The sequence below is a fragment of the Bifidobacterium sp. LH_413 genome (assembly GCF_056357015.1).
Map to the genome: position 1 here is coordinate 33,454 of NZ_JBKEVK010000006.1, position 97,186 is coordinate 130,639.

Consider the following 97,186-nt stretch of genomic DNA (forward strand, 5'->3'; position numbering starts at 1 on the left):
GCCCCCCCCCCGCATCATGTGAACACGGACGGCGTGTCACACTGTGAAATCTCACACAGAATCCGCCCTCTTTCCCGGGAGTGTCAGCGCTTACACGTGACACACGCGACGTTCGCCCCCACGCCGGAAACCACGGAAGCCCGCCACGGTGGGAACCACCGGGCGGGCTTCTCCTCCCCACTCACGCACACCGCGCAAACGTCGGCGTGACGGGCGTCAACGCTTCAACGCGGCCTTCAGATCGCGATTCTGGAAACGGTCATGCAGCAGGCAGTACCCGCCGAACACGACCAACCACACGACGCCCGCGACCGCCGAACCGATCGTGTCCGCGGCGAGGAACAACGTCACGTAAATGAACACGAAGAATACAATCGCAAACGTGTTCGTGAACTTGTACGCGGGCATCACGAAACCATCCGCGATGAAGTCCGCGGAACGGCGATACCGTTGATGCGCGACCATCGTCAGAATATAGATGAAAATGATCACCGCACTCGACGCCGACGAGAACAGGACGAACGCGCTATGCACCTGCGGGAACGCGTTGATGACCGGGGACATCAGCACGCAGCCCGCCGAAATCAGGATCGCACGCGCCGGCACATGACGCTTCGACACCCTGCCGATCTTCGAAAACACCGGAGAATCCGACTCACTCGCCAACTGGTACAGGTGCCTGCCCGCCGAATACAGCAGCGAATTCAACGACGACGACGCAGCCGTGATCACCACGAAGAACACCAGCGCGGACGCCCAATTCAGACCCGCATACTGGAACACCATGATGAACGGGGACGCGAACGAGCCGTCCTTGTTCGGCGTGAACGACGTCCACGGGACGATGCACATGATCGCCACCAGCGCGCCCACATAGAAGATCAGGATACGCATGATGATCTCATTGATCGCCTTCGGGAGCACCTTGCGCGGATTCTGCGTCTCCGAGACGGTGACGCCCACGAACTCGATCGCCTCATAGGCGAAGAACACCATCTGGAAGCTCATCAGGAACGCGAGCCAGCCATTCGGGGCGATCTGGAAGTTGGCGATGAGGTTGGTGAGGCTCGCGCTGCCCGCGGGCGAGACGCCGTCATGGCCCGGAATGCGGACCGCGTCATAGTGATAGCCGATGACCACCATGACCACGGCCGTGGCGATCATCGCGCAGATCAGCGTGATCTTGATCATCGAAAACCAGAACTCCGCCTCACCGAACGCCTTCACGGCGATCAGGTTGATGGTGGACAGGATGACGAGGAAGACAAGTTCGATCAGCCATTTCCATGGCGTCAGATCGATGTCGAACGTGTTGAAGAACGTGATGAAATACGTGGAGACCGCCGTGATCTCCGTCATGCCGATCAACACCAGCACGATCCAATACGACCACCCGGCGAACTTGCCCCAGCCATTACCCAGATAACGGGTGATGAAATTGATGAACGTATGCTGGCTCGGATCGCGGTACATCATCTCGCCGATCGCCCGCATCAGCATGAACATGACAAGACCGACGCCGATGTACACGAAGACGATGGAGGGGCCGGTCAGGGCGATGGACTTTCCGGAGCCGAGGAACAGACCCGTGCCGATCGTGCCGCCGATCGCAATGAACTGGACGTGCCGGTTGTTCAGGCCACGGTCCATCTCGTTGCCCGCGTCGAGGGATTCGACGGACTCGAGGGTGGAGGGGGTTGTGCCGGTGGGGGTGGCCGCGGGGGTGGCCGTTGCTGTGGTGCCGGCCGCTGAGGCGGTGTTACTGCTACCCGGCGCGCCGGCCGTGCCGGCCGCGCCCATACTGCTGCTTGCGCTCTTCTCGTCAGACATAGCCCGCGAGTTTACCGCCAGTTTGTTTCAAAGAAAAGGGTCAACCTCGCGCCGATTATTACCGTGCGGTTTCGGGGGCGGGAGTGGAGGCAGGTGAACCCCCTCAGTCGGCCTACGGCCGCCAGCTCCCCCTAAAGGGGGCGCAGAAACAACGGAATGCGCCCACGGCGCATACAGTCTCATTTGCCCCCCTGGATCTTTGCGCCCCCTGAAGGCTGAGCCGTAAAGCGAACGCCGGCGGCGTTCGTAGGCGAAGGCGAGCGACAGCGAGCAGACATAATGTCGGCCGAAGGCCGTCAATAATTGCGAAGGAGCTGTCCGGCAAAGCCGGACTGAGGGGGTAGGCCCCCTCAGTCGAGGGGGCTGTCCGCGAAGCGGACTGGGGGAGAGTAGAAGAGCGGCCTTTGGCCGCGGGAAAATCGCATCGGCCGAAGGCCGATTCCGTGTTTATGCGGCCTACGGCCGCGGTCTCTCCCCCACCCGGCTTCGCCGGGAGCCCCCTCGTCAGAGGGGGCCAAATACAACCCTTCCTCGCCCCTCGACGGAACAACAGCCCCTGCTCACATCGAGGGGCAAGAAAACTCGCCCCTCGACGCGAAATCAGCCCGTATCCTCACCGAGGGGCAGCAATCCCCCACCACCCCAATCATCACAAATCATCAAAACCCTTATTTTCCAACGATTCCGGAAACAACCACCACACTCCCCGACCGCGAAACTCGCCCCTCGACGCACTCCACACCCACAATCCCGTCGAGGGACAACAAAACTCGTCCCTCGACGCGAAATCACGTCACATCTTCATCGAGGGCCAACACGCAACCAGCAACCAGCCCACGCAACCAGCAACCAACTCACCCGCGCAACCAGTCCATCGCATTGAGAATGCGGATTCCCTTTTCGGTGACGCCTTCGCTGAACCGGTCGAGGGTAAGCACGATCCGCGGAAATGCGTCGTCGAGCTTGCGCAACGGTGCCAGCTCGCGTTCACGCGTCTGCTCCTCCGTCATGTTCAACGTGACCTGGATGTACTGCCGATCCGCGCCATGCCGCGCCACGAAGTCGATCTCGCCGCCCGGCAGCACCCCGACGGACACGTTCCAGCCACGTCTGCGCAACTCCATGTAGACGATGCCTTCGAGCTGCGCGCCGCGATCCGCCCCATTGAAACCGTTGGCGAGGTTGCGGAACCCGTTGTCGACGGGATAGTACTTGCGTTGTGGTCGCAGCAGCTGCCGTCCACGGATGCGCGACTGCTCGCACCCGTACACGATGAACGCCTTCTCCAACGCGTCGATCTGGTTGTCGATGGTGGCATATGTCACCTTGAGTCCGGCGCTGTTGAGCGTGTTCACCACATTGTTGGTGGAGAACAGGTTGCCGGATGTCGCGAACAGGTACCGGCTCAGCTTCTCCAACGTCGCGAGATCACGGATGCCGTAACGTCGTGCCACGTCCTTGACCACCACGGACTCGTAGACGGCGTCGAGCACCTCGCCCGCCCGTGCCCGGTCCGGTTCGACGGCGCCGGTCGCGTAGAGGCCCGGCATGCCGCCGAACATCATGTAGTCGGCGAACAGCCGGTCCTCGCTCGCGCCGGGCCGCCGTTTCGCCATATGCGTCGCGTATTCGTCGTAGGACAGCGGATACACGGGGATTTCGACGTATCGTCCGGTCAGGTATGTGGCAAGTTCGCCAGACAGCAGTCTCGCGTTCGATCCCGTGATATAGACGTCCGTGTCGGCGCGCGTGTGCAGCCGCCGCACAACCTGCTCCCAACCAGGCACGTCCTGGATCTCGTCAAGCAGCACGACGAACGGGCCTGGCCCGGCGGCATCGAACGCACGGCGGAGATCGTCGTACAGGTCCGTGGCGGAGTACCCGATGGGCGTATCGAAGGAGTCGAAGCGACGATGGTAGATGTTGCGCTCCCGCAGCCCCTGATCCAGCAATGATTGCGCATACCGATTCAGCAGCGTGCTCTTGCCACAGCGACGAACCCCGGTGAGCACCTTGACTTCAGGCGTATTCCGGTGACTCTCCAGCGCAGACATCAGCTTCTCACGTATAATATAATCCACGACCGCACCACCTCCTTATTTTTAGTATACTAAAAATAGCGAAGCAAGGAAAAGCAAAGTTCACTCACGATGCATGCCGTTGCAGTTGCTTCCCCTTCTGCACACACGAATGTCAAGTTAGGGCCCATTATGCAAAAAATATGCAGAATTACGCCTTACTGAGATAATCCAGTGCGAGAAAGATTTGAGAGACTCACCTTTGGCAACTTTGCCAGCCGGTCTCGATGGCGATCTTATCTTATCGAATCGTATCTTATCGAGCACAGATAAGATAAGATTCGAGCCCGCATACAACACGGAATCGGCCTTCGGCCGATGCGATACCTCCGCGGCCTGCGGCCACTCCCCCACTCTCCCCCAGTCCGCTTCGCGGCCAGCCCGATCGCAATCACGGACAGCCTTCGGCTGACCTCATCTCAGCTCGCCTGTCGGCGAGCACATCGCCTACAAACGCCTCCGGCGTTTGCTTCACGGCGATGTCCCAACAGAGGGGGGCCAAATACAACCCTTCCTTGTCCCCCAACGCAACACAAGCCCGAAATCCCGCCGAGGGACGAGAAAACTTGCCCCTCGATGCGGAATCAGTCCGTATCCTCACCGAGGGGCAGCAATCCCCCATCACCCCAATCATCACAAATCATCAAAACCCTTATTTTCCAACGCTTCCCAAAACAACCACCACACTCCCCGACCGCGAATCCTGCCCCTCGACGCAAAACCACCCAGTTCCCCTATCGAGGGACAAACAATCTCGCCCCTCGACGCGATGGAGGCGCCAAACTGCACCAGGGGGCAACAAGGGAGACAAGAAACCTCCATCCGTAATGCGCGTGTCCGTACATGCGCCGTACACTGGTGGTATGACTACAACAACGCAAGGCAAGGACAGCCGCTTCGAGATGCGACTGAGTCAGGAGCAGCGCGCCCGGTTGGACGAGGCCGCCGCATCCAAGGGATTGAGCACATCGCAATGGGCGTTGTCCAATCTTCTATTCGCCGCGGACCGGGATATCCGCGAGGCACACGTCATGCGCCTGAATCACGAATCATGGGAGGAATTCGCGTCCGCGCTCGACGCACCCATGTCGCCCGCACTCGTCAGCCTGCTGGAAAGCGAGCCGATCTGGAAGTGACCACGTTCAGCGCACCCCGCAAACTCACCCCGGACGACGCAATCGACGATTTCCATTGCGGACTACCCGTGGTCGACGACTGGCTGGAACGACACCTCGGCACCGCCCGCAAGCAGGGAACGGCCGTCGCCTACGGAACGTTCGCAACCGACGCACCCGCAACCGGCACCTTGGCCGGCTTCTACACGCTGAGCGCGTTCAGCATGGAACATGCGGACGCGCCGGGATGGCTGCGACGCAACACGCCCGACCCGATTCCCGTCATCCTGCTGGGCATGCTCGGCGTGGACATACGCTTCCAGACCATGCACGTCGGCAGCCAACTGCTCAGGGACGCCGTACTCCGCGCGCTGGGCGCCGCGGACATCATCGGCGCACGGGCGCTCGTGGTGGAACCGGCCACCGACCACGCCGCCGCATTCTACAAACGCTACGGATTCCGCCACATCACGGACTCCGCTTTGATGTTCACCCCACTCATCATCCCCCACGCGACCAGTCCACGCAACCAACCCACGCGCTGAAAACAATGGCCCCCTCTGATGGCACATTGCCGGCAGAGGGGGCCAGTCGCCAGTCGCGACGGGACTACTTGGCGAGGTCGGCGAGGAGGGGGGCGACCTGCTCGTCGTAGGCGGTGAGGGCGGTGTCGATCACGTTGTGCATGTCGTAGTACTTGTACGTGCCGAGACGGCCGCCGAACACGGTCTTCGGCTCGGCCTTCGCCTTCGCCTCGTACTCGGCGTACAGCTTCTTGTCGGCGTCCGTGTTGATCGGGTAGTACGGCTCGTCGCCACGCTCGGCGAAGCGGGAGTACTCCTCCCAGACCACGGTCTTGTCCGGGTTCTGCTGCTCGCGACGCTCCGGGTTGAAGTTCTTGAACTCGATGGCGCGGGTGTACGGCACGTCCGCGTCGGAGAAGTTCATGACCGGGCAGCCGAAGTGGTCGCCCTCGTCGTAGCGGACCTCCTTGAAGTCCACGGTGCGCCACTTGAGATCGCCCAGCTCGTAGTCGAAGTAACGGTCGATCGGGCCCGTGTACACGACCGGCACGCCCGCCGCCTGCAGCGCCTTCTTGTTGTACGGCTGCGACTCGTCGAAGAAGTCGACGCCCAGCTCCACGGTGATGCGCGGATCGTCGATCATGCGCTCCATCCACTTCGTGTAGCCGTCCTTCGGCAGGCCCTCCCAAGTGTCCTTGAAGTAGCGGTTGTCGTAGTTGAAGCGCACCGGCAGGCGCTTGATGATTGACGCGGGCAGCTCGCTCGGGTCGGTCTGCCACTGCTTGCCCGTGTAGTTCTTGATGAACGCCTCGTACAGCGGGCGGCCGATCAGCTGGATGCCCTTGTCGTTGAGGTTCTGCGGATCGGTGCCGGCCAGCTCGCCGGCCTGCTCCTCGATGACCGCGCGGGCCTCGGCCGGCGTGTACGCCTTGCCGAAGAACTGGTTGATCGTACCCAGGTTGATCGGCAGCGGGTAGACGACGCCGTCATGCGTCGCGTACACGCGGTGCACGTAGTCGGTGAACTCGGTGAAACGGTTCACGTAATCCCACACGCGCTTGTTGGAGGTGTGGAACAGGTGGGCGCCGTACTTGTGGATCTCCGCGCCCGTCTCCTCGTCGAAGTACGAGTACGCGTTGCCGCCGATGTGGTCACGCACGTCGATGATGTGCACGCGCGCGCCCGTGTGCTCCACCGCCTGCTGCGCGACCGTCAGGCCGAACAGGCCCGCGCCCACGATCACCAGATCCGGGTACTTGTTCTCCAGCGTATTATCCACCATGGCTTCAAACCTTTCACCGTCCATGTGCGTTTTGTCGCATCCCATCCTACCGGCCACCCCGCCGAAATCTCACACGCCCTGTGCCACCCGGCAAATAGAGAAAATCCAAGAAACTTATCAAATGAAAAGATCAATCTCTTCATATGATAAGATTCTTGAAGAGATCGACTGATCATGACGTTTGCACCGGCAAGGAGGCGCAATGCATCTGCCCAGCAAAGAATCCCTTCACGTCGAATTCAAGAGCGAGCGCTCGGGGCCAATCGACGATTCGACAATCATTAACAATGTGGTCGCATTCGCGAATACGCGAGGAGGAACACTCTATCTCGGCATCGAGGATGACGGCCGAGTGACCGGCGTGAGCCCACAGCACCGCAACATCAGTCAGTTGGCCGCATTCGTATTCAACAACACAGTTCCACCAACCCCGGTGCGTCCCTCGGTCCTGAATGTGGACGAGCATAGCGTCGTCGCCATCACCGTGGACGAATCGTCACAGTTGACATGCACGAAAAGCGGACGAGTCATTCACCGGGTGTTGAAAGCGGACGGCGAGCCGGAAATCATCACCATGTACCCGTACGAATTCATATCACGCCTCTCGAGCATCAAGCAATACGATTACAGTGCGCAGCCAGCACCCGGCGCCTCGCTAGACGACCTCGACCCCCGAGCACGCGACCTGTTGAGGGAGGGCATCGCGCGAACCCACGCAGACGACCAATTGCTCTCCCTCACCGACGCCGACTTCGACGGGGCCATCGGGCTGACAGTGCGCGATATCCGTACCGGAGCAACAACGCCAACCATCGCGGGCATAGTGACCATCGGCACACAGCATGCATTGCGGCAACGAGTCCCCTCGGCGACAGCGACATTCCAAGTCATGCGTGACGGCAAACCGGTAACCGACGAGACTCTGCGATTGCCGCTGGTGACGATGCTCCCACGCATAGAGGAGTTGCTGACCCCCTGGAACAAGCAGACCGAAGTCATGCTTGGCTTACACCACGCCAATTACGATGACATTGACCGCGATGCGTTCCGAGAAGCCATGATCAACGCGTTCTGCCATCGCGACTACACAATCCTGGGCCCCGTGCGATTCCAGCTAGATGAGACCGGACTGACAATCGCAAACCCCGGAGGATTCATGAGGGGAGTCAGCCTCGGCAATCTGCTTACCACGTCGCCTACGCCCAGAAACCAGCAACTCGCCGACGTACTCAAACGCTGCGGGTACGTTGAACGCACCGGCCGCGGCATCGACCGCATCTTCGCAAGGACGGTGGCGGCGGGACGCCCATTGCCGGATTACTCCCAATCCACACCAGAAGAAGTCGTACTGCTGCTACGCACCACCGCAGTCGACGAACATTTCATCCGTACCGTTAACGCCCTGACCGACAAGCGGCAATCGCCTTTGCCGATAGAGAGTCTCATTGTTCTGGCCGCGCTCAGACAATATGGAGCGTTGCAGCCGGAAGACATCAGAGCGAGAACCAGCCTCGGCCAAGAACGCGTAAGCATGGCCATAAACGATTTGGAAACGTTGCACGCCATCGAAAAACAAGAGAAAACCTATTCGATAATCGGTTCCGAGACAAGCATCATACCCGGCGATGATTCCGTTGCGGAAAGACTCCCGCAACGGAATCATCGCCGGTCCGCGCGGCAGGTCGTTCAGAATATCATGGATTATATGCGCGAAGAATCCTCAAAGGACGGCACCCGTTCGAACGGCGTTTCCGTGGCCCAAATCGCGAATCATCTCGGCGTAAGCTATGCAACCGCATCACGCCTGCTCAAACGCATGCTCGCCGACGGACTCATCTCGCATCAAGGAGCCGCCCGCAAATCGCGCTACTACCTGAGATAAACGACTCAAAGCCGATTACCATGCACACTTTACGATGGAAACCATGACAAACCCACACAACGATTTCTGCCCCCGCCACATCCTCGTGACGGGCGGAGCCGGGTTCATCGGCGCGAACTTCGTGCACTGGGTGGCGCGCGAACAGCCGGACGTGCGCATCACCGTGCTCGACAAACTCACCTACGCGGGCAAACGCGAAAGCCTCGACGGCGTGCCCGCGGACCGGCTTACGTTCATGCACGGCGACATCTGCGACGCCGGACTGGTCGAATCCCTGCTGACGGGGGCGGCGATCGACGCGATCGTCCACTTCGCCGCCGAATCGCACAACGACAACTCGATTCTCGACGCGACGCCGTTCCTGCGCACCAACATCGACGGAACGTACGTGCTGCTCGAAGCGGCGCGACGGCACGGACTGCGCATCCACCACATCAGCACCGACGAGGTGTACGGCGACCTCGCGCTCGACGAACCGCGGCGATTCACCGAAACGAGCCCGTACAAGCCGTCCAGCCCGTATTCGGCGTCGAAGGCGGCGAGCGACCATCTCGTGCGCGCATGGCACCGCACGTACGGGGTGCGGGCGACCATCAGCAACTGCAGCAACAACTACGGGCCATACCAGCATGTGGAGAAATTCATCCCGCGGCAGGTGACGAACATCCTCGCCGGCATCCGGCCGAAACTGTACGGGACGGGCGCGGCGGTGCGCGACTGGATCAGCGTGGAGGACCATTGCAGCGCGATCTGGGCGATTCTCACGCGCGGACGCATCGGCGAGACGTATCTGGTGGGCGCGGACGGCGAGATGAGCAACATCGACGTGCTGCGCATGATCCTTTCGCGCATGGGATTGCCCTCCGACGCGTTCGACCATGTGAACGACCGGCCGGGCGGCGACAAACGCTATGCGATCGACGCCTCGAAGATCACGCGCGAACTCGGATGGCGGCCGCGTCACACCGATTTCGCCGCAGGTCTCGACGAGACGATCGCGTGGTACCGCGACCACGAAAGCTGGTGGCTGCCGGACAAACAGGCCACCGAGGAGAAATACCGGTTGCAGGGGCACTGAGCGGGGCACGTCGGGCGTATGCGCCGACGGATGCGACGGATGTTATGCCTCAATGGGCACGCTCGACGCTGCTCGATGCCGGTCGACGCTGCTCGACGCCGCTCGACGCCACGGATGTGTATGGTTCGGCGGGCAATGTGTATGGTTCGGGGGCGAACCTGCATGGCTCTAGGGCCAACGTGCAGGAATTACGGGCGAACGTGTAGAGATTACGAACGAACGTGTATGGGTAGGGGCTGAAGAGACGCCGAATCATGCCGGGGCGCGGTAGGCATTTTGTTGGAATTCCAGGCTTTTCTCAGGAGTCGAAACGCTCGGAAGCGGAGGTCTTCAGCACCACACCATGCATGTTGTCGCTCCAGAACTACACGTCCGGCCCGAAACCATACAGGTTCGCCCGCGAACCATGCACGTTGCCACCTGAACCATACACTGCACGAGCCATGTACGTCGTCTCCGTTGGAGGGAGGGGCGCTTTCGACTAAGCTGGTGCCCAGCGAAACACGGAAGCCTCGTAGAAAGCGCGCGGATATGAAGATTGCGGTTGCCGGTACCGGGTATGTGGGCCTGTCGGTGGCGTTGCTGCTGTCGCAGCACAACGAGGTGCACGCGTTGGACATCGTGCCGGAGAAGGTGGAACTGCTCAACGCCGGCAAGAGCCCGATCGTGGACAAGGAGATCACCGCGTTCCTCGACGCCGACAAGTCCGGCGAACGGCCGCTGGACTTCCAGGCGACGCTCGACCCGGAGCAGGCGTACACGGGCGCGGATTACGCGATCGTCGCCACGCCCACGAACTACGACCCGCAGAAGAACTATTTCGACACGTCCAGCGTGGAGGCGGCGATCACGGCGATCCGCACCTACGACAAGACCGCGTGGATCGTCATCAAGTCCACGATCCCGGTGGGCTACACGCAGCAGATCCGCGAGCGCTTCGCGGACAACCGCATCCTGTTCTCCCCCGAGTTCCTGCGCGAAGGCCACGCCCTGTACGACAACCTGCATCCGAGCCGCATCGTGGCCGGTGCCCCGCAGGACGACCCGGAGGCGGTCGAGGCAGCGCACACGTTCGTGGCGCTGCTCGCCGCCGGCGCCGACCCGGCCGAGCGGGACCGCACGAACCCGGACGGCACGACCGGCATCCCGGAGCTCGTGGTCGGCACCACGGAGGCGGAGGCGATCAAACTGTTCGCGAACACGTATCTCGCGCTGCGCGTCGCCTACTTCAACGAGCTGGACACGTATGCGGAGAGCCGCGGCCTGGACACGCGCGAAATCATCAAGGGCGTCTGCTACGACCCGCGCATCCGCGACGACTATAACAACCCGAGCTTCGGATACGGCGGCTACTGCCTGCCGAAGGACACGAAGCAGCTGCTCGCCAACTACGACAAGGTGCCGCAGAACCTGATCGAGGCAATCGTCGAGTCGAACACCACGCGCAAGGATTTCGTGGCCGACGAGATCCTGCAGCTCGTCGACAAGGCCCGTGCCGCCGGCAAGGAGCGCCCGGTGGTGGGTGTGTACCGCCTCACGATGAAGTCCGGTTCGGACAACTTCCGCCAGTCCGCCGTCCAGGGTGTGATGAAGCGCATCAAGGCGAAGGGCGTGGACGTGGTCGTCTACGAGCCGACGCTCGACAAACCCGATTTCTTCGGCAGCCCGGTCACGCATGATCTGGCCGCGTTCAAGCGCGATGCGGATGTGATCATCTCCAACCGTTGGAATGCGGATCTCGCCGACGTGAGCGAGAAGGTGTACACGCGCGATCTGTTCCGGAGGGACTGACGGGGAGCGGGGCGGGCGGCCCGCGCCGCTCCGCCTTGCCCCCTTCCGTCTCGCCTTGCCTCCTCCCATTCCGCCTTGCTCCCTCCCGTCTCGTCCTATGGCGGATTGCGGTGAACGAGGGGTGAATTCGTCCTGAACCTGCGGCTACAATGTGCCGGTACGTTATCGCAGTGGACAGGTGGGGACAAGTGGGCAAGCCGCAGGATGAATCAACGGAGCATGCGTCCACGGGATACGCGTCCGCGGACGCGTCCGCACATGATTCCGGCATGCTCGACGCGGCGAAGCTCGTCGATATCGACGGTATCGACGACATCATGCCGATGGGACTTTCCCTCGACGAGCCGTCGTCTTCGGCCGGGGCGGATGATGCTTCGGGTGCCGGAACGGACGCCGGTTCGGGCGCTGCATCGGCTACCACGTCGGATGCCGAAGATGCAGCGGATTCCAAAGCCGCCACCGACGCGGAATCACCCATCGACCGTTTCGAAGCCCACGTCGCTTCGGTCGAGGCCGGTATCGCTTCGGTCGAGGCCCGTGTCGCCTCGACCGAAGCCAGCGTCGAAGCCCATGTCGCCGCCGCCAAGACCAACGTCGCATCCACCGAGGCCCGCGTCGCCGCCGACATCGCCTCGGCCGCCAACCACGTACCCGAATACGCGCGGCAACTGGCCGACCAGTCGAAGCCGCTGATCGGCTCCGCGCGCCGCACCATGGCCGCCGCCGCGCGCAAGGCCAAGGCCTTCGTCCTGCACTGCGTCTCGATGCTCGTCGCGGCGATCGCCACGCTCCGCACATCGATGCGCGACTCGGCATTCATCACAACGTTCCCCAAGGCGTTCCCCAAGCGAATCGCCGAAACGTTCACGAACATTGTCGCCAAAGTACGGCCCATCGCCCGAACCGCGGCCCGCGCCGCCGCCCAAGCCGCCCGAATCGCGACCCGCGCGACCCACTCCGCACTCACCGCCATCCGCGCCAAAGCACTCCCCATCCTGCGCACCCTGACCGCGAAACTACGCACCCTGTGGCGCAGCCCCCGGTGCCGCGCCGCGCGCGCCACAATCCGCGAAATCTGGCTCAAACGCCCGAAGTGCCCGTACACGCTGTACCTGCTGGTCACGGCGCTGATGACCGCCGCGGCCACGATCTTCATCCAGTGGGGCATGTACACGGAACCCTCATACGACGACCCGAACGCGGTCGACGAGACCACGAAGGCCCTCAACAGCGTGAACGGCCAGCTCACCCGGTTCGTCGCGCAAATGTGGCTGTCGGGAAACGGCGCAGACGACACCAGCAAGCTCAACTGGCTGCTCAACTTCTGCGCGCTCGGCATGATCTACCTGGTGATCGTGTTCGTGCTGAACCGCTTCTGGGTGGCGACGGCCGTGTTCGGCATCACGATGAGTGTGTACGCGGTGGCGAACAGCATCAAGATGGACCTGCGCAACGAGCCGATCATCCCTTCCGGCCTGAGCTTCCTGTCCAGCGGCAACGGCGGTGAAATCGCCTCGTTCATCCCGGATGGCAGCCAGTCGCTGGTCAACGGCACGATTACGATGCTCGTCTGGTTGACCGTGATCTGCCTGATTCTCCAGTTCGTCGACGGCCGCCGCTGCGTGATCCCGTTCCATTGGCGCCGCCCGTTCCGCAACGCGAAGACCATCGCGGGAAACGTCACGCGTCTCGTCGCCGCCGGCACGAGCATCGCGCTGCTGTGCTCGTTCACGTGGACGCTGAGCATCCCCGGCACATGGGGCTACGAGTGGGCAAAGAGCTGGGGCGATTCCCCACGCCTGTGGGACGCGGCCGGCGACGCCCAGGCGAACGGCCCGACCATCAATTTCCTGCGCCTCACCCACCCGAAGATCATGGACAAGCCGGAAGGCTACAGCCAGAAGACGATGGAGGAGCTGGCGCAGAAGTACGCCAAGCAGGCGCAGGTCACGAACAAGTCGCGCAAGAACCGGCTCACCGACAGCACGGTGGTGATGATCCTCTCGGAGACGTTCTCCGACCCGACGCGCGTGCCCGGCGTCAGCGTACTCGAGGACCCGATGCCGAACATCCGCGCCGTCAAGGATTCGACCACGTCCGGCCTCATGCTTTCCCCCGGCTACGGCGGCGGCACGGCGAACATCGAATACCAGACGCTGACCGGTCTTGATTACGCATTGTTCGACGATTCGATGCAAGTCATGTACCAGGAGCTCGTCCCGCACCAGACGAACCCGTACTCGTTCAACCAGATCTGGAATGCGCGCTACGGCGAGACCGGTTCCACAGGGTTCCACCCGTACTACAAGAACATGTACCTGCGCGACACGAACTACAAGAAGTTCAAGTTCAACCACTTCTACACCTTGGACAGCAAGCCGGCCATTAAGCATCAGGACAAGATCGACAACAACCCGTATGTGAGCGACGCGGCCGCCTACCAGAACGTAATCGACCAGCTGAACAAGGAGCAGCATCCGCAGTTCCTGCAGCTGGTCACGATGCAGAACCATTTCCCGCACAACGGCTGGTACAACGACAATCAGTTCGACTGGGCGAACGTCTCCGAGAACATGGGCGACGACGAACGCTACGCGGTGAACACGTACATGAAGGGCGTGAGCATCACCGACCAGACGACCGCCGACTTCCTGAACCGACTCGACGCAATGGACAAGCCGGTCACCGTGATCTTCTACGGCGACCACCTGCCCAGCGACTATACGACGGCCGCCGCGGACCGGCACAATGCCCTCGCCCTGCACGAGACCGACTATTTCATCTGGTCGAACCAAGCGTCCGGCGATGCCGGCTCCGGCGTGAAGCTCGACCCTGACAAGGCTTCGACGAGTTACACGTCACCGAACTACTTCATGGAAATAGCCAGCGAGCACATGAACGCGAAGGTCTCCCCGTACCTTCAGTTCCTGTCTGCCGCGCGCTCCGCTCTTCCGTCCGTCGAACGTTTTGTTATCGATATGAGCGGCTCTTCCGATGAAACGTCCACCACCTACCTCGACAAAAACGGCGACACGATCAAGCGCAAGAACCTCTCCAAGCAGCAGCGTGAGCTCCTCAAGGAGTACCGTCTCGTCCAATATGACATGACCGCCGGCAAGAACTACCTGGCCAGCACCCCCTTCTTCGACGTGAAGTAACGGGCCATGCTCCCGCCGAAGTGTAGGCCGACAATCGTGTAACAGGCGACCTGCATGAATTCCGCCCGAACCTGCATGGTTCGAAACCGAATGTGTATGGTTCAGCCCCGAACCTGTAGGTTCCGGAGGCCAACCTGTAGGATTCAGACACGAACCTGCACGGGCAGGTCTTGAAGAACCGTCGATCAGCCCGAACCTGCGCCAACGGTTTTGGCGGAATTCCAAGCTTCTGCAAAAGCGGCTCCGACCCGGAAACCGCCTTCTTCAGCACCCCACCATGCACGTTGCGGCCCATGACCTACACGTTCGCCCCGGAATACTACAGGTTCGGGGCTGAACCATGCAGGTTCGCCACCGAACCATGCAGGTTCACCCCGAAACCATGCACATTCGCCTTCCGGTCTTCCGCCCCGCCTACCCCACGCTTACCACGAACGGGCTCGCGGGCAGTTTGGCCGAATCGTAGAGCATGCTGGCGCTGTTGGGCGCGAGGCCCCACAGGTAGCGCACCTGCGTGACGGTGTCCACGTCGTCGGAGTGGACGATCACCTGATTGCCCTGCACGGTGGCGTCGGCGGCGTGGAACGCGCCGTCCGAACCGGCCACTTCGAAGCCCTGCAGCGGCGTCGCGGTCACCGTGGCGGGGTCCGTCGCGGTCGCTTTCAGCGTGTAGTCCGGTTTCATCGCGTGCAGCCCGATCGCCGTGTTCGCGGCGAACGACACGGCGACGGTGGAGGCGTCGCCGCTCACGGCCTTCGCGCTCTGCGCAATCGGCCCGGACGACGCGACGCCATTCCCGGCGCCATTCCCGGCGCCGTTCCCGTCGCCCGCCATCGCGAACCACTGCGTCGCCATGCGTTCGGCCAGGATGTCCTTGCCGAGCGGGTGGATCACCTTCGACGTGCCTTTGTCCGTATCCAGCGAAACGGTCATCGCAAGATTGTCGGTCGTGCCGAGCGCCGCGCTGTCGAGCACGTCGAGCTGCGCCTGCCGCACGATGGGCGTGTACTGGTTGCCGCCGCTGTAGCGCGCGAGCTGCGCGTACAGGAACGGCAGGTCCTCTTCGCCGAACACGCTGCGGAACTGGTTGATGAGCGCGGCGAAGTTGCTTTCGTAGCGCAGCGCCGTGGCCTGCGTGGCGGCGTCGTTCTCGCCCTGGTACCACAGCACGCCGGCGACGCGGTATCCGGTGAGCGGTTTGACGTGGTTCGCGTAGATGTCGCCGCCTTTCATGTGGCGTGCGATAGCCGTGCCGCCCCACGCGATCTGGATGATGCCGACCGGCACGTTCGGGTGCGCCTTGCGCAGTCGCGCCGCGAACAGCTGTGGCAGGTAGCCGAGATAGTCGCTGTTGCTTCCGGTCGCGGCCGCCCACTTGTGCGCGGTGACCGAGCGCAGCGGCAGCGACGAGCCGCCGAGTTTGCGTTCGACGGCGAGGAAGTGGATGCCTTCGTCGTTCACGGTCTTCGGCAGGTCGCTTTCGTCGAAGACGCCGGCGATGTTCCCCGCGACGAGGTCCTTCGACCCGTAGTAGTCGACGTGGTTGAGCTCCATGTTCGACTGTCCTGCGGCCACGAACACGTCACCCACGTACACGTCGCGCACGGTGCGCGCCACCTGCCCGCCGATCAGGAACGCGAGCGTGTACGCGTCCTTGCGCGTGGGCACGTTCTTCACGGTGATGTCGAAGGTCGTGCCGACGGCCACCTGTTGCGATGATTCGATCTTCTGGTCGCCGTGCATGAACCGCACGGTGAGTTCGACGCGTTCGGCGTTCTCCCCCGATTTCGCGCTCGGCCCAGAACCATTCGCCCCCGTGCCGCTCTTCTCCAGCGTTCCACGGATGTGGATCGGCTTCCCGCGTTGCAGCACCATGCCCGGCATGTAGTAGTTCGGCAGCGCGACGCTCACTCCGGAGACCGCCGTCGAAGAGCCGGCACCTGCGGAATCACCCGTACCGGAGGAACCGCCGATCCCGCATCCGCCCGTCACCATCATGGCCAGTCCGACCGTCGCCGCGAGCGTCGCGCGCACAGCGGCGCGCACGCGGGCGCGCACCGTGGCGCGCGTTCCCCGGATAGTCTCACTCAACAAGCTGATCCTCCGTCCGTCTACCGATTCCATATGCCGATTCCGTCTGTCGTCCGTCCGCCGATTCGGTCCATGCGCCGATTCGGCCCATGCGCCCGCACGCCAATCCCGTCCGCGCGACGGATTCCCGTTTGTATACTGACTGGTATGGTACAGGCACAGGCTGCAGCCGGAGACACGGCTTTTGAGAATACGCCCAGCGGCGCACCAGACACGACACCGACGTCGTCAAGCACGTCACCGCACACGGAGCCCACCCCGGCTTCACCCGCAGGCTGGGAGACGGTGAACCGCGTCGTCTACCCGATGCGCGACGCCGACCAGACGATGCCTCTCTATGCGGTGAACTGGCATCCCGCGCATTTCGACCCGAGCGTGTTCGACGAGCGCGACAATCTGGTCAGCGCGAATCCGAACGGCATGACACGTTCCGAACTGTCCCGGCTCATCGCGGCCAGCCGCCGCGCGGCGGTCGAGGAGCCGCACGGGTTCGCCGTCGATTCGCGCAACACGGTCACGCTGGCGGCGGGCACGCACCTGTCGCTGTGCACGTATTTCAACGCGTTCCCGGCCGGCTATTGGCGGTATTGGACGCGCGTGAGGAGCGTGCGGTTCGTCGCGTGGGCGGCCGGCAAGGGCACGGTCACGCTGTTCCGCTCCACGGCGCGCGGTCTCGCCGCGCCGGTGGAGACGTTCACGATCGACACGAAGCATGGTGACGGCGGCCCGGAGCGTCTCGTCGCGGAACTGTCGCTCAAGGGCATGCTGGACGGCGGCTTCTACTGGTTCGACGCGCGCGCGGACGCCGACGCGTCGCTGACGGTCGGCGACGCGGTCTGGCAGGTCCCGGCTCGCGTGCGTCGCACGCGCGAGCCGGGTACGGTGTCCGTCGCGATCACGACGTTCAATCGTCCCTCCTACTGTCTGGACCAGTTGCGTGCGATCGCCGGCGAACGCGAGTTGCGTGAGCGTCTGGACACCGTGTATTGCACCGATCAGGGCACGGATCTGGTGCTCGACCAGCCTGGTTTCGCCGAGACGGCGGACGACTTGGGTGGTCATCTCACGTATATCCGTCAGGGCAATCTGGGTGGTTCCGGCGGATTCTCGCGCGGCATGTACGAGACGGTGAAGGCGGGCGTGAGCGACTACACGCTGCTGCTCGACGATGATGCGATCAGTGAGCCGGAGTCGATTCTGCGTGCGGTGCAGTTCGCGGATTACACGGTGCGTCCGGTGCTGGTGGGCGGCGGCATGTTCCATATCGACCATCGCACGGTGCTGCACGTGCAGGGCGAGCGGTATGACGCGCGTGCGCAGTGGATGGAGCCGTCGCGCGGCGCCGAGTTCAATCATGATTTCCGTTCGGAGCCGTTGGCGGACAGTCCGTCGATGCACGCCGTGCGCTTCTCCGATTTCAACGGATGGTGGTTCTGTCTGATTCCGGTCGAGACGATGCGTGCGGTCGGATTGGGATTGCCCGTATTCATCAAGTTCGACGACATCGAGTATGGCCTGCGCGCGAAGCGGCATGGATTCCCGACGGTGAGCCTGCCGGGTGTGGCCGTATGGCATATGGGTTGGCATGACAAGGATCCGGCGCGCGGATGGGAGGAGTATTTCCAGGTGCGCAACCGGTGGGTCTGCGCGCTGCTGCACTACCCGAACGCGGGCCGTGCGGCCGCGTTCCGCATGCTCTACGAGGAGGCGAATCTGGGATTGCGCATGCTCTATTCGGGCATGGAGCTGAGCCAGCTGGCCCTCGCCGACCTGTTGAAGGGCCCGGAGTATCTGGTGGAGTCGCTGCCGACGAAAATCGCCGAGGTGCGTGAGGCGCGTAAGGGCTTCTCGGACAGCGTCACGTATTCGAGTCCGCTGGATCTGCCGGAACCGGACGATCATGCCGATCGCGCGTGGGCGCCGGCCGGCGCGCGTGAGGTGACGAAGCGTGGTATGAAGGCGGTGCTCACCGCCCTACGTTCCCGTTCCCGCGCGGACGGCGTGAAGGATGAGGCGCCGCAGATGGCGATTCCGGCCCGGTTCTCAATCTGGCCGTCGTTCATCGGCGTGCGTTCCGCGATGGTCACGTCCGCCGACGGCGATTCGGTAGCCTGGTTCCGCCGCGACAGCCGCCTCTACCGCCGCAACATGCGCAAATGCTTCCACCTGGCTCGCCACCTGTCCCGCCACTGGAAGCGCCTCTCCAAGGAATACCGCGACTACGGCCTCCCCTCAATGCAAACCTGGGAGCAGATCTTCCGCACCGCAAACAAATAAAAACGGTCATGCGCCACGCGCATGCCAATCTCCTCGGCTCCCCTTGTCAGGGGAGCTGTCGCGCTCCGCGCGACTGAGGGGTAGTCTGCTCCCCCTCTCAGGGGGAGCTGTCTCGCGAAGCGAGACTGAGGGGGTACCCCAAGAGGTAGCCCGGCACCTCCCCCTCAGTCGGCCTGCGGCCGCCAGCTCCCCCTACAGGGGGCGCAAAGCAATCGTCACGCGCATAGCGCATGTCCATGTCCTCTGCTCCCCCTTCCAGGGGGAGCTGTCCGGCGAAGCCGGACTGAGGGGGTGCCACCAGCCCCCAAGAACCCCTACTCCCCGAAGTACCGCTGCCACCACTCCGGCGAGACCATCGTGGTAAACGCCTTGCGGTACTCCTTCTGGTAAGTCCTCCAGTTCGCGATGATCCGCACATACAGCGCACAGGCCTTCACGAATCCGCCGATTGCAAGCAACGGCTTGCGCGTCAACAAAATGCCCTTGCCGCGTTCCGGGTCGACGAACACGGCGGAGTCCATGAGTCCCGCCGCACGCCAGTGATCCGAAGCGTCGTCCGCGACCAACGTCAACGTGTTCAGCTGGTCGGCAGGCACGTCGCTCGTGTGGTGGTCGTCGGCGATGAGGCAATGCACCTTGGTCGGCTCCATGTAGCCGTCGATCACGCGGCTCCGGTCCGCGCGCGGCGGCGTAATCTGGTGCAGGCCGATCTTCAAGGTGACGGCGGCACGGGAGGCGTCGTGCAGGTGCTCGAACTCCTCGCTCTGCCCGCGCAGCGTGTCCGGCAGCTCCTCGATGGGCACCATCGCGGAATCGTCGAATTTGCCGCGGATCTCGCGGATTTCGGGCAGTCGGGTCTCGAGGATGGACCCCACGTGCTCAGGCCCGGCCATGATGTCCTTCATGGCGGCCTGGTGCAGCGCGACCGCGGAGTAGCGCATCTTGGCGGTGGCGGACATCGTGAACCGCACCATCTCCTTCAGCACGCCGGTGCGGTACGCCTGGTTCGTGTACAGCAGGCCCATGATGGTGCGGTTGCGGATGTGGAAGTACGCCTGCCAGTCAAGCTGGTCGTCCTTGTCGACGAAGGACTGGTGCCACAGGCACACGCCGGGGACGGTGACCGTGCGGTAGCCGGCGCGCTGGGCGCGCACGCCGTATTCGACGTCGTCGTTCTTGATGAAGAACGGGTATGAGAGGCCGATCTTGCGGATGGTCTCGACGGGGATGAGGCACATCCACCACGCGTTGTAGTCGGCGTCCACGCGCTTGTGCAGGTACGTCTTCTTGAGGAACGGCTCGGACGCGAGATCGTCGTAGCGGGATTCCTGCACGGCGGTGCCCCAGCTGATGCTTTTCGCGTCGAACACTTCGGCCAGCGCGCAGATGCGGGTCGGTTCGCTCAGGAACAGCATGTTGCCGCCGACAAGCGTGGGTTCGATGCAGTGGTTCGCGAAGGCGATGGCGCGGGAGACGGATTCGGGTTCGAGCACCGTGTCGTCGTCAAGCAGCATCGCGTAGCCGCTTTCGCCATGGTGTTCGACCTCGTACATGCCGCGCGCGAAGCCGCCGGAGCCGCCGATGTTGCCTTGGCGGATGACGCGCAGCTTGTCGCCCAGCTTCGCTTTCGCCTCGTCGAAGCCGGGGGCGTCAGCGACGAGTTTCGTGCCTTGGTCGACGACGTAGACCGCGTCGATGAGGCTCATGTCGGCCATGTCGGCGAGCAGGTTGAACTGACGGATGCACCATTCCGGCTTGTTCATCGTGGTGATGGACAAGGAGGCGGTGAGCGTGCGTTTCGCGGGCACGGAGGACAGCCATTGCGCGTCGGCGATGGTGATCGGGGCGTCGGGCGCGGCCTGCACGTCGAACCACAGCCAGCCGCCCTCGCCCATGCCGGCGATGGGGATGATGGTTTCGACGATGTCGCCGTTTTCGACGGTGCCGTCACCGGACGCGGCGTTCACGTCGACGCTGTGGACGATGCGGTCGTTCGCCTTCTCGTCGGAGGCGTGGACGGTCACGGTGCCGTGGCCGGCCGCGCGCAGGCGCAACGTCACGGACTGCACGTTCGTCCATTGCGCCCAGTACGCCGCCGGGAACGCATTGTAGTAGCAGCCGGTCGAGTAGCCGTTTCCCGCGGGGATTTCGATGGAGGTACGGCCCTTCACCCACGAGTGCAGCGCCTCGTTGCCTACGGGCGCGCCGGCGGTGTCCCGCCCGCTGCCGTAGATCGGTGCCGCGGCCACACGGAAGTCCTCGTCCAGTCCGACGTTCCCCGAAGGAAACACCACCCGCCAAATCGTCTCAAGCTCTGCATTAGGCATAGTGCCCGTACCCTCTTTCTCGACCGGATCAGGCGACGCCGGTGTGGTTGCCCCACTGCTTCGGGTCCATGACCTCGACTCCGGTCTCTTCGGGGACCGGGGTGATGCTCATCGAATCCATGTTGATCAGCGCGTAGTCCGTGTAGGTCTCGGAATCGCGGATCACGAAGGTGCACGCGTTGTTGCCCGTACCCACGGCGACCATGTCGGTGAAGCCGGAGTTGGTCGCGCTCGGCGTGCGCAGGGACGTCACCAGCTGGAATTCGCCGTTGTTGAACAGGTTGAGCGGCATTTCGAACTGGACCGTGTGGTGGCCGTGCTCCTTCATGCGCAGCACCTTGGGGCCGGTGTCGAACGGGATGCCGCCGCGGCGGATGTCGTTCAGCGCGATCGCCAGGTAGAAGTCGCCCGGCTCGTCGTACTGGTATTCGACGGCGAACTTGAAGATGTCCGTGTTCTTCACCATAGACGAGGAGACCGCGTAGGTGCGCAGAATCGGGCAGCGGGCGTTCAGGCCGTCCGGGTAGTGGCCCTTCTGCTGCTCGCGTTCGATCCGCTTCTGCTCCTTCTGCTTCTCCGCCTCGAGGTTCGCGAGCGTGTACGCGTTGGCGACGGTCTGCTTATCGCCGATGACCTCGACGACGCCGTCCTTGATCATCATGGCGCGGGTGCAGTATTTCTTCACCGAGGCCATGTCGTGGGTCACGAGGATGACGGTCTTCTTGGGGTCCTTCTTGATTTCGGAGAAGAAGTCGTCGCACTTGCGCTGGAACGCCTCGTCGCCGACGGCAAGCACCTCGTCGAGCACGAGGATGTCGCCCTGCGCCTTGATCGCGACGGAGAAGGCGAGACGCACCTGCATGCCAGAGGAGTAGTTCTTGAGCTTCTGGTCCATGAACTCCTCGAGTTCGGCGAACTCGACGATGTCATCGTACATCGCGTCGACTTCCTCACGGGTGAAGCCGAGCAGCGAGCCGTTCAGGTAGACGTTCTCACGGCCGGTGAGTTCCGGGTTGAAGCCGACGCCGAGTTCGATGAACGGCACCAGCTTGCCGGTCACGTTGATGGAACCGGTCTCCGGGTAGTAGATCTGCGAGATCAGCTTGAGCAACGTGGACTTGCCGCCGCCGTTGCGGCCGACGATGCCGAAGAACTCGCCCTGGTGGACTTCGAAGTTGATGTCCTTCAGCACATGCTGGATTTTGTAGCCCTTGATGCCCTTGAACCAGTTGATGCACGCCTGCTTGAGGCCGGTGGCCTGCTCGGTGGGCAGCTTGAAGGATTTGGAGACATGGTCGACCGAGAGGACGACGGGGTTCTTCGTCAGATCGATGGTGCCATCGTTGTTTTCGTTCATCACATCGCTCATCACATGACCTCCGCGAATTTACGGCTGTTACGTCGGAACAGGTACACGCCGAGCCACAGAAGCACGACGGTGAGCAGTACCGGAATGGCCTTGAGCACCGGGTTGTCGAACTGGTTCCACGCGGTCGGCTGGGTCTCCGGCGCGATGAAGTTGTGCCGGATGTCCTGGATCGCCTGGGCGATGGGGTTGAGGAGCTCCAGACGCGCGAGATCCGCGTACAGGCCGCCGCGGTTGGTGACGTAGCTCAGCGGGTAGATGATAGGCATGCCGTAGAAGACGAGCTGCTGGAGCACTTCCCAGATGTGGGCGATGTCGCGGAAGTACACGTACATCGTGGCCATGATCAGGGTGATGCCCAGCGTGACGGCATACAGTTCGATGACGTTGATCGGCAGCAGCACGACACGCCAGGTGAACTGCACACGGGCGAATATCGCGAAGACGAGCACGACGCCCAGGTTGATGGCGTAGCTGATCATCGCGCCCACCGTGGCCGATACTACGACGATGTAGTTCGGGAAGTGGATCTTGCGCAGCAGGTCGCCGCGGTCGACGACCGAACGCAGGCCGACGTTCGTGGATTCGGTGACGAACTGCCACGAGCTGATGCCCAGCAGCAGTACCACCGGGTAGGTGGGGGTGCCGTCCGACATGCGGAGGAACTTGCCGAACACCACGTACATGACGCAGAACATCATCAACGGCTTCAGCACGGACCATGCGATGCCGAGGAACGAACCCTGGTATCGCAGCCGGAAATCGGTCTTCACCAAGCCCTTGAGCACGACCCACGCGTACTTGTACCGAGCTTGCAGCTTGCTTACTAGTTCTTGCACGGTCATGTAGTTTACCAATGGGGGTACTTACCACGCCCCCGGAACCCGCGACCTACAAAGCATCCCTACAGCTGTGTGCCCGAACATGCACGGAATACAGTCCTGCCGGAAACACGCTATGCGTAATTGGGGATGACCATCATTTCTGGCTGGATATAGCAGCTGATGAGAGTTCCTGTAATCTGGTCCATATCATCGTCTTTAAGGCGGCCGATTTTGACGGGATTTCGTTCCTCAAGATCAAGAGCACGAATCTGCTCGACTTGCGCGTAGCCATCAATCCAACCATCACCATCTTCGCGCCGAGTGACAGTGATGGGCAGATGCAGTTCGAAGTCGCCGCGCCCGTGCGAAATCGCGATGACGACGGTGAGACTGCAATTACGGTTGAAATCGTCGTTGCTCACTACGACGACGGGACGGCGCTTCCTCTGCTCATGTCCTTTTGCTGGGTCGAGATCAACGAGGAGAACATCTCCGTATCTCCAAGCGGTCACAGCTCCTCCTCGCCGACGGCGGGACCGTCGAGCTCCTCGGCAGCCTTATACTCCTCGGTGCGGTCGCGGAACACATCGGCGAGTCGTGGAACCCGGATGATTCTAACGTTGGTACGAATCGGACGCAGCACAATGGAACCGTCCTTGACAGTCGCTTCGACGCGAGACCCGTCGGCCATGCCTACTTGCTCGCGCATGTCCTTGGGCAGACGCACGCCTTGGGCATTGCCCCATTTGCTGAGTGTCAACGTAGTCATGTTCACCACCTCCCGAATGAGCGCTATGTATATCCCAGTATATACATATAAGTGAATCAGGCGACGCAGGACCAGTCATAACGGTATGATTGGCTTATTTGCCCTTTGAAGAAGCGGAGTTGGTTTGCAAGCGGTATCTCATTCCCCCGTCGTTTCGGTCATCATCCCTGCCTACAACGCGCAGGCCTTCATCGAGGAGTGCTTGGGCAGCGTCACCGCGCAGACGTTGAAGGACATCGAGGTCATCGTCGTCGACGACGGTTCGACTGATGATACCTGCGTTCTCGTGGAGAACATCGCCTCGCAGGACGAGCGCGTCACGCTGCTGAAACAGGCGAACCAGTATGCCGGCGTCGCGCGCAACAACGGTCTGAGCCACGCCACGGGCAAGTACCTGTACTTCCTCGACGCCGACGACTTCATCGAGCATGACGCGATGGAGCGCATGGTCGACGCCGCGGAGACGAACGACGTCGATATCGTGGTCGCCCGTTCTAACAGCCATGACGCCGATACGCACGACGAGGCGCTGATCGACTACACGATCATGGGCGTACCGACCGGCCGCGTGCTGGGCAACGAGGAGTACGCCGGCACGGTGTTCCAGAGTTTCGTCGGATGGGCGTGGGACAAGCTGTTCCGCAGCGATTTCATCTACGCGAAGAAGCTGACGTTCCAGCCGTTGCGCACGACGAACGACGCGTTCTTCACATACATGGCGCTGGCCTCCGCCAGCTCCATCTACTGCATGGACGACGTGCTGTTCCACCACCGCACGCACAACACCGGGTCCCTCGAGGCCACGCGCAGGAAGAGCTGGGAGTGCGCGCTCACGGCGATCAAGTCGATTGGCGCGGCGTTGCAGGAGCTGGATAACCACGCCCTCACCAAGCGCAGCTACGACAACTGGATCTCCCATTTCATCCTGTGGAACGTGCAGTCCCTCGAATTCCCCACGGCGGTCAGGATGCTGGATGCGGCGTATCCGTCGCTTGAGTCTCTGCCGAGTGAGAAACCCTATTACTTCGAGGAGCGCGACCACCATTTCGTCGACATGGTTCAGCAGAGCAAATCGCAGCTGATTCTCACGACGTTCGAGGACGTGTACCGCATCGGTGACCTGCAGCGGCAGCTGGACGAGACGCGGGGGCGGGTGGAATCGCTGGAAGGCCGCATCCGCGAGCAGGGCCGGGAGATTCGCGAACGCGACCGGGTGATCCGCGAACAGCAGGATCGCATCGACGACATCTATCGTTCGGTCTCGTACCGGATCGGCCACGTGCTGATCAGCCCGTTGTCAATCGCGAAGCGGGTGATCGGCAAGCGTCGGCATCGCTGATCTCGAAACGGCGTGCACGGGACCGGATTCCCGCACGATATGACGATGGGGTGGGCACATACGATATGTGCCCACCCCATCGTCATATCAACGGAACCGGAACCGTCCGTTCAGACCAATCAGTCCATGTCCAGGTAGCGCTTCCAGTAGCCGACCGAGGTCAGCTCGGCACGGGCAGCGGAGTACTCCTGGCGCAGACGCTCGATGTTCTTCTTGTAGTACTTGAGGTCGCGGTGGTAGCGCTTGGTGATTTCGCTATAGCGCTTGGCGTCCTTGACGCGGATGGCGCCCTTCTTGTTGTACCAGTCGATGACGATGAGGTACTTCTTGTTGTGGATGGCACCGGCCGGGTAGGACCAGCCGAGCACGGGCAGGACCGCATAACCCTTGCCTTCGCTCTTCAGCACGCGCTGGCCGTTGTCGGTGGCGTAGTCCTCGAGGCGCTCGAACAGGGAGCGCGGGCGGTCGCTATCGACCAGCTGACGGTCGATTGCGGTAATGTCGAAGTCGGTGAGGCCAAGCTCGTTGGCCTGACGCTGCACCTCGTCGAACGAGAACATCTTCTCCTTGTTCTTGTTCGCCTTCATGAATGTCTTCTCGGCGACGCCCGGCTGGGAGATGAACTTCGGGCCCTTGAGGAAGTCCTCGAAGGCGTCGAGGCAGAGTTCGGCGTTCGCGTAGCCGAACTTCTTGAGCTCCAGACGGATGTTGTTATGCAGCTCGTACATGAAGTCGGAGTGCGGAGCGAAGCCGGTGGTGCACTGGGCGATCATCGTGTTGCGGGTGGTCTGGTAGCGTTCGACGGCCGCGTTGTAGCGCACGTGGAACGACATGTGCCAGATGCACAGGCCGTTCATCGTGATGAGCTCCTTGCCGCAGCGCACGCCGTATTCGGCGTCGTCGCAGCGGACGAACACCGGCAGCGGCAGGCCGTTGTCCTTGATGACGCTGATCGGGATGCAGCAGTACCACCACGCGGCGTAGCGCTGGTTGTTCTGCTGGACTTCGGCGGGAACGCGGAAGGTCTCGTTGTAGATGATGTCCTCGTACTTGGTCATGCGCAGCGGGGGCTTGGCCGGGGCGAAGGTGCCCTGCGGGGTCATGTAGCCCGTGTCCTCCCACTGGTCCTCGCCGATCTCGTAGTTGAGCATGGCGCCGCTGATCATCGCGTCACGGTATTCGGGCTTGAGCAGGCGCAGCAGGTTGTAGGTGCGCTTGATGCTTTCCGGGGAGACGGCCACGTCATCGTCCATGAGCAGGATGTTGGTGGCCTGCGGCTGCTGCTCCATCGCTTCAATCATGCCGCGGGTGAAGCCGCCGGCACCGCCCACGTTCTGGTTGGGGCGGACGTGCACGTGCTCGTCGCTGAGCTTTTCGGCGTCGAGCGTGCGGCCGTTGTCGATCACGTACATGGTGAAGTGGTCGGCGATCTCCTCGCCGGAGCCGAGAATCTGCTTCTTGACGAGACCGATGTTGTTCTCGATGAAGCTTTCCTTCTTGAACGTGGTGGTGGAGAGCACGAACTCAACCGGGTTCAGCTCGCCCGTGTATTCGAGCGAATAGTAGCTGTTGCGGATGGCGACGCGGCCTTCAGTGGTGATGGAGAAGCCGACGAGGACGGTTTCGGCGTCTTCCTGCAGCTCCAGGTCGACGGTCTGCCACTCCTCGGAAGCGGGCACGTCCGCAGTGACGGCGTCCACCGGTTCCGGATGGGCGGAGAACACGCCGCCCTTGGTCTGCAGCACATGGGCGGCGGCGCCCTTGAGTTCGAGGTGGAGGAAGAACTTCGTGGCCTTCGTGTACTTCTTCAGTTTCTGCACGGACAGCGAGTTGAAGTACGTGGAGAAGTCGTACTCGCCCTTGTCGTACAGGAGCCAGGAACCGTCCGCCTCGTTCTCGAGGACAGCGCCTTCGGCCTTGCAGTACAGGGACGGATAGCTCAACGAGCGCGGATTGTGCTCGAGCAGGATGTTCGCGAACTTGATTGTGGACATACTCACCTCATCTACTCACATAACCAAACACCACAAGCATAGTCGAAGGCCCATATTCCGGGACTGGACGGTTTTCGACGGACCGCTTTCGTCAGGGGCGAGCAGAGCGGAACCGAACAGAAATCACTGTTCGCTTTCCTGCCGCGCGTCACCGGCACGCTCAGCATGAAGCAGCGCGATGTACACCGGAATCGTGTATATCGCCCACATGATGTACCGGGAGGCTGTGGGCTTCAAAGGAATGGAGATCGCATTGGGGAGCAACGCGAGCAACGACCAAATCAACGGGGCTCCGACCAGCAGCGTGTAGGCGACACCATACCGCATTCGCGTGTCTCCGCGCCTCCTCAGTGTGCAGAACAGCAGGAACAACGGGAGAATGAAGGACCAGACCGCCGTGTACGTCGTCCATTTGACGACCGGCATATTCGACATTTTGCCCCATATGCGTGCCGCCACATCCTGACCGGCCGTGTTCGAACGGTATTCCGGCATCTCGGCGAACGACGGGCTAATATCGTTCGCCGTCCTCAGCACTATCTGATTGGCGACGGCGTCGTGCGCGATATCCGCGTAACGTTCCACTCCCATAGGGCCCATTTCGTTGCTGGGAGTCCGTTTCAACGCGAACCAACCGGATTCCAAGGCCGCGAATCCGTTGATGTAGCTGTCGGGATGACGCGCGCCCTGTGCAAGCCACACCTTGCAGTATCGGCCGATATAGGAGGAATCCCTCAATGACAGGTGGATCACGTTGTCGGCAAGGTACGGGTTGTACACCTGCAGCATCTGCGCCGTGGGGACCTTGTTCAGCGAGTCGATGACCTCACGTTCTTCGTCGGAGACATCATCGGGATAGTCTGACACGTATCTGGCCGTCATCTGCATGGGGACGACCAGAATCTGATTGGCGTCTTCCTTCTTGATGTTGAGGAATGTCCCCGCCAGCATAGGGAACGCCACCTGTACCGCAAGCAGGACGGTCACGCCGAGTGCGGCGGCGATCGCGCGCAACAACGCCATGGGACCGTCGTAGTCCTCCCGTTTCCGGGCGAAGACCAATCCCAGCAATGACAGCGCGGTGATATACGTTCCGGTCATCGTGGTCAGGGCGGACCCCAAGGACAGCACGATGAATCCGCACAGGAATCGAAGCGAACGCAATGATTCCAATCGTGTACGGCAGGTCTCGACGTACATCAACAGCCAGGGAACGGCGAAGACCGCATGCAGGCTGTCTTTGACCAACGACATGAAGAAAACCGGCAGTGCCGGGAACAACGCGAAGAACAGGTACAGCAGAACGGACGCCAGTCGGGACGCCCCGACCTTGCGCACATACAGCACGCAGGCGGATAGTGCTACGCACAGCAGTACCACCTGCGCGGTGACGAGAATCGACAGGCCAAGCTGGTAATCGCCGAACCATGCGGCGGTCGTTTTGACGAAACCGCCGAACACCAACGTATCGAATACAGGATGATGGGCCGAAATCACTCCAGCGGGTTGCTCCACCGCGGGAATGCCGAAGATCTGCGCAATCTCATCACCGGTGTCGTACCACATCAGACCGGGGTATAGCAGCACCACATACGGAGTCCAGCAGAGCAGCATCGTTATGGACAGTATCGTGCCGCGGGCAATGACACCGCAGCGGGCCCAAGCCGCTGATGCAACCCGGCCGATTCGCGTTTGCCTCCTGCTGGCATGCCGGCCAAATGACTCCCGACCGGACAGCAACATCTCGCCCAGCCAGAACACGACGAGCAAACCCAATGCCATCATGATGAATCTGCGCCAGAACGCCGCATCGAACGGCTTCACCATTGCATACACGGCGGCATTGTCCGCGACCGCAATCACTCCCGCCCCGATGACGCATACCAGTACTTGCAAAGGCTGAGGCAGCGCCATTCCGGTTTCGGGATTATCTAGTGTCTGTCGAATCCAATGGCTTCCGTCCCGGTGCCGCCCGTCAAACTTCATCCTGCTATTTCTCCTACCTGCTTCTTCGCTTTCGCTAGATAGGGGAAGAATAACCCATTGATTCGTGGGATGCAGAACAATATCCAAGCGAAGAACACGTCCACCGCCAGCGCACCAAAGATAGACAACACGAAGTGAGGACCCTCACCGTATTGATTCATGGCCATGCTGAGCCCATCGAATCCGACGATTGCCGCAACCCAGATAATCACAGCAACCGCGACAATCCACCAATAGACTCGAATATAGTCGACGAATCCGTGTTGTTTTGCCAATACACCCAATAGACGAAAGCAGAAGCCGCCATTCCTGATTGGATACCGAGCGGCAGCCAGCACACCCGTGCCGAAGCATAGCCGACAATGAACAAGCCAGATATGACAATTGACGGATACTTACTTCTGTATGCGAGATGGACGAACAAATGTGCCCAGAGCAGGCCAAGCAGGAACCACAGTGCTCCGATACGGAACGGAACAGGCCACAGATAGTTCCCGAAGTCGCCTGCACTGTAGTATGCAGCCGCCGCTCAACCCTTGAAAGCACGCTCGGCCCCGGTGCGAAGAATAAATGCACCGGTCGTGTTGATCACGACAATGGCCAAAGCAGTAATGGCATACGTGACAATGAGCTCATGACTCTCCTTCCTCCATCGGAACCCACGCTTGGGATGCATGAAGTAACCCGATATGATGAAAAAAGACATATGAAACGTGAAACGGGTATGATACAACGCAATCGCGATATCATTGTGCGGAACAAAAGTATCAGCTATAAGCACACTGTGACCTAAAACAACAGCAAGAATAGCAATATCTTTAGCCACATCATAAAAACGAACCTTAGCATTCATGCCAACCGCACATCATTAACATCTTGAACTTGGAATCCAACCGTCAAGAAGAACGGTTTCTTGATTTTAGGAGTTTGAATTTAGCAACGACAAAATCGGAAATCACACATAAACCACCGGCGGAGTAAATTAACAATATTTGCGCAGCTGGCATAATGTACTGAGATTTCGCCTCCCAAAATATATATATAAAAGCGACTCCCAAGCAAGTAATCAATGGAACCAGTGATTCAATCTCAATATCCTTTCTCCTTATCAGCAAGAACGCTACAGCACCAGCGAAAGTCAGAAACTGAACTGCATCCATTTCAACCCAAATGATTTTGTTGAGATTCCCATAGTATATGGAATGGAGAACAGGCGACATAGGCCGCTTCGCCATCACTCCAGGCTTCTGCGGCCCTTCCGAGTTCCAGTTGCTGTTCAACAGAGATTCATAGCTCGGTTCCGCCCATTCCAAGGTAATCTTCTTGCCCATAAAATCGGACGCATACTTTGGGTCAGAAGAAAAAACCTTCCACGTATTAAGCAAGGATTGCTTTGAATCACGCACCGCCGTTCCTGGATTATACTGGTCTCCGGACCACTGCCACACAAACCCGTCATAATACCCCGGAGCCCCCGGCAAGTTCGGATACCGGTCAACCCTCAAACCCATTGCAATCCAAGCGATCTTGGACAGACCATTATCGGTAACCACATGATAACGAGCCGAGACGGCGGCATTAATACCAGTGGAGCATAGCACATATATAACAAAAGTAGCCACACAAGCGAAAAGATCGGCAACCCTTCGCCTTTTTACTGAAACAACAATCCACGCAATGCACATCGCAAATAAGACGACAATCATCGTTGATTTCAGTAGGATACTAACTGTCAACAAAACAGCACTACAGACAATTTTTATTTTCCTAGGATTTTTAAAATAGTAAAGCTGAATCAGCAAAGCGCCGATGGCAAACGGGAAACCAACCGGATTACCATATGCAAAAGTAGAATAGAACACAGCAGGCAAAAATGCCGCGCAAAGAAGCACCGTGGCATTGGACGCCTTATTACCAAAAGCGACCAGAGAGTACTTAGCCAACAGGTAGCCCGATGCCGCAATGCAAATCGAATTAATCAACTCAACGGCGACATAAGCATTGTCCCCAAATATGTACACACATACTTTCAAGAATAAAACATAGGAAATTTGATACGGATAGCGTTCCATATACGAACCATGAGCCCAAAAGGAATTGTAATCATGACCAAGCGTAGTCGCCGCACCAAACAGATCAAGGGAATCCCAATCAGGCCATGTATTCGCTAGCACAAACCAGAAAGCGGAAATGAAAAATAGATAAACCGCCAGATAACGCAGCATCTTCTTTGCATCGCATTGTTCCAACACGTTATAGAAATTCAACAATGCCATGACGACCAGCCCAATGAGCGACCCCAGAATGGTGGTTACCACCGCCGATGTTGAAACCGTATACTCGGTACCCGGCCTTCCGTATTCCGGGTAGCTGACCGTCACCAACAATGACAGAATGCCAATACAGGAGAACACTGCAATGGCAATCCATATAAAGAAATAATTGGCGAATTTACCAAATACGGTATCAGCATACCTCGCGGCGACATCATGCAAACCTTCGTCTCTCAAATCTCCCATTGCTCACTCTCCAGTACGTGGTCGCACGTTATCCTTCGAAAATCCATCGCAAACAAATCCACAACAGATGGCTATGAACATATAGCGTAATAGACACCCTCCCCATACGCTGTAGAACGCATGGCGACACCCACCAGCCTAATCAAACATCCAAATCCGATTCGGCCAGGCCCAATGATAGACTAGATTAGTTTTTATGTTAGTACTTTCAATGCAATAAGGATATTAATGAAAACGAGAATACGATATTATGACATTGCCAAGGGTATTGCCATACTCGCAGTTATCATTGGTCACAGTATTCTCATTTCCGACGCATTCGCCCCACAAGGGAATTTTGCGGAAACGATTTATCATATCTGCTTCACATTCCACATGCCCCTCTTCTTTATTATTTCCGGCTACTTTATGCATCCCGAAAGACCATTCAGGTGGGGCAAGGAAAGTCGTGAATTGCTAGCCACCTACGCCCTGACAGCTATCGCGATTATTGTAATCAATACTGCACTGGCGCACTCACGCCATATAAGCTTCAAACAAACATTCGCCGGATGGAGCGCGGCAGCCTATTACGGGGCCGGCGATTTTGCCAACAACTATCTATGGGATGTTCCTTACCGAATCGGGGCGCTGTGGTTCTTACTTGGGCTCTTTTGGGCTCATCTGCAAGTACACATGGCTTACAAAACGAGGTTCCCTTGGCTAATCGTGCTCCTATGCTTCATCGCCGGATATTGTTCCGCCAAGGTCTTCTGGTTCCCGCTAAGCATTCAATCGGGACTCGCGGCATCTGCATTTGTATACTGCGGCGTGGCATTAAGGCGATATGACGCTTTCAACACGTTACGGCGACCTACACCCCTTTGGCTTGTTTTCGCCGTCGTTTGGATTGTATCAATAGTCACATTCCAAGGGTTCAGTATGGCAATGAACCAATACGGCAGAGGATGGCACTTCGTTGTATCCATACTTGGTGCAGTCAGCGGCACATTCTGCATTCTTGGCATTTCCATGCTTCTGGATCGCGGAGTCGATTCGATAGCAGACATATTCGCACGATTGGGACAGAACAGTCTTGGTATCCTATGCGCGCATATCCTTGAAGACGATACCGTACCTTGGGAGCGGCTGATTCCATACTTGGACATGCACCTTGGAAACCCCCATGTCATATGGATGCTGGTGCTTATGTGCCGAATCTGCTTCGATCTGGCATTCGCTTTCCTGCTGTTCCATATTCCTCAAGTCAACACACTGTTCTTCCCATATCTACAGTCAAAAAAGAAACTCGCCCAATAAACAAGACACGGAAAGGAGAATAACATGGGGAAAACAATGGACTCCATTGTTGAATATCTGCTACTGGCCGCTCGAATCTGCATTGCCATCGCAGCAATAGCAGTAACCGTAATCTCACTGATATGGACAGTGTCCACGGACTACGGTGAATCGATATTCACTTTCTCGACCAGCTCATGTTGGATCGTGGCACTTTCCGCTATCATCTTCATTCTGTTACTGACCTTCACTCCGTTTATTGATACCCTCGCTACATTGGGAGTGAAGCGTCTAGCCATAACCGCCGGCCTAATCTCGGGTCTTATGTCTATAATTTGGGTATTCGCCGCAAATGTAGGCGTGGTTTGGGATTCTCTTGATTTGTGGATTGCGGCAAACGAACCAAACGCCGTGCAATGGGAGCATGCGGGTTATCTGGAACGATCCCCCTATCAGGCATCGATGATTGTCGCACTGAAAATCTGCCAATGGCTCGCTGGCTCAAACGCCCTACTGCTGTTTCAGCTGGGCAACGCCGTATGTGTCGGAGTAGCGTCTTGGACGGTAGTGCATCTCGTCCATGAGTGGACTCAAAGTGACCGCGATGCCTCAATCGCTGCAGTACTGCAGGTCATGTTCCTTCCGCCGGTTCTTTATACGACTTTCGTATACGGAAATCAATTTGCACTTACGTTCGTTCTTATTGCATTCCTGCTTCAGACGATAGGATTCAACAAGAACAAACTTTCCTGGCACTGCCTGTCGGCGCTTGCAATACTTATTGCCATCATCGCCAAAAGGACCTTTACCATCGCGGTGGCGGCACTCGTTCTGTCCTGGCTCGTATATGCGCTCAAACGAAGGAACGCAAAAATCGTCATTCCAGTAATCATTACCTTGGCGCTGACACTCACCATCCCCTCCGCCATAGATTCCGCGATCCTTCGCAGGCACGGAGCCGACTCCAACAATGGTCTTCCCAAAACCACATGGCTGGTCATCGGACTGGGAGCCAACAATAATGGCACGCTCGGCAAGTATCAGCAACTGGGCATGTTCGATGGATTCACCGCGAAGATACCCACGAACTCATATTCACCGGAGCGCCAGGCGGAGCTGAACAAAAAACTGATTTCGCGGCGACTCTCCCATTTCAAGGACGATCCGCTGGATGCAGCTCATTTCATAGCGAAGAAACTGGTCTATGAATGGGGTGATCCGACTTATGGATCAATCATAGCTTCCAATTGGACTCGTGGCACTACGCCTCCCATCAGCGATCGTCCCAAAACCGCCATTGCCAATTCCGTATATGACGGAAAGCTCCACACCATCATTGTGTATTTAATGGATGTATTCGCTACAATTATTTCCCTTGGCTATCTAGTAGCATTCCTGTCTAAGAAAAACAGATACGAGTTTTGGGGAATTGCATTTTGCGTCACCGGGGGATTCCTACTGTATATAGCGTGGGAAGCGAAAGGCCAGTACACGCTGCCCTTCGTTCAACTCATGATTCCATATGCAGCAATTGGTATTCGACTTCTAGCCGAATCTCTCACAGGGGTCAAAAACAAAATTATTCAGCGGAAGATAGCATAAACCATTTTATGCCAAACCAATGGCTGGGATGCCGCGCCCCTATCGCGTAGCACCCCAGCCTTTCATATACCCACGGCATTCAATTAAACAACGAAATAATTGAAAACTCAACCTTTACCTACGCAGATCGGCAAGCAAACGGCAACATAAGTACGAGTCGAACAAAACGTTTTCCCACAAAAAGGAGCATTAAAGCACAAATTGTGATGACAGAAATTGTTTCTGATATACGCCAAGACAATGGTTCAACATAGGAAATATGCACCCATCCGGCATAATCATCAGGCAAATCCAATTGCATCAACCTGTTTGATGTTTCACGCAATGTAAGCGTACGACCGAAATCAGTATCAGCCCGATAATTGGGATACATAAGCAATGGCAACGTTACGCTACCACTCTTCGACGCCGAAATATACAAATCGATTGTCCCATCCTTTTTCACATACTTTTCTATACGAGCATTGCTGCTCTCAGGGTCGCCAAGGTGTGAATCAAGGTACGAGACATCGAACTTCTCAGGGAGATATTCACCATTTATTACGCCATATCCACTCATCTGAGCAGACGCTACAGATGGGAACTTACCGCTGGGCTCGGATCCATGAATCCAGCTACTTGTAGCGAACCCGGCCTCCATTAGAGCAATACATACAATCAGCGCACCTCCCATACGGGCTATGCGCATATAGGCTGCATTGGAGTATAGGCAAAATAACCCAGCACAACAAACCACTATCAGTAAGACGGATACGCCACCAAGGAAACGCCACGGGAATTGAATAGAAGCAGCAAGACTAATCATCTCATTCCATATAGCGAATCTACTCAAGTGCCAAGGGAATAGAGTCGACATTAGAAATAGTAACGCCATGCTGATTGCAAAAGCAATCAGACCGATGCGGAACATACGACATGACTTCTTCCGGCAAATAACATCGCCAAGAACAATTACCAGAATAAATACTGCCATGCCGAGCAACAGCGCCCATCCGAGCGCCAGCGGCATATCTTGCGCCACCTGATTAGGATCACGTCCACTAGCACCTGTCATAGGAGGAAGAAACATGAACAGCTGTGCCGGCTGCACCAGACTACTTGCCGCTACGGATATTTTCTCGGCATTATCCAACGACAGGACACGCATGTCGACGTTGTGGTAATAATCCAGGAAGGGCACTACATACCACATGCAGAGACCTATCGAGCATGCGGCGGATAGCGCCAGCTGTTTCCATACATATCTTGTGTGATTCACATAGAGTCCCACAATCAAGAAACAAAGCATCGTCACGGCTATGAGCAGGACACTAATTACGTGCGATAATACGATACCTGAAATCCCCAGTGAAGTCCACAGCCAAGGATGCTTACTGGAGCCGGAATATATAATCGCATACCACCCATATAAAAGCACCGGGAAGAAGAATAAAGCCGTGTATTCACCAACGGCTGCGCGCAAATACACGTCCACCAAACGATAAGGAGACAATGTCCATAGAGCACTGGCAACGCACGCAATTAACGTGGAGTCAAACACCCGTCTAACAATTACAAATGTGACGATGACTGTTGCCAAATTAAGTGCTAATACAAATAGTTTGTATGCGGACCCAATGGACAAACCCAGTATATGCAATATTGCCGATGGATACAGGAATATGTCCCCATACATAATGGATAGCGGATACCCATATCCATCAATCTGTGAATATTGCATGCGAACAGGGAACTGCCCACTCTGCAGTGCGTTCGCAATCCCTTGAATTCGATAGAGATGAAACAGCAGATCCTGCCCTTGTGTCATAGGCAGATATGTCATAAACATAGGGATATCGGCGACAAACCACACTATCGCCAAGAATAGTACGACAATACGCTTCCACTGCCTCATCCCGCAGGCAGGTAAAACCATTTCACAGGATGCTGCCTGCTGCTCATTTGACAATATGCTGCTCCTGCACGAGATAATTCGGCCGATGCTTGGTCTGCATGAACACTCGTCCGAGATATTCGCCTATGATACCGAGACTCAGTAGCTGGATTCCACCAAGGACCAGTACCACCACCATGGTCGACGCATACCCCGGCACATCAACGCCCCATGCCAACGTTCTAATCAAAATCACAATCGCATATACAATTGCAGCAAAGGATACGATGCCGCCCGCCCATGTAGCGATCTTCAACGGCATGGTAGTAAAACTTGTGATGCCATCCATTGCCAAGTGGAACAGTTTCATGTAATTCCACTTGGTCTTTCCTGCTACACGCTTATCGCGATCATAAAGAAACTCTATTTTCCGGAAGCCAATCCAGCTGAAAAGCGCCTTCGAGTTACGCTCGGATTCGTCCAGTCGCTTCAACGCATCGATGCACTTGCGATCCAATAGGCGAAAATCACCGGTATCCTTCTGAATCGCGACACCAGACACCTTCTGCAACAAGTCATAGTACCAACGGCTCGTCGCCTTCTTCAACCAGCTCTCCCCTTCACGGGAACGGCGCCGGGCATACACGTCATCGTATCCCTGCCTCCACAGCTCGGCCATCTGCGGAATCAGCTCCGGAGGGTCCTGTAAATCCGCGTCGATAATCACCAAACCATCCGTATGCACATTCTCGATCCCGGCATACATGGCTTTTTCCTTGCCAAAGTTACGCGACAGGAAGATGTACTCCACATACGAATGAGTCTTTGCGTATTCGCGTATCAACGCCCGGGTATCGTCCTTGGAACCATCATCCACGAACAGCAACGTATACTCAAGATTCTTCGCGTCGGCAATCAACGAATCCATACGCTTGAACAATAGGGGCAACGATTCCTGTTCATTGAAGCAAGGAACCATCACCGTCAGCGAACGCCTATCCGTGGAGTTCTGAATATCCATATCCCGCACTACCTCACTCTGTCAGCTGAAAACTCGCTCCCGTCAAGCGGCATGCGCACATTTCATGAACGGTACACCATAGTAGCCCATCTCCGACGGTTATCCACAACGAAGCGCAAAGACCGCGCTCGGTTGGAGTAGTACATATCACCGTGCCGTCACTTCCAGAGCATCGGTGTCGTCGATGCCAACCGCTTCGCCTATATGAAGCGCCACTAACCCTCAACAGTAAGGAGCATGCTTGGATTGTATCCTCATAGGGATACAATCCAAGCATGAAGAACAAGCCAGCATTCCAAAGACTCGCCCCTCTGATGGCGACGCAATGGGGACTGGTGACCTCAGCTCAAGCCCGACGTTTCAACGTTTCCCGCTCGGACCTTTACAAGCTTGAGAGGGCAGGCAAACTAGAGAGACTGCTCAAAGGGGTGTACCGCAACAACTCCGCCCCGTCGGAACAATTCGAGGCGATACATGCCGCCTGGCTGTCTCTATACCCGCAACAAACGGCCGAGGAGCGGCTGCAGGATTCGATTCCGGATGCAGTAGTGAGCTCCCATACCGCCGCGTGGCTGCTTGGAATAGGCGACTTCGTTCCGGAACCCTACTGCTTCAGCACCCCCATGCGTAAGCAAACCCAACGCACCGGTATCATGCTACGCACCAAAAGATACCCACCTGAATCACTGACGAACCGGGAAGGGCTGCCCGTAACCACCATCGAACAGACCACCGCGGACCTCGTCGCAGAGGATACGGACCTCTCGCTTGTCTCGGATATCTTCCTGAACGCCAGCAAGGAGATGCTCGAAAACCTCAACCGCTCCTATCTTGCGGAACTCCTCGCCCCTTACGCCAAACGTAACGGCTTCCCAGAGGGGGATGGCGAAAAGCTACTGCAAATATTCCCGACCACGATGCACAAACCATTGTGCGATGGAATCATCACAATCTGAAATGGAGTCACGACTGAAACTCCGATGTGGTGGTGCGATGACTCGTCACCGCACCACCATCCTCGTCGACTATTTCAGAAGCCACTGCTGGGCGGCACTGCCATTCGACGTATACAACTGGACATTCGTGCCGTTGGAGGTCAAGCCGGCGGCCACATCAATCACCATGCCCTCCGCAGCGGCGGAACGCAACGTGACGCTGCCGTCCGCGTTCCTCACCGCGATCCACTTCTGCGCCCACGTACCGTTGCCCGCGAACTGCTGGATGTTGGTCCCATTGGTGGTGAATCCGCCGGCGATGTCCAGCACCTTGCCGGAACCGATGTTCGTCAGCGTCACATATCCCTGCGCATCGTGTGAGACCCGCCATTTCTGCGCGTTCGTACCGTTACCGGCGAACAGCTGCACGTTCGCGCCATTCGACGCGGATCCGCCGGCGACGTCCATTACCTTGCCGGCGTTCAACTTCGATGCGAACACGACCACCCTGCCGTCAGCAAGCACGTTCCGGTTCTTCGAGGCGGCGTCATTCAACCGACCGCGCATGGTCTTGGCTTCGATGAACCGCCACTTCTGCGCGGTGGTACCGTTGCCGGCGAACAATTGCACGTTCGCACCATTCGACGTGGACGCGTTGAACACATCAACCACCATGCCCTCCGCGGCGGCGGAACGCAACGTAATACTGCCGTCCGCGTTCCTCACCGCGATCCACTTCTGCGCCCACGTACCGTTGCCGGCGAACTGCTGGATATTCGTGCCGTTCGCCGTGACGCCGTTGAACACATCCAGCACCTTGCCGGAACCGGCATTCGTCAGGGTCACATAGCCCTGCGCATCATGGGAGACGATCCAACGCTGGGCGTCGGTGCCGTTATCCGAATACAGCTGCACGTTCGCGCCATTCGCAACGGAACCGGCGGAGACATCCAAAACCATCGACGTCTTCACAGCGGCCGACACCTTGTATGTACCGTCCGCGAGCACGCTCCTATTGGCCGCGGCCTGCTCGTCCAGACGTTCGCGCATCGTCTTCACCTTATCCAGCGTCCACTGCTGTGCGACGGAATCGTTGTATGTGGACGTCTGCAGCTTCACCTGCGCGGACACGTTGCCGGCAGGCACGTCGACCGCCTTCGCGGTCCCCGCGTTGAGGAACGTGAGCCCATTCCCATCCGCGAGCACGGACCAATGCTGCGCCGTCGTACCATTCGAGTCGAACTGTTGGATGGCCACACCGTTACCGGCCAACGCACCGGCGACCTCCACAGCTTTGCCGGACCTGACGTTCATGATGCGGTACACACCGTTACCAACCTCATTGAGACGGTACATCTGCGCTTCGGAGCCATTCCACGCATACAGTTGGGCTCTCGTGCCATTCGCCGTGGAACCAGCGGTCATGTCCATCACGAAGTCCGCGTTCTTCGCGGATTGGATACGCACCTTCGTATTCGTCGGTACATTCGCGCCGACCGTGGCGACGGAGAACTTTTGGGCGGACGAATCATTCGGCCCGTACAAGGCGACGGTCGTGCCGTCGGACGTGTCGCCACCGGCGATATCAAACACCCAGTTGCCGAGCGCGGACTGCAGGTACCAACCCGAACCGGAATCACGGATGAACCATCGTTGGGCGACGGTACCGTTCGCGTCGAACTGCTGGACGACGGCACTGGGCTTGGCCTCACCATTGGCGACGTCAAGGACTTTGCCGGAGTTGACGTTCCTGATCACGTAACTGCCGTCGGACTGCCTCGTGAACGTGAACTGTTGGGCCTTCGACTTGTTCGCGGCATACAACTGGGTCTTCGCGCCATTCGCGGTGCCGCCACCGGCGATCTCCACGCCGGAGGAATCACGCTTCACAGAGTTGATGTAGTACGTACCGTTCGGAACGGAAATCGCCGGCATCGTACGCACATCGTAGCCGGTCTGATACTCCTTGTTGCCGAAGGCGTTGAGGTCGACGTTGCCGGTGATGCCGGTGATCTTGCCGCTGCTGGTGTACTGCCAGCCGCGGTCGTTCGCGGGGAACGCGGTGTACTGCATCGTCGAACCGTACTGGGCGACCCAACGCGTCTTCGCATGGATGCTCGCGCTGTCCAACGCCGTGTTCAGATAGCTCGTGTACGAGTAGACGCTCAGATTCGTGTACCCCGCCGCCCGGAGCTTCGCATACCAGGCATCCACGATCCCCTCATACACGCCCGGGGACGACGGACTCCGATGCCCCGTATACGTCCACGTCTCCAAGTCATAGAACACCGGATAGCTCAAGTCCCCCGGATTCACACCCGCCTTCCGCAGCAGGCTCACCACGTCCGCGCCCTCCGACGCGCCATCACCCGCATTCTCCGCATACGAGAACACGTACACGCCGAACGGAATCCCCAGACGCCGGCACTCGCTGATGTTCCGCAACGCCTGCGCGTCGAACCCGTTGTCCCAGCCATAGCTCAGACGGATGATCGCGCCACCGACGCCCGCATCCTTCACCTTCTGCCAGTCGATCGTCCCCTGCCACGTCGACACGTCGATTACGCCCTTCGCCTGCTGGACGAACAGATTGTCCTTCGCGTCGAAGAACGCCGGAGTCCCGTTATACGAACCCCAATGCGCGCCATACTCGTTGCCCGGCAGAGACGCCAGCCGCACGGAACCGACGGAACGGGAAGCGACGCCAGACGCATCCGCCGCATCCGCTTCCACGTCGCCGCCGTTCGCCGCGACCTTCGCCTTCACCTCGGCCGCGCTCACCGGGATGAACGACTCGCCTCCCGACTTCGCCAACGGATCCGGCTGCCGGCTCTCCGTCCCCACGATCCGCGGATCGGTGACCGTCTCGCCCGTCTCGATGTCCTTCAACCCGCCATCCGGAGTCACCGCATATTGCTCCGACACCACCGTCGCATCATCCGGGATATCGGAAGACACCCTGTCCGGCAGATCGGCATCCGGATTACCCGGCATCGCATCGGAGGCCGTATCGCCGGCGACCGGACGCGCCGCGAACGCGGTCGCGCCGGACGCGGCACTCGCGACGGGCGCAACAGACGCAGTACCCGCAGCACCCGCACCCACGTCGGCGAGCGCACTGGCCGGAACCACGCACACCGCACCCAACAACGCAACAGACACCACCGACGCCACAGGCGCCGCGGCCACACGCAACACACGCGGCATACGCGACGCGCACGACTCCACAGAACCATGCCCCGATGCACCAAACCGATTCTTCCCCACCATGTCCAGACTCCTTGACGCGCTCTCGCCGCATCGACCATCATGCCGGCCGCCACACGCGGGAACCGGCGCAATCGCAACGTTTTCGACCGTGGTTCAGTCTAACCGGCGAGTCGGATAAGACGAAGCCCGATACGGGAGGCGTGACTCCCGACAGCGCACGGAGCAAATAACGGGCGCACATCGGCATCCAGCTGAGGCGAATTGTTTGTTTTGCCGGAATAGGTAGTACAACTTCCTCTGTAACAGAGTTCTATCACATAAACTGATAGAAATTCACGGAATGACATATACTTGCCACATCACTGATAGAAGCGGTGGATTCTGGCGGCATGCCACGACTGCAGAAGTCTTGCAAACGGGCTGCAAGCGAGTTGGGACCGCACAGGAATGAGGAGGACGCGTAATGATCGATCGCCCCACGTACACGGATTGGTTGGAACGATGGCGCGGCAAGGACGTCATCAAAGTGGTCACGGGTCTGCGCCGCTGCGGCAAATCCACCGTACTCAAACTATTCCGCGACTATCTCATCGCCGAGGGCGTGGCACCGGAACGCATCATCGCCATCAACTTCGAAAGCCTGGAAGAGGACTACCCCACCGACGCCAAACCCCTCTACGACTACATCGTCTCTCGTCTGACACCAGGCGTCACGAACTACGTGTTCCTGGATGAAATCCAGCATGTCCGGGAGTTCGAACGCGCCGCCGACGGACTCTATGTGCGCGACGACGTCGACCTCTACCTCACCGGATCGAACGCCGACCTGCTCTCCAGCGAACTGGCCACACGACTCACCGGACGATACGTGGAACTCCGCATGCTGCCCCTATCGTTCAAGGAATACCGCAGCGTACGACCCGTCACCGAGACGCCGGAACAGTCCTTCGGCCGCTACCTGCTGTACGGCGGCCTGCCGTACGCGGCCACCCTCGACTCCGATCAGGACATCGCGGACTACCTCGGAGGTGTCTTCAACACCATCCTCGTCAAAGACATCGCGCAACGCCATCCGCGCATCAACACCGCCGCCTTCAACGAAGTCGCCTCGTTCCTGGCGGACAATGCCGGCAACATCACATCCGTGAAAGGCATAGCCGATGCCATGAAACAGACCCATCGCGGCATCTCCCCCACCACGGTGAACGAGTACATCACCGCCCTGCGCGAGAACTATCTGCTGTTCCGAGCCGACAGATACGACATCAAAGGCAAAGCTTATCTGAAGACCCTTGAAAAATACTATCTGGGAGATCCCGGCTTCCGATTCTGGTTCCTCGGCAAAACCGGCGGCGACCTCGGGCACCGCATTGAGAACATCATCTACCTCGAGCTGCTCCGACGCCACCGTACCGTCCACATCGGCAAAGTAGGCGCCACCGAAGTGGACTTCTATACGCCGGGTTCTCAAGGCGACCACTATTACCAGGTTTCACTAAGCGTGATGGACGAATCCACGCTCGCCCGAGAACTCCGCCCGCTCCGAATCATCGACGACAACCATCCCAAGACCCTGCTGACCATGGACCGCATCGGGAACGGGAATCACGCCGGCATCAAACAGACCAACATCATCGACTGGCTGCTGGAGTAGCGACGGTGCCGGCCACGCACCGTGACGTACGTGAATGCGCGACGGTGCGACGCAGATCGCGCGTCGCACACGCACGCACTCACGCACGCACACGCACGCGCACTCACGCGCCCGGGAGGGCGGCGTGGAGGGCGGTCATCACGACCAGGGAGATGACGGCGGTGACGGTCAGGGAGAAACCGGCGAGCTTCGCGTTACCGGTCAGGGAATCGGTGAACTTCGTCGAGAAGATCGTGATCGGGGCGAACGAGCCGAGGACGACGATCTCGCGGATACGCATATCGAACGGAAGCAGGAACCAGGCGGCGAGCGCGATCAGCACGCCGAACAGCGCGCGCCAGGCAATCACCTTCGCGAGCTCGATCTTATCCTTGCGATTGTCCGGAACCTCCATCATCAGGCCGATCATCGCCATCGCGCAGAACGCGTTCGCATTGGCGAACGGCGTGATCAACGTGACGATCGGCTGCGGGATGGTGATGTGCAGGAACATGAACACGAGCATCAGCATGTAGATGTCGAAACTGATCGAACCGAGGAAATCACGCGCGATGTTGCGCAGACGCAGCACCAGCGGCAGGCTCTTGAAATTGTCGTCCATGTGCAGCAGCGTGCGCGTGATCGTGAGCGAACCGGCCGTCGCGACCGTCGCGTTGCCGATGTCCAGCATGATGACCGGCAGGCCCGCGGACGCGCCCATGAACGTCTGCACCACAGGCAGGCAGAACGCGCCCAGATTCAGGCCGGACGCGTTGAGCATCTGGAACGCGCGGTAGTTGCGCTCGTCGCCGCGCGAACCCGCGTAGACGACGAACAGCGGGACGGCGCACGCGAAGAAGCCGAACAGCACGATCCACAGCATGCGCATGTCATGCTTGTTCGTGGCGAACGAGAGGATGATCGCGCACGGCAGGGTCAGGTTGAATACGAGACCCTGCGTCACCTTGTAGTCGCGGTCGCCGAACACGTGCAGATGCTTGAGCGCGTACGGGCCGATGATGGCGAGCAGCAGCGCGCCGGATTGGAACAGCATGGAATGGCCTTTTTGATGTGGGGTTGGTGTGGGTTGGTGTGATTGCGTAGGTTGTGGTTATGCGTGGGTTGTGGTTATCGGATACGCAAGACACCATAGGCGCGTGAAGGGCGGGCGGCGGCGGGACGGTCACATGGCGTTCATCGTTGGTGGCGGCGGTGGTATTGGCGCTGGCTCAGGACCAACGCGGTCAGCCGGATCAGGAACTCGCGCCACTGTTCGGCGTCCTTCAAGGTGTTGTTGTGCGCGGTCAGCACCTCCCAACCGACCGCGGTGAGCGCGGACTGGCGGGACACGTCGTCGCTCCACTGGTCGGCGTGATGACGTCCCGCGTATTCGATGCCGATGCGCAGATCGGGCAACGCCATATCCAGATATACGAAGGCACCGTTTTCGTTAATCGCCACCTTGTGGTTGACCTGTAATGAGCGAAGCTCCGGCAGCGGCTCGGCCTCCAATCTGAGACGAAGCCGGGTCTCCATCGAGGAATCGGTGTTCTCGCGCATGCGGCGCATGGCGTTTAGGCATTTCACGCGGCCTTTGAACCGCGGCGGCAGGACTTCGAACAGCGCATTGAAATCATCCGGGGTGAAATGCGGGTCGGATTGGTTGCGGCGCATCATCGAGTCGGCAAGCACCGTCAGCTCGTCCTCGTCGAGAATCCGCGCCATCTGAGCCCAGACCAGCAGCGGATGCGTCGCTTGCACGCCCTCGATGATCTGGCCGGGCGAATACTCGCGACGGTGTTCTTGGGGAATGGTCAGCCACGCGGGCTTGGTCAACAGATGGCATTGCACTCCATTCCAGATGCGCCGCTTCGCGGGGTCGTCCACGACGATGTGCAGCTTCTCCAGGTCAAGCGCGCCGCGCGGGAGCAGCGGCAGCTCGATGCCATGCAGCCGGAGGGCTGAAATCAGACCGCACTCGAATGCGACACCATGCCTGTTCGCGAGGTCCATGGCCTTGCGCAGTTCGTCAAGCCGGTTCAGCGCCAATTGCCTCATCGCAATGCCCGGGGTCGTCGGTGTGGTTGCAACGTTCATGGCATGAAGCGTAGGCGGTCATGGATCGGAGCTGAAATCCAGCCGGCCCGCGGTGGAGGAGCACGTATGAGACGGTGGATAACCGGAGATGACTTTCGGGAGGAACCGTACATGGGAGCCGCCGAGTGAGGATTTGCCCCATGCTTGGCAGTTCTGCACGCCATCGGGCCGGCCCGGGCCGGCCGGGGCCGGCCAAGTGTGTACAGGCGCATGGGGACAGGACCATACAGGGCGTATCCGTATCCGAACTTGTATGCTTCAGACGCATTCCTGCATGGTTCGGGTAGGTACCTGCATAGTCCAGGCGGAAACCTGTAGAAGAACCGGACGAACCTGTAGCCGATTGGCTTGAACCTGTAGGGCACGACCTTGAAGAACGTCTTCCCGCCGGCTGCCTGCAAGACCACGATCCTTGGAATTCCGCGGAAGTCGGCGACATAAATAATCGTAGATGCGGATGCCTTCAGGACCATACACTGCAGGTTGGCGTTATTCTCCTACATGTTGCATGCTCGTTTATGCACGTTGCCCTTCCAACCATGCACGTTACGTGCCCAACCACGCACAAAGCGGGGCAAACCATACATGTTCGAGAGCCCCAAGTCTCCGCGTTCCGGAGTTTCCACGCAGGTTCATGCCCTGTGGGCAAATCAGCCTGCAGCGTGCGCGGCATGCACAGCGTGCGCAGCATGCACAACGCAAGGCGGAGAGAACGAGGCCGCAGAAGGAGTGACGAGGCAAACGGGCATACGCGCCCGCGCGCTGCCCCCCATACGCCTATGTGATTTACGGGGGTGCCGTAACCAATAGGGGGTCAGGAAGGGGGCATGCAGCCTATCCGCTGAAGCTGAACAGGGGTATGGAGCCATACATACCCCCTAACCAGCAATCGGTGCACGCGTACGGGCGGCACAGACAATAACGGCGCTAGCACGAAAGCGGCGAGTTTCCGGGATTACCCGAGTCGCGCACATTACAGGCCTGACATGGCACCCCGTTCTGCGGTCCTCCATTCTGTCGATAGGGGGTATAAACGGGGGTAATGCGATTCGAAGACGCCCGGGCAGTAAGGGGGGAATAGCCCCCTAAAATGCCCCCATATTTTTTAGTAGTCAAACAGGCAACGCGGCACGGCGCCTTCCGTCCGAGCCCCAGGGGACGTGGTCGAGCCACCGAACGTTCGTTGTGTGTCACGGAGCACCATTCACGCCGCTAGCTCCTGCACCACCTGAGCCGAATGAGGCAGCTGAGATCAATCGGACATGTCTTGAGGGCAGGGTTAGTAGCCCAACTCCAATACTCCGTTCTTCTTTACACCATACCCCCGTAAAGATTCTTCGCAGCTGTCCCCCTATGCAATCCCCCTATAGGCAGAAATACCCCCTATTGTCAGCCACCACGGGGGGCTCCAGATCTCGCCACTTCTACCTGCATAGATCTGACAAGCTCTGGAACATCACGCCTCCGGGCGTCAGCACCGACATGACTCCGTCCGCTTCTTGCGCGTGGGTGTTATACCCCCTTCAATGCCCCCCTAACACCCCAAGAGCGCAAGCCATTAAAAATGGGGTTTATAGGGGGCATACCCCCTATAAACCCCTGTTGGCAGACCGTACTCAAGCGCCATCACCAATCGCGCGGCAGACACAACGGCAGACGCATCCGCAGCGCACCGGTCGGCGGAACCGGCCCCGAATCAGTCGTCGAGCACGTCGGGCAGCGGGCACGGCATCGGACGCCACGCGTTGTCGTGCAGGAGCTTGCGGGAATCCCACCAGCCCTTCGCGATCTGGACGACGCCGGTCTTCAAGTGCTCGCGGTCGACCATGACGAGGCGGATGAGCTCCTTCGCGGCGGTGGCGATTGTGCCGAGGCCGAAGAGGAACGGACGGTAGTCGCCGTACACCATGAAGTAGCGGGCCATGTAGCCGCGGTTGCGCATGATGTGGTAGCGGTTCATGTCGGACGTGGAGTTGAGCTGACGCAGGCCGGCGATGTCCCAGTTGCCGATTTCGCGCGTACGGCGCAGCACGACGTCGGGGATGACGATCGGCGCGGTGACCTTGCTCGCGCGGTAGCCGTAGATCGTGTCATCCCAATAGATGAAGAAGCGCGGATCGGGCAGGCCGATCTCCTTGACGACGCGACGGTTGAACAGGCCGCCCTCGAAGCACAGCGTGTTCATCGTGCGGAAGCCGGCGCGGCCGAACGCGGCCGGCGCGATCGGGTTCGGGATGCCGAGACCGATGCGGAAATCGTACTGCCAGTAGAACGGGCCGCCGTCATAGTCGAAGCGGCTGCCCTGGATGACCTCGTGGCGACGGGTCCACGGGGCGAGCTTGGCGATGCCGTCGGGCAGGACGGCGACGTCGTCGTCCATCACCCAGAACCATTCCGCGCCGAGCTGGTACGCCTTCTTCACGCCGGCGGAGAAGCCGCCCGCGCCGCCCAGATTCTCGGTCTGCGGCGCGTAGACGACGCGCGACTGGTTGCCGGAACGGTCGGCGACGGTCTTGCCCCACTGCGCGGTGACGTCGGCGGCGAAATCCTCGACCATGGACTTGGTCTCGTCGGAATGCTCGTTGTCGACGACGATGACGCGCCACGGCGCCTGTTCGAGCGCGAGAATCGACTCGAACAGGGTGGCGAGCAGGTTCTGGCGCTTGTAGGTGGTGATGACCATGGCGAGCTTGTCGATGGTCCTGGGGTCCTTCTTCGCGGTCTTCGCGGTCTTCGTGGTCTTCGCGACGGTTTTGTCGGTCTTCGCGGCGTTCGCGGTCGTCTTCACTTCGGTCATGGACGTATTCTCTCACCACCCGACGAACGGCGGCCACGACGTTTCCGGCATCGTCAGCACCCGGTCGACGACCACCACATTCCGTTAACCTTCACACCCTATGATTGTCAGTGGGGAGAAGGCTCACGACGCCCCGGAACGAGGCGAACGAGACCACCGTCGTCAACGTCGACGACGGCTCGCGACACGCCGATGGCACACAAGATTGGACACATCCGCAAATCCCATGCTATTCTCTCTCAATTGTGTGCTGAGCTTGCTTGTTCAGGAGTTCAGGGAAACACATGGAGGATTCGCCTAGTGGTCTATGGCGCACGCTTGGAAAGCGTGTTGGTGTAACAGCCTCACGAGTTCGAATCTCGTATCCTCCGCCAACAGGGTTTTCGGAGTTTTCCGGAAACCCTTTTTCATTGCCGACGACCCCGAGAAGTGGGGTCCAAGCGCTGCGGCGTCCAGCCCAAGGCGGACACGTCGAGACGGTGCGCTCGTTCAACAACCGGTTCGGACAGACGCGCAGCCAGAGCCCCGCATCCCACAGGCATCCCCCATCGGCCCGCACCCGTACCCGAACCTAGGAACCTTACCCACACCCCACTTCCTAGGTTCCTAGGTAACTTCCCAGGTTCGGGTTCGGAGTACGCAACGCAGCCCCGGCTTCTACTCGGAAGCCACCAGCCGGTACCGGCGCTTGGGACTGTACTTGGACCCGATGCCCTCGACGAGGTTCTCGTCCATCAAACCGGACAGGTAGTCGCGGATGGTTTTCGCCGATACTCCCGCCGCGTCGGCCAGTTCGGATGTGCTGGCGCTGTTCCGCTCCGCCAGATACGAGAGAATCGCCTGACGCATGTTGTCCCGCGAGTATGAGGTTCCTTCCTGCTCGGTCATTCTGCGATGTCCGAAGATGATGCGGAATTCGCTCAACGTACTCACCGGCACCGGCGGATCCATGAGCGCATCGGCTCGGACAGACGCGGCGCATGGCGCATCCTCACCCCATCACAGTCATCCCATGAGTGATGCGACGGCTCGTGCCAACATGGCGTGGACACAGTGACGGAGACGGAATCGTGGACTCCTGATGGAACCCAACCTCCACCCGAACCTAGGAACCTTACCCACACCCACTTCCTAGGTTCAGACCCCTAGGCCCGCTCCCGGGCAAGACACACGATTCCCATCACCCTTTAGCGAGCGACCCGCTCCATGCCATCGGCGAATCTGTCCAGGCGTAGCCTACGCAGATGTGCCAGCTCCTCGGCCATGGTACGCGGCGGATTATCCTTACTGGACACGACGGCGTTCATCGCATTCACGATGCCATCGTGGTCGCGCGTGAGCATCGTGCTCAGGAACTCGTCCGGATGAACGGCTTCCACAGCGTACCGTTCAAGACTCAGCGGCGGGAAATCCTTGAGGTTGTACGTAACGATGTAATCGGCATCGGCGGACAGGGCAGCGGCGAGCACGTGCCGGTCATCCGGGTCCGGCAGCTCAAGCGTCGCTTCGAGATGTTCCCAACCGTAGACGCAATGGGTAGGGTTCATCGGCGTGATGAACGAGAGCAGACGATCCGCCTGTTCCGGCGTACGATTGCGTCTTTCAATGAGCGCGCGGCGAGCCTCCTCTAGAATCCGCTCGGACCACACGGCGTCGATCACCTGTTCCTCGTCCAGCGTGAGCATGATGTCGAGCAGCCAGACCGCGGGAAAGACATTGGCGTCAAGCAATACGACGGGTTTCGTCACGATTCGTCCCCGGCTCGTCAGTCGAAATCGGCGACGTAGGCCGCATCATCGTCGCCGTACAGCCCCATCTCCACAGCCGCGTGGCGCATCGAAGCCAGGGACCGTTCCATGCGCTCACGCTCACGCTTCTGATAGTCCATCACATCGACCACATCCACCATGCGGCGACCGGCGGCACCATTGCGGGTGAACGGCAGCCTGCCGGAATCGAGGATGCGGGCCACCGTGCGCGCCGAGCAGTTCAGCAACTTCGCTGCCTCTCCCGTCGTAATCATGCGGCGACGTCCCATCGCACCGAACGCCGCGTTCAACGCCGCCTCATACGCCTCGGCGCTCAACTCCACCACGTCACCGTCCGAACCGACGAGCGCGCGATTGCCGCGCGGAATCGTCGTCCCACCGGCACGCGGCATTTCAAGTACAGCCGTCATGATTCCTCCTTATGTTGCCGCCATTCTATCAGTTTCTGACAAAATCGACAATAGTCAAAATTGTCCTGTTAATTCGCGTCGAATGGGCGCGAAGATGAGTCCGTGGAACCGTCGAAACGCGAAACCCCAGTCGGCAGTAAGGCGGAGCCAGCGTGAAGGTTGGGGTCTCGCATCCTCCGCCATCGCCCCGGAACCACGCGGTTCTGGGGTTTTTCGTTTTCCAGCAACCCCACGTAACCGGGCAACAGAGGCAACCCGGCAACCCCTTCAGGGCAATGCATCGATGTTGTTTCGCAGGTGCTCGATGAATCGCATGGCCGCCAAGGGGAGCCTGTCGCGGTCGGCATAGGCGATGGCGATGGTGCGGTCCACGGGCGGGTCGGTGGGACGCAGGACGATCCGGTAGTTGGCACTGGTGCGGTGGAGGATGAGTTCGGCGAGGATGCTGAAGCCCAATCCGGCCTCGACCATGGTCATGATCGAGTAGTCGTCGTGGATGCGCAACCGCACATTCGGCTTGAGCCCGATAGACGCGAACGCCTCCAACGGCTCGGAATAATGCCCCTCCTCCAGCAGGATCATGGGTTCCTTGGCGAGCGCGGCCAATGGCACCCGGTCAAGTGCTGCGAGCGGATGACCTTGCGGCAGGACGGCGAGCATGGCGCCCCGTTTGATGGTGATGGTCTGCACGTCGCGCGCGGCGGCGGGGTTGATGAATCCGAAGTCGATGGTGCCGTTGTGGATCCATTCCTGGATGGTGGTGTAGTCGCCTTGGTGCAGGACGAACCGCACGTTCGGGTGACGCTGTTGGAAGCCGCTGATGAGCCCCGGCAGCCAGTGGGCGGAGATGCTGGCGATGGTGCCCATGCGGATCACGCCGGTGTCGAGGCCGAGGATCTCGTCGGTCCGTTCGCGGATGCGCAGACCGTCCTCCACGTAGCGTTCGATGAGCGGGTAGAGCTGGCGTCCCTCCTCGGTGAGCGTGCATCCGCCGCGCTGCCGGTTGAGCAGGGTGACGTCGAGTTCCTTCTCCAGCGATGCGATCATCTGGCTGACGGCCGACTGGCTGCATCGCAGCTCGTCGGCGGCCGCGGAGAAGCTGCCGTATTCGACGATGTGCCGCAGGGCGAGATACCGGTTGTCCATAATCGTTCATCATAGACGTTGCATAAGCATCGCTTACATGTCCATTAGCGGATTTGATTGTACTTATCGTATATGCACGTCATACGATGGCCGCCATCGGACACGTCCAGCGCAGTTGGATCGTTCGACACATGCACGGGAACATCAATGAAGGAAAGGATCCCCCGATATGGCGTTGTTGCGTACGGCGTTCCGGGCCGCGTTGCCGCCCACGCTGCCGATCGCCGCCGGCTTCCTGTTCTTCGGCGGATCCTACGGACTACTCATGCATGCCAAGGGATTCCCAATCGTGTACCCGCTGGCCATGGGCTACGTCATCTTTGCCGGGTCGATGGAGTTCGTCACCGTGAATCTGCTGTTGTCCGCGTTCGATCCGTGGTCCGCGTTCCTGTTGGCGATCATGGTCAACGCGCGTCATCTGTTCTACGGTCTGTCGATGCTGGACACATTTCGTGGATTGGGCTGGAGAAAACCGTATCTGATCTTCACGATGATTGACGAGACATTCGCCATCGGTTCCAGCGTTCATATTCCGGCATCGGTCGACCGGGGATGGTTCATGGTGTTCGTCTCCGTCCTCTGCCGCTCCTACTGGTTCGGTGGAATAGCGTTGGGTTGGCTGGCCGGCGGCGTGCTTCCGTTCGACACCAAGGGCATCGAGTTCGTGCTCGCCGCCCTGTTCCTGTCGATTCTCCTCGAACAGTGGGATGACGACCGGAACCGGAAGGAGAGCGACGACAGCGACCCGCGTCCACACCCGGCGGTCGCGAATCTCGTGGATTCGGCTCGGCCTCATGCGCCTGCGCTGGTCGGGCTGTCGGCCTCCGCGATCTGTCTGGCGCTGTTCGGCCCGGACCGGTTCATGATTCCGGCCATGGCGCTGATGCTGGTGACGTTCCTGATATTGCGTACGAGATTGGAAGACGCGGACGACGAGCACGGCACCCGGAACAGGGAGGAACGATGATGACCATGACCACATGGCAAGCCGTCGTGACCATAGCGGCGGTCTCGTTGGGCACCATACTCACCCGCTTCCTGCCGTTCACGCTGTTTCCCGATTCACGCCGACCACCCAGAACCGTGACCTACCTCGGCAGGGTTCTGCCGCATGCGATGACCGGTCTGCTGGTGGTGTACGCGCTCAAGGACGTGTCGCCGCTCTCCGGATCCCATGGAGCGCCCGAGGCGATCACGGTCCTCGTCATCGTGCTGCTGCATCGGTGGCGCCACAGCATGCTGGTGTCCGTCGCCGGAGGAACCATCGCGTATATGATGCTCGTCCAGCTGGTGTTCGTGTGACGGGTTTGCGGATTCCTGCCCCGTTGGGGGATTCATGGCGACGGACATCCGACGGTAGACGACGACGGTAGACGACGAAAGCAATGGGAGACAAGTATGGCTATGCGGCAGTATGTGGTGGATGCGTTCACGGACAGGGTGTTCAAGGGCAATCCGGCGGCGGTGTGCCTGCCGGAATCATGGCCCTCTGACGAACTGATGGCGGATATCGCGATGGAGAACCTGTTCTCCGAGACCGCGTTCGTCGTACGCGAACCGGAAGGATGGCACCTGCGCTGGTTCACGCCGGGCGGCGAGATCGACCTGTGCGGTCACGCGACGCTCGCCTCCGCGTATGTGGTGCTGCGGTTCGTGGAACCGGACGCCGACGTGGTGCGGTTCCGCACGATGAGCGGCGTGCTGACCGTGACCCGACGGCGGGGCGGCGGGCGTGATGGCGACGACCACGCCGGCGACGTGTTCACGATGGACTTCCCCGCCTTCGACCTGAAACCCACACCGGTCACCGACGCGATGGAGCAGGCGTTGGGTGCCCGTCCGGCTGAGGCGTGGCTCGGCCGCGACCTGCTGTGCGTGATGCCCGACGAGCGGACCGTGCGCGGACTCGATCCCGACCAAGGGCTGCTTGAGGACCTGCCCGGCCTGCTGGCCAACGTCACGGCGGCCGGCGATGCGAGGTCGGGCTTCGACTGCGTGTCCCGCTCATTCGCACCGAAGCTCAACGTCCCCGAGGACCCGGTCTGTGGCTCCGGCCATTGCCACATCCTGCCATACTGGAGCAAACGCCTCGACAAGACCACGCTCACCGCGTATCAGGCCTCGGCGCGCGGCGGCGTCATCCACGCCACGGTCGGCGACGGCCGCGTCAGCCTCGGCGGCGGCGCGGCGCTGTTCTCCATCGGCACCATCCTGCCCGACTTCGGTTTTCGAATGTCCCGCATCGATTGACTTGTCCGCCCTGCAGTTCGATGATGGCGGGCGTGGGCATCATGGTGAAACGTATCTATGACGAGCCGGAACCCGATGACGGCTGCAGGATTCTGGTGGATCGGCTGTGGCCGCGCGGCATGAGCCGGGAACGCGCCGCCCTTGACCTGTGGCTAAAGGACATCGCGCCCTCACCCGGACTGCGCAAATGGTTCGGACATGATCCGGCGCGCTTTGCGAAGTTCTCCGAACGGTACCGGGCGGAACTGGACGCCAACGTAGAGACGGTCGCGTCCCTGCGCGACGTCGTCATGACCCATGAAACCGTCACGCTCCTGTATGCGGCCAAGAATCCGCTGGTCAATCACGCGGTCGTCCTGTGCGACTACATGGCCGGCGGTACGGGAATCATCAAGTCACACTGAAACGCAGGGGCACGGAAAGGAATCGGCCATGAGGAAGCTGGGACTGATCGGCGGGACCGGGCCGGAATCCACGATCATCTACTACAAGGAGATCACCGACGGGGCGCGCAGACGCTTGGGACAAGACCGGTTCCCGCATCTGAGCATCGAAAGTCTGGACGTGTTCGAGGTGCTGGGCTTCTGCAGACGCGCAGACTATGACGGGCTCACCGACTACCTGACCCATGGAATCGCCAATCTCGCCGTCGCGGGGGCCGAGTTCGCCGCGTTCACGGGCATTACGCCGCATGTGGTGTTCGACGAGGTGACGCGACGCTCGCCCATCCCGATCGTCAGCATGCTGGACACGTCCTGCCAGTACGCGGTTGACCGGCATTACGATCGAGTCGTCTTGATGGGTACCGGTCCGACCATGGACGGCGATTTCTTCCAGCACCCATTCCAAGTGCATGGCATCGACGTCGTCACACCGGACGATGAGGACAAGCGGTACATAGCCAAGGCAATCGAAACGGAATTGGAATACGGCATCGTCAGACCGGCGACCCGGAAGGCGCTGCGAGACATCGCCGTTCGGCTGGCCGAACGGGAGCATGCCGAGGCGATCGTGCTGGGCTGCACGGAACTGCCATTGGCGTTCGATGGCACGAGCCTACCGGTGAACGTCATGGACGTCATGCGCATCCACATCAACGCCCTCATCGACCGCATCATCGGCGAATGACCAGCACAATAGATCCTCTACTGAAACGACCACCAGCACATGTGGAAGTCACCCGCGCCTCACGGAACGCCCTATGGGTCGGGATGAAACGTTTCAGCGACTCCTCCTTGCCCAGCAGCAGCAATCCGGTCAATGTCGGCATGATCTTGCCGTCGATGGTCACCGTCAGCTGCAGGGATCGCTCCAGTTCCCCGTCAGTGAGCTCCAGTAGATTACGGTCGCCGGACTGGTACGTACCGATGATTCGGCGCAGCGAACTCACGCGCATTCCACGCCCCACACACACCGCGAAGGCCCGTCACCGAGCCGGCCTGTCTGCGCCGTCGGGGCTCTCGGCATGCTGCTGTAACCTGTAGCTGGTATCCGCAAGGAGGGCAGCATGGCCGTATTCGAGGACGATTTCATGGACATCCAGGCGGGTCTGGTCGCGCTTGCCTTGGAGGCCGTCGGCGACGTCAACGTGGAGGATGTGTACATATACGGATCCATCGAGGGCTGTATGACGGCCTTCAACGTGTTCTTCCGCGTGGACGGAACGATTCAATACCTGCGGGATGTGGTCGACGACCAGTCAATCAGATTGCAGGTGCTGGAATTGGGCACCGGCGACTTGGGAAAGCTCCGCGACCTGTGCTTCGCGAACGGCCACGACTGCCCAACCCAGATCCGGGGTCGCTACAACGCGGCCTCCGGCGGCTACCGTGCCCATTATGCCTATGATCCCATCGTCTGCGACGAGCAGCATGGCATCGCGCCTTCCGAGGCGTTCGTCATGTGGGTGGACGACGTGCGGGCCGGCCGTGACGATCTGGCCTCGGACGATGCCGAGGAATAGGTGAAGCTCAGCGCTCGATGCCGTATTCGTCGTACACGTAGGCATCGTACTGGCTGTCGTCGAGATGCGACGTGTTGTAGTGATACGCGTCGTAATGGTTGTCGTTCTGCATGATCGCTCCTTCGTTCGTTCGTCCCTTGAGTCGGACCTCATCGTTGTCGGTATCCGGTGTACTCCGCGCGCGTTTCCGCAGGATGTGTGTTCGACCACGCGCAGGTGAACTCGTGCCGTCATCATCGTGAATGCGATGATGACGGGTGCCGCGACCGCGACCGCGACCGCGACCGCGACGGTACGGCGCGACCCGCGCGACCTGCGCGACCCGCGCGACGTGCCGACTTGCGCGATGTGCGATGACGTGCCATTATGTTCAGGTTGCCTTTATGGGGTCGGGCTGAAAGGCCTGGCCGCGGAGGGAACGGATCGGCGGATTTCCCAAGCGGTCAAAGGGAGCTGACTGTAAATCAGCCGCTTCGTGCTTCAGTGGTTCGAATCCACTATCCGCCACGCCCCGATAGCTCAGTGGTAGAGCACTTCCTTGGTAAGGAAGAGGTCGTGAGTCCAATTCTCACTCGGGGCTCTCCGAAAGGAACCAACTACGCCCCTGTAGCTCAGTTGGTTAGAGCAGCTGACTCTTAATCAGCGTGTCCAGGGTTCGAATCCCTGCGGGGGCACAGACAAGACCGGAATCGAAAGATTCCGGTCCTTTTGCATTTCCGGCCGCCCTCAGTCAGGCGGCCTATAGGAATTTTGGCTCGGCCTGTCAGCTCCCGCCGGCGGGAGTGGGAGGCCGGGCGCCGACGACCATCCAGTTCAGGGTTTCTCGCTTGAGAGGGGTACATCTCTGCTGTCTCGAATGCGTATCTGCGTTGCGAGGGGTACCAGACCCGAGTCATTCCGAGGCCACACACCGATATGACGCCATCTGCACCGGCATTCCCCCTGTCCAAGTACCCCTCATACGCCAGTTACGCTTGGAGAGCGACGGGGAAGTACCCCTTTCAACCGAGAAAGCACAGGAATCGGCAGCTCCCGCACATCGCCAGCGGAGGCCGCAAGCGAATGCTCCCATCGGCATCGCCGCGATCGGACGCGCCGAGGCCCACAACGCATCGCGATCGCCGCACAGGCGACCGGAAGACCTGATGCCTGATAATGGATGGTGACGAAACATCCATACGCCCAACGGGGCCGACGAACGGGAGCGCATCATGGCAGATGAGACCACCCAGACCACCAACGAGACCGGGCAGCCCGCACAGCCGCAGCCAGCACAGCCCACGCAAACCGGGCGACCCGCACAGCCCACGCAAACCGGGCAACCCGCACGGCACCACCAGTGCAGGTGCGGCAACGGACACGGGCACGGCGCATGCCGCCGCGACGCCGAAGGGCACGCCATCACCGCCGAATCGCATCTGGGTTATGTCGCCGATCTGGCCTCGCTGATCGACATCCAGGAGGAGGCGACCGTGTCGCGCACGGTGCTGCGCGAGGACGGGCTGCGCGCCGTGCTGTTCGCTTTCGACAAGGACCAGGCGCTGAGCGAACACACCGCGGCCATGCCCGTGACGATCCAGGTGCTCGAAGGCCGGCTGCGCATCGGCGGCGGTGAGCGCGAGGTCGAGCTCACGGCGGGCGGCATCGTGTATCTGAGCGCGCGCCTGCCGCACACGGTCTACGCGCTCGAGCCGAGCAAGATGCTGCTGCAGATGTTCGACAACCGCGGCTGAACGCAACCGCTCCGGACGGGCGAAGGCGCGGAGACACGAGAGCCGGAGGAACGGCAACCCGAGGGCCCGCCGATGCGTGACAAACGCGTCGACGGGCCCTCGCCGGATCGGCACCAGACCGGCCTCACCGGATCACCGGGAGGCCGGCCCCGCGCCGATTCCAATCACTTGGTCGGGACCTTGCCTTCCTGCGCGTGGTCGAAGTTCGGCACGTTCTTGGCGTCGAACTTGTACACGCCGATGTTGGCGGAGCTCGGATCGTTGCTGGAGTTGAACGGTCCGATGCCGGTCACACCCTTGTAGTGGATGTCCTTGCCGGACTTCAACGCGGCAAGGCATTCCTTGTAGGACGTGCATTCGGTGCCGCCGTTCGCGCCGGAGACGGCCGCCATGTTCTTCTGGATGGTTTCGCCGTCGGCGCTGCCGCCCTTCTGCGCGGCGAGCGCGGCGAGGATGATGCCGTCATACGTTTCGGCGCCGTAGGTAAAGTTGTCGATGTCCTTGCCGTACGCGTCGACGAGCTGCTTCTGGAAGTCGTCGGAGGCCTGGACGCCCGGGATGGTGCCCTTCGAGCCTTCAAGCAGCCCCGCGTCGAACACCTTCGAATAGTCGGACGTGTTGCCGTCGACGAAGTACAGCTTGTGGGTGTCCACGCCGGCGCTCTTCAACGCCTTGACGAGCGGCTTGGTCTGGTCGAAGGCGATCACGGCGACGGCGTCCGGGTTGCTCGCCTTGATCGCGGTGGCGATCGACGAGAAGTTCGTCTCGGTCGGGTCGAACGCGTCCTTCTCGCCGTAGACGACGTTCACGCCCGCGTCCTTGACGGTCTTGACGACCGTGTCGCGCAGACCGGTGCCGTACTCGTCGTTGAACACCGCGACGGCGAGGTTCTTCACGCCGTCCTGCGCGATGACCTGTCCGAGCACGGTGCCCTGCACGGTGTCCGGCGGGACGGTGCGGAAGAAGTACGGGCTCAGGCCGGAGAAGTCGGAGCTGGTGGCGCCCATGGAGAGCATCGGGATCTTCTGTTCGGTGATGGTCTTGTACACGTTCTTGACGACGGCGCTGGAGGCCGGGCCGATCACGAACGACGGGTTCTTCGACAGCACGGACTGCACGGCGGACGTGTTCTGGTCGGCGTGGTCCGCATCGGAGGTGTCGGCGTCGGTGGTGGTCACGTCCTTGCCGAGTACGCCGCCGGCCGCGTTGATGTCGCTGACGGCGAGCTTCTCGGCGGCGAGTTCCGGCGGTGCGAGGTACGCGAGCGAGCCGGTTTCCGGCCAGAGTCCGCCGAGCACGAACGCGTCCTTCTTGCCGGATGAGCCGGATGCGCCGGCACTGGACGACGAGCCGGCCGAGCCGCAGCCGGCGAGCGCCATGACGGCGGCTGCGACGACAGCCGTCGCGGTGATTAGGATCCTCTTTTTGCTGTTCATGATTGCTTCCTCTCTATTCAAGCGAATATGAACGTGTGACGGGGCGATGTGATTGTCGCCTTGTGATGGTGCACCCCCTCAGTCCCGCTTCGCGGGACAGCTCCCCCTTCAGGGGGAGCAAGGAAATCGCATGCGCCGAGCGCATTCCGCCCCTGCGTTCCTGCGCCCCCTTTAGGGGGAGCTGGCGGCCGGAGGCCGACTGAGGGGGCGCTTGCGGCCGGGATTCGGTGTCTCTCCCTCCGTCCGCCTTCAGCGGCCACCTCCCACGTCAGAGGGAGGCAGAGCCGGGGTACAGGTCACTGGCCTTCTGCGAGAAGGTCGGTGATGTGTGTGGCTTCAAGGCGCACCGAGGGAAGGCGTGCGAAGGCACGTCGACCGAGGAGCAACGCCGAAGACACACCATCACTGGCCTTCTTCTTCGACTTCTTGTTCGAGGTTGCCTAGGTAGAGGGAGATGACTTTGGGGTCTTCCAGGAGGTCTCGGCCGCGGCCGGAGTAGGCGTTGCGGCCTTGGTCGAGGACGTAGCCGCGGTCGCAGATCTGCAGGCAGCGGCGCGCGTTCTGTTCGACGATGATGACGGAGACGCCGGCCTTGTTGACCTGGCGCACGCGGATGAAGGTCTCGTCCTGGAGCATCGGCGACAGGCCGGCGGAGGGCTCGTCGAGGAGCAGCACGGACGGGTTCATCATCAGGGCGCGGGCCATGGCGACCATCTGGCGTTCGCCGCCGGACAGGGAGCCGGCGAGCTGGTCCTTGCGCTCCCCCAGCTTGGGGAAGATCGAGCACACGTAGTCGAAGCGTTCGTTGAACTTCTTCGGTGCCTGGTAGGCGCCCATGTGCATGTTCTCCGCGATGGTGAGCGAGGGGAACACGTTTTCGGTCTGCGGTACGAAGCCGACGCCGAGGGAGACGAGCTTGTCGGCACGCAGGTTGGTGATGTCCTCACCTTTCAGGATCAGGTGCCCGGAGTGGATGTGGACGAGTCCGAACAGTGATTTGAGGAGCGTGGATTTGCCGGCGCCGTTCGGGCCGATGATGCCGACGATCTCGCCTTCGTGGAGGGTGAGGGATGCGCCGTTGAGGATGTTCACGCCGGGGATGTAGCCGGCGACGAGGTCGACGGCGTCGAGGAGGGGTTCGCCTTCCGGCTCGCCCACGTGGATTTCGGCGCGCGGGCGCGTGTCGGTCGTGGGCGCGGCGGGCGCGGTCAGTGTTGCGGTGTCAGTCATCGTATGGCCTCCTTGACCCCCTCAGTCCGCTTCGCGGACAGCTCCCCCTGAAGGGGGAGCAGGATGTTGGGATACCCGCCCAGTCCGGCCGAACCGGACAGCTCCCCCTGAAGGGAGCGCATAGTGTCGGAACCGGTCATGTCAGTGTTCCTCGCTTTCCTTGAGGTCCATCACCGAGTCGTCGCCGAGGTCGATGTTGGCGTGGGCGCCGAGGTACGCGTCGATGACGGCGGGGTCGTTCATCACGCTCTTCGGCTGGCCTTCGGCGACGATCTTGCCTTCGGCCATGACGGTCACCCAGTCGGCGATGTGGCGGACCATGTTGATGTCATGTTCGACGAACAGCACGGTGGTGCCCTCCTCGCGCAGCGACAGGATGTGGTCGAGCAGCGACTGCTTCAACGCCGGGTTGACGCCGGCCATCGGCTCGTCGAGCATGACGAGCTGCGGGTCGCTCATCAGCGCACGCGCCATTTCGAGCAGCTTCCTCTGGCCGCCGGAAAGCGAGCCGGCGAAATCGTCCTTCTTCTTGATGAGCAGGAAGCGTTCGAGCAGCGCCTCCGCCTTCTCGATGTTCGCCTGCTCCTGGCGACGCCACAGGCCGGGCACGAGCGCGCGGAACAGGCCCTCGCCGGGCTGGACGGGCGCGCCGAGCAGCATGTTGTCGAGCACGGTGAGGCGGCTCATCACCTTGGTCAGCTGGAACGTGCGGACCATGCCCATGCGCGCCACCTGTTCGGGGTGCACGTGCGCGAGATCCTTGCCGTCGAACCGCCACGCGCCCGTGTTCGGGGCGTCGAAGCCGGTCATCAGGTTGAAGAACGTGGTCTTGCCGGCGCCGTTCGGGCCGATCAGCGCGGTGATGCCGTGCCGTTCGATCTCGAAGTGCCTGACGTCGACGGCGGTCATGCCGCCGAACCGGCGCGTCACGTTGTCGGCCACGAGGATCGGATCGGGCTTGTGCACGCCGGGCTCGTTCTTGACGAACTTGAGATCCTCCTTCACCTTGTCGCCGAACGCGGTGGAGATGAGATGCTCACCTTCCGGGGCCTTGGTGGCCCATTTGGCGAGGTCGTGGAACGGCTTGTTCCTGAGTGGTTCAGCTGTGTTCTCAGACATTGAAGGCCAGCTCCTTTCGGTCTCCCAGCAGACCCTGCGGTCTGAAGATCACCAGGCACATCAGTGCGACGCCGACGATCACCCATCCGAGCGATTCGACCTGGTTGGAGGAAATGACGGTTTCGGGGATCGCGCCGCGCATCAGTTCCTTGACGAACGTGAGTAGCACCCACAGCAGGCAGGAGCCGATGATCGGCCCGAAGATCGTGGCGGCGCCGCCGAGCAGCAGGATCGTCCACGCGTAGAACGTGACCGCGCGTCCCAGCGAATCGGGCTGCACGGAACGCGGCAGGACGAAGATGATGCCGCCGAGCGCGCCGAAGATGCCGCCGATGATGAGCGCCTGCATCTTGTAGACGGTGACGTTCTTGCCGAGCGAGCGGATCGCGTTCTCATCCTCGCGGATGCCCTTGAGCACGCGGCCCCACGGGGAGCGGAACCAGCGCCAGCACAGCACGGCGGCGATCGCGACGAGCACCCAGGCGACGATGCGCAGCCACCACGAGTTCGCGATGTTGTTCGAATACGTCCAGAACAGGAACGTGGTCGAATCGTTCGGCAGCGGCGAAAGGTTCTCGAACTTCGTGGTGAAGTCCTGCGGCGAGATGCCGGCCGAGCCGCCGGTGATCGTCGTCATCGCCGTGGAACGGCCGATGATGCGGATGATCTCGGCCGCGGCGAGCGTGACCATGGCGAGATAGTCGGGCCCGAGCTTCAACGTCGGGATGCCGAGCAGCAGTGCGTAGATCACGGCGAGCAGGATCGCGGCGCACACGGAGGTGAACAGGTTCGCGCCCATCGACTGCGTGATCGCGAAACCGTACGCGCCGAGCAGCATGAAGCCCGCCTGGCCCATGTTCATCAGTCCGGTCATGCCGAAGTGGATGTTCAATCCGATGGCGGCGAGCGCGTACGCCGCCGTGGTGGGCGCGATGAGCTCGCCCAGCGTGTTGGTGATGATGGTCATGATGTCCATGTCTCAGCCCACCCTTTGCTGTTTGCCGAAGATGCCCTGCGGGCGCACCAGCAGGACGATGATGAGGATCGCCAGCGCGCTGGCGTATCGCATGTCGTTGGGGATAACGAGCGAGCTCATGTCCGCGACGATGCCGATGATCAGCGAGCCGACGAGCGCGCCGTTCGCGGTGCCGAGGCCACCGAGCGTGACGGCGGCGAACATGAGGAGCAGCAGCGTCGCGCCGGTGTTCCACGAGATGCCGTTCAGGTAGACGCCGAGCAGTACGCCGGACAACGCGGCCATCGCGCAGGAGATGATCCACACGATGCGCACGACCTGTTCGACGTTGATGCCGGATGCGGCGGCGAGCGCGGCGTTGTCGGAGACGGCGCGCGTGGCGCGGCCGAGTCGCGTCCGGTAGAGGAACAGGCTCACGCCGACAATCGCGACGATCGCGATGGCCGCGGAGATGAGCGTCGGCGAATCGGTGGTGATCGGGCCGACCTGGAAGCTGTTCGGCACGGATTTGACGATGCCTTTGATGTCGCCGCCGAAGAAGAACTGGAACAGGTATTGCAGCGCCATCGACAGGCCGATCGTGACGATCATCTGCTGCATGGTGCCGACGTGCTTGCGGCGCAGCGGCGCCCACACGATCTCGTTCTGAATCCAGCCGGTGAGACCGCCGATCGCGATCGCGACGATCGCGGCGGGCACGAGCGGCCAGTGCAGGATCTGCGTGCCGACGAACGCCATGAGGCCGCCGAGCGTGACCTGCTCGCCGTGTGAGAAGGAGCTCAGTCCGGTGGTGCCGTAGACGAGATTCATGCCGACGGACATGAGGCCGAGCATGAGGCCGAAGATCACACCGGAGTAGAGCTGCTGCCAGAATCGTGCGCCGATGTTCGAGCCCGCGCCGCCGGCGTCGGACGAGGCCGGCGCGGTCGAGGAGGTCGAGCCGGACGCGCTCGAACCCGAACCGGATTTGCCGGACGCGGTGCCGGAACCGGAACCGCCCGACCCGCTCCCGGCCGGTGCGGGCTTGTCGAAGCGGACCACCTGGCGGGCCGCGTCGAAGCTGTTCTTCTCGACCTTGACGGTGGCGGTCGCGGCCTTGAGTCCGTGCTCCTTGGCGACGGACTCGTCCATCGTGACGGTGTACGAGCCGTCCTTGCCGACGCTGAACGCCCAGTTGCCATTCGCGTCGGTCGTGGTCGTGGCGCTTTCCGCGCCGGTGAGCTTCAGTTCGACGCCGGCGATCGGCTTCTTGGACGCGTCCTGCAGGATGCCGTTGACGCATCCGTTCGTGGCGGACGGGTTGCATGTGGGGACGGCTTCGGCCGCCTGGGCTTGGTTGGGTGGTGTGAAACAGAACGCCATCAGTAGGGTCAATGCCGCCGCGCAAAGCGACGAGCGCAACAATCCCATTCGACGACGCCGTTCGATGTTCTTCACGGCTGTCATGTGAATGTCCTCTCTGGATTTGTCTCACAACCTAGAGAGGCAAACAGCGCTCACCGTTATGCCATGATTTCCCGCGAGTTACCGTGAGGCCCGCATATTACCCGAGTATGTCGCGGCGCCGCGTTTGGTTTCACGGGCATTACAACATGTCGCCCACGTTACAGAATCGGGGCGCGTGATGGCCCCCTCTGACGAGGGGGCTCCCGGCGAAGCCGGGTGGGGGAGAGATACCGGGAACGTTACGTTCCAGCTATCTCTCCCTCCGTCATCGCTACGCGATGCCACCTCCCTCGTCAGAGGGAGGCGAAGAAGATGGGTCTCCTCCTCAGAGGGTGTCGGATATCGTCATGCGCCGAGGGAGGCGAGCCACCAGCCAGCGGCGACGCACAGAATCGGCACGAGAATCGTCATCGCGCAGTAGAACGCGGCCATGCGGTGGCGGCCGGCGCGCGCGAGCGACACCATCTCGTTGATCGCGGTGGAGAACGTCGAGAATCCGCCGAGGAATCCGGTCACGAACAGCAGATACGCGTGATGGTCGACGGTGGCGGACGCGTAGGCGCCGGCGGCGATGCCCGCGCAGAACGTGGCGATCACGTTGATGATGAACGTGGACAGCGGGAACGCGCGGCTCCACCAGCGCTGCACCGACGTGTTCACGATGAAACGCGTCACCGCGCCGACGCCGCCGCACAGGCAGACAAGCAGGAACGTCATCGCGTCGCCTCCCGTCCGTCGCCATGCGACAATCCGTCCTGCGACGGTCCGGCGTGACGCGCGGCGTCGTCGCGACGCTCCTCGCCATGCGCGTCGCCGGTGACGGGATCGCCGACCATCGGAATCTCATCGGTGACCGGCGCCGGCTCGAACGACGGAATCGCCGATCCGCCGACGAAATCACCCGAAACACCGGAATCATCGGAAACACCGGACGCCGCCGACGCCGCGACACGCGGCACGGCAGGCGGCAACGGCTGACCATAATCACCCTCCGGCGGCGTGGACGCCTTGATCTCGACCGGACCGGACGCCGGATCGCCGACCATGATCGGCTTGTCGGCGAGCGCGACGCCGTCGACGTCACGCTTCGGCGCGGCGTGCGCAGGACCCGCCGCGCCGGAAGCGGCGGCGAGCGCATCGGCGACGACGCGCGCGGAGCGGCGCGAGGACGCCGCCAGCGCGAGACGCACGCCCGTCGCGGCGACGATGAGACCGCCCGCGAAACTGGCGAACATATAGAAGAGGAAGCCGCCGATTTGATCGGCGTGAATGGAGATGAGCTCCTCGATGACCATCGCGGACAGGGTGGAGAAACCGCCGCACATGCCCATGCCGATGCCGCGCGAGGCGAGCTGTCGCACGCGTTTGCGGATCCACGCGGCTTGCGACATGTAGGTGGAGACGAACGCGAAGACGAGACACGCAATCATGTTCGCGAGGAACGTGGCCGTGTGGAACGCGCTGAAGAAACCGTGCGCGGCGGCGGGCGCGGGCAGCAGCAACGACAGAGCGTAGCGCATGGCGGTGCCCACGCAGCCGCCGACGAACACGACGAGATAGATCATGCCGTCGGCGAGCGGATTGAACTGCGCCTGCACGCGCTTGGCGGGGGCGAGCGGAATCGCGGGAGGGGCGGGCGCGGCGGCGGCGCCCTGCGGATGCGGCACACCCGCCGCGTACGAACGGGCGTGCGCGGCGGTCATCTCCTGCGTCGCCGGATCAGGCTCGGCGAAATATTCGGGCTGTTCGGTCGTGACGGCCATATCGGCTCGGCGGACGGGCCGGCGTCAGTCGATGAGCGAGTGGACGGAGATGATGTGGTCGCGCTGCGGGCCGGTGCCGATCGCGGAGATGCGGCAGTTGCTCAGCTCCTCGAGACGCTTCACGTACGCCTGGCAGGTGGCGGGCAGCTCGTCGAAGCTGTGGCAGCCGGAGATGTCCTCGTCCCAGCCGGGCATGGTCTCGTAGATCGGCTTCGCGGCGGCGAAGGCGGCCTGGTCGGTCGGCATGTCGTCGTGGCGTTCGCCGTCCACGTCGTAGGCGACGCAGATCGGAATCTCCTTGAGGCCGGTGAGCACATCGAGTTTCGTGAGCACGATGTCGGTCAGGCCGTTCACCTGGCTCGCGTAACGGTTGACGACCGCGTCGAACCAGCCGCAGCGGCGCGGGCGGCCGGTGGTCACGCCGAACTCGTGGCCCTGCTGGCGCAGCCATTCGCCGGACTCGTCGAACAGCTCGGTCGGGAACGGGCCCTCGCCCACGCGGGTCACGTACGCCTTGGAGACGCCGATCACGCGGGTGATCTTCGTGGGGCCGACGCCGGTGCCGGTGCAGGCGCCGCCGGCGGTCGGGTTGGAGGAGGTGACGAACGGGTAGGTGCCGTGGTCCACGTCGAGCATCGTGGCCTGGGCGCCCTCGAACAGGACGGTCTTGCCTTCGTCGAGCGCCTTGTTGAGGATGAGGCCCGTGTTGGCGACGTACGGCTTGAGACGCTCGCCGAGCTTCAGGAGCTCGTCGGTGGTCTGGTCCACGTCGATGGCGCGACGGTTGTACAGCTTGACGAGGATCTGGTTCTTCTGGTGCAGGCTCGCCTCGACCTTGTCGTGCAGGTGGTCGGCGTTGAACAGGTCGTGCACGCGGATGCCGACGCGGTTGATCTTGTCCGCGTAGGCGGGGCCGATGCCGCGGCCGGTGGTGCCGATCTTGTGCTTGCCGAGGAAGCGTTCGGTCACCTTGTCGAGCGTGCGATGGTACGGCGCGATGATGTGCGCCGCCTCGGAGACGAGCAGGTGGGAGCAGTCGATGCCACGGGCCTCGAGGCCGTCGATCTCCTCGAACAGGACCTCCGGGTCGACGACGACGCCGTTGCCGATCACCGGGGTGAGATGCGGGTTGATGATGCCGGAGGGCAGAAGGTGCAGCGCGTACGACTCATCGCCGACGACGACGCTGTGACCCGCGTTGTTGCCGCCGTTGAAACGCGCGACGTAATCGACCTTCGTGCCGATCAAATCCGTGGCCTTGCCTTTGCCTTCGTCGCCCCACTGGGCGCCGATCAGAACGATTCCAGGCATGATGCACCTCCGCAATTGCATGATTTCCGCATGATTCCGCCGGGGAACAAGACTACCTTACGGCCCCTACGGTGGCGCGCGGCGTCTCGTTTGGGGGAAGACCCTCCGAGGTGGAATCCGTGAGACAAGCGGCCCGGCGGACCGTTGGCAGGCGACGTTGCGGACGGCCGGCGCAAGAAATCCCGGGAATACGCCCTATCGTCCGGGATTCCTTGCACTGAGATGACGCCAGCGCAAAGAATCCCGGAAAACAACGGCCTCGTCCGGGAATGGTTGTACTGACCTTGTCTCAGCGCAACTATTCCCGGACGAGAGGAAACGAGCAGACCATCGGGCATACATGTTGGCCCATAGCCTGATTTCGTTTTCTTGGTTGGCAGGGGTACTTTCCCGTCATTCTCCGAGCGTAACCGGCGTATGAGGGGTACATGACCGGGGGAATATCTCGGTTTGTGCCGGTGCAGATGGCACCATGTCGGCGTGTGGACTCGGAATAATCCGGGTCTGATACCCCTCGCAACGCAGATACGCGCTCGAGACAGCAGAGATGTACCCCTCCCGAGCGAGAAACCGCGCTCAACCATAAACCCGCGCTCGGCTTTCTGAACAGTCGGTCAAGATTACAAAAAGGAAACCCCTCCGCGGGCTGCGCCGCCCGGAGAACAGTCCAGTGGACTGTTCTTAGGCGCAGGTCGGCGAAGCCGACGACGGCCGGCCGACACATGGGCGGGAATCAGTAAAAGAAAAACCCTCCGGGGCCAAGCCGTAAAGCGAACGGTCCAGTGGGCCGTTCGCAGGCTTGGGTCGGCGAAGCCGACAGCTGCCAGCCCGGCGGTCGGGCGGGAATCAAGTAAAAGAAAAACCCTCCGGGGTGGAATCCGGAGGGTTTGTGGAGCTGATGGTAATCGAAACCACGACCTCTTCGATGCGAACGAAGCGCTCTACCAACTGAGCTACAGCCCCTTGGTTTGTTGTCTTGCTCCGCAGGACAACTCGACCAATATTATCCCGCGTTCAGGATTTCGCAACCCGACACGCCCGGGAAATTGAAGATCGCTCGCGATCGCACAGCGACCACCCGGCGATCACTCCGCCTCAGCCACGTGGTGCGGAGCCGGCTCGGCGGTCTCCCCCTTCTTCTTGCCGAACTTCGCCTTGACGAGGCCGACGATCGTCGGAATCAGCGAGACGGCGAGAATCAGCACAATCACGAGCTCGAAGTGCTTCTGCACGGCGGGGATGTTGCCGAAGAAGTAGCCGAGCAGCGTGAACAGGGACGACCAGATGAAGCCGCCAAGCACCGAGAACGGCGTGAAGCGGCGCCAGCGCATGCCGGAGATGCCGGAGATGAACGGCATGAACGTGCGGATGAACGGGAAGAAGCGGCCGAGGAACACGGCGAGCGGACCCCACTTCTCGATCATCGCCTCGGTCTTCGCGATGCGCTCCGGCGTCATGGCCTTGACCTTGCCGGAGGCGATGATGCGGCGACCGAAGAAGTGGCCAATGAAGTAGTTGCACTGGTCGCCGATGATCGGTGCGCACCACACGACGGGCAGCAGGTAGTGCAACGGCAGCGCGACCTGGCCGGTGGCGGCGTCGGGCGCGGCGAACACGCCGGCCGCGAACAGCAGGGAGTCACCGGGCAGGAACGGGAAGAAGACAACGCCGGTCTCGATGAAGACGATGAGGAAGATGAAGCCGAGCGTGGGCGCGACGCCCATCGCGATCCAGCTGGCGATGGCCGCGCGCGGATCCTTCAGCAGTTCGATGATGAAATGTACAAAACCCATGGATTTTCCGTGTTTCCTATGCTCTCTTGTCTTATGCGGACTGCCTCTCGGAGAGGTCTCGCGCAGACGGATAAGGGGCCGCCGGCAATCGGACGGACGGCCGCGAATCAACCGCCAATCACCATACCAGCAGCCCCTATAAGAAATGACTAAGAGACCGCGCTTCCGGCCGCGTCACGCCTCGGCGGCGAGCGCGGCGAGGCGCTTGCGCACGATCGTGTCGATCGCCTCCGCGTCGACGCCCGCATACCCGTCGATCGACGTGAACTGCGGCCCGTCCGACGTGTCGGTGCGGATCGTGCACGTCTGCGCGATGACGGTCGCCCCGGACGCGGCACCGGCGGCGAGGCCGACGGGCGTGTCCTCGAACACGGCGCAGGAGGCCATGTCTTCGGGCGCGATGCCGAGGCGCGAGGCGGCGAGCAGGTACGGTTCGGGCGACGGCTTGTGCTTGGCGTCGTCGTCGCCGCACACGTAGCCGGAGAACAGGCCGGGCGCGGCGGCGAGCACGTTCTCGACGATCGGGCGCGGCGAGGTGCTCACCAGCATGGTCGGGATTCCGGCCTCCTTGAGCGAGCGCAGGGTGTCGAGCACACCGTCGATCCACGGCATGTGCATCTTCTCGTGTTCGAACACGTAGGCCTTGAGCTGCACGTCGATCTCCTCGACGCTCAGCGTGCACCCGTGTTCGATCATCTTGCGGGCCACGTCGGGCACGGGCGTGCCGGAGCATTCCCAGCCGAGATCCTCCGTCCAGTGGCCTCCGTTGGCCTCGGCGAGTTCGATTTCGCCGTCGTGCCACAGCGGTTCCGAGTCGATGAGCGTGCCGTCGAGATCCCAGAACACGGCTTTGAGCTGCATGGTTCCTCCATCCATCACGGTTGGGCGGGTGCGTTTCCATGTCCATCTCACCAAAGCGCGGCGACAGATCCGCCGCGACACGCGGCCCGGCGCGCGCGAGCGCGACGCGGTCCGCGCAGGTCGCAACGTGATTGCGATTTCCGTGGACGATTGCGATATTCCGTGCGACGGTACGACGGTCACGCGATGACGCGATGGCGACGGCGATGATGCGATGACGCGATGGCGACGGCGATGATGCGATGACGACGGTCACGCGGCGATGATGACGTGACGATCGATTGCGCGATTCCCGATGCCGCCGAGACACCGACGCCGGCAAAGGACGGCAAACCCCGTGATGGCGATGGAAGGGGTTACAATATCCAGCAAACGTCATGGGAACGCTCACAATGGGGTGCCGCATGACGGGAACAGCGGACACGGCGACGAGGCGACTCCCGCACGGAACAGCTCCATGGAACGGCTCCACGGAACGGACGACCCACGGAACGGGATGGAAGACCCGGACCGACGGCACGACGACCGGCGAATCACCCGAACGCGCCCACCGCAACGGCAACAAGAAGAAGGAACCGCATGCACGAGAACAAGGGCGCGCCGAAGCGGACGCACCTATGGCAACGCAACCAGACCGGTAAAGCCGACCAGACCGGCCAGACCTACCAGACCGCCACTTCCCCGGCCCACGACGCCGCGGGCCGCAACCTGCGCCGCGTCACCGCCGCGCTCGCCTCCCTCGCGATGCTGGGCACGTTCGCGGTCGCCACGGCACCCGCCACCGCCGCGACCGCCGCGTCGCCGACCGACCCGGTCGACGTCACCGTGGACGGCGCGGACGTCGCCGCGGCGGCGAAGAACCGCAACGGCCTGACGTTCAAGGGCTTCGGCGTACTGTCCGCCAACTCCACCAGCTCGCTGCTGATGGACTACAAGGCGCAGAGCCCCGAGGCCTACTGGCGGATCATCACCACCTTGTTCGGCGGCGACCATCCGCTGATGAACACCGTCAAGATCGAGATGGGCAACGACCGCAACAACTCGACCGGCCCGGAGCCGGCCACGATGCGCTCGGCCGACGCCTACCCGAACGTGGCGCTGGAGCCCGGCTTCCAGCTGGCCGCCGACGCGATGAAGGTCAATCCGGACGTGCGCGTGAGCATCCTGCGCTGGCGCTCCCCCGCCTGGGTCAAGAGCAACGACGACGTGTACACGTGGTACAAGAACACGATCCTCGCCGTCTACCGCCAGTACGGCTACATGGTGGATTCGGTGAACCCGCACATCAACGAGACCGCGCCGGACCTCAACTGGACCAAGGAGTTCTCGAAGCGCGTCAAGGCCGACGAGACCGGTTTCGTCGGCGCGGGGACGGTCAAGGACCTGGACGGCAACGACGTGCCCGCGTGGAAGGACGCGACCGAGAAGAACCTGTTCCACCGCATCCGCGTCGTCATCTCCGACGAGGTGAGCACCGGCTCGTTCGGCGACGACATGCTCGCCGACAAGACGCTGCGCGACGCGGTGGATATCTCCGGCTACCACTACACCACCGGCGACCAGGGGAACAACTTCAAGACGCTCGCCGACGACTACGACAAGGAGATCTGGAACTCCGAGGCGCAGGCCACCTTCTCCAACACCGCGGACCGCGTCAACAACACCGTGGACTCTGCGTCCGGCGAGAACGCGGGCGACCGCAAGGGCACCGGCATCGGCGGCATCAACTCCGCGCTGGAGATGGGCAACTGGATCGTCGCCGGATTCGACCATTCGCGCCGCACGATGAACGTCTACCAGCCGGCCATCGGCTCGTTCTACGACGGCTTCCAGTACTCCTCGAAGGAGCTGCTGAGCGCGCGCGACCCGTGGAGCGGCTGGACGTACTACGACGGCGGCCTCGCCGTGCTCGAGCAGATCGCCGACTTCAGTACGATGGGCTACGAGACCGACGCGGACGATCCAGACGCGAACGGCGTCTGGCGCGGCATCCCGCAGGCCTCGGCCAGCGGCCTCAAGGACGGCAATCCGCCGGGGCGCGGCACGGGCTCCAACACCTCACGCGGCGGCGCCTCCTCGTACATGACGCTCGCCGCTCCGGACGCGAAGGACTTCTCCACCGTCATCGTCAACGACAGCGCCACCACGAAGACCTACCGGATCACCGCGAAGGACATGAAGCTCGGCGACGACAAGACGATGGAGCTGTGGCAGACGACGGCCGCCGCCAAGGGCGAGGCCTACGACGCGAACTACGTGCGTCTGCGCGAACAGATCCAGCCGGACGCGAACGGCACGTACACGGTCACCGTGCAGCCGTGGAGCATGCTCACCGCCACGACGCTCGACCGCGGCGCGACAGTCGGCGAGCGCATCAGCCGCCTGCCGCGCTCCGAGGAGTACACGGACGGCAAGCGCGCGGTGCTCGACACGGACGCCACCGGCGACCGCCAGGGCGTGACCGACGACGATACGCTGTACGCCGACGACTTCGAGTATCAGGGCAAGACGGTCGTCTCCTACGATCCGAAGACCGGCAAGGACGTGACGCAGGATTACCTCGCCTCCCGCGGCGGCGACACCGGCGCCACCCCGCGCTACACGAACGACACCAACGGCGCGTTCGAAGTGGTCAGGACCGACGACGGCAACCATGTGATGCGCCAGCAGGTGGGCCCCGGCATGGCGCAGGGCTCGTTCAACGGCGGCGCATGGAACGGCGGCGACCCGCAGACCACGATCGGCGACTACCGTTGGGCCAACTACGAGGTGAGCGCCGACGTGCTCTTCGAGGACGGCGGCTACGCGACGCTCGGCGCACGCCAGATGGGCGGCAACAACTCCGGCAACGGCACGTCCGCCGCCGAGATCAAGCTCTACCCGGACGGCCGGTGGTCGATGCGCCGCTACGGCGCCGAGGTCGCCTCCGGCAACGTCGCCTCGAACGCAAAGGTCGGCTTCCACAAGGGGTCGAACGTGTGGAACAGGCTGTCCGTCAAGGTCGCCGGCGACACCTACACGGTCGGCGTCAACGGCGTGGACGTCGCCACCTACCAGGACGCCTCGCCGCAGTCCAACGGCCGCGTCCAGCTCGGTTCCAGCTACGATTTCGTCCGCTTCGACAATCTCAAGGTGACGACGCTGCCCGGCTACACGCCGTACTACACGGACGTGATCGACGGCATGCATCAGACCAGCTGGGACGATTCCTCGACGCCGATCCTACAGTATGACGGCAAGTGGGATCATCTCATCGGCAAGGGCATGTTCGAATGGCTGCGTACGTCCGATACCAGCACCGGCAAGGGCGCGACGATGACCTACACGTTCGACGGCACCGGCCTCGACGTGATCGGCTCCAACGGCGGCAAGGCCAAGCTCGACGTCACGGTCGACAGCAAGCCGGTCGCGAAGGGCGCCGCGACGCAGAGCGGCGGCAACCTGCACACGTCGTTCCGTCTGCGCGGCCTGGCCAACGGCCGCCACACCGTCGCGCTCACGACCGCCACCGACGACGCGTTCAACATCGACGCCGTCGGCGTGGTCAAGGCGGACGCCGCGACCGCCGCCGGCGTGGACGTCGCCGCGCTGAAGACGCTCGTCGACTCCTACGCCGACCTCGACGCCGCCGACTGGAACGCCGACAGCTGGGTCGTGTTCGCCGCAAGCCGCGACGCCGCGACCGTTGCCCTCGCCGATCCGGCCGCCTACGGGCTCGACGCAGAGGGCGCGGCCGCGTTGACCGCGCGACTCAAGGCCGCGCGCAAGGCGCTCGTCGACAAGAACATCGCCGCCGAGACGCAGGACCTCGGTTTCACCGGCCACGCCGTGACGAAGACCGACGCCTCCACGCTGCCCGCGAAGCTCGCCGTCAAGGGCGAGACCGTCGACGTCACGTGGGACGAAGACACGGCGGAGATCCTCAAGAACACGGCCGACTACACGAAGGCCACGATCACCGGCGTCACGAAGACCGCCCTCGCCGACGGCATGAAGTACCGCTTCACCGCGCAGGTCGAGGCGGTCCCCGCCAACGTGACCTACTTCATCGACTCGAACGGCGCGGAGAACGCGCCCGAATACGCGGCGGTGAAGCAGGCGGCCACGCTGTCGAACGACAAGTTCGACCAGCGTTCCGACGGCACGACGTGGGGCTACGACGCGACCGGCCTCAAGGCGAAGAGCTACGCGGGCGACCTCGCCGCCAGCGACAAGACCGACACCGGCTGGTACCAGGACGGCGACACGCTGACCTACTACCTGCCGCTCAAGGCCGGCACGTACAAGCTGACCGCGGGCGCGCGCGAATGGTGGAACCAGACGCGCGAGATGTCGCAGACCGTCAAGGCGGCCGACGGCACGACGCTCGCCACCGGCGCGAGCATCAAGCTCGGTTCCTCCGCGCAGACGGCCACGGGCACGGTTGAATTCTCCGTCCCCACCGACCAGACCGTCACGTATACGCTCGGCAAGGTCGGCTCCCAGAAGCCGGTCATCAGCTGGCTCGCCGTCGCCGAGAACACCGACTACGGCTTCGTCGGCGCGACCGTCAAGGGCGAGGCGCTGCCGAAGCAGGTGACGGTGAACGGCGCCACGGTCACGGTCAAATCGTGGAGCGAGGAGTCGGCCGCCGCCGTGAACAACGCCGACGACTACACGAAGGCCGCCGTCTCCGGCGTCACCGCCGAGGGCAAGACGTTCACCGCCGAGCTCGAGGCGCTGCCCGCCGACGTGCGCTACTTCATCGACTCCGGAACCACGCAATCACCCGAATACACGGCGGTGAAGGCCGTCGTGCCGGACCTGCTCAACGACGCCGCCGACCGCACGTCGGACGGCACGTCGTGGGGCTACGACGCCGACGGCGTGAAGGTGAAGGGCGGCACCGACTCGAACGACAAGTTCAGCACCGGACTGTACGCCGAATCCGGCAAGGACATCACCTACCGCCTGCCGCTCGAGGCCGGCACGTACACGCTGGAGGCCGGCTTCCACGAATGGTGGCAGTCGCGCAGCATGAAGGCGTACGTGCGTGACGCGTCCGGCAAGGAGCTCGCCTCCGGCAACATGGACATGTCCGGAGCCGGCGACTCGAAGACGCTGCCGGTCGAGTTCACGCTCGACTCGGCGCAGACCGTCACGTTCACGGTCTCCAAGGTGAGCGCCGACCCGGTCCTGAGCTGGCTCGCCATCGCCGGCAAGGCCAAAGAGACGCCGACGCCGAAGCCCGCCGACAAGACCGCACTGGACGCCGCGATCACCGAGGCGCTGACGAAGCGGGAGGCGGACTACACGGCCGCCAGCTGGAAGCCGTTCGCCGCCGCGCTGGACGCCGCGCGGAAGGTGGCCGACGATGCCGCCGCCACGCAGCAGCAGGTCGACGAGGCCGCGAAGGCGCTGAACGCCGCGACGAAGGCGCTCGTCAAGCGTCCGTCGGTCGAGCCGACCACGCCGGCCGACAAAACCGACCTGCGCACGCTGGTCACGCGGATGCGCGAACTGCGTGAGGGCAGCTACACGCCCGACAGCTGGAAGCCGTTCGCGGCCGCGCTCAAGCGGGCCGAGACGGTCCTCGGCGACGACGACGCGACGCAACAGCAGGTCGACGACGCCGCGGCCGCGCTCGAACAGGCCTACGGCACGCTGCAGTCCGCCGGAGACGGCGGCAACAGCGGCGACAACGGCGGCAACGAGGGTGCGGGTGATGGATCCGGAAATGGGTCCGGTAACGGTAATGGTTCCGCCGAGTCCGGCGCGAACGGCGGCACCGTGAACGGGTCGAACGGCGCGAACGGTTCCGGCGCGGCGCTGTCCGCGTCCGGCGCGTCCGTCGCCGTGGCCGCGATCGCGACGGCCGCGCTGGCGGTCGCCGGCATCGCCGTCACCTTCGCGCGTCGCCGCGCGCGATGAGCGGCGCACGGCGGGAGTCGCGTGTGACGCGACGCGCGCGACTCCCGTGACATGAGCATGGCCCGATGGCACGTCTTCCGACGTGGCCATCGGGCCATTTCGTTACGTTGTGGTGCGTTCCGTCACGTTGTGTGCGGTTTTACGTTGTGTGCGAATCGCGCGCGTGACGTGGCACGTTCAGCGCCACAGCACGATCGATTTGGAATCGGGGTCGGCGTCGACGCGACGATGCGGGCGACCGGGCAGTTCACGCGTCTGCGTGCGGATCGCGCGACGCCACATGCGTGCGCTGTTGGACCGCTGCATCTCGATGATGTCGCCGTCGCGGCCGGCCGCGAACACGCTCTCCTCGCCGGCCGACTGCAATCGACGGACCTGACGACGCAGCTGGCGGTTCTCCTCCTGCAACGTGAGGATGCGGGTGATGCCGGACAGGTTGATGCCCTCCGACTGACTCAGCCGCTGCGCCTGCACGAGACGGTCGATGTCGCGCAGACAATAGCGGCGGGCACCGCCTTCCGTGCGCTGCGGCGTGACGAGACCGACACGATCGTACTGGCGCAGGGTCTGCGGGTGGATGTCGGCGATCTCCGCCGCCTGACCGACGGTGAACACCGCCAGATCGAGGTCGAAGCCGGCGTCGTCGGCACCGTCGAGATCGGCGCGGCCGAGCACGATCGCCGCCGCGCACATCGCATACAACTGGCGCACCTCACGGGCGATCCTCGCCATCATTCACCTCCATATATCGGAATAAACCACGGGAATGCATACGGGCCGGGGACACCCCCTCAGTCGCGCTACGCGCGCCAGCTCCCCCTCACAGGGGGAGCAAAGTATACGGCTTTCTGCGCCCCCTTGAGGGGGAGCTGTCCGGCTTCGCCGGACTGAGGGGGTGTTGCCGGACTGAGGGAGTTTCCGCCACCCGGAACCCGCCTACCGCGGGATGTAGTCGCCGGCGGCTTTGTCGAACTCCTTGGCGGCGTGCTTGACGCCGAGGCCCGGCTTGGCGGGCACCTGGATCATCACGCGGCCGACGAGGTCGCCCGGGGTGTTGCCGGATTGCACGCCCTTGCCGGAGATCCGCACTTCGGCGCCGCTGGACGAGCCGGCGGGCACCTTGAACGTGACGGTCTCGCCGTCGATGTCCTTCGCCTCGACCTTCGCGCCGGCGACGGCTTCGGCGACGCTCACGGGCAGGTCCATGACGAGGTCATGACCGCGCATCGTGAACTTGGAGTCGGGCTTCACGTTGACCTGCAGGTACAGGTCGCCGTGCTTGCCGCCGTTGACGCCTGCATGGCCCTTGCCGGCCAGACGGATCTTCTGCCCGTCCTTCACGCCGGCGGGGATGTGCGTCTTGAACTTGGAACCGTCGACGGACAGGGACACGGTCGCGCCCTTCGCGGCCTGACGCAGAGTCAGGCTGATCTTCGAGTTGCGGTCCTTGCCCTTCTTCGGCTGCGGGGCCTCCTCGTAGCCGCCGTACGCACCGGCGTCACCGTACGCGCCGTAGGGCGAGCCGCCCTGCGCGCCGGCGCCGGCCGCGCCGCCGAACATCGAGAAGATGTCGTTGAGGTTCGGATTGCCGCCGCCGGACGTGGAGAAGCGGATGCGGGAGCCGTTGCCGCCCATGCCCGAGCCGCCGCCGAACATCGAACCGAAGATGTCGGAGAATCCGGAGGCGTCGAAGCCGCCCTGACCGGAGCCGCCGGCGAAGCGGGCGCCGCCCATGCCGAACTGGCGGATCGCATCATACTTCTGGCGCGAGTCCTTGTTGCTCAGCACGTCGTAGGCTTCGGAGATGTCCTTGAACTTCTCCTCCGCCTCCTTCGTCTTGTTGAGGTCGGGATGGTACTTGCGGGCCAGCTTGCGGTAGGCCTTGGTGATGTCGGAATCGGAGGCGTCCTTGGAGACACCAAGGACTTTGTAGAAGTCTTTGCTCAGCCATTCGTTCTCAGCCATTCATGTCTCCTTTCGTGTTGAAGTCTTGTATGTATGATTCGGCCCCCTCTGACGAGGGGGCTGTCAGCGAAGCTGACTGGGGGAGAGAAACCTCAGCCGTCACGTTCCGACCATCTCTCCCCCACCCGCTTCGCGGGAGCCCCCTCGTCAGAGGGGGCCTGCACGACGTCAGTTGTGCGGGGAGGCGACGACGACTCGGGCGGCGCGGATCACGCGGTCACCGATGCGGTAGCCGGCCTCCACGACCGTGTCGACGGTCTCCTTCTCGGCATTCGCGTCCGGCTTGTGCAGGATCGCATCATGCTTGGTCGGGTCGAACTCCTCGCCGGCCTCGCCGAACTTCTCGACGCCGAACTTCTCGAACGCCTTGTCGATCTTCGCGGCGACGGCCTTGAACGAATCGTCCATCTCGCTGTTGGCACGGATGCGGTCGATGTCGTCGAGGGCGGGCAGCAGCGCGGTCAGCACGTCGATGATGCCGTGCTCGCGGAAGCGCTCCTGCTCCTTCTTCGCGCGGTTGCGGTAGTTGATGAACTCCGCGCGCTCGCGCTGCAGGGCCTCGAGGTAATCGGCGGCCTCCTTCTTGGCCTGGCCCAGCGGGGTCAGGGTGTCGGAGTCAGCCTTGGCGTCGGCGGTCTCTCCCTCAGTCGCGGCGTTCGCCGCGCCAGCTCCCTCGTCAGAGGGAGCCGAAGAGGAGGCCGCGGCATCAGCCGCGTCCGTTCCCTTGTCGGAGGGATCCGAAGAAGGAGCCGGCTTCTGCGCGGCGGCGGCCGCGTCGGCGGGGGTGTCGGCCGGGGCCGACGAGCCCGCCTCGCGGGCGTCGTCGGCGTCGGGCAGGTCGTTCAGGTAGTCGTCCTTGTTGAACTCAGCCATCGGACGGGACCTTACTTGTTGTCCTTGTCGTCGTCGTCCACGACCTCGGCGTCCACCACGTCGTCGTCACCGCCGTTGGAGGCGGAACCGGCGCCCGCGGCACCGGCGGCGCCGGCCGCACCGGCCGCACCGGCGGCATCCGCCGCGCCCTGCTGGGCGTAGAGGGCCTGGCCGATCTTCTGGGCGGAGGTCATCAGCTCGGTCTGAGCGGTCTTGACCTTCTCGATGTCGTCGCCCTTGAGGGCTTCCTTGAGGGCGTTGACCTTCTCGGTGACCTCGTTGGCGACCTCATCGGAGAGCTTCTCCTTGTTGTCGGCGACGAGCTTCTCGGTCTGGTAGGCGAAGGCCTCGGCCTGGTTGCGGGTCTCGGCGTCCTCCTTGCGCTTCTTGTCCTCGGCCTCGTGGGCTTCGGCCTCCTTGACCATGCGGTCGATCTCGTCCTTCGGCAGGCCGGAACCACCGGTGATGGTCATCGACTGCTCCTTGCCGGTGCCCTTGTCCTTGGCGGACACGTGCACGATGCCGTTGGCGTCGATATCGAAGGTGACCTCGATCTGCGGGACGCCACGCGGGGCCGGAGCGATGCCGGTCAGCTCGAAGGTGCCGAGCGGCTTGTTGTCGCGGGCGAACTCACGCTCGCCCTGGTAGACCTGGATCAGCACGGACGGCTGGTTGTCCTCGGCGGTGGAGAACACCTCGGAACGCTTGGTCGGGATGGCGGTGTTGCGGTCGATGAGCTTGGTCATGATGCCGCCCTTGGTCTCGATGCCGAGGGAGAGCGGGGTCACGTCGATGAGCAGGACGTCCTTGCGGTCGCCCTTGATGACGCCGGACTGCACGGCGGCGCCGACGGCGACGACCTCATCCGGGTTGACGGACTGGTTTGCTTCCTTGCCGCCGGTGAGCTCCTTGACGAGCTCCTTGACGGCCGGCATACGGGTGGAACCGCCGACGAGCACCACGTGGTCGATCTGGCCGACGGAGATGTTCGCGTCGCGCAGCACGTTGTTGAACGGCGTGCGGCAGCGGCCGAGCAGGTCGGAGGTCATTTCCTCGAAGTGCGCACGGGTCAGGGTCTCGTCCAGGTGCACCGGGGTGCCGTCGGGCGTCATGGCCAGGTACTGCATGGAGATGGAGGTGGAGGTCGAGGAGGAGAGCTCCTTCTTGGCCTGCTCCGCGGCTTCCTTCAGACGCTGCAGGGCGATCTTGTCCTTGCTCAGGTCGATGCCGTACTTGTTCTTGACTTCGGTGACGAGCCAGTCGATGATCTTCTGATCCCAATCGTCGCCGCCGAGGTGGTTGTCGCCGTTGGTGGCCTGCACCTGGATGGTGGAGAAGCCGTCCTCGTCCTTGCCGATCTCCAGCAGGGAGACATCGAAGGTGCCGCCGCCGAGGTCGAAGACCAGGATGCGCTCGTCCTCCTTGCCCTTCTCGAGGCCATAGGCCAGCGCGGCCGCGGTCGGCTCGTTGATGATGCGCAGGACGTTCAGGCCGGCGATCTTGCCGGCGTCCTTGGTGGCCTGACGCTGGGCGTCGTTGAAGTACGCCGGGCAGGTGATGACGGCGTCGGTGACCGGCTCGCCGAGGTAGGCCTCGGCGTCCCTCTTCAGCTTCATCAGGATCTGCGCGGAGATCTCCTGCGGGGTCCACTTCTTGCCGTCGATCTCGACGGTCCAGTCGGTGCCCATGTGACGCTTGACGGAGGAGATGGTGCGGTCGACGTTGGTCACGGCCTGACGCTTGGCGACCTCGCCGACGAGGATCTCGCCGGACTTGGAGAACGCGACCACGGACGGCGTGGTGCGCGCGCCTTCGGCGTTGACGATGACCGTGGGCTCGCCGCCTTCGAGGGTGGCGATGCAGGAATTCGTGGTGCCCAGATCGATACCAACTGCACGTGCCATAATGTGTGCTCCTTTTGTTCTTTGTTCGTTCTTACGTTCTTCGCTCAGGTTCCGGATGCGATCGGTGCGGCCCGATTGCCCGGCCCTTTGCCGTTCCAAAACTTGAGCCTACACCACTCAACTTCCACTCCGCAAGTTTTATTCCCACATTCGCCACAAAATCTTGAGCACATCCCACTCAAGTTCGAAAACACGGACGGCGACGGCAACGTTCGCAGTATGATGGAACGCCACACGGCAACGCACGCACGAGGAGGAGGACACCATGGGCAAGGCCGATATCCACGACGTGGCCAAGGCGGCCGGGGTGTCCATCTCCACCGTCTCGCGCGCGTTCACGCGCCCCGAGCTCGTCTCCGCGAAGACCCGCGCCAAGGTGCTCGCGGTGGCGGACCAACTCGACTTCAACATCTCGCGTTCCGCCACCGCGCTCAAATCCGGCCGCACGAACCGCGTGGCGCTGCTGATGAACGAGGAAATCACCAGCTGGTTCAACGCCGAGGTTTTCGCCGGACTCGAATCGGCGATGCACCCGGCCGGCTACGACATCTCCCTGTTCCAGCACATCGACACGGCGGAGAACCGGCGCGAGTTCTTCACCAACCTGCCGATCCGCCGCAACGTGGACGCGGTGGTCGTCGCCTCGTTCGCCATCGACCCGCACGAGGTGGAACAGCTCCGCCGCATCCACGTGCCGATCGTCGGCATCAACACCCCTTCCGACGAGGGTCTCGACGCGTCGGTCGGTATCGACGATGAGGAGGGCATGCGCAAGGCGACACAACATCTCATCGGTCTCGGGCACCACCGCATCGTCTACCCATGTTCGGAGGCGGTGAAGAATCTGGACGCCTCGATCGACGCCCGCACACGCGGGTTCGTCCGCGCATGCGAGGAGGCGGAAGGCAAGCACGACATCGACTGGCAGGTGCTCACCGTGCCGCGCGGCCCCGAATTCGTGGATTCCGCGCTGGCGGCCCTGCTCGCGCTCGACGAGTTCCCGGACGCGATCTGCTGCCAGATGGACATGATGGCGATTCCACTCATGGTCAAGCTGGAACGCTACGGTCACCGCACGCCGCGCGACTATTCGATCGTCGGCTTCGACGACAGCCCGTATGCGGACACGCTCAACCTCACCACGATGCGGCAGGACCCGTACGCGATGGGGCGCAAGGCGGCGGAAAAGGCGCTCGATCTCATGCAGGGCAAGACGCTCGACGCCCCGCACGAGACGGTCGAGGCGCAGCTCGTCCTACGCGGCACCGACGCCCCATACCACGACTGAACCGAACCGTCACGGACGCCCGCCAGTCCGCACCTCCAGCAGGCATATCTACAGCAGGCACCCCGCCCACAGCATCAGCGGGTACAGCGCGGCGAACACCCATGTCACCCATGCATGCCCATGCCCATTGCGATCGCGATAGCCGAGTTCGCCGTTGCGATAGTGGAGGATGGCGACGCCCACCGCCGGCGTGATGCACATGACCGCGCCCAGCAGGCCCGCGGTGAACATCATCGTGTTCTCGCGCGGCGACAGGAAACGGAACACCAGCACGAACATGAGCGTGAGCACGCCCACGGGCATGACCCTCTGCCGCACCCCGACGTGCAGCAGCAGATCCCACAGCACACCGGCCACGATCACGACCGCGGCCGTCGCCCATCGCGCGGCGCCCGCGTACCGCGCGCGGAGCCGGTCGAGCACGACCAGCACGATGAGCGCGACCAGCAGCCCCCACACGGGATTCTGCACGCGCAGGTCGAGCCATCGCCCGGTCGCCAACCGGTCGTAGGCGGGCTCGGAGAGCGCCGCGACCGCACACAGACGCAGCGCGTACCGCCTCACGTCACGCGTGTGCCGCCATCCGTCGAACAGCAGCCACGCGTAGATCGGCACCGCGCACCAGGACGCCGCCTCGCAGACGACCGCGGCCGTCAGAGCGGTCATGTTGTCCGCCGTGGGCGCGCCGAACAGCAGCGGCACGACCGTCGTCGACGCGACGGACAACGCCATAAGCACCGCGCCGACCACCTTGAGCCGGAACACGGTCAGGCCCTTGCGCCGCCTGTTCCCCGTGCCCTGTGCAACGCCGCTCATGCGCGCCTCCAGATGGTGAGGCTGCGGGCCGGCAGCGTGAGCCTGCGGCGCCGCGCGACGGTTCCGTCGTCCGCGACGTCGCCGTCATCGTCGGAACGGTAGACGCACCGCCAGTCGTCGGGCGCGATCTTCGCGACCTCGTCGTACGGGGCGGGCGTCTCCAAGGCGACGGTCGGCTGCGTGCGCACGTCGTCGGTCGGGTTGACGGCCACGCAGTCGTCGCCGACGCGGAACACGACCACCTCGTCGTCGCGCGGCACGATCGTGCGCGCGCCGCCGAAGTACGCGGGGTTGCCGCGTCGCAACGCGATGAGCGTGCGATAGTGCTCGACGAGGCGCGCGAGCCGTCGCGCGCGCCTCCAGTCGAGCCGGTTGAGCGCGGCGGGACTGCGGTAGGAGTCGGAGTCGCCGCGCTTGGTGCGCGCGAACTCCTCGCCGGACAGCAGGAACGGCACGCCGGCGGCGGTGAACACGATGCCGGCGGCGAGCCGGTTCGCGGCCATGAGGTCCGCGCACCGGCCGCCGGAGTCAACGTCGTCCGCCGCGTAGTCGGCTTCCGTGGGGAGCCGGCGCATCGCGGCGCACAGTTTGTCCCACAACGTGAGGTCGTCGTGCGCGGAGACGTATTGGATGACCTGCGCGACGGATGCGGTCTCGTGCGGCGTGCCGCGCCACGCGTCCGCCGCATGGCGGATGTCGTCCGCGTAGTCGGCGGCCGCGCCGGACAGGTATCCGGGCTCCTTGTGATAGAAGATGTGGCCGCGCACCGCGTCGCGCGTCGTATCGCAGAACGCGCCGATGCGCGGGCTCAGGTACGGCAGGCCGCGTTTGTCGGCGAGGACGACGCCGGCGGCCGGGTCGAGCGCGGTCCTGCGCGCCGACCACGGCTCGCCGTGCATGAGGATCGTCGCGCCGCCCGGCAGCTCGTCGAGCGCGGTGCGGATCGCGTTCATCGTGTCGACGTCGATGAGTCCCATCAGGTCGAAGCGGAATCCGTCGATATGGTATTCGCGCGCCCAGTACGTCACCGAATCCACGATGTAGCGGCGCATCATCGGATGCTCGGTGGCCACGTCGTTCGTGCAGGCGGAGCCGTCCGCGAACGTGCCGTCGGCGCGGCGGCGCAGGCAGTAGCCGGGGATCATGCGCTCGAACCAGTTGTCCGTGGAGAACATGTGGTTGTAGACCACGTCCATGATGACCTTGATGCCGGCGGCGTGCAGCGCCTGGATCATGCGCTTGCACTCCCTGATGCGCACCTCGCCGTGGAACGGGTCGGTGCTGTACGAGCCTTCAGGCACGTTGTAGTTGAGCGGATCATAGCCCCAGTTGAAGCCGTGGCGCGGATCGTCGTGCGCGAGGGATTCGTCGATGGAACCGTAGTCGTAGAACGGCATGAGCTGGACGGCGGTCACGCCGAGATGCTTCAGGTAGGCGACGCATGTGGGGAATTCGCCGTCGCCGTCGACGCTCGTGTCGTCGTAGGTGAACGCGAGATACGTGCCGCGATGCTCGAACGGGACGCCGCTGTGCATGTCGTCGCTGAAGTCGCCGACATGCGTCTCCCAGATGACAAGGTCGTGGCTGGCGACGTGCGGGCGACGGTCGGCCTCCCAGCCGTCCGGGTCGGTGCGCGCGAGGTCGACGACCATGCTGCGCCGGCCGTTCACGCCGGCCGCGCGCGCCCACGGGTCGGCGGTGCGGTGCGTCGTGCCGTCGGGGAATCGGACGAGATAGTCGTAGTAGACGCCGTGGCCGACGCCGTCGCAGCGCGCCGCCCACGTGCCGTCCGCGCCGGGGACGAGGTCGCGCGAGGCGAACGGGCCGGCGCAGTCGCCCGCGGATTCCGCGGCGCCGGCGATGGACGCCGCGGGCTCCTCGACGGCGGACTCGGCGTCCGAACCGTAGCGGAACAACCGCAGCGTCACGCCGGACGCGGTCGGCGCCCACACGCGGAACGTGGTGCCTGCGGCGTCCGGACGCGCGCCCAAATCGCCGCCGGCGTATACCGGCAGATCGGGGCACGGCAGGGCCGGCTCGGCGGGTGTGCCGGCGGCCACGGCCGGAATCTGCACGGGCTTCTCCATCGAAGTCTCCTTTCATGGAACGCGGCGCCCGCCGGACAGGCCGGCGAGCGCCGCGATGATATGCAAGTGACGGCCCTCCTCCGGCCCCGCAAGAACGGACCGGCCTGCGGCCGGGCCCGATCCTGCCTTCGTTCGGCTGTCGCCTCACTCAGGCTGAGGCCAGTCGGAAGCCCACTGGGCTTCCTTGGTGGCCTCAGCCCTTTACCGATCCCGCCATGGACTCCTGGTAGAAGCGCTGCATGACGATGAAGAGGATGGCGATGGGGATGGAGATCAGGACGGCGGCCGCGGCGAAGCGGGCGTACCAGTTCTGGATGTACTCCTTCTGCAGCATGAGCCACAGTCCGAGCGCCACCGTGTAGTTCGACTGCGTGCGGCAGATCACCTTCGCCATGACGAAGTCGAGCCACGGGGTGAGGAATCCGATGATGGCCTGGTAGACAATCATCGGCTTGCAGATCGGGATGATGATCTTCGTGAACACCTGCAACCGGGTGCAGCCGTCGAGCAGCGCCGCCTCGTCGAGCGAGGTGGGGATCGTGTCCATGTAGCCCTTCATCACGTAGAAGCCTGCGCCGGTGCCGGCCGAATACACGAGAATCAGCGCGAGAATCGTCATGCCGCCGCCGGTCAGGCCCATCGCCTTGAGGATGAAGTAGATCGCGGAGACGGCCATGATGCCGGGGAACATGCCGAGGATGAGCACCACGTTCATGAACGTGCGGCGCGTGCGGAAACGCAGACGGCTCATGCAGTACGCGACGGACAGCACGAACGCGATCGAGATCACGCACGTGAAGCACGCGACGATGAACGTGTTCGCGAACATCTTCGGGAAGTCGAGCACCGATTTGTCGGTGAACAGCGCGATGTAGTTGTCCAGCGAGAACTCGGTCGGGAAGAACGTCTTCGTGTACGGCGCGGTGTTCTTGTTGAAGCTTTCCGCGAACACCCACACAATCGGGATCAGCCAGATCACCGCCATAACGGCGAGGAACAGGTGCGCGAGCACGTCGCCGAGGATGCGGCGCTTGCGCGAATCGTGCATGAGGCCGTGCGATTCGGCCTTCACCGCGTCGGCGGCGCCGGCCGCACTGTCCGTGACGATGGACTTGTCGCTGTGCTTGCTCATCGGAACGCCTCCTCGTTCTTGTAGGAACCCGAATTGCGGTAGGTGACGAGCGACACCACCGCGAGGACGATGAACGTCATGATGCCGATGACCGCGCCGAGGTTGTAGTCGCCCTTGTCGACGGTCAGCTTGTACAGCCACGTGATGAGCAGGTCGGTTTTGCCCGCGGACGAGCCGATCGGCGTCGGGTCGCCGCCGGACAGCAGGTAGATCACGTTGAAGTTGTTCACGTTGCCGGTGAACGTCGTGATGAGGTACGGGGTGAGCACGAAGATGATGTACGGCATCGTGATCTGCGTGAAGATCTGCCACCAGTTCGCGCCGTCGAGCCGCGCCGCCTCGTACAGGTCGGCGGGGATGTTCTGCAGGATTCCGGTGATCTGCATGATCGTGTACGGGATGCCGACCCACAGGTTGATGATGATGACGGTGACGCGCGCCCACGTGGCGTTCGTGAAGAACGGCAGCGCGGAGTCGATCCACCCCCATTCCATGAGCAGGCGGTTGACGGCGCCCGTCGGCTGGAGCATCGTGCGCATCACGAGCAGCGAGACGAACTGCGGCACGGCGATGGACATCGAGAAGCAGGCGCGCCAGAACCCCTTGAACCGGGTGGTCCTGCGGTTGATGACCATCGCGAAGAACAGGCCGAGGAAGAAGTTGAGGAACGTGGCGAAGAACGCCCACACGAGCGTCCAGACCAGCACGGACACGAACAGGCCCGCGTTGACGGTGCCGCCGCTGTTGGAGAACACCTTGCCGAAGTTCTCGAAGCCCACCCAGTCGAACAGGACGAGATGGTCGTGGTCGTAGCTGGTGAACGCCATCGAGATCATGAAGATCAGCGGCAGGACGGTGAACACGAGGATGCCGAGCGTCGGCAGGAACATGAGCAGCTGATGCGCGCGGCCGTCGGTCAGATCGTGCAGGTCCTCGCGGATGGTCGGCGCGTGGCCGTGCTCGCGGGCCTCGCATTCGGCCCGGTAGGCGCTGCGCACGGACACCGCCCACAGGACGGCGAACGCGGCGATGAGCACGACGGTGCACACGCCGTACAGGAGGATGACCACCGAGTTGTCGCCCTTGGTGTACACCCAGAAGCCGTCAACGAGCGTCTTGCCCTGCTTCTGGTCGCCCAGGCCGGGCAGCTTCGACAGGTAGCCGGCGCCGCTGACGGCCATGAACACGATGAACGCGATCTCCAGGGCGAGGAGGACCGCGCCTTTGACGAATTGTCTGCGCGCGAAGTTGCCCAGACCGAAGACCAGGGCGGACAGTCTCGTGAACACGTCGCCGCGGGTCAGCGCGTTGCGCACCGAATACGGCGACGGCGCCACGTAGTCCGCGCCCAGCCTGCGACGGCGTTTCATCTCGCGCGGGGAAAGGGTTGCCGATGTCATTGCACCCTACCGCCTCTCAACATGGTTGATACGTGTGGAATTGTTACGTGTGGATTGATGATCGATGGTTGATGTTCGACGATCGCCGCCGGCCGCTGCCGGCCGACGAGGGAACGGGGCCGGCCCCCGAAGGAGGGAGGGACCGGCCCCGTGCGGATCACTCGGCGTAGGTGCCGACGGACTTGACCCAGGCGTCGGTCTTGGCCGCGGCGTTGTCGGCCGTGACCTCCTTGTTGACGATGGCCTTGCCGAAGGTCTCGGCCGGGGTCCACCAGTCGTTCATGCCGGCCAGGCCGGACTGCAGGATGGCGGTGTTGGCCATCGTATCGGACTGGGCCTTGGCGACCGCGTCATCGGTGGTCAGCGAGGCGAGGGACTTGTCGGTCGGGATGATGCCGCGGGTCGTGTAGTGCAGCTTCTGGGCCTCGGTGGAGCCGAGGTAAGCGGCGAACTGCGCGGCGGCCTTCGGGTTCTTGGCGTTCGGGTTGTAGGCGGCGGCCTTGGTGGCGGCGAAGGACTTCATCTGCTTGGTCTCGCCGTTGACGGTGAAGGTCGGCAGCTGGGCGACGCCCATGTCGTCGCCGAGGGCCTTCTTGATGTCGGCGGCGGACCAGGAGCCGGAGAAGAACGCGTCGGCGGTGCCGGCCTGAATCTCGGACAGGCCGGAGTTGTCGGCGCTGTTGTGGAAGTTCGGGTTGGCGGCCATGTTCACCAGGTACGTGGTGATGTCGGCGGAATCCTTCGGGAAGACCATGCCGGCCTTCTCGTCGTTGCCCTTCTCGCCGAAGAGCGTCAGGCCGTCGTAGAAGCCGCCGAGGTACCAGGAGTCGGCCAGCGGGAAGGAGACGACGCCCTTGGAGAGCATCGTGTCAAGGCTCTTGACGTCGTCGTCGGAGAACTTCGCCTTGTTGTAGTACATGAACCACGTGTTGTCGGTGTACGGCACGCCGTAGTACTTGCCGTCGGAGCCGGTGACGGAATCGACTTCGAGGCTGCCGTCCTGCTCCTTGATCTGCTTAGCGGCGTCGGTGCCGAGCTCGCCGATCGCACCCAGCTTGATGAACGTGCCGAGCTGGTCGGAGGCGAACATGTAGACGTCGGCCGCGGCGGACGGGTCGGTCTGCACCTGCTTGGAGGCATCGCCCTCGGAGACGACGTCGTTCTTCCACGTGATCTGGTACTCGGGGTGGGCCTTCTCGAAGCCCTTCTCGACCTGGCTCAGCCACGAGTCGTTGCCGTCCTGATCCTCCTGCGGGGCCCAGACGCTCAGTGTGACGGCACCGCCGTCGGCACTCTGCGCGGAATCCGCATCGGAACCGCATGCGGCGAGCGGCACCAGCATGGCGGCCGCGGCGACGAGTCCGACGATCCTCTTCTTCCAACTGATCATCTTCGATCATTCCTTTCCTGCTCGGTCGGATCTCCAACTTCACGATGACCACGTTTGCAATGCCATATTGACACTTACGCTGAATACGTTAACACCGCGGCTTTGGGGCGCTGAGATGTCTTGTATTTGCAACGCTGCGGAACATCGTTGACTCACAGTATAGCACCATTTCTGCATACGTTCGCATTTCGCGTCATCCCGCTAGAATTGCAATCGTTATGCAATGCTGCGAAACCGCATGAACACAGGAGTTTCCATGAACGCCACACCACGACACACCGCCTCCGACCCCCACTCCCCCACCTCACGCCCCGCATGGCTCGAAACGGCCGTCTTCTACGAGATCTACCCGCAGTCGTTCAACGACTCGAACGGCGACGGCATCGGCGACATTCCAGGCATCATCGAAAAACTCGACTACATCAGCGACCTCGGCTGCAACGCCTTGTGGATCAACCCCTGCTACGATTCGCCGTTCAAGGACGCCGGCTACGACGTGCGCGACTACACGAAGGTCGCGCCGCGCTACGGCACGAACGCGGACCTTGAACGCCTCTTCGCCGAGGCGCACGATCGCGGCATGCACGTCCTGCTCGACCTCGTGCCCGGCCACACCAGCGAGGAGCACGCCTGGTTCCGCGCCAGCGCACGCGCCGATTACGACGACCGCGTGGCCGCTCCCCCGGTCGACCCCGGCGACGGTCCTGCCGGCCCCACCACCGCCACCGGCACCACCCCCGGCACCGCCATCCCCACCACCGGCGCCCCAACTCCCGTCAACGTATCCGAACGCTACATCTGGACGGACTGCTGGATCGCCGGCGGCGACGGCTTGCCGTTCGTCGGCGGCGAGGAGCCGCGCGACGGCACCTACATCCTGAACTTCTTCAAATGCCAGCCGGCGCTCAACTACGGCTTCGCCCACCCGAACCAGCCGTGGCAGAAGCCGGCGCTCGGCCCGGACGCCCTCGCCACCTGCGACGCGATGCTCGACGTGATGCGCTTCTGGCTCTCGCGCGGCGCGGACGGCTTCCGCGTCGACATGTCCGACAGTCTCGTCAAGCACGACGACGACGGCAAACCGTTCACGATCCGCACGTGGCAGCACATGTTCGCGAAGATCCGCCCCGAATTCCCGCAGGCCGCGTTCGTCGCCGAATGGGGCCGCCCCTACGAGTCGATGCAGGCGGGCTTCGACATGGACTTCTACCTCGATTGGCGGTGGGGCGGCTGGCCGAACGGCTACAACATGCTGCTGCGCAACACCGACACCCCGTTGGTCCGCGACGGTGACGCCAGCTATTTCAACGCGGATTCCGGCGCGGCGATCAAACCGTTCCTCGACCAGTATCTGCCGCAGCTCGCCGACTGCGAGCGCGCGGGTGGCCTGTTCGATCTCATCACCTGCAATCACGACACGATCCGCGTCGGCCAACGCCTCACCGAACGCGAGCTGAAAATCGCGTACGGCATGCTGCTGACGATGCCCGGCTGCCCGTTCGTCTACTACGGCGACGAGATCGCGATGCGCTACCGCCCGCTGCCCACGCATGAGGGCGGCTACATCCGCACCGGCAGCCGCACGCCGATGCAGTGGGATGCGAGCGCACCGAATCTCGGGTTCTCCGATGCGCCTGTCGACCCCGCGACCGGCATCGCCGACCTGTATCTGCCCGTCGACCCCGCGCCAGACGCGCCAACGGCCGCGGCGGCGCAGTCCGATCCGGAATCGTTGTGGCATTGGATTCGCGCGATTCTCGCGTTCCGCCGCACGACGCCCGCGTTGCGCGCAAACGCCGCGTTCGAGGTGGTCGCGGGTCGCGACGGCGGCCGCGCGTTCGCCTTCCGCCGCGTCGCGCGCGACGACGGCGGGGCGAACGGCGAGACGCGTCGCGGCGACGATTCCGGCGACATCACGTCCGACGCCGCAGCCGACGACGTGATCGTCGCGATGAACCCCGGCCACGGCACCGTCACGATCGACGTGCCGGCGCGCGACGGCCATCACGATGATGCCGATCGCGCCGGCGGCGACGCCGTCATCCACGCTGCCGTCACCCGCACGATCGCGCTGGCGCTCGGCGGCCCGACGATCGCCGCGGACGGCGCGCTCGTACTGCCGCCGCAGTCGTTCGCGATTCTCGTATGATGCACGCCGCCGCGCGCATCGGCGAGCGCGGGCGGCGCGTCTGCCGTCCTGCCGCGCTTGCAACAGCGCGGCAGGACGGATTCACGACACCCCGATAACCCAATGACCGCAACGATGCTATCGTTGTCATAAACGCGACAGACAGTTCGCCGCGTGAGGGAATACACGTATACACGCCGCAAGCGGCATGCTGTGCCGCACTTGCGCACACCGCCGCACACCGGCACCGCACACCGACAACCCAAAGGAGGGCAATCCGCATGACAGCGAACAACATGCACGACGACTGGTGGAAGCAGGCCGTCGTCTACCAGGTCTATCCGCGCAGTTTCAAGGACGTGAACGGCGACGGTCTTGGCGACATCGCCGGCGTCACCGAGAAGATGGACTACTTGGAGAAGCTCGGCGTGGACGCGATCTGGCTGAGCCCGTTCTACCCGTCCGATCTGGCTGACGGCGGCTACGACGTCATCGACTACCGCAACGTCGACCCGCGTCTGGGCACGATGGACGATTTCGATGCGATGATCGCCGCCGCGCACGCCGCCGGCATCAAGGTGATGGTCGACATCGTCCCGAACCACACCGCCGACAAGCACGTCTTCTTCCAGGAGGCCCTCGCCTCCGCGCCCGGCTCCCCCGCACGCGACCGCTACATCTTCCGCGAGGGACGTGGCGAGCACGGCGAACTGCCGCCGAACGACTGGCAGTCCATGTTCGGCGGCCCGGCGTGGACGCGCGTGCCCGACGGCCAGTGGTACCTCCACCTGTTCGCCAAGCAGCAGCCGGACGTCAACTGGAACAACCCGGACATCCACGCCGAATTCATCAAGACGCTGCGTTTCTGGGCCGACCACGGCACCGACGGCTTCCGCATCGACGTGGCTCACGGCCTCGCCAAGGACCTCGACTCCACGCCGCTTGAGGACATGGCCGCGAACGACGTGCAGAACCAGCTGTGCCACGACTTCACCAGCCCGCTGTGGGACCGTCACGAAGTGCATGAGATCTACCGCGAATGGCGCCGCGAGGTGTTCGACCATTACGATCCGCCACGCTTCGCCGTCGCCGAGGCGTGGGTCGTGCCCGAGCATCAGCATCTGTACGCCTCCACCGACGAGCTCGGCCAGTGCTTCAACTTCGACTTCGCGAAGGCCGCGTGGCTGCCCGACGAGATCCGCGCCGCCATCGAAGGCGGGCTCGGCGCGGCCGCGGCCACGCACGGTTCGACCACCACGTGGGTGATGAACAATCACGACGTGCCGCGCAGCCCCACCCGCTACGGTCTGCCGCAAGTGCCGAACGCGCCCTACCACCAGCTCGCGCATGACTGGCTGGTGCGCGACGGCTCCACGTACGTCGAGGACCGTGCGCTCGGCACGAAGCGCGCCCGTGCGGCCGCGCTCATGGAGTTCGGTCTGCCCGGCGGCATCTACGTCTATCAAGGCGAGGAGCTCGGCCTGTTCGAGGTCGCGGACATCCCGTGGGATCGTCTCGAGGATCCGACCGCGTTCAACACGCGTCGCGCCGCCACCGACAAGGGCCGCGACGGCTGCCGCGTGCCGCTGCCGTGGGTCGCGGACGAGTCCGGCGAGGGCGACGCCGTGACGCCCGCCGAGTGGAGCGACCAGTTCGCCGTCGGCACGTCGTTCGGCTTCTCGCCGCGCACTAAGGCCGATGGCACGCCCGCCGAGGCCCCGCACCTGCCGCAGCCGCTGTGGTTCCGCGATTTCGCCGCGGACAAGGAGGAGCATGACGACACGTCGATGCTCGCCCTGTACCGTCGTCTGCTCGCGTTGCGCGCCGAACTGCTCACCGCCACCGGCGACACGTCCACCTTCGACTGGGTGGATATGGGCGCCGACGTGATCGCCTACCGTCGCCCGGCCGTGCCGGCCGGCGACGACGAGCCGCGCACGCTCACCTCCGTCACCAACTTCGGCGCCGAACCGGTCGCGCTGCCGGACGGCGAGATCGTGCTCGCCTCCGCCGCACTGACCGACGACGGACGCCTCCCGCAGGACGTGAGCGTCTGGGTGCTCGACTGACGATGGTTGAGTGACGGGTGTGGCGGGTGACGAGGCGGCATCCAAGCCGCCGCCTCGTCACCCGCCACACCCGTGTAAGCTGGACACGATTCGATTGTTTCCGTTACCAAGGTGGTTCGCATGAACAGCAACATCCAGGATGTCGCCAAAGCGGCGGGCGTATCGATTTCGACGGTGTCACGATCGTTCACCCGTCCCGACCTGGTGAACGCGAAGACCCGCGCACGCGTACTCAAGTTCGCCGACGAACTCAACTTCTCCCTGTCGCGTTCCGCCGCCGCGTTGAAATCCGGCCGATCGCTGCGCATCGCCGTGCTGATGAGCGGTCACATCCGCATGTGGTTCACCGCCTCCGTGATCGAGGGGCTCAACGACATCTTCCATGCGGAAGGCTACGACATCTCCATCTTCCAGATCTCCAGTATCGAGGAACGCCGCGAGTTCTTCGAGATGCTGCCGGTGCGCCGCAACGCCGACGCGGTCATCGTCGTGTCGTTCGACATCGACGCCGCCGAGACCGCGCAGCTCGCGTCGATCGACGTGCCGATCATCGGCATCAACTGCGCCGACTCCGAACAGCACGGTTTCGCCGCGTCCGTCACCATCGACGACGCGCAGGGCGCGACGCTCGCCGCACGCCACCTGCTCACGCTCGGACACCGCGACATCGCGTACATCACCACGAACCGCGACGTCTCACTGAGCTTCTCCGTACGCGGCCGTTTCGACAGATTCATGGACTACTGCCGCAAAGAAGGCGTCGAACCGCATGCCATCGAATGTCAGATCGACGACGACGGCCACTACGAGATCGGCAGCGTGGTCACGCAACTGATGAGCCTGCCGACGATGCCCACCGCCATCGCCTGTCAGGAGGACGGCATCGCGCTGCCGCTCATCTTCCAGCTGGAGCGCAACGGATTCTCCGTGCCCGGTGACGTGTCCGTTCTCGGCTATGACGACAGCTTCTACGCCGACGACATCGGATTGACGACGATTCGCCAGAACCCGGTCGAAACGGCGCGCATCGCCGCCCGTATGACCCTCGACCTCATCCGCGGACGCAACACGGACCACCGGTTCCGCACGCTCCCCGCGCAACTGGTGGTCCGTTCCAGCACCGGTCGACGCTAGCGCCGACAGTCCCACCCGCTTGCCTGTCGGGCAAGCCTTCGGCCTAAGGGCAGTCCCCACCGGACTGCCCTTCATACGGCCTCAGCGGACGGCACTAGCAGTTCCAGCGTTCGATGACGTTGTCGCCCTTGTACTTGCTGAGCACGCAGTAGTGCGCCGTGTCGAGGCGCAGCAGACGCGCGAACCGCGGTTCGACGCCCAGCCACTGCGACGTGAGGATACGCAGGATATGCGCGTGCGCGACGAACAGCACGTTGTGCCCCGCCTCAAGCAGCGGCAGCACCTCGTCGATGGCGCCACGCGCACGGGCGGCCGCCTCCTCCACGGTCTCGCCGACACCGTCATGCACCGGCACCTGCGTGCCGTCGGGCAGCGTCTCCACCCAATCAGCCTGCATATGCTCCGGCAGCGATCGCGGACCGTCACGCCACACGTCCCACTGGAATCCCGCCATCTCGCCGACCTGCTGGCGTGTGCGACCTTCCGCGCACCCGTAATCCCACTCGGCGATGCCGTCCAACGTGCCCGGATGCTCGAAACCGGCCAGCACGGCCGTCTCCCTCGCGCGCACGAGCGGACTGGAGAACACGCACCCCTCGTCGAATCCGCCGGGGAACGCGGCCGCGAGACGCTTGCCGGCATCCACGGCCTGCTGTCTGCCGACCTCCGTCAACGGAATGTCGGTACGTCCAGTGTGCTGCCCCGATTGGCTCCATGCGGTCTGCCCGTGGCGCAGGAGCACCAGGTATCCGGTGCCGCCACGGGACGTGTCGACGGCTACGGTGCCGTCCGATTGATGTGTAGTCATGGTTCCACTGTAGCCCGTGAACGCTCCCGACTCCACTGAATCGCCGTGAGGTGTTCGATTGATGATCGACGCGCCGGTAGACTGGAGGCTATGAGTGATGAGAAGCATAGCGGGGCGCATGCAGGGCCATCGTCGGCGGATCGTGCCGTCTCCGCGTTCCATCGTATCGACGAGAAGGTCGACGCGATGCGCGCACACCGGTTGAATGATCCCGATTCCCTCGGCGACAAGATCGTGACATGGGCGTTGCCGTCGCTCGCGGGACTGATCGGCGGCAAACTGTTCCAAACCATGTGGAATCGAGGCGTATCCCGTCGTAACGTGCGTCGCGGTCTCGCCGCCGACGCGCCGCAGGGATTCCTCACGCAGCTGCTGTTCACCGTGCTGTCCGCCGCGTTCGGCGCGCTCGTCTCGCAGCTGTCCGACCGCGGATCCAAGGCGATCGTCGACCGTCGTCACCGCCGCCGCCGCTGAAGGGCGACGCTGAAGGGCGACGCACGTGCGCTGCCGGCGCACCGGCGTCGCCGTTTGGCCAGTGCGCGGACGACAATGGGGTCATGGTTACTAACAGCACTATCGAAACCCTGTTGAACCGTCGTTCGATCCGCGCCTTCAAAGACGAGGCCATCGACGACGACACCCGCGCGGCGCTCGAAACGGTCGCGCAGCACGCCGCCTCAAGCCAGTATCTCAACGATTGGTCGGCGATTCGCATCACCGATCCGGCGATCAAGGCGAGGTTCGCCGAATTCGGGCATCAGCCGTACATCGCGCAGGCGCCGCTGCTCTACCTGTTCATCATCGACGAGCACCGCAACGCGCTGATCGCCGAACGCAAGGGCGTCGACGCGCATGGTGACGCGTGGACGCTGAATTCCAGCTACCGCTTCACGCAGGCGCAGAACGATGCCGTGCTCGCCCTGCACGCGATGGAGACCGCCGCCTACTCGCTGGGACTCGGCTGCGTGATTCTCGGCTCCGTGCTGAACGACATCCCCGGTCTGATTGATGTGTGCCATCTGCCGGAATACACGTATCCGGTGCTGGCGATCGCCATCGGCAAGCCGGATCAGGAGCCCGCGTTGAAGCCGCGTATGCCGCGCACGATGCAGTTCTTCGAGAACACATATCCGTCCGATGGCAGCGGTGCCGATGCCTGTGTTGGCGCCAGTACGGAAACCAATACCGAAGCTGGTACCGGTGTTGGAGCTGGCGTTGGTGTTGGTGTTGGTGTTGGTGTTGGTGCCGCCATGCTGTCAGGTCTTGACGAGTTCGATGCGACGGTGCACGAATACTACGATCTGCGTAACACAGATCGTCCGGTGGACGCGTTCAGTGATCAGATTGCCAAGGTCGGCGTGCAGGACGTCAGCGGCAAGTGCCTGCTTCCCAAGGCAGCCGCCCAAGGCTTCCGCCTAGACCGCTGACACAACTCAAGAACGGCCGTCCCCTGTTTCCTCCCGCCGTCTCTTTCGTCGGTGTCCTGGTTGTTTCCTCCCGCTGGCGGGAGGTGGCGCGTGAGCGCCGGAGGGTGGTCTTCGTGGGCGGCCCCCGTGTGTGGTGTCGGTGAGGACGCGTGCGGCGCGGGGCTCCCGTCGCGTGTGTCCGTTGTTTCCTCCCGCTGGCGGGAGGTGGCGCGCCAGCGCCGGAGGGTGGTTTTCGTGTCCCGCGCGCGTGTGGTGTCGGTGGGTGGCTGGCGGGTTCGTTCCCGTCGCGTGTGTCCGTTGTTTCCTCCCGCCGGCGGGAGGTGGCGCGTAGCGCCGGAGGGTGGTCGCACGCGCGCGTGGTGACGTGGCGTGCGTGTCGTGGTATGGGAAGGACCCCGGGAGCTGTTGCTCGACCGGGGTCCTGTTCTCGTTGTGGTGCGGCGGCGTGCTACTCTCCCACACCCTGTCGGGTGCAGTACCATCGCCGTGCCAGGTCTTAGCTTCCGGGTTCGGAATGGGTCCGGGCGTCTCCCCTGGGCCATGACCGCCGCAAATCTTCAATTATCAGGAGGGAATCGTGTCCCGTGTCTCCTGATGGCTGGTGGTTTGGGGACCGGATGGTGGACGCGTCGCTGATCGTTTTTGTGGTCACGGACCGTTGTTCCGTGTCGCGTGTTTTCGCGCAGTCTTCGCCGATGCTCTCCACACTCCTTGGGGGTGTGGGTTGTGTGTCGCGCTTCCCCGTTAGTACCGGTCGGCTCCACCCCTTGCGGGGCTTCCACGTCCGGCCTATCGACCACGTGTTCTGCATGGGGGGTCTCAGGAACCCGAAGGCTCCCCGGGAATACTTATCTTGGAGCGGGCTTCCCGCTTAGATGCTTTCAGCGGTTATCCCTTCCGAACGCAGCCAACCGGCGGTGCCACTGGCGTGACAACCGGCGTACCGGAGGTTCGTCCACCCAGGTCCTCTCGT

Annotated in this window: 70 protein-coding genes, 5 tRNA genes, 2 rRNA genes and 1 pseudogene; 30 read left to right on the forward strand and 48 right to left on the reverse strand. The window is 62.4% G+C overall.

Annotated elements, in window-relative coordinates; translation table 11 throughout:
• Positions 1–216 precede the first annotated feature (216 nt).
• Both AC1AYN_RS08975 and AC1AYN_RS08980 read right to left on the reverse strand, forming a co-directional pair.
• On the reverse strand, positions 217–1,830 hold the full coding sequence (locus AC1AYN_RS08975; protein WP_476532982.1) for an amino acid permease: 1,614 nt from the start codon (positions 1,828–1,830) through the stop codon (positions 217–219).
• An 854-nt stretch (positions 1,831–2,684) separates the two neighbouring features.
• Entirely contained in the window at positions 2,685–3,911 is a 1,227-nt protein-coding gene (locus tag AC1AYN_RS08980; protein WP_476532983.1) for an ATP-binding protein, read from the reverse strand.
• Positions 3,912–4,771: 860 nt separating this feature from the next.
• Between AC1AYN_RS08980 and AC1AYN_RS08985 the strand changes: the two genes are divergently transcribed.
• On the forward strand, positions 4,772–5,044 hold the full coding sequence (locus tag AC1AYN_RS08985) for a type II toxin-antitoxin system TacA family antitoxin (RefSeq protein WP_476532984.1): 273 nt from the start codon (positions 4,772–4,774) through the stop codon (positions 5,042–5,044).
• Entirely contained in the window at positions 5,041–5,568 is a 528-nt protein-coding gene (locus AC1AYN_RS08990) for an N-acetyltransferase (RefSeq protein WP_476532985.1), read from the forward strand. Before AC1AYN_RS08985 ends, AC1AYN_RS08990 begins: the two co-directional genes overlap by 4 nt.
• Before the next feature lie 64 nt (positions 5,569–5,632).
• On the opposite strand, the gene glf is transcribed toward AC1AYN_RS08990, so the two are convergent.
• Entirely contained in the window at positions 5,633–6,829 is a 1,197-nt protein-coding gene (gene glf, locus AC1AYN_RS08995; protein ID WP_476503315.1) for a UDP-galactopyranose mutase, read from the reverse strand.
• Positions 6,830–7,031: 202 nt separating this feature from the next.
• Between glf and AC1AYN_RS09000 the strand changes: the two genes are divergently transcribed.
• The 4 genes and pseudogenes from AC1AYN_RS09000 to AC1AYN_RS09015 all read left to right on the forward strand — a co-directional run.
• Positions 7,032–8,711, forward strand: coding sequence for an RNA-binding domain-containing protein (locus tag AC1AYN_RS09000; RefSeq protein ID WP_476532986.1), 1,680 nt, complete (start codon positions 7,032–7,034; stop codon positions 8,709–8,711).
• A 43-nt stretch (positions 8,712–8,754) separates the two neighbouring features.
• Positions 8,755–9,789, forward strand: a complete 1,035-nt coding sequence (gene rfbB / locus AC1AYN_RS09005) for a dTDP-glucose 4,6-dehydratase (protein ID WP_476532987.1) — start codon at positions 8,755–8,757, stop codon at positions 9,787–9,789.
• A gap of 531 nt (positions 9,790–10,320) precedes the next feature.
• Positions 10,321–11,580, forward strand: coding sequence for a UDP binding domain-containing protein (locus tag AC1AYN_RS09010; protein WP_476532988.1), 1,260 nt, complete (start codon positions 10,321–10,323; stop codon positions 11,578–11,580).
• A 1,064-nt stretch (positions 11,581–12,644) separates the two neighbouring features.
• Positions 12,645–14,738 (forward strand): annotated as a pseudogene (locus AC1AYN_RS09015) (LTA synthase family protein); the annotation flags it as partial.
• 414 nt (positions 14,739–15,152) lie between these two features.
• Here AC1AYN_RS09015 and AC1AYN_RS09020 read toward each other — a convergent pair.
• Positions 15,153–16,829: a sialate O-acetylesterase gene (locus AC1AYN_RS09020; protein ID WP_476532989.1), complete on the reverse strand. Its 1,677-nt coding sequence runs from the start codon at positions 16,827–16,829 to the stop codon at positions 15,153–15,155.
• A gap of 306 nt (positions 16,830–17,135) precedes the next feature.
• On the opposite strand from AC1AYN_RS09020, the gene AC1AYN_RS09025 reads away from it, so the two are divergent.
• Positions 17,136–19,106: a glycosyltransferase gene (locus AC1AYN_RS09025; protein ID WP_476533020.1), complete on the forward strand. Its 1,971-nt coding sequence runs from the start codon at positions 17,136–17,138 to the stop codon at positions 19,104–19,106.
• A gap of 314 nt (positions 19,107–19,420) precedes the next feature.
• Here the strand turns inward: AC1AYN_RS09025 and AC1AYN_RS09030 are convergent, their stop codons facing one another.
• The 5 genes from AC1AYN_RS09030 to AC1AYN_RS09050 form a co-directional block, all read right to left on the reverse strand.
• Positions 19,421–21,433, reverse strand: coding sequence for a glycosyltransferase (locus tag AC1AYN_RS09030; protein WP_476532990.1), 2,013 nt, complete (start codon positions 21,431–21,433; stop codon positions 19,421–19,423).
• A gap of 28 nt (positions 21,434–21,461) precedes the next feature.
• Positions 21,462–22,790, reverse strand: a complete 1,329-nt coding sequence (locus AC1AYN_RS09035) for an ABC transporter ATP-binding protein (RefSeq protein WP_476532991.1) — start codon at positions 22,788–22,790, stop codon at positions 21,462–21,464.
• 11 nt (positions 22,791–22,801) lie between these two features.
• Positions 22,802–23,644 (reverse strand): ABC transporter permease, encoded by an 843-nt coding sequence (locus AC1AYN_RS09040; protein WP_476532992.1) that lies wholly within the window; start codon positions 23,642–23,644, stop codon positions 22,802–22,804.
• Positions 23,645–23,754: 110 nt separating this feature from the next.
• Positions 23,755–24,135, reverse strand: coding sequence for a type II toxin-antitoxin system PemK/MazF family toxin (locus AC1AYN_RS09045; protein ID WP_476532993.1), 381 nt, complete (start codon positions 24,133–24,135; stop codon positions 23,755–23,757).
• On the reverse strand, positions 24,132–24,392 hold the full coding sequence (locus AC1AYN_RS09050; protein WP_476532994.1) for an AbrB/MazE/SpoVT family DNA-binding domain-containing protein: 261 nt from the start codon (positions 24,390–24,392) through the stop codon (positions 24,132–24,134). The genes AC1AYN_RS09045 and AC1AYN_RS09050 overlap by 4 nt, the downstream gene beginning before the upstream one ends.
• A gap of 124 nt (positions 24,393–24,516) precedes the next feature.
• Between AC1AYN_RS09050 and AC1AYN_RS09055 the strand changes: the two genes are divergently transcribed.
• Positions 24,517–25,731: a glycosyltransferase family 2 protein gene (locus AC1AYN_RS09055; protein WP_476532995.1), complete on the forward strand. Its 1,215-nt coding sequence runs from the start codon at positions 24,517–24,519 to the stop codon at positions 25,729–25,731.
• A 119-nt stretch (positions 25,732–25,850) separates the two neighbouring features.
• On the opposite strand, the gene AC1AYN_RS09060 is transcribed toward AC1AYN_RS09055, so the two are convergent.
• The 5 genes from AC1AYN_RS09060 to AC1AYN_RS09080 form a co-directional block, all read right to left on the reverse strand.
• Positions 25,851–27,725 carry a glycosyltransferase family protein gene (locus tag AC1AYN_RS09060; RefSeq protein ID WP_476532996.1) on the reverse strand — a complete coding sequence of 625 codons (1,875 nt, stop codon included), beginning with the start codon at positions 27,723–27,725 and terminating at the stop codon, positions 25,851–25,853.
• 123 nt (positions 27,726–27,848) lie between these two features.
• On the reverse strand, positions 27,849–29,711 hold the full coding sequence (locus AC1AYN_RS09065; protein ID WP_476532997.1) for a DUF6020 family protein: 1,863 nt from the start codon (positions 29,709–29,711) through the stop codon (positions 27,849–27,851).
• Positions 29,708–29,986: a hypothetical protein gene (locus AC1AYN_RS09070; protein WP_476532998.1), complete on the reverse strand. Its 279-nt coding sequence runs from the start codon at positions 29,984–29,986 to the stop codon at positions 29,708–29,710. Before AC1AYN_RS09070 ends, AC1AYN_RS09065 begins: the two co-directional genes overlap by 4 nt.
• A 254-nt stretch (positions 29,987–30,240) precedes the next feature.
• Positions 30,241–30,564: an acyltransferase family protein gene (locus AC1AYN_RS09075; RefSeq protein ID WP_476532999.1), complete on the reverse strand. Its 324-nt coding sequence runs from the start codon at positions 30,562–30,564 to the stop codon at positions 30,241–30,243.
• 43 nt (positions 30,565–30,607) lie between these two features.
• Positions 30,608–32,230 (reverse strand): hypothetical protein, encoded by a 1,623-nt coding sequence (locus AC1AYN_RS09080; protein WP_476533000.1) that lies wholly within the window; start codon positions 32,228–32,230, stop codon positions 30,608–30,610.
• A 228-nt stretch (positions 32,231–32,458) separates the two neighbouring features.
• Here AC1AYN_RS09080 and AC1AYN_RS09085 point away from each other — a divergent pair, with 228 nt between their 5' ends.
• Together AC1AYN_RS09085 and AC1AYN_RS09090 are read left to right on the forward strand one after the other, a co-directional pair.
• Positions 32,459–33,529 carry an acyltransferase family protein gene (locus tag AC1AYN_RS09085; RefSeq protein WP_476533001.1) on the forward strand — a complete coding sequence of 357 codons (1,071 nt, stop codon included), beginning with the start codon at positions 32,459–32,461 and terminating at the stop codon, positions 33,527–33,529.
• A gap of 24 nt (positions 33,530–33,553) precedes the next feature.
• Positions 33,554–35,110, forward strand: a complete 1,557-nt coding sequence (locus tag AC1AYN_RS09090; RefSeq protein ID WP_476533002.1) for a hypothetical protein — start codon at positions 33,554–33,556, stop codon at positions 35,108–35,110.
• 118 nt (positions 35,111–35,228) lie between these two features.
• Here AC1AYN_RS09090 and AC1AYN_RS09095 read toward each other — a convergent pair whose 3' ends face one another.
• A complete protein-coding gene (locus AC1AYN_RS09095; protein ID WP_476533003.1) occupies positions 35,229–37,058 on the reverse strand; it encodes a hypothetical protein in 1,830 nt (609 codons plus the stop codon).
• Positions 37,048–38,004 carry a glycosyltransferase family 2 protein gene (locus AC1AYN_RS09100; protein ID WP_476533004.1) on the reverse strand — a complete coding sequence of 319 codons (957 nt, stop codon included), beginning with the start codon at positions 38,002–38,004 and terminating at the stop codon, positions 37,048–37,050. Before AC1AYN_RS09100 ends, AC1AYN_RS09095 begins: the two co-directional genes overlap by 11 nt.
• Positions 38,005–38,279: 275 nt before the next feature.
• Between AC1AYN_RS09100 and AC1AYN_RS09105 the strand changes: the two genes are divergently transcribed.
• Positions 38,280–38,960: a type IV toxin-antitoxin system AbiEi family antitoxin domain-containing protein gene (locus AC1AYN_RS09105; protein WP_476533005.1), complete on the forward strand. Its 681-nt coding sequence runs from the start codon at positions 38,280–38,282 to the stop codon at positions 38,958–38,960.
• 69 nt (positions 38,961–39,029) lie between these two features.
• Here the strand turns inward: AC1AYN_RS09105 and AC1AYN_RS09110 are convergent, their stop codons facing one another.
• Positions 39,030–42,071: an RICIN domain-containing protein gene (locus tag AC1AYN_RS09110; RefSeq protein WP_476533006.1), complete on the reverse strand. Its 3,042-nt coding sequence runs from the start codon at positions 42,069–42,071 to the stop codon at positions 39,030–39,032.
• Positions 42,072–42,612: 541 nt separating this feature from the next.
• Between AC1AYN_RS09110 and AC1AYN_RS09115 the strand changes: the two genes are divergently transcribed.
• Positions 42,613–43,803: an ATP-binding protein gene (locus AC1AYN_RS09115; RefSeq protein WP_476503192.1), complete on the forward strand. Its 1,191-nt coding sequence runs from the start codon at positions 42,613–42,615 to the stop codon at positions 43,801–43,803.
• 103 nt (positions 43,804–43,906) lie between these two features.
• On the opposite strand, the gene AC1AYN_RS09120 is transcribed toward AC1AYN_RS09115, so the two are convergent.
• The 3 genes from AC1AYN_RS09120 to AC1AYN_RS09130 all read right to left on the reverse strand — a co-directional run bounded on the left by AC1AYN_RS09120 (position 43,907) and on the right by AC1AYN_RS09130 (position 48,562).
• Positions 43,907–44,836, reverse strand: a complete 930-nt coding sequence (locus AC1AYN_RS09120) for an AEC family transporter (RefSeq protein WP_476503191.1) — start codon at positions 44,834–44,836, stop codon at positions 43,907–43,909.
• 140 nt (positions 44,837–44,976) lie between these two features.
• Positions 44,977–45,879: a DUF559 domain-containing protein gene (locus AC1AYN_RS09125; RefSeq protein WP_476503190.1), complete on the reverse strand. Its 903-nt coding sequence runs from the start codon at positions 45,877–45,879 to the stop codon at positions 44,977–44,979.
• Between the two features lie 1,696 nt (positions 45,880–47,575).
• Positions 47,576–48,562 (reverse strand): glycosyltransferase family 2 protein, encoded by a 987-nt coding sequence (locus tag AC1AYN_RS09130; protein WP_476503198.1) that lies wholly within the window; start codon positions 48,560–48,562, stop codon positions 47,576–47,578.
• A gap of 400 nt (positions 48,563–48,962) precedes the next feature.
• Between AC1AYN_RS09130 and AC1AYN_RS09135 the strand changes: the two genes are divergently transcribed.
• Positions 48,963–49,050: transfer RNA gene (locus tag AC1AYN_RS09135), tRNA-Ser, on the forward strand.
• Between the two features lie 283 nt (positions 49,051–49,333).
• Here the strand turns inward: AC1AYN_RS09135 and AC1AYN_RS09140 are convergent.
• The 4 genes from AC1AYN_RS09140 to AC1AYN_RS09155 form a co-directional block, all read right to left on the reverse strand.
• The gene (locus tag AC1AYN_RS09140; protein ID WP_476533007.1) at positions 49,334–49,627 is read right to left on the reverse strand and encodes a FaeA/PapI family transcriptional regulator; all 294 of its coding nucleotides are present in this window, start codon (positions 49,625–49,627) and stop codon (positions 49,334–49,336) included.
• 236 nt (positions 49,628–49,863) lie between these two features.
• Positions 49,864–50,424, reverse strand: a complete 561-nt coding sequence (locus tag AC1AYN_RS09145) for a PIN domain-containing protein (protein WP_476503188.1) — start codon at positions 50,422–50,424, stop codon at positions 49,864–49,866.
• Between the two features lie 17 nt (positions 50,425–50,441).
• On the reverse strand, positions 50,442–50,855 hold the full coding sequence (locus AC1AYN_RS09150; RefSeq protein ID WP_476503187.1) for a helix-turn-helix domain-containing protein: 414 nt from the start codon (positions 50,853–50,855) through the stop codon (positions 50,442–50,444).
• A gap of 267 nt (positions 50,856–51,122) precedes the next feature.
• Positions 51,123–52,001, reverse strand: a complete 879-nt coding sequence (locus AC1AYN_RS09155; protein ID WP_476503186.1) for a LysR family transcriptional regulator — start codon at positions 51,999–52,001, stop codon at positions 51,123–51,125.
• A gap of 169 nt (positions 52,002–52,170) precedes the next feature.
• On the opposite strand from AC1AYN_RS09155, the gene AC1AYN_RS09160 reads away from it, so the two are divergent.
• The 5 genes from AC1AYN_RS09160 (at position 52,171) to AC1AYN_RS09180 (ending at position 55,379) form a co-directional block, all read left to right on the forward strand.
• A complete protein-coding gene (locus tag AC1AYN_RS09160; RefSeq protein ID WP_476533008.1) occupies positions 52,171–52,968 on the forward strand; it encodes an AzlC family ABC transporter permease in 798 nt (265 codons plus the stop codon).
• On the forward strand, positions 52,968–53,303 hold the full coding sequence (locus AC1AYN_RS09165; RefSeq protein WP_476503197.1) for a branched-chain amino acid transporter permease: 336 nt from the start codon (positions 52,968–52,970) through the stop codon (positions 53,301–53,303). The genes AC1AYN_RS09160 and AC1AYN_RS09165 overlap by 1 nt, the downstream gene beginning before the upstream one ends.
• 96 nt (positions 53,304–53,399) lie before the next feature.
• Entirely contained in the window at positions 53,400–54,251 is an 852-nt protein-coding gene (locus AC1AYN_RS09170) for a PhzF family phenazine biosynthesis protein (RefSeq protein ID WP_476503184.1), read from the forward strand.
• Between the two features lie 23 nt (positions 54,252–54,274).
• Positions 54,275–54,655 (forward strand): DUF488 domain-containing protein, encoded by a 381-nt coding sequence (locus tag AC1AYN_RS09175; protein ID WP_476503196.1) that lies wholly within the window; start codon positions 54,275–54,277, stop codon positions 54,653–54,655.
• Between the two features lie 28 nt (positions 54,656–54,683).
• On the forward strand, positions 54,684–55,379 hold the full coding sequence (locus tag AC1AYN_RS09180; protein WP_476503183.1) for an aspartate/glutamate racemase family protein: 696 nt from the start codon (positions 54,684–54,686) through the stop codon (positions 55,377–55,379).
• On the opposite strand, the gene AC1AYN_RS09185 is transcribed toward AC1AYN_RS09180, so the two are convergent.
• Positions 55,366–55,641, reverse strand: coding sequence for a hypothetical protein (locus AC1AYN_RS09185; RefSeq protein WP_476503182.1), 276 nt, complete (start codon positions 55,639–55,641; stop codon positions 55,366–55,368). The genes AC1AYN_RS09180 and AC1AYN_RS09185 overlap by 14 nt on opposite strands.
• Before the next feature lie 117 nt (positions 55,642–55,758).
• On the opposite strand from AC1AYN_RS09185, the gene AC1AYN_RS09190 reads away from it, so the two are divergent.
• The 5 genes from AC1AYN_RS09190 (at position 55,759) to AC1AYN_RS09210 (ending at position 57,947) form a co-directional block, all read left to right on the forward strand.
• Positions 55,759–56,214: a hypothetical protein gene (locus AC1AYN_RS09190; protein ID WP_476503181.1), complete on the forward strand. Its 456-nt coding sequence runs from the start codon at positions 55,759–55,761 to the stop codon at positions 56,212–56,214.
• A 425-nt stretch (positions 56,215–56,639) separates the two neighbouring features.
• Positions 56,640–56,721: transfer RNA gene (locus tag AC1AYN_RS09195), tRNA-Tyr, on the forward strand.
• Between the two features lies 1 nt (position 56,722).
• Positions 56,723–56,794 (forward strand) — tRNA-Thr (locus tag AC1AYN_RS09200).
• Positions 56,795–56,814: 20 nt separating this feature from the next.
• Positions 56,815–56,888: transfer RNA gene (locus tag AC1AYN_RS09205), tRNA-Lys, on the forward strand.
• Between the two features lie 537 nt (positions 56,889–57,425).
• Positions 57,426–57,947: a cupin domain-containing protein gene (locus AC1AYN_RS09210; protein ID WP_476503180.1), complete on the forward strand. Its 522-nt coding sequence runs from the start codon at positions 57,426–57,428 to the stop codon at positions 57,945–57,947.
• A gap of 164 nt (positions 57,948–58,111) precedes the next feature.
• Here AC1AYN_RS09210 and AC1AYN_RS09215 read toward each other — a convergent pair whose 3' ends face one another.
• From AC1AYN_RS09215 to AC1AYN_RS09265, 11 genes are all read right to left on the reverse strand, one after another.
• A complete protein-coding gene (locus AC1AYN_RS09215; protein ID WP_476533009.1) occupies positions 58,112–59,383 on the reverse strand; it encodes an ABC transporter substrate-binding protein in 1,272 nt (423 codons plus the stop codon).
• 402 nt (positions 59,384–59,785) lie between these two features.
• Positions 59,786–60,613 (reverse strand): ABC transporter ATP-binding protein, encoded by an 828-nt coding sequence (locus AC1AYN_RS09220; RefSeq protein WP_476503178.1) that lies wholly within the window; start codon positions 60,611–60,613, stop codon positions 59,786–59,788.
• Between the two features lie 141 nt (positions 60,614–60,754).
• Positions 60,755–61,732, reverse strand: a complete 978-nt coding sequence (locus AC1AYN_RS09225; protein ID WP_476503177.1) for an ABC transporter ATP-binding protein — start codon at positions 61,730–61,732, stop codon at positions 60,755–60,757.
• Positions 61,725–62,708 (reverse strand): branched-chain amino acid ABC transporter permease, encoded by a 984-nt coding sequence (locus AC1AYN_RS09230; protein WP_476503176.1) that lies wholly within the window; start codon positions 62,706–62,708, stop codon positions 61,725–61,727. The genes AC1AYN_RS09225 and AC1AYN_RS09230 overlap by 8 nt, the downstream gene beginning before the upstream one ends.
• Positions 62,709–62,711: 3 nt before the next feature.
• Entirely contained in the window at positions 62,712–64,154 is a 1,443-nt protein-coding gene (locus AC1AYN_RS09235) for an ABC transporter permease subunit (RefSeq protein WP_476503175.1), read from the reverse strand.
• 345 nt (positions 64,155–64,499) lie between these two features.
• On the reverse strand, positions 64,500–64,871 hold the full coding sequence (locus AC1AYN_RS09240; RefSeq protein ID WP_476503174.1) for a fluoride efflux transporter FluC: 372 nt from the start codon (positions 64,869–64,871) through the stop codon (positions 64,500–64,502).
• Entirely contained in the window at positions 64,868–65,917 is a 1,050-nt protein-coding gene (locus AC1AYN_RS09245; protein ID WP_476503173.1) for a fluoride efflux transporter FluC, read from the reverse strand. The genes AC1AYN_RS09240 and AC1AYN_RS09245 overlap by 4 nt, the downstream gene beginning before the upstream one ends.
• A 24-nt stretch (positions 65,918–65,941) precedes the next feature.
• On the reverse strand, positions 65,942–67,228 hold the full coding sequence (locus tag AC1AYN_RS09250; protein WP_476533010.1) for an adenylosuccinate synthase: 1,287 nt from the start codon (positions 67,226–67,228) through the stop codon (positions 65,942–65,944).
• Between the two features lie 890 nt (positions 67,229–68,118).
• A tRNA-Ala gene (locus tag AC1AYN_RS09255) sits at positions 68,119–68,191 on the reverse strand.
• A 122-nt stretch (positions 68,192–68,313) separates the two neighbouring features.
• Positions 68,314–69,021 (reverse strand): DedA family protein, encoded by a 708-nt coding sequence (locus AC1AYN_RS09260; RefSeq protein ID WP_476533011.1) that lies wholly within the window; start codon positions 69,019–69,021, stop codon positions 68,314–68,316.
• Between the two features lie 174 nt (positions 69,022–69,195).
• Positions 69,196–69,882 (reverse strand): HAD family hydrolase, encoded by a 687-nt coding sequence (locus tag AC1AYN_RS09265; protein ID WP_476503170.1) that lies wholly within the window; start codon positions 69,880–69,882, stop codon positions 69,196–69,198.
• A gap of 579 nt (positions 69,883–70,461) precedes the next feature.
• Between AC1AYN_RS09265 and AC1AYN_RS09270 the strand changes: the two genes are divergently transcribed.
• Complete coding sequence (locus AC1AYN_RS09270; RefSeq protein ID WP_476533012.1) at positions 70,462–75,792, forward strand: 3-keto-alpha-glucoside-1,2-lyase-like domain-containing protein; 5,331 nt, start codon at positions 70,462–70,464, stop codon at positions 75,790–75,792.
• Between the two features lie 177 nt (positions 75,793–75,969).
• On the opposite strand, the gene AC1AYN_RS09275 is transcribed toward AC1AYN_RS09270, so the two are convergent.
• The 4 genes from AC1AYN_RS09275 to dnaK form a co-directional block, all read right to left on the reverse strand.
• Positions 75,970–76,524 (reverse strand): heat shock protein transcriptional repressor HspR, encoded by a 555-nt coding sequence (locus AC1AYN_RS09275; RefSeq protein WP_476503195.1) that lies wholly within the window; start codon positions 76,522–76,524, stop codon positions 75,970–75,972.
• Positions 76,525–76,728: 204 nt separating this feature from the next.
• On the reverse strand, positions 76,729–77,757 hold the full coding sequence (locus AC1AYN_RS09280; RefSeq protein WP_476533013.1) for a DnaJ C-terminal domain-containing protein: 1,029 nt from the start codon (positions 77,755–77,757) through the stop codon (positions 76,729–76,731).
• A 168-nt stretch (positions 77,758–77,925) separates the two neighbouring features.
• The gene (grpE, locus tag AC1AYN_RS09285) at positions 77,926–78,630 is read right to left on the reverse strand and encodes a nucleotide exchange factor GrpE (RefSeq protein WP_476503167.1); all 705 of its coding nucleotides are present in this window, start codon (positions 78,628–78,630) and stop codon (positions 77,926–77,928) included.
• A gap of 11 nt (positions 78,631–78,641) precedes the next feature.
• On the reverse strand, positions 78,642–80,534 hold the full coding sequence (gene dnaK / locus AC1AYN_RS09290) for a molecular chaperone DnaK (protein ID WP_476503166.1): 1,893 nt from the start codon (positions 80,532–80,534) through the stop codon (positions 78,642–78,644).
• 265 nt (positions 80,535–80,799) lie between these two features.
• Here dnaK and AC1AYN_RS09295 point away from each other — a divergent pair, with 265 nt between their 5' ends.
• Positions 80,800–81,822 (forward strand): LacI family DNA-binding transcriptional regulator, encoded by a 1,023-nt coding sequence (locus AC1AYN_RS09295; protein WP_476503165.1) that lies wholly within the window; start codon positions 80,800–80,802, stop codon positions 81,820–81,822.
• A 48-nt stretch (positions 81,823–81,870) separates the two neighbouring features.
• Here AC1AYN_RS09295 and AC1AYN_RS09300 read toward each other — a convergent pair whose 3' ends face one another.
• The 5 genes from AC1AYN_RS09300 to AC1AYN_RS09320 form a co-directional block, all read right to left on the reverse strand.
• Positions 81,871–82,638, reverse strand: a complete 768-nt coding sequence (locus AC1AYN_RS09300; protein ID WP_476503164.1) for a TraX family protein — start codon at positions 82,636–82,638, stop codon at positions 81,871–81,873.
• On the reverse strand, positions 82,635–84,725 hold the full coding sequence (gene pulA, locus AC1AYN_RS09305; RefSeq protein WP_476533014.1) for a type I pullulanase: 2,091 nt from the start codon (positions 84,723–84,725) through the stop codon (positions 82,635–82,637). Before pulA ends, AC1AYN_RS09300 begins: the two co-directional genes overlap by 4 nt.
• A 193-nt stretch (positions 84,726–84,918) precedes the next feature.
• On the reverse strand, positions 84,919–85,773 hold the full coding sequence (locus tag AC1AYN_RS09310; RefSeq protein WP_476533021.1) for a sugar ABC transporter permease: 855 nt from the start codon (positions 85,771–85,773) through the stop codon (positions 84,919–84,921).
• 80 nt (positions 85,774–85,853) lie between these two features.
• Positions 85,854–87,227 carry a carbohydrate ABC transporter permease gene (locus AC1AYN_RS09315; protein WP_476533022.1) on the reverse strand — a complete coding sequence of 458 codons (1,374 nt, stop codon included), beginning with the start codon at positions 87,225–87,227 and terminating at the stop codon, positions 85,854–85,856.
• Positions 87,228–87,414: 187 nt separating this feature from the next.
• Positions 87,415–88,647 (reverse strand): extracellular solute-binding protein, encoded by a 1,233-nt coding sequence (locus AC1AYN_RS09320; RefSeq protein WP_476533015.1) that lies wholly within the window; start codon positions 88,645–88,647, stop codon positions 87,415–87,417.
• A gap of 256 nt (positions 88,648–88,903) precedes the next feature.
• On the opposite strand from AC1AYN_RS09320, the gene AC1AYN_RS09325 reads away from it, so the two are divergent.
• The 3 genes from AC1AYN_RS09325 (at position 88,904) to AC1AYN_RS09335 (ending at position 93,978) form a co-directional block, all read left to right on the forward strand.
• Entirely contained in the window at positions 88,904–90,796 is a 1,893-nt protein-coding gene (locus tag AC1AYN_RS09325) for an alpha-amylase family glycosyl hydrolase (RefSeq protein ID WP_476533016.1), read from the forward strand.
• A 260-nt stretch (positions 90,797–91,056) separates the two neighbouring features.
• Positions 91,057–92,844, forward strand: coding sequence for a glycoside hydrolase family 13 protein (locus AC1AYN_RS09330; protein ID WP_476533017.1), 1,788 nt, complete (start codon positions 91,057–91,059; stop codon positions 92,842–92,844).
• A gap of 120 nt (positions 92,845–92,964) precedes the next feature.
• Positions 92,965–93,978 carry a LacI family DNA-binding transcriptional regulator gene (locus AC1AYN_RS09335; RefSeq protein WP_476512501.1) on the forward strand — a complete coding sequence of 338 codons (1,014 nt, stop codon included), beginning with the start codon at positions 92,965–92,967 and terminating at the stop codon, positions 93,976–93,978.
• A gap of 94 nt (positions 93,979–94,072) precedes the next feature.
• On the opposite strand, the gene AC1AYN_RS09340 is transcribed toward AC1AYN_RS09335, so the two are convergent.
• Positions 94,073–94,786 (reverse strand): histidine phosphatase family protein, encoded by a 714-nt coding sequence (locus AC1AYN_RS09340; RefSeq protein WP_476512500.1) that lies wholly within the window; start codon positions 94,784–94,786, stop codon positions 94,073–94,075.
• Positions 94,787–94,876: 90 nt separating this feature from the next.
• Here AC1AYN_RS09340 and AC1AYN_RS09345 point away from each other — a divergent pair, with 90 nt between their 5' ends.
• Together AC1AYN_RS09345 and AC1AYN_RS09350 are read left to right on the forward strand one after the other, a co-directional pair.
• The gene (locus AC1AYN_RS09345; protein ID WP_476512499.1) at positions 94,877–95,260 is read left to right on the forward strand and encodes a DUF4235 domain-containing protein; all 384 of its coding nucleotides are present in this window, start codon (positions 94,877–94,879) and stop codon (positions 95,258–95,260) included.
• An 83-nt stretch (positions 95,261–95,343) separates the two neighbouring features.
• The gene (locus tag AC1AYN_RS09350) at positions 95,344–96,213 is read left to right on the forward strand and encodes a nitroreductase family protein (protein ID WP_476512498.1); all 870 of its coding nucleotides are present in this window, start codon (positions 95,344–95,346) and stop codon (positions 96,211–96,213) included.
• A 435-nt stretch (positions 96,214–96,648) separates the two neighbouring features.
• Here AC1AYN_RS09350 and rrf read toward each other — a convergent pair.
• A 5S ribosomal RNA gene (gene rrf / locus AC1AYN_RS09355) occupies positions 96,649–96,765 on the reverse strand.
• Between the two features lie 172 nt (positions 96,766–96,937).
• A 23S ribosomal RNA gene (locus AC1AYN_RS09360) occupies positions 96,938–97,186 on the reverse strand; the annotation flags it as partial.

Excerpts from the sequence above, each read along its gene's own strand:
- AC1AYN_RS08975 (WP_476532982.1), bottom strand. The coding sequence starts at position 1,830 with ATGTCTGACGAGAAGAGCGCAAGCAGCAGTATGGGCGCGGCCGGCACG.
- AC1AYN_RS08985 (WP_476532984.1), top strand. The coding sequence starts at position 4,772 with ATGACTACAACAACGCAAGGCAAGGACAGCCGCTTCGAGATGCGACTG.
- glf (WP_476503315.1), bottom strand. The coding sequence starts at position 6,829 with ATGGTGGATAATACGCTGGAGAACAAGTACCCGGATCTGGTGATCGTG.
- AC1AYN_RS09000 (WP_476532986.1), top strand. The coding sequence starts at position 7,032 with ATGCATCTGCCCAGCAAAGAATCCCTTCACGTCGAATTCAAGAGCGAG.
- rfbB (WP_476532987.1), top strand. The coding sequence starts at position 8,755 with ATGACAAACCCACACAACGATTTCTGCCCCCGCCACATCCTCGTGACG.
- AC1AYN_RS09010 (WP_476532988.1), top strand. The coding sequence starts at position 10,321 with ATGAAGATTGCGGTTGCCGGTACCGGGTATGTGGGCCTGTCGGTGGCG.
- AC1AYN_RS09025 (WP_476533020.1), top strand. The coding sequence starts at position 17,136 with ATGCGCGACGCCGACCAGACGATGCCTCTCTATGCGGTGAACTGGCAT.
- AC1AYN_RS09030 (WP_476532990.1), bottom strand. The coding sequence starts at position 21,433 with ATGCCTAATGCAGAGCTTGAGACGATTTGGCGGGTGGTGTTTCCTTCG.
- AC1AYN_RS09035 (WP_476532991.1), bottom strand. The coding sequence starts at position 22,790 with ATGAACGAAAACAACGATGGCACCATCGATCTGACGAAGAACCCCGTC.
- AC1AYN_RS09040 (WP_476532992.1), bottom strand. The coding sequence starts at position 23,644 with ATGACCGTGCAAGAACTAGTAAGCAAGCTGCAAGCTCGGTACAAGTAC.
- AC1AYN_RS09050 (WP_476532994.1), bottom strand. The coding sequence starts at position 24,392 with ATGACTACGTTGACACTCAGCAAATGGGGCAATGCCCAAGGCGTGCGT.
- AC1AYN_RS09060 (WP_476532996.1), bottom strand. The coding sequence starts at position 27,725 with ATGTCCACAATCAAGTTCGCGAACATCCTGCTCGAGCACAATCCGCGC.
- AC1AYN_RS09065 (WP_476532997.1), bottom strand. The coding sequence starts at position 29,711 with ATGAAGTTTGACGGGCGGCACCGGGACGGAAGCCATTGGATTCGACAG.
- AC1AYN_RS09075 (WP_476532999.1), bottom strand. The coding sequence starts at position 30,564 with ATGAATGCTAAGGTTCGTTTTTATGATGTGGCTAAAGATATTGCTATT.
- AC1AYN_RS09080 (WP_476533000.1), bottom strand. The coding sequence starts at position 32,230 with ATGGGAGATTTGAGAGACGAAGGTTTGCATGATGTCGCCGCGAGGTAT.
- AC1AYN_RS09085 (WP_476533001.1), top strand. The coding sequence starts at position 32,459 with ATGAAAACGAGAATACGATATTATGACATTGCCAAGGGTATTGCCATA.
- AC1AYN_RS09090 (WP_476533002.1), top strand. The coding sequence starts at position 33,554 with ATGGGGAAAACAATGGACTCCATTGTTGAATATCTGCTACTGGCCGCT.
- AC1AYN_RS09100 (WP_476533004.1), bottom strand. The coding sequence starts at position 38,004 with ATGGATATTCAGAACTCCACGGATAGGCGTTCGCTGACGGTGATGGTT.
- AC1AYN_RS09105 (WP_476533005.1), top strand. The coding sequence starts at position 38,280 with ATGAAGAACAAGCCAGCATTCCAAAGACTCGCCCCTCTGATGGCGACG.
- AC1AYN_RS09115 (WP_476503192.1), top strand. The coding sequence starts at position 42,613 with ATGATCGATCGCCCCACGTACACGGATTGGTTGGAACGATGGCGCGGC.
- AC1AYN_RS09120 (WP_476503191.1), bottom strand. The coding sequence starts at position 44,836 with ATGCTGTTCCAATCCGGCGCGCTGCTGCTCGCCATCATCGGCCCGTAC.
- AC1AYN_RS09125 (WP_476503190.1), bottom strand. The coding sequence starts at position 45,879 with ATGAACGTTGCAACCACACCGACGACCCCGGGCATTGCGATGAGGCAA.
- AC1AYN_RS09130 (WP_476503198.1), bottom strand. The coding sequence starts at position 48,562 with ATGGTCATCACCACCTACAAGCGCCAGAACCTGCTCGCCACCCTGTTC.
- AC1AYN_RS09140 (WP_476533007.1), bottom strand. The coding sequence starts at position 49,627 with ATGGATCCGCCGGTGCCGGTGAGTACGTTGAGCGAATTCCGCATCATC.
- AC1AYN_RS09150 (WP_476503187.1), bottom strand. The coding sequence starts at position 50,855 with ATGACGGCTGTACTTGAAATGCCGCGTGCCGGTGGGACGACGATTCCG.
- AC1AYN_RS09155 (WP_476503186.1), bottom strand. The coding sequence starts at position 52,001 with ATGGACAACCGGTATCTCGCCCTGCGGCACATCGTCGAATACGGCAGC.
- AC1AYN_RS09160 (WP_476533008.1), top strand. The coding sequence starts at position 52,171 with ATGGCGTTGTTGCGTACGGCGTTCCGGGCCGCGTTGCCGCCCACGCTG.
- AC1AYN_RS09165 (WP_476503197.1), top strand. The coding sequence starts at position 52,968 with ATGACCATGACCACATGGCAAGCCGTCGTGACCATAGCGGCGGTCTCG.
- AC1AYN_RS09170 (WP_476503184.1), top strand. The coding sequence starts at position 53,400 with ATGGCTATGCGGCAGTATGTGGTGGATGCGTTCACGGACAGGGTGTTC.
- AC1AYN_RS09175 (WP_476503196.1), top strand. The coding sequence starts at position 54,275 with ATGGCGGGCGTGGGCATCATGGTGAAACGTATCTATGACGAGCCGGAA.
- AC1AYN_RS09180 (WP_476503183.1), top strand. The coding sequence starts at position 54,684 with ATGAGGAAGCTGGGACTGATCGGCGGGACCGGGCCGGAATCCACGATC.
- AC1AYN_RS09190 (WP_476503181.1), top strand. The coding sequence starts at position 55,759 with ATGGCCGTATTCGAGGACGATTTCATGGACATCCAGGCGGGTCTGGTC.
- AC1AYN_RS09210 (WP_476503180.1), top strand. The coding sequence starts at position 57,426 with ATGGCAGATGAGACCACCCAGACCACCAACGAGACCGGGCAGCCCGCA.
- AC1AYN_RS09215 (WP_476533009.1), bottom strand. The coding sequence starts at position 59,383 with ATGAACAGCAAAAAGAGGATCCTAATCACCGCGACGGCTGTCGTCGCA.
- AC1AYN_RS09220 (WP_476503178.1), bottom strand. The coding sequence starts at position 60,613 with ATGACTGACACCGCAACACTGACCGCGCCCGCCGCGCCCACGACCGAC.
- AC1AYN_RS09225 (WP_476503177.1), bottom strand. The coding sequence starts at position 61,732 with ATGTCTGAGAACACAGCTGAACCACTCAGGAACAAGCCGTTCCACGAC.
- AC1AYN_RS09230 (WP_476503176.1), bottom strand. The coding sequence starts at position 62,708 with ATGGACATCATGACCATCATCACCAACACGCTGGGCGAGCTCATCGCG.
- AC1AYN_RS09235 (WP_476503175.1), bottom strand. The coding sequence starts at position 64,154 with ATGACAGCCGTGAAGAACATCGAACGGCGTCGTCGAATGGGATTGTTG.
- AC1AYN_RS09240 (WP_476503174.1), bottom strand. The coding sequence starts at position 64,871 with ATGACGTTCCTGCTTGTCTGCCTGTGCGGCGGCGTCGGCGCGGTGACG.
- AC1AYN_RS09245 (WP_476503173.1), bottom strand. The coding sequence starts at position 65,917 with ATGGCCGTCACGACCGAACAGCCCGAATATTTCGCCGAGCCTGATCCG.
- AC1AYN_RS09250 (WP_476533010.1), bottom strand. The coding sequence starts at position 67,228 with ATGCCTGGAATCGTTCTGATCGGCGCCCAGTGGGGCGACGAAGGCAAA.
- AC1AYN_RS09260 (WP_476533011.1), bottom strand. The coding sequence starts at position 69,021 with ATGGGTTTTGTACATTTCATCATCGAACTGCTGAAGGATCCGCGCGCG.
- AC1AYN_RS09265 (WP_476503170.1), bottom strand. The coding sequence starts at position 69,882 with ATGCAGCTCAAAGCCGTGTTCTGGGATCTCGACGGCACGCTCATCGAC.
- AC1AYN_RS09270 (WP_476533012.1), top strand. The coding sequence starts at position 70,462 with ATGCACGAGAACAAGGGCGCGCCGAAGCGGACGCACCTATGGCAACGC.
- AC1AYN_RS09275 (WP_476503195.1), bottom strand. The coding sequence starts at position 76,524 with ATGGCGAGGATCGCCCGTGAGGTGCGCCAGTTGTATGCGATGTGCGCG.
- AC1AYN_RS09280 (WP_476533013.1), bottom strand. The coding sequence starts at position 77,757 with ATGGCTGAGAACGAATGGCTGAGCAAAGACTTCTACAAAGTCCTTGGT.
- grpE (WP_476503167.1), bottom strand. The coding sequence starts at position 78,630 with ATGGCTGAGTTCAACAAGGACGACTACCTGAACGACCTGCCCGACGCC.
- dnaK (WP_476503166.1), bottom strand. The coding sequence starts at position 80,534 with ATGGCACGTGCAGTTGGTATCGATCTGGGCACCACGAATTCCTGCATC.
- AC1AYN_RS09295 (WP_476503165.1), top strand. The coding sequence starts at position 80,800 with ATGGGCAAGGCCGATATCCACGACGTGGCCAAGGCGGCCGGGGTGTCC.
- AC1AYN_RS09300 (WP_476503164.1), bottom strand. The coding sequence starts at position 82,638 with ATGAGCGGCGTTGCACAGGGCACGGGGAACAGGCGGCGCAAGGGCCTG.
- pulA (WP_476533014.1), bottom strand. The coding sequence starts at position 84,725 with ATGGAGAAGCCCGTGCAGATTCCGGCCGTGGCCGCCGGCACACCCGCC.
- AC1AYN_RS09310 (WP_476533021.1), bottom strand. The coding sequence starts at position 85,773 with ATGCACGATTCGCGCAAGCGCCGCATCCTCGGCGACGTGCTCGCGCAC.
- AC1AYN_RS09315 (WP_476533022.1), bottom strand. The coding sequence starts at position 87,227 with ATGAAACGCCGTCGCAGGCTGGGCGCGGACTACGTGGCGCCGTCGCCG.
- AC1AYN_RS09320 (WP_476533015.1), bottom strand. The coding sequence starts at position 88,647 with ATGATCAGTTGGAAGAAGAGGATCGTCGGACTCGTCGCCGCGGCCGCC.
- AC1AYN_RS09325 (WP_476533016.1), top strand. The coding sequence starts at position 88,904 with ATGAACGCCACACCACGACACACCGCCTCCGACCCCCACTCCCCCACC.
- AC1AYN_RS09330 (WP_476533017.1), top strand. The coding sequence starts at position 91,057 with ATGACAGCGAACAACATGCACGACGACTGGTGGAAGCAGGCCGTCGTC.
- AC1AYN_RS09335 (WP_476512501.1), top strand. The coding sequence starts at position 92,965 with ATGAACAGCAACATCCAGGATGTCGCCAAAGCGGCGGGCGTATCGATT.
- AC1AYN_RS09340 (WP_476512500.1), bottom strand. The coding sequence starts at position 94,786 with ATGACTACACATCAATCGGACGGCACCGTAGCCGTCGACACGTCCCGT.
- AC1AYN_RS09345 (WP_476512499.1), top strand. The coding sequence starts at position 94,877 with ATGAGTGATGAGAAGCATAGCGGGGCGCATGCAGGGCCATCGTCGGCG.
- AC1AYN_RS09350 (WP_476512498.1), top strand. The coding sequence starts at position 95,344 with ATGGTTACTAACAGCACTATCGAAACCCTGTTGAACCGTCGTTCGATC.